Origin of the sequence: Mesorhizobium marinum, from assembly GCF_040813675.1 — a bacterium.
Lineage (GTDB): Bacteria > Pseudomonadota > Alphaproteobacteria > Rhizobiales > Rhizobiaceae > Mesorhizobium_K > Mesorhizobium_K marinum.
Map to the genome: position 1 here is coordinate 836,558 of NZ_JBFOCI010000002.1, position 110,748 is coordinate 947,305.

The window sequence follows — 110,748 nt, forward strand, 5'->3', positions numbered from 1 at the left end:
AAGCCGCGCCCGCTTTGCGTTGGATGGTGGGTCAGGCGATCTGCCGCAGCCGCTCCTGCGTCTCGGCGACCAGCGTCCGCGTCAGTTCGGCTGCCGGCATTTCGCGACCGAGCCGCATTGCCTGTCCGGACCACATGGGCGTGAAGTCGCCCGAACCGGCCGGCTCCGCCTTGCCCCGGAGCGGCATCAGCGCGCCGCCGGCCAGCGGGAATTGCGGCGGCAGGTCGGACATCGCGCCGACCTCGCGGATGACGCGGTTGGCAATGCCGCGCGCCGGGCGGCCGGTGAAGACGCGCGTCAGCACCGTGTCGTCGTCCCAGGCAACCTTCAGCGCTGCGCGATGCGGCGCGACGAGCTTTGCCTCCGGGCAGAACAAATAGGCCGTTCCGATCTGCGCAGCGGATGCGCCGAGCGCCAGCGCGGCGGCGATGCCGCGTCCGTCGGCGATGCCGCCGGCGGCGATGACCGGGACGTTCACCGCGTCGGCCACCTGTGGCACCAGCGCCATCGTCCCGACCTGCTGGTCCGCATGCTCTGAAAGGAAGATGCCGCGATGGCCGCCGGCTTCGAAGCCTTGCGCGATCACCGCGTCGCAGCCACGTTCTTCCAGCCAGATCGCCTCGCGCACCGTGGTGGCCGATGCGATAACCTTCGCGCCCGAGGCCTTCACGCGGGCGACGAGCGGCGCCGGCGGCAGGCCGAAGTGGAAGCTGACCACCTCGGGCCGCAGTTCCTCGACGGTCTGGCAAAGCGCCTCGTCGAAGGGCGTTCTGTTCGACACCGGGATCGGTTCCGCCGGATCGACACCGAGTTCCGAATAGTAGGGTTTCAGCGTCTCCCGCCACGCCGCTTCCCGGCCTTCGTCATAGGCGGGCGGAACATGGCAGAAGAAGTTCATGTTGATCGGCGCCTCGGTGGCGGCGCGGATTTTCGCCATTTCGGCACGCGTCTGCTCGTGGCTGAGCAGGGCGGACGGCAGCGCCCCCAGTCCGCCGGCGCGGGCGACGGCTATCGCCATGTCGGAGAGAACGGGCCCGGCCATCGGCGCCAGCAGGATCGGATGGTCGATGCTGAACAGGTCGAGAATTCGACGGTCGCGCCACATGATGGTTCCCTCCGTTCGCCAGTCAGTCTACATCGGGTCGCCGCGATAGCGCTGCGCCATCGCCAGGGGGGCGATAAGCCAGTATGCGTCGACCGAATTTTGGCCGGACAGCGTCGCCCCGGCGCTTCCGAGCCTTGAAGGACTTCAGCGCCGATGAAGCCAGGCCCGCTCGCCACCCTCTTCCACCCCTTCGAGACAGGGGACCTCGCCCTGCCGCGTCAGGGCACCCGGGCGTTGTTCCTGGGCGCCGAACCGGGTTTCCGTCTGCCCGAAGGTTTTGGCGCGCAATTGGCGCTGGTACAGGGTTTTAGGCCGCATGTCCTCGGGCTGGAAGCTGCCGGACACCGGGTGACGCATGAGGTCGAAGGCGACGGCTACGACCTGGCGCTCGTGCTCGCCGGCCGGCATCGCGGGCAGAACGAGGGCCGCATCGCCGAAGCGGTCGAGAGCACCGTTCCCGGAGGGCTGATCGTCGTTGCCGGAAGCACCGACGACGGCATTGGCAGCCTGCGCAAGCGGGTGGCGAAGCTGGTCGACGTCGAGGGCGCGCTGCCGAAGCACCATGGCGTCGTATTCTGGTTCCGGCGGCCGGACGACCCGTCCGCGCTGGTCGCGCTTCGTCCTGCGCCGACGCTGGTCGACGGCCGGTTCCGGACCGCGCCCGGCATGTTCTCGCATGACCGCGTCGATGCGGGCTCGCGGCTCCTCGCACAATGCCTGCCGGATGCGGCCAAGGGCGCCGCCGCTGACTTCTGCTCGGGCTGGGGCTATCTCGCAGCGGAGCTCGCCGCGCATACCGCCGGGCTGGCTTCGATCGACCTCTACGAAGCCGACCGCGCATCGCTGCAGGCAGCCGAAGCCAACCTCAACGCTTTAGCCGCCCGTCCCGCCTTCGACTTCTTCTGGTGTGATCTGGCCAGCGAAAAGGTGGAGCGACGATACGACCTGATCGTCATGAACCCGCCCTTCCACCAGGGACGCGCGTCCGAACCCGGCATCGGCCAGGCGATGATCAAGGCGGCGGCCTTGGCGCTCAAGCCGGGCGGCCAGCTCCTGATGGTGGCGAACCGGGGGCTGCCTTACGCGCAGCCCCTGAAGGACGCGTTCAAAGATGTCAGGGAACTGCGCAGCGAGGGCGGCTTCCGGGTGTTTGCCGCCCGCAAGTAGTCACGAACGCGGCTTGGTCTTCTTCGGATCGTAGTGCGGGAAGGCGACGATCGTTGCGGGCAGGCGCTTCTGGTGGCCGTCGAGCTTGCCGATCTCGACTGCCGTGCCGATCTCCGCATGGGCGACGTCGACGCGGGCGAGCGCGATGTTCTTGCCGAGCACTGGCGAGCGCATCGACGAGGTAACGACGCCGATCTGCGGGCGTCCGACATGCACGCAGTCGCCATGCCCGACATTGACGTTGCCGTCGATCTCCAGCCCGACCAGCTTTCGGGCCGGGGTCTCCTTGCGTCGAATGAGCGCCGCGCGCCCGATAAAGTCGTCCTGCTTGCTTTTCAACGGCACGGTGAAGCCGATGCCCGCCTCGAACGGGTCGGTCTCGTCGGAGAACTCGTAGTTGGCGAAGATCAGCCCGGCCTCGATGCGCACCATGTCGAGCGCGGCCATGCCCATCGGCTTCAGCCCATGCGGCTGGCCGGCCTGCCAGACCGCGTCGAACACCGTCTCCGCATCGCGCGGATGGCAGAAGATCTCGTAGCCGAGTTCGCCGGTATAGCCGGTGCGCGAGACGACGATCGGCACGCCCTGCGCGTCGCCGATCCGGCCGACCGCGAAGCGGAACCATTCGAGTTCCCCGATCGCCGGCTGCACCGGCGGTGTCCAGACGATCTCCTTCAGGATGTCGCGGCTCTTCGGGCCCTGCACCGCGATGTTGTGCAACTGGTCGGTCGAGGAGCGCACCATGACTTTCAGGCCGAGTTCGTCAGCCTGCTGGCGCAGCCAGGCGCCGCCAAAATCGTCACCGCCGATCCAGCGGAAATTGTCGCGCCCGAGCCTGAGCAACGTGCCGTCGTCGATCATGCCGCCATGTTCGTAGCACATGGCCGAATAGACGACCTGGCCGACGCCGAGCTTCTTCACGTCGCGCGTCAGCACATATTGAAGGAGCGCTTCGGAGTCCGGTCCGGTGACTTCGAACTTGCGGAGCGGCGAGAGGTCCATCACCACCGCCTTCTCGCGGCAGGCCCAATATTCCTCGATCGGCCCGGCCTTGGCGAAGGAATTGGCAAGCCAATAGCCCTTGTATTCGATGAAGTCGCGCGTGTGCTGGGCGAAGCGCGAATGGAAGGCGGTCTCGCGGGTCATGACGGGCTCGGCGTCTGGGCTCATTCTTCTGGCGATCGCTCTCGTGAACTTTTCCGCCCCGCTGTAGGTGCGGACATGGATGTCGGTGAGGTCCCAGCCATTGGCCGGCGTGGTATCGTCGGGGCATGCCGAGGACACGCACACGATGTCGGTCAGCGCCCGCAGCAGCACGTAGTCGCCCGGCCGCGACCACGGCTCGTCGGAAACAACCAGCCCGTGCGCATCGATCGCGGTGTTGAAGAAGAAGTTCACCGCCATCCAGCCGGCGCGGGCGTTCACGCCGTGCTCGGCCAGCGCATTGTTGAAGTTGGTCGAGCAGTTGGCGTGGCCGGGATAGCCGATGTCGTCGTAATATTTCGCCGCGCAGGCCAGCGCGAACGCGTCATGGCGGCCGCAGGTGTCCTGCACCACCTCGACCAGCGGCTCCATGTCCTGGTCATAGTATTTCGAGTGCAGGCCCGGCATCGGATAGCTCGACCCCATCAGCGTGCGCGTCGTCGTCACGTCGAGTGGATGGTCCTTGCCCTTGTCCAGCTTGCGCGCCGAAAAGCACTGGAAGTCGGTGCACTGGCGGCCGTCGACGTCGATGATCTGGATGTAGTCGCCGGCCTTGACGAAGTAGGCCTCCGCGGTCGCTGACCTTATCCGCCTGTCCAGCACCGGATCGGCGAGCGGGTCGGGCAGTTCGAACCGTCGCGCCGGCTTCATCGCAGCGCGGCGGATCGTCAGCGTCAGCGGGGTCACCGTGTCCTGCGCCTCGAGCGACATCGGCCCGCCGGGCGCGGCTGCGATCAGCACGCCCGTCCGCTGGACGGTAAAGCTCTGCTCGGTCCCCGCCGGCGTCGCCATGTCGAAGATGCGCAGGCCTTGCGCGCCGGCAAGGTCGAGCCCGCGCCGCTCGATCTTGCGCCGGAACTGCGCAAGGCTCTGTTCGCCCGAAAGCAGGAGCGCCTTCAACCCGGCAGCGTTGCTGTTGCCGGGCGCGCCCAGCATCGTCGCGTCGCTGCGGCCCTGTTGGTCGAAGGCCACGAGCTCGCAGGCCTGCCCGCCCTCGGCATTGATCAGCGTCACCACATCGCCCGCCTCGACGTCGACGAGCAGCGCTCCGCCGCCCTGGACCGTATGGCGTTCGGTGCCCGGTGGCAGCGACAGCCGGCCCGGCGTGATGATAGCGCTCGGCCGTGGCGGGCCGGGGATTACGTCGGGATAACGAACGTGCAGCATGGCGTTCCTTGCCCGGACATCCTGATTTGCATCAGCGGAACATTATTTTAATGCCAAGAATATCCAAGCGCCCGCTGCGGGGCAAGGCATCATGGCATTGCGCCGATGCTATGACGGTCGGGTCGCCATTGCCAGCCGTCGCCTCGTCTGGTGACAGGTCCGGCCGCGGCGGCTAAGAAGCGGCACCTGCGGAGGCCTTGAATGTATCATCACCGTATCACCGACTGGGACGACGCCTACGCCAATGGCGCGAACATCGCGCGCGGAGACCGCTGGCCCGATGCCTGGATCGGTCCTGCCAAGGCCTATCGCGACGAGCGTGTCGCCGCCGGCCGTGCGCGTGTCGACCTCGCCTATGGCGATGGCGAACGCCACCGCTTCGACCTCTTCCTGCCCGAGGGCGCCCCGGCCGGGCTGGTGATCTTCATCCATGGCGGCTACTGGATGCGCTTCGACCAGAGCGCCTGGTCGCATCTGGCCGGCGGGCCGGTCGCGCGCGGCTACGCCGTGGCCATGCCGACCTATACGCTCTGCCCTGAGATCCGCATATCGGGCATCGTTGCCGAAGTCGCCGCCGCGGCGAACAGCATCGCCGGCATGGTCGATGGACCGATCCACCTCGCCGGCCACTCGGCTGGCGGCCATCTGGTGACGCGGCTCGCCTGCACCGACGCGCCCCTGTCGGCGGCGGTGCGCGACAGGCTTCGCAACATCGTTTCCATCTCGGGCCTGCACGACCTCAGGCCGTTGATGCGCACGGCCATGAACGAAACGCTGAGGATCGACCATGCCGAGGCGATGGCGCAAAGCCCGCTCTTCCTCCAGCCGGTCGAGGGCGCGCGCGTGACCTGCTGGGTCGGCGGCGGCGAACGGTCCGAATTCATCCGCCAGAGCAAGCTCCTGGCGCATGCCTGGGTCGGGGTGGGCGCGGCGACTGCCTGCGTCGAGGAGGCCGACCGCCACCACATGAACGTCATCGACGGGCTGACCGATCCTGATCACGCCTTGACCCGCGAACTGCTGGCGGATTGATCCGAACGGGCGAAAGGGTTATCGACTGGCATGAAGGCGCCGGATGCAACCGGCCGCCGCTGAGGAAACCGGCGCAACCGCAATGCGGCCCGCGTCGACAATGGAAAGACCGCGATGAGAGCCGTTTTCGTGCAGCTCCAGTGCCAGCCCGGCAAGACCTATGAAGTCGCCGGCGAACTGTTCGAGCGCGAAATCGTCTCCGAACTCTATTCGACCAGCGGCGAGTACGACCTTCTCATGAAGATCTATATCGACACCGAGGACGACATCGGCAAGTTCATCAACGAGCATGTCGCCAATGTGCCCGGCATCGTGCGGTCGCTGACGACGCTGACCTTCAAGGCGTTTTAGGCCAATCGGCTCAAGAAATCGTTGCTGTGCCGCGGTCCGCTATGTGGCTGGCTTCGCGCCGGCCGAGGCCTTGGTCGCGCTGATGCCCTCAAGCGGCAGCTTGGGCCGGCGCGGCGCGAACGGCGGCTTCGCCAGGTAGTCGACGTGTACCCATCCCTTGCGGCCGTCGCCGACCACCAGCCGCCAGGGGCCGGATTGCGCGACCTCGCGCAGGACCGTGCGGGGCGTAAGCGTCGTGATGACCACGGCATCCGGTCTTGCCTGGGCGCGCATGTGCACCTTTCCGGTCGTCTGCACGAATACGGGCTTGCCCGGCCGGCCGATCGACGCGGTGACGAAGTCCTGGGGCTTCTCCGGAGGGCGGGCGACGGTTTGCGGCAGGACGAGCGTCGGCGGCTTCGGTTCGACCCGCGCAGCGGCGACCTTTCGATCCGCATGCCTGGCGCCGACCGGTTCTGGCGGGACGGGTTTCGCTGCCTCGACCTTGGATCGCTTCGGCTGCGCAGAAGTTGCGGGTTTTGGTTTCGCCGCCGCGCTGCGCTCGCTCCTGGACGCTGGAACGGTTTCCGGCGGTCTCGGACCCTTCATGTCCTCGCGCAGGACCCATACGCCGGCCGCGACCGCGCCGATCAGCAGCCATCTCAGTTTTGGAAGCGCCAAAGCCATGGCGCAAGCATGCCGGCAAGACTTTAAGACGGGGTTGACGGCCGCGTCATGCGGGCGCGGACTGCCAGTCGGCGAAGGCGGCCTTGAGTGCATCGGCGCCCTCGGCGACCGACTTGGCGTCGGGCGAGAAGCCCGCCCCCATCATCTTGCGGCCGAGCATATGGTCGGCCGGGCGGTTCACCGATTCGATGCCAGCCAGCCGTCCGCCCCGGAAGTGGAACACGGAGAACCTGTTGTCTGCCGGCTCGCCGGATACGACCTGGCTGTCGCTTCTGGCGGTCAGGCCCACCATCTGCAGCTTCATGTCGCCGATGTCCGACCAGAACCAGGGAACAGCCGAATAGGCATCCGCATGTCCGGTGATCGTCCTGGCGGCCAGCCTGGCCTGGTCGGTCGCGTTCTGCACCGATTCCAGGCGGACGTCTTCGCCGGTCAGCCAGTGACGGTAGCTGGCGCAGTCGCCGATGGCGAGCACGTCGGGAGCCGAGCTCCGCATCTGCTGGTCGACCCGGATGCCGTTGGCGATCGTTATCCCCGCGGCCTCCGCCAGCTCCGTACTGGGCGTCACGCCGATGCCGACGATGAGCATTCTTGCGGCGACGCGCTCTCCGGTGGAGGTGACCACGGCGCTGACATGGCCGTTCTCGCCTTCGAGCTGCCCGACCATCGTCTGCAGGAGTATTCGTACGCCGGCCTCGGAAAGCCGCTGCGCCACATGGGCGGAGATCGCCGGCGCCACGGCGCGCGCGAGCAGCCGATCCTGCGCCTCGACGACCGTCACGTTGCGTCCGCCCGCCGCAAGGGTTGCGGCGATCTCGAGGCCGATGAAGCCGCCGCCGAGGACGACGACGTCCTCGACTTGCGCTGCCAGGTCGCGGATCAGGCGCGCGTCGGCGATGGAGCGCAGCGACAGGACCCCGCCGAGCGGTCCGCCTTCGAACGTCAGGGTGCGCGGCCGCGAGCCGGTGGCCAGCACCGCCTTGTCGAAGGGCAGGTCGGTTCCCGAGGCAAGCGTCACGCGTCCGGCCGCCGGGTCGAGGCTCGCAACGCGCTCGCCAAGCGCCAGCTCGATGGATGCGCCGGCGAAAAACGCCTCGGCGCGCAGGATCTGCGGCTGCGCGGCTGGATCCTTGATGAAGGTCTTCGAGAGCGGCGGCTTGTGGTAGGGCAGCTCGGCCTCGTCGCCGATCAGGACGATGCGTCCGTCATAGCCTTCTTCGCGCAGGCTTGCCGCCGCCTGCACGCCGCCGTGTCCTGCTCCGATGATGACGACGCCGTTCTTCATGCTCTCACACAGGGCTACCATTGCGCCGCGGAGCCGGGCTGTCCCGGGAGCGGCGCGAAAAGACGCGCTGGGGTCGCATCCGCCACGCAGGGCTGTCAAGCCGAAGGGATCTCGATAAACATGACCATTCTAGTTTAGAATAGTTCTAAATTATTGATTAGACAGCGTTTTATAGGAAAATTTGTTGACTCGGCCCAGCGCGCGGGCGTATCAGGCCGATGCCTTTGCGATGGCGACCCTTTGATGTCTGGGCCTTGAACCCTTTCGATTGGAGGCTTTCTGGTGGTCATTTTCGGTTCCGCGCGTGGGCGCGGAGGCCCGCGTGGTCGGGCGCAGCCGAAGCCGCCGAATCCCCCGATCCTGCCGACTGCGAACCTGCACGCCCGACCGGGCCTGCACGAGGAGATGACGATGAGCCGATCCTATGGCCTGAAGAGAGCGCTGGCTGCAGGCGCGTTTGCGATCGCGGCCGTTTCGCCGGCGGCGGCCGACACCGATCCCGCCGCGGTGCTCGCCACCTACGCCGACATCGCGCTCGCCGGCTACGAGGACGCGCTGGCGACGGCAAGGGCGCTCGACGAGGCGACCGACACGCTGGTTGCCAACCCTTCGGAACAGACGCTTGCCGCCGCGCGCGACGCCTGGAAGGCCGCGCGCATCCCGTATCAGCAGACGGAGGTCTATCGCTTCGGCAACGCCATTGTCGACGACTGGGAAGGGCGCGTGAACGCCTGGCCGCTGGACGAGGGACTGATCGACTATGTCGATCCGGCCTACGGCGTCGAATCCGACGAAAACAAGCTCTACACGGCCAATGTCATCGCCAATCCTTCGATCCAGATCAACGGACAGGCGGTCGACGCCTCGGCCATAACGCCGGCGTTTCTCTCCGGTACGCTGCAGGAGGCCGGCGGCATCGAGGCGAATGTGGCGACCGGCTATCATGCGATCGAGTTCCTGCTCTGGGGGCAGGACCTGAACGGCACCGGCCCGGGCGCGGGCGACCGCCCCCATACCGATTTCGACAAGGACGACTGCACCGGCGGAAATTGCGGGCGCCGCGGAGAATATCTGGCGGCGGCCACCGAACTGCTGGTCGCGGACCTCGAGGAAATGGTCGCGAACTGGGGCGTCGGCGGCGCGGCCCGCAAGGAACTCCTGGACCGCGATGCCACGGCCGGCCTTTCCACCATCCTGACAGGCATGGGTTCGCTGTCCTACGGCGAACTTGCCGGCGAGCGCATGAAGCTCGGGCTTCTGCTGCACGACCCGGAGGAGGAGCACGACTGCTTCTCCGACAACACGCACGTCTCGCATCTCTACGATGCGGTCGGCATCCGCAATGTCTATTCGGGCAGCTACACGCGCATCGACGGCTCGAAGGTCGAAGGCCCCTCCGTTTCCGACCTCGTTCAGGCGACCGACAAGGCGATCGACGCCGAGCTGTCGGGCAAGCTAGACGCGACGGTGGCGGCGTTGGAGGCGATCCAGGCGCGGGCCGAAGGCGGCGAGGCCTACGACCAGCAGATCGCTGAAGGCAATGCCGAAGGCAACGCCGCCGTGCAGGCGGCCATCGACGCTCTCGTCGACCAGACCCGGTCGATCGAGCGTGCCGTCGCCGCGCTGAAGCTCGACGCGATCGCCTTCGAAGGCTCCGACAGCCTGGATTCGCCCGATCAGGTCTTCCAGTAGGCGCGACGTTTTCAGCCAGCCGGCGCGGTTGCCGCGCTGCCAGCCAGCCCAGGAATTCGGATGCTTGTCTGTCACTGCAACGTGATCACGGAAAGGGAGATCGAGGAGGCGATCATCCAGCTTCTCGAGCGCGATCCCTGGACCCTGATTGTGCCGGCGAAGGTTTACCACACGCTGCAGAAGCGGGGCCGCTGTTGCGGCTGTTTCCCAAATGTGGTGGAAACGATCATTCGGGTCACCGAACACTATCACTCCCACGCGGGAGCGGGCGGGGAGGACGTCGTTTCACACCTGGATCGCGTGCGCGGATTGCGGTCCGAATTCGGGAGCAGAGGCCATGAAAGGCGACAAGAAGGTAATCGAGCGGCTTAACGAAGCTCTGTTCCTGGAGCTCGGAGCCGTCAACCAGTACTGGGTTCACTACCGGTTGCTGGAAGACTGGGGCTACACGAAGCTGGCCAAGAAGGAACGCGCTGAATCGATCGAGGAAATGCACCATGCCGACCGGCTGGTCGCGCGCATCATCTTCCTCGAGGGCCATCCGAACCTGCAGTCGGTCGCGCCCCTGCGCATCGGGCAGAACGTCAAGGAAGTGCTGGAATCGGACCTCGCCGGCGAATACGACGCCCGCACCGCCTACAAGAAGTCCCGCGAAATCTGCCACGACGCCGGCGACTATGTGAGCATGAAGCTGTTCGAGGAGCTTCTGGCCGACGAAGAAGGGCACATCGACTTCCTCGAGACTCAACTCGAGCTGCTCAAGTCGCTCGGCGAAGCCAAGTACGGCCAGCTCAACGCCGATTCCGCCGACGCTGCCGAGGGCTCGGAACACTAGGACCATGGCATCGTGCGGCGCGCCATAGCCTCTCCCCGTCGCGCGCCGCATGCCGCTCGTGCTGCTGCGCTTATCGGCGCGGTGCTGGGCCTCCTTGCCGTTGCCCCGGGGGCTCTCGGCGACGATCGCGCTGGTCTCGCCGCAACGCGTGACGACCTGACGCCGCACGACCGCGCGCGCGTCGAAGCGATCACCAGGCCGACCGACGACTTTTCCAAACCCGAGCCGTTCGAGCTGATGCAGGGCGGCGCCGGCACGTCGAGGAAGCGGCCAAACCAGGACGCGTTCTCGCAGAGTTCCGCCAACCTCACTTTCGAGGAGGAGGGGACGTTCAAGCTCGGCAACGCGCTGTTTCGGAAACTCTGGGTATCGTCGCCGTCGTCGACTCAGGCCTCTGACGGGCTCGGCCCACTGTTCAACGCGCGCGCCTGCCAGAGTTGCCACCTCAAGGACGGGCGCGGCCATCCGCCGGAAGGCGCCGCCGATGCGACCTCGATGTTCCTGCGCCTTGCCCGCGCGGCGGACACCGCGGCGGAGCGCTATCTGGTGGCCGACCGCGCCGTCTTGAATTTCCCCGATGCCGTCTATGGCGGGCAGTTGCAGGATTTTGCGGTGCCCGGGCTCGCCGGCGAGGGCCGTATGTCGATCAGCTACCAGGAAGAGCCGGTGACGCTGGCCGACGGCGCCACGGTTTCCTTGCGCAAGCCGTCCTACGCGGTCGCCGATCCCGCCTATGGGGCGCTCGATCCGCGGACCACGCTGTCGCCGCGCGCGACCCCGCAGATGATCGGGCTCGGCCTCGTCGAGCAGATCCACCCTGCCGACATACTCGCCCGCGCCGATCCCGATGATGCGGACGGCGACGGAATCTCGGGCCGGGCGTCGGTCGTGCGCGACGGGCGAAGCCGGGAACTGCAGTTGGGGCGCTTCGGATGGAAGGCATCCATCGGGTCGATCCGGCAGCAATCGGCCGAGGCGTTCGTCGGCGACATCGGCATCTCCAATCCAGACGTCAACAAGCCGTGGGGCGATTGCACCGAAGCGCAGGCCGCCTGCCTCGCCATGCCGGTGGGCGTGCAGGAGCGGCTCGGCGACAGCGAGGCCCCCGACCCGGTCCTCGACCTTGTCACCTTCTACTCGCAGAACCTCGCCGTGCCGGCCCGGCGCGATGTCGGCGAGCCTATCGTGCTCCGCGGAAAGCAGACCTTCTATGGTCTGGGTTGCGCATCATGCCATACGCCGAAGTTCGTGACCCGGCGCGACGCCCCCAACAAGGCGCAGGCCTTCCAGCTGATCTGGCCCTATTCCGATTTCCTGCTGCACGACATGGGCGAAGGGCTCGCCGACGGCCAGCAGGTGGGCGATGCCGGCGGCAGGGAGTGGCGCACGCCGCCGCTGTGGGGCATCGGGCTCACGCAGCGCGTCAGCGGGCACACCTTCTTCCTGCACGACGGGCGCGCCCGCAACCTGGCGGAGGCGATCCTCTGGCACGGCGGCGAGGCCGAGACCGCCCGCGACGGCTTCGCCGCGCTGCCGGCCGCCGATCGTGCGGCGCTGATCGCGTTTCTGGAGTCGCTGTGATGCCGCAACCGTCGCCCCCTGTCCGTTTGGTCCTCCGCCTGCGGGTGGACATCGTCCTCGCCGCGTGGATTGCCGCGACCCCGGCGTGGGCGGCAACCGCCTCCGGGATCGTCGGCGATGCGATCGAAGGGTTCATCCGGCCCGGCTACCATGCATTGCGCATGGCGACCGTAAACCTGTCGCAAGCCGGGGACGCGCTCTGCGCCGCACCCTCCGAGGCTGCACTGGTTGCGGCGCGAGCGTCCTTCGGTCAGGTCGTCGATGCCTGGTCGCGCATCGAGATCATCCGCTTCGGCCCGGTGACCGAGCACAATCGCCTGGAACGGATGCTGTTCTGGCCCGACCGAAAGGGAACCGGGCTGAAGCAGGTTCAGGCCGCGCTCGCCAACCGGGATGCCTCGGCGACAGACGCCACGACGCTTGCCGGAAAGAGCGTCGCGATGCAGGGCCTGGGCGCGCTCGAATTCGTGCTCTATGGAACCGGATCCGAAGCGCTCGCCGCAGGCGACGCCTATCGCTGCGCCTATGGAACGTCGATCTCCGGAAATCTGGCGACGATCGCCGCCGAACTGGATGAAGCCTGGGCCGACCCTGACGGGTTTGCCCGGACATGGGCCACGCCTTCGGACGAAAACCCTCTTTATCGCGACGGAACGGAGGCCGTGACCGAACTTATGGAGGTGTTCGTCACCGGCACCGAGCTGGTGCGCGACGTGCGGCTCGGCGGCTTTCTTGGCGCGGAGCCGGGTGGCGACAAGCCCAGGCAGGCATTGTTCTGGCGGTCCGGCAAGACGGTCGATTCCCTTGCCGGAAACCTCGACGGCATGCGCGCCCTGCTCGAGGCGTCGAGGCTCGCCGGCGCGCTTCCCGACGACCAGGCGTGGATCGGCGGGGAAGCCCTGTTTGAGTTCTCCAACGCTGCGACCGCGGCCGCCGGCGCGTCCGGGCCGCTTGCCGACGTCCTGGCCGATGGCGACCGGCGCGCCAGGCTTGCCTATCTCGGCCTCGTGACGTCGAGCCTTTCCGACATCTTCGCAACCCGCATGTCGGGGGCGCTTGGCCTGACCGCCGGCTTCTCCTCGCTGGATGGAGACTGATATGATCGGCAAGCGCTCCGGGCTCCTCGACCGCCGCGATTTCCTGAAGGCCGCCGGAGCGGCGTTCCTGTCGTCGCTCGGCGCCGGCGCGCGCGCCGAGGCGCTGGCCGCCGATGCGGTGTTCGCCACCGCCTATCGCCGCCGCGACGGCGCCTATGGCGCCGCCGTCCTGTCGGAAGCCGGCAAAGTTCTTCTGGACGTTGAATTGCCGGAGCGCGGCCACGACATCGCCTTCGACCCGGTATCCGGGCGGTCGGCGGTCTTCGCGCGCCAGCCCGGTACTTTCTTCGTGGTCCTGGATCATGGCGGCCGCTCAGCCCCGCAGACGATCGCCAGCGCGCCCGGACGTCACTTCTTCGGCCACGGCGTGTTTTCGCCCGACGGCGCGCTGCTCTATGCGACCGAAAACGACTTCGAAAATGCGGCCGGCATGATCGGCGTCTACGACGCGACCTCCGGTTTCGCACGCGTCGGCGAGTTCCCGACCCATGGGATCGGGCCCCACGAACTGCTGCTGCTTGGCGACGGGCGGACGATCGCGGTGGCCAATGGCGGCATCGAAACGCATCCCGACTTCGGCAGGGCGAAGCTCAACCTGACAACCATGAAACCATCCTATGTGCTGATCGACCGCGAAAGCGGATCGCTGGTCGAGAAGTACGAACTTGCTCCCGACCTCCATCAGCTCTCGATCCGCCACATGGACGTCGACGACAAGGGTGCCGTCTGGTTCGGCTGCCAGCACGAGGGGCCGTCCAACGAGCGTCCCGCGCTGGTCGGCCGCGCGGCGCGTGGCAAGGAACTCGAATTGATCGCGTTGCCGCCGGGCGTCCTGTCCGGCTTCCGCAACTACATCGGTTCGGTGGCGGCCAACCGCCGGGCCGGCACGATCGCCGTCACGTCGCCGCAGGGCAACCTGTGCGCCGTGATCGAAACGGCTTCCGCCAAGGTGGTGGCGACACGGCGGCTCACCGAGGTCTGCGGCGTCGCGCCGGACGGCGTTGGCTTCATGACGACGACGGGAACGGGCGAAATCGTCGATCCGGCCGGGCGCGTGTCAAAGGACGCCGAACACGTCTGGGACAACCATGTCGTTTGGCTTGGAGCGTAATCAGACGCTTACGATTGGGTGTCAGACCGCGCCTGACATGTCCGCGAACGCCATCGCCTTGCGGATGATCGCGACCAGACGGTCGCCGGCGATCTCTTTCGCGCCGCTATTGTCGAGCGCGACGGCCGGGCCGGTGGTGTCGCAGGTGGCCGTCCTGGCCAGGCGAGAGAGGATCTCGCCATGTGATTCCCGGCCGCGGCCGGCGAGCCGTGCCGCGAGGATTTCGGGATCGGCGGTGACCTCGACCACGGCGACGTTGGCGTAGCGACGGCGCAGCGCCGGCAGCGCGCCGCGCGAGACGTTGGCAACCGCCACCTGGCCGTTGTCGATCGCCCGATCGACGCTCGCCGGCAGTCCGTAGCGCAGTCCGTGCGCCTCCCAGGCAAGCGCGAACGCGCCTTTCGCCTGCGCCGCGACGAAGGCGTCGTCGGCCAGCGTATCGTGTACTTCGGTCTGGCCGTCGCATGGCCGCGTGATGACGCGGCGCACGAACTCCACCTGGGGTTCGTCCGCAAGCGCGGAGCGTGCATGCGCGATCAGCGTGTCTTTGCCGGCGCCGGACGGGCCGACGATGGCGACGAAGGCGCCGTTGCGGATCGGCTGCGACCCGTCCGCTTCGCGCTCGAGGAAGGCGGACGCCATCATGCGACGCGGCGTCCCTCGCGCCAGACGGTGCGCACGACGGGCACGTGGTCATCGACACGGACGCGCACCAGATCGGCGCGCCGGCCAGGCTCGATGACGCCCCGGTCGGTCAGGCCAACCGCCTCGGCCGGGTTCTTCGACACCATGGCGACGGCCGCAGGAAGCGAGATGCTGTCGACGGCTTCGCCGATGAAGAAGGCCGACTGGATGAGGCTGAAGGGAATGTAGTCGGACGACAGGATGTCGAGCAGCCCCTCGGAGGCCAGTTGCCTGGCCGAGACGTTGCCCGAATGGGAGCCGCCGCGCATGACGTTGGGGGCGCCCATCAGGACGCCGAGCCCGGCATTCTTCGACGCAGCGGCGGCTTCCTGCGTGGTCGGGAACTCGGCGACGCGAATGCCCTGCTCGATGGCTTCCGAGACATGCTCGACGGTGGCGTCGTCATGGCTGGCAAGAACGATGCCGCGCTCGCGGCAGGCCTGCGAGATGGCGATCCGGTTCGGCGCGGAGTTCTCTTGCGACTGTGCGATGCGCTTGTCGCAATAGGCACGGAACGCCTCCTCCGACATCTTGAGCTTGCCCATGTAGTACATCGCATAGGCGTCGAGGCTGGCGAACTGGCGCTGTCCCGGCGCGTGGTCCATCAGCGACGCCATCTTCACGCGGTCGTCGCCGTCGAACAGCGCGAAGGCCTCGAGGCAGTCCGGGGCGGAGACCTCACAGCGCAGGTGGACGAAGTGGTCGGCGCGCACGCGGTTTTCGCGAACGCTGTCCTCGATGGCGTCGGCGAGCCGGCGCATGTCTTCCATCGTCAGGTCGGCCTCGAAGTCCATTCCGACGCGCAGGGCGTCGAACACGGTCGTGATGCCGGCGGTCGCCACCTGGGCGTCATGCGCCAGCACGGAGGCGATGGGGTTCCAGCGCACCTTCGGGCGCGGCGCATAGTGGCCCTCGAGATGGTCGGTATGCAGCTCGACCAGGCCCGGAATGACGAAATCGCCCTCCATGTCCTCGCCGGCGCGGGTCACGCCTCCGGCAATGTCGGCGATCTTGCCGTCGCGGATGACAAGCGTGCCCGGCACGACCTCATCGACGAGCACGATCCTTGCGTTGGTGAGTATGGTTTCGGTCATTGTCATGGCTCGTCAGGCGGTCTTGCGTGCGGTGTGCTGGCCAAGCCCGTACCAGGACTTCACCTCGAATGGCGCGCCGGGTTCCGGCTCGACGAACAGCGCCAGCCCGTCGATCCTGGCCGGCTCTTCGAGAGCAGCCGCGAAGACCTCGTCGATGGCGGCGCGCACGCGCGGCAGGTCGGCGTCCGGAACGCGACCGGTCAGCGTCATGTGGAAGCGGAAGCTCTCGAACACGTAGGGGTAGCCCCACCGCATCAGGTTGCGGAACTCCTCGGGGCTCAGCGCGTCCGGGTTGCGCCGCTTGATCTCCGCTTCGCTCAATGGCGCGCGGAACCGGTCAAACGTGGTCACCACGTCGCCCGCAAAGGCATCGAGATCGGGGGCGGGGCTGCCCGGCACCAGGGCCAGGAAGCCGTCGATGCGTGCCGGCACCAGCTTCGAAAGCAGGATCGGCTCGGCGCTGGCGGCATAGGAGGCAATCGCCTGGTCGAGCTCGGCCTCGGTCGCATTCTCGGCAAGGCGGAACGGGGCCTTGAGCGTCGCATGGAAGCCGTAGCGGCGGGCGCTCGCCGTGTGATAGGCGATCTCGGCCGGCGACAGGCCGGTCACTGCCGGCGCGCCGGGCTGGCCCCCGCTGAACGGGTCGCGGCCGAGCCAGCTCGCGGCGATCCGCGTCAGCGGGTCGTTGCGGCCCGGGGTGAAATAGATGGCATAGCGCATCGAAAAGTCCTCGTCGGCCACGTCCCATAGGCGATTTGCATGACGGATTGACGAAGCCGGCTGAAGAAAGTGCAGATAGCAGAGGCGTCCGGCGAAGTCATCGGCCAGAAACGCCGATGCGGTGGCTCATGCCTTCATGAGCCACTCGTGTTCCGGCGCGTTGTGGAACTTCCAGGTGCGCCTGGGGCCAGCCATCACGTTCAGGTAGTAGAGGTCGTAGCCGTGGCAGGCGGCGCAGGGGTGGTAGCCCCTGGGCACCAGCACGACGTCGCCGTCCTCGATCGCCATCGCCTCGTCCAACTCGCGCTTTCCCTCGGCGTCGGCATCGGTGTAGACGCGCTGGAAGGCGAAGCCCTGCGGCGGGTTGAGACGGTGGTAGTAGGTCTCCTCAAGATAGGATTCCCGGGGCAGGTCGTCGCGGTCGTGCTTGTGCGGCGGATAGCTGGACGAGTGGCCGGCCGGGGTGATGACCTCGACAACGAGCAGCGAATCCGCCGGCTCTCCCTCGGGCAGGATATTGGTGACATAGCGCGTGTTGGCGCCCTTGCCGCGCACTTCCTGGCTGAGGCCATCAGGTGCGATCAGACGCGCCTTGAGGCCGCCGCCGAGGCCGGGAGCCGAGCAGACGGCAAGCTCGGCATCCGTGTCGGCGGTGACGGACCAGTCGGAATCCTGGGGTACGTAGACCGACCACGGCTTGCCCTCGAATGGGCTCATGCGCTCGCCGATCAGGCCGAAATCCTCGCCACCGGCGGAAACCGTCGCCTTGCCGGTGACCAGCACCAGGCAGACCTCGCGGCCGCCGGACCGCTCCGACACGGTGTCGCCCGGCTTCATCCGGTGAAGATCGAAGCCGACATAGGTCCAGCCGGCGCTCCCGGGCGTGACGTGAGCCACCCGCCCCGATCCGGGCGTCTTCTTCACCAGCAGCTTCGACACCGGTTACTCCTTCGCGCCGGATTGGCCGGACTGGTCATCGGCCGATCCCGCCGGCTCCGGCTCCTTGTAGAGGAAGAAGAACTGCCAGACCGCATAGGCGGTGAAGGCGAGCGCGATGGTGCCCCACATCGACGCCCCCGTGGCGAATTCAAAAATGGACCACGCGGCACAGACCGCGACGACGGCCACGCGCCGCCAGAGAGGTCGGAAAAACGGATGTTCGTGGTCCTTCAAGACGGCTCGCCCTCGATCATGATTTCGGAAAACCCTGCGTCTCGACACTATAGCCCGCCGCAGTGAGGACGCGCATCAATTCCTTGTAGCCGATCTGCGCCATTTTCAGCGGCGGGCTCTGCCTCGGATCCTGCTCGGCCTCGACGACGAACCAGCCTTCGTAGCCGTGGTCGGCCAGCTTGCGCACGATGGCGCCGAAATCCAGCGAGCCGTCGCCCGGTACGGTGAAGGCGCCGAGCGCCACGGCGTCGAGGAAGGAATGCCGGTTCCAGTCCAGGCTTTCCAGGACCGCCATGCGCACGTCCTTGGTGTGGACGTGGCTGATGCGGGCATGGTGCTTGTCGATCACGCGCAGCACGTCGCCGCCGGCAAAAGCCATGTGCCCGGCGTCGAACAGGAGCGGAATGCCCTCGCCGGAATGGTTCATGAAGGCGTCGAGTTCGTGCTCGAACTGGACGACCGCGGCCATGTGGTGGTGATAGGAGAGCGGCATGCCCTGTTCGGCGCACCATTCGCCGAATTCGGTGAGCTTTCGCGCGTAGGCCTTCATCTCGTCGCCGGACAACACCGCCTTGGTCGCCAGCGGAATCGAGCGGTCGCCCTGGATGGAACGGCCGACCTCGCCATAGACGATGCAGGGGGCGTCGACCGCCTTGAACAGCTCGATCATCGGCCGGATGCGGTCCTTGTTGGCAGCGAGATCGCCGTCCGCGGCGAGCGTTCCGGAGAACCATCCGCCGCAGAGCGTCACATCGGCCGCCTTGAGGATCGGCAGCATGACATCGGGGTCGTTCGGGAATCGGCGACCCATCTCCATGCCCGTGAACCCGGCCGATCGCGACTGGCGCAGGCACTCCTCGAGAGACACGTCTTCGCTGAGTTCCAGCAGGTCGTCGTTCCACCATGCGATGGGGGACATGCCCAGTTTGGCTTTCAAGGTGTTGCTCCGATTTTTCCTGCGAGCGTTGCGTGAAGCCCCTCACCTGCATGCCGGCGAGGGCAGACTTCTAGTTCACAAGATGCTGCATCTTGCGCTTCTTCTCGTAGTCCTTGCGGGCCTTCCTGACGCTCGGGCGCACCGAAACCTCGGGCACCGCGACATCCCACCAGTGGCCGCCGGCGTCGGTGGAGACAAGCGGATCGGTGTCGATGACGATGACGCTGGTGCGCTCGTCCTTCCGGGCCTCTTTGAGCGCACGTTCCAGTTCGGCGATCGAGGCGGCTTTGCGGGCGACCGCGCCCATCGAGGCGGCGTGCGCGACGAAGTCGATCTCCGGCATGACCTCACGCAAAGCGTCTCGGAACAGGTTGTTGAAGTTGGCGCCGCCGGTCGCCATCTGCAGCCGGTTGATGCAGCCGAAACCGCGGTTGTCGAGCACGACGATAGTCAGCTTCTTGCCGAGCATCACCGATGTTGCGATCTCGGAATTCATCATCATGTAGCTGCCGTCGCCGAGCATGACGATGACGTCGTCGTCCGGTCGAGCGATCTTGACGCCGAGCCCGCCGGCGATTTCGTAGCCCATGGTCGAATAGCCGTAGTCGAGATGGTAGCTGCCCGGCCGGCCGGCCGGCCACAGCTTGTGCAACTCGCCGGGCAGTCCGCCCGATGCGCAGACCAGCGTGGCCTTCGATCCCCGCACGCGATGCACCGCGCCGATCGCCTGCGCGTCCGACGGCAGGGAATTGGTCGGGTCGGTGGCGGCCCTGGCCGATTTCAGCCACGCCGCCTTGGCGGCCTTGGCGGTCGCCACCCAGGACGCCGGCGATTTCCAGCCACCGAGTTTTGAATCCAACGCCTCGAGCCCGGCCCTGGCGTCGGCGATCAGCGGCAGGGCGCTGTGCTTGGCCGCGTCGAAAAGCTGGACGTTCAGCCCGACTATCCTGGCGCCATCGGCCTTGAACAGCGCCCAGGAACCGGTTGTGAAATCCTGCATCCGGGAGCCGATGGCCAGCACGACGTCCGCCTGTTCGGCCAGCAGGTTGGAGGCTGACGAGCCGGTGACGCCGACCGAGCCCATGTTGAGCGCATGAACATGCGGCAGGCTCGACTTGCCGGCCTGGGTCTCCATGACCGGAATGCCGCGCTTCTCGGCGAAGGCTTTCAGCGCGGCGGTTGCCTCCGAATAGAGCACGCCGCCGCCGGCAATGATGACCGGCTTCTTCGCGGATTTCAGTGCGGCCACCGCCGCATCGAGTTCGCCGGCATCGGGTTGCGGCCGGCGCGGCGTCCAGACGCGCTCGGCGAAAAAGCTCTCCGGATAGTCGAAGGCCTCGGCCTGTACGTCCTGGCAAAGCGACAGTGTGACCGGCCCGCATTCGGCCGGATCGGTCAGCACCTGCATGGCGCGGCTGAGCGCCGGGATGATCTGCTCGGGGCGCGTGATGCGGTCGAAATAGCGCGACACCGGGCGGAAGCAGTCGTTGGCGCTGACGGTGCCGTCGCCGAAGCTCTCGACCTGCTGAAGGACCGGGTCGGGAGCCCGGTTGGCGAAGACGTCGCCCGGCAACAGCAGCAGCGGCAGGCGATTGACATGGGCGAGCGCGGCGGCCGTCACCATGTTGGTCGCCCCCGGACCGATGGATGAGGTAGCGGCCATGAAGCGTCGGCGGAAGCTTGCCTTTGCGAAGGCGATCGCGGCATGCGCCATCGCCTGCTCGTTGTGCGCCCGATAGGTCGGCAGTTCATCGCGCACCTGGTAAAGCGCCTCGCCGACGCCGGCCACGTTGCCGTGGCCGAAGATCGCCCAGACGCCGCCGAAGATCGGCAGCTTCTCCCCGTCGATGACGGTCATCTGGCGGGTCATGAAGCGGATCAGCGCCTGCGCCATCGTCAGGCGGATGGTTTTCGTCATGTTTCCTCCTCCACCTGGCGCGGGCGCCTGTTCCGGCGCCGCCTCCCGGTTCCACCGATTGTTATGCGGCCTTGCGTCCATGCGCGGCAAGCCAGGCGTCGGTCAGTTGCCTGAAGCGCTCGGCCATGTCCGCGACCGCCTGTTCGTCTGACATCGCGCCGGCGAGCCACTTCTCGGCGGCATTCCCGAAGATCGTGCGCCCGACTGCGAAGCCCTTGACGACCGGCACGTTCGCCGTGGCCTGGAAGGCGGCCTGCAGTTCGTCCGCCGGTGCATCGAGCCCGAGCATCACGACGCCCCGGCACCGCGGATCGTTCCTCGTGATCACAGCTTCGATCGCGGCCCACGCGCCGGTCGAGGCCTGCGGCTCGAGCTTCCACCAGTCGGGCTTGATGCCGAGCGCGTAAAGCTCCTCCAGCGCACGTGCGATGGTTCCGTCGTCGAGCGCGCCGTGCTTGCCGGCGATGATCTCGACCAGCAGTTCCCGGCCGACCTTGCGGGCCGCATCGAACAGCGCCCGCAGCTTTTCCTGCTGCTCCGCCTTCAGCTCCGGGGGGTCGTCCGGATGGTAGAAGCACAGGCACTTGATGCAGTGGTCGACCGGCCAATCAACAAGCTGCGAACCGATGTCCTGGCTGAACTCGAAGCGCAGCGGTCGCGATCCCGGCTGTTCGACCGGGCGGCCGAGCCAGGTAAAATCGTGCCGGGCAAACTCGAACATGGCGCTGCGGCCGTATTTCTCGTCGAGCAGCATGCCGTATCCGCTGCGGCCGCCTGCGACCCTGGCCGCAGCCTTGACGGCAAGAACCTTGAAGGTTTCGATCTTCCTGTCGTCGGCGCCGACGCGCCGGACGATCTCATCGAGCTGCACGCGGTGGTCGCAGGCGAACGCCATCAGGAGGGGCACGTCGCTTCGGCGCGTCGTCGCCCAATGGATGTGATTGATCGCCTCGTCCTTGCGCAGTGCCCGGTACTTGCTGCCGTTCTCAAGGAAGAACTGCAGCTCTTCGAAGGTCGGATATTCCGGCGCGCAAAGCAGGCGCGAAACGGCGAACGCCCCGCAGGCGTTGGCCCAGGTCGCCGCGGTTTCGAAGCTTTCGCCGCCGAGCCAGCCGCGCAGCAGGCCCGACATGAACGCGTCGCCGGCGCCCAGCACGTTGTAGATTTCGATCGGAAACCCTTTTCCGACGATGCCGTCCTCTAGGTCGTCGGAGACCGGCCCGTCATAGACGATGCAGCCCATGGCGCCGCGCTTCAGCACGATCGCCGCGCTGGAAACCGCGCGGATCGCCTTGAGCGCGCCGAACACATCGTCGACGCCCGAAGCAATCTTGATTTCTTCCTCGGTGCCGACGATCAGGTCGCAGTCGGGCAGGATCTGCCTCATCTTGGCCGACACGAAGTCCGACTTCACGTAGCGCTCGAACCCTTCGGCATGGCCGGCCAGGCCCCAGAGGTTCGGCCGGTAGTCGATGTCGAACACCACCTTGCGGCCATGCTGCCTGGCGATGCGGATCGCCTTCAACTGGGCCGCCTCGGTATTGGGCCGCGAAAAATGCGTTCCCGTGACGACGATTGCCCGGGCGGACGCGACGAACGCCTCGTCTACATCCGCTTCCGAGAGCGCCATGTCCGCGCAGTCGGTGCGCACGAAGATCATCGGCGAGACGCCCTCGTCCTCCACCGACAGCAGCACCAGTGCGGTCAGGCGTTCCGGATCGGTGACGATGCCCTCGACGGACACGCCTTCGCGGACCAGCTGCTCCCGGATGAAGCGGCCCATCTGCTCGTCGCCGACGCGGGTCAGAAGCGCCGAGCGCAAGCCGAGCCGCGCCGTACCGACAGAGATGTTGGTCGGGCAGCCGCCGACCGACTTGGCAAAGGAGGCGATATCCTCGAGCCGGGTGCCGATCTGCTGGCCATAGAGGTCGACCGAGGCGCGGCCGATCGCAATGACGTCGAGCGCGTCCCCTTGCATTGCTCGTGTCGCGGCGGGTTCTCGGCTGGACATGGTTCTGCTCGCTTTGGGAGTGATGGAATTGAAACACAAATTCCATTTGACAGTCAATGTGGAATATTTATTCTATTTGTAGAATCCACCAGCGGACCTCAGGGAAGGAACTGACATGATTTCGATCGGGCTGCTCGGGGCGGGCCGCATCGGCCAGATTCACGGCAGGAACATAGCGCAATCGCCACGCGCCAGGCTGGTGGCGATCGCCGATCCGATGCCCGATGGGGCGCGGTCGCTGTCCGAGGCAACCGGGGCGCCGGTCAGGACGCCGGACGAGATCCTCGCCGATCCGTCGATCGACGCCATCCTGATCGGCACGCCGACCGATACCCATGCCGACTATATCGACAAGGCCGCAAAATCCGGCAAGGCCGTGTTCTGCGAAAAGCCGGTCGATTTGAACTCTGCCCGCATCAGGAAGACCCTGGAGCGCGTCGAAAAGGCCGGCATTCCGCTGATGATCGGCTTCAATCGCCGCTTCGATCCGAACTTCGCCGCCCTGCAGCGCAGGCTGGCCGACGGCACCGCCGGCAATGTCGAGCTGGTCACCATCCTGTCGCGCGATCCCGGCCCGCCGCCGGTTTCCTACATCGAGCGTTCCGGCGGGCTGTTCCGCGACATGATGATCCACGACTTCGACATGGCGCGTTTCCTGCTCGGCGAGGACGCGGTGGAAGTCTTTGCGTTGGGGTCCGCGCTGGTCGATCCGGCGATCGGCAAGGCGGGCGACGTCGACACCGCAGCTGTGGTGCTGAAGACTGCGAGCGGCAAGATCTGCCAGATCTCCAACTCGCGCCGCGCCACCTACGGCTACGACCAGCGCATCGAGGTGCACGGTTCGAAGGGGCTTCTCTCCGCCGGCAACGTGCACGAGACGACGGTAACCTTCGCCGGCGAAAGGGGCATCAGCGCCGACCCCGTCCAGAACTTCTTCCTCGAACGCTACGCTGCTGCCTACCGCCACGAAATCGATGCGTTCATCGATGCGCTGGTGACCGGCAGGAAACCGAAGCCTGACGGCGTCGACGGGCTTAAGGCGCAGATGATGGCCGACGCCGCGACCAAGTCGCGGGAAACCGGCAAGCCCGTCAAGATCGGCTGAGGGAGACAAGCATGTTTGACGCAAGCTCGCTGAAGAATTCCTCGCTCGAAGGCAAGGTCGCCATCGTCACCGGTTCCACCCAGGGCCTCGGCGAAGGGACGGCGCATCTCTTCGCCGACCGCGGCATAGCCGGCCTCGTCATCACCGGGCGCAGCGCCGAGCGCGGCGCCAGGGTCAAGGCGGACCTCGAAGCCAGGGGCGTGAAGACGGTGTTCGTGGCCGCCGACCTCGCCTCGATGGACGGCACGAGGAAGATCGTGGCCGAGGCCGACCGGGCGTTCGGCCGGGTCGACATCCTCGTCAATTCGGCCGGCATCACCGACCGCGGCACGATCTGGGACACCAGCCCCGACCTGTTCGACGCGATGTTCGCGGTCAACGTGCGCGCTCCATTGTTCCTGATGCAGGATGCGCTCAAGATCATGCGACGCGAGAAGATCGAGGGCTCGATCGTCAACATCATCTCGATGTCGGGACACGGCGGCCAGAGCTTCATCACGGCCTACTGCGCGTCGAAGGGCGCGCTGATCACGCTGACCCGCAACGTCGCCTACTCCGTGATGAACCACCGCATCCGCGTCAACGGCCTGACGATAGGCCACATGAACACGCCGGGCGAGGACCGCATCATGAAGACCTATCACGGCGCGGAGGACGGCTGGCTGGCCGATGCCGAGAAGACCAAGCCGTTCGGCCGTCTTCTCGAGGTCGGCGAGGTCGCCCGCGCCATCGCCTACCTGTCGAGTGCGGAAAGCGGCATGATGACCGGCTCGATCATCGATTTCGACCAGCAGGTGCGCGGCGCGGGCGACGCTCCGTATCCGCCGCCGGCCGTCTGAAGGCAGGCATTCGAGCCGGGTTCTCGCCTCCAGCCCGCTGGCCCGAGGCGGAGGTTGCCCTTTCTCCTGCGCTCCACATCGGTTAAGCCGGAAGTCGCAAAAAAAGATGCGAGGCCGGTGAACCCTTTGCCGCCGAACCGCGACTGAGCCTGCAGGAGCCTCATGGTTGCCACAACCACAGCACCCGGCCATCAGTCCGACCACGAGCTGGTAGCGCGGGTCGCCGGGGGAGATCGCGCCGCCGTAAGGCTCCTGTTCACGCGCCACCACGCCCGGGTCTACCGGTTCGTCGCGCGCCAGACGGGATCGGAAATGATGGCAGACGACATCGCGAACGAAGTGTTCCTGGAAGTATGGCGGCAGGCAGCGGCCTTCGAGGGCCGTTCCGAGGTGTCCACCTGGCTGCTCGGCATCGCGCGCTTCAAGGCGCTGTCGGCGCTGCGCAAGAAGAAGGAGGAATGGCTCGACGACGCGGATGCGGCGGCAATTCCCGACAGCGCGGACACCCCTGAAGTGGCGGTCATGAAGGACGACAAGGCTTCCGCCCTGCGCCGCATGGTCAACGCCCTGCCCGAGGAGCATCGAAGCGTCATCGACCTTGCCTACTACCACGCCAAATCGGTGGCCGAGGTGGCCGAGATTCTCTCGATCCCCGTCGCCACGGTGAAGACCCGCATGTTCTACGCCCGCAAGAAGCTTGGCGAGGCGCTCCAGGCGGCCGGCTTCGAAAGGGGATGGCCATGAGCATCGACGACAACGGCGCGTCCGCCGACATGTCACGCCGCGACGAACTGGAAGCGTTGCTGCCGTTCTACCTGAACGGCACGCTCGAAGGCTCCGACCTCGCGGCCGTCGAACACTGGCTGGCGACCGACGCGGAAGCCGCCGCCGCTCTGGCGGAGGCCGAACTCGAGTTCTCCGGCGCGTCCGCGGCCAACGAGGCGATACGGCCGCCACCGGACGCGCTCAGCCGCTTCGCCAGGGCACTCGAGGCAGAGGCGGGCCCGGAACGCGCAGCCGAACCCTCGCTCTTTGCGAAACTCTGGGATGCCTTCTGGTCGATTCCGGCGAGTGTCGCCTGGGCCGCGGCGGCTGCCGCGGTTGCGCTCGTCCTGGTGCAGACCGTGATGGAGCCCGGTGGGCGCGGCGCCGTCGAAATCGCCGGCACCGGTCAGGCGGAGCAGCCTTTCGCGCTCGTCACCTTCAAGCCGGATGCGCGCATGTCCGACATCGCGGCGTTCCTGTCCGAGCAGGGCGCCAGCATCGTGTCGGGCCCGGCCCCGGGTGGCGTCTTCAAGGTCGTCATTCCCGCCGACACGGTTGCGGAGTACGATCGCATCGTCGGCCTTATTGCTGCCCAGCCCTTTGCCGACACTGCAATCACCGGGAGGAAGCCGGATAATGGCGGTTAGCGCGGGAAAGGCGATTGCCCTTTTGGTTGCGGCGGCGACGATTGTCGCCGCCTTCGCAGCATCCGCACAGACCAATGACCCGAGCCTGACCGACGAAGATCTCGACTGCCTGCGGCGGCAGGCGGCCGGCCTTGATTGCGCGCCGGGCGCGGATTCCGCGAGCGATGCGGCGGCGCCGGGTGGCGTCGTGCTGCTTCCGGCTTTGATCGTCGATCTGTTCCCAAATCCGCCGCCCGCCGAGCCTGTTGGGCCTGCAGCCTCGAGGGCGACAACCGAGCCGACGCCCGCCCCGCCGGCGCCACCCGCCCAACCTCCGGGTTCCTTGGCGGCCCAGCCGCCGGTCGTCGCGCCGGTGGCCGTGCAGGGCGCGTTCGTGCCCGATGAGGTGCTGGTCACGGTCGACGGCGATCCGCAGGCCGTCGCCGAGATCGCCGCAGCCCTCGGCCTCGAGGTGCGCTCTCAACGCACATCCGGCCTGCTGGGCTCGACCCTGGTGCGATACGGCATCCCCGACGGCCGGCCGGTCGGCCTGGTGCTCGCGCAGCTTGCCGGCGACGGCCGCGTGACGCGCCGCGCGCCCAATCACATCTACGACCTGCAGCAGGCGGCCGGAGCGGTGAGCTACGCCTTCCAGCGCATCGCCCTGCAGCCGGACAGCGCCAGCGGCGAGGGTGTCGCCGTCGCCGTGATCGACACCGCGATCGACGAGACCCATCCGGCCATCAGGGACGCCATCGCCGGCCAGTTCGATGCGCTCCCCGGCATCGAGATCGCCGCCCGCGACCACGGCACGTCCGTTGCCGGCCTTATCGCCGGCGTCGGCGCTTTCCGCGGCATCGCGCCCGGCGCCAAGATCTTCCATGCGCGCGCCTTCGAAGGCGGCAAGTCGAACATGGACATCATCCTGTCGGCGCTCGACTGGGCCGCCGGGCAGGATGTCCGCATCGTCAACATGAGTTTCGTCGGGCCGAGCAACGAGATGCTCGAGGCGGCCTGCGCCGCCGCGCGCGACCGCGACATCGTGCTGGTCGCCGCCGCCGGCAATAACGGCCCCGGGGCCCCCTACGGCTATCCGGCGGCCTATGACGGGGTCATAGCCGTCACCGCCACGGACGAAAAGGACCGGCTGATGGCGCAGGCCAACCGCGGCCCCTACGTGTTCGTGGCCGCGCCCGGCGTCAACGTGATCGCGCCGGTCGGCGGCGGGCAGGATTTCGTCACCGGAACCTCCTTCGCCGCCGCAGTTGTGTCCGGCGCCATCGCCAATCTTATCCACGCCGAGCCCGATCGCTCGGCCGACTGGATCGAGGCGGCCTTGTCGTCGACGGCCAGGGATCTCGGGACCACTGGGCGCGACTCCGACTTTGGTTTCGGGTTGATCGACGCTGCTGCGGCCAATTCAATCGAATAGCCGGCTAAGTTTTGGCCGCCGCGATCGACGCCCGCACCACCAAGTCGACAGGCCAGATTTCGCCGAGCGGTTCGGTCTCCTGGCCTGAGAGCCTGGTAGCCAGCCTTTCGGCGACCCGCTGGCCGGCTGCGCGGATCGATGAGCGGGTGGTCGTCAGCGGCACCGAGAAATTCTCGGGCTTCAGCCATGGGAACACATCGTCATGCGCGACCAGCGACACGTCGGCGGGCACCGCGAGCCCCAGGTCGCGGATGGCGCGCACGATGCCGAGCGCCATCATCAGGCTGGAGCAGAGAATGGCTGTCGGCGGTTCGTTGCCCCGGAGCAGGCTCATCGCCGCGCGAAACCCCTCCTCCTCGGTCATGGCCGCGGACCGGATCCGGGCAGGCGGCAGGGCAAGGCCGCTGGCGGCGAGCGCGCGTCGCACGCCGCGTTCGCGGAAGATCGCGAAAGTCTGGCTGGTGTCGCCGTTGATCAGCGCGACGCGCGTGTGGCCGAGTTGCAGGAGCAGACGGGCCGCATCGTGGAAGCCGGCCTCGTTGTCGATGTCCAGGTGGGGGTAGTCGAAGCCCAGGCCCTCGCTGCGTCCGTGCACGATGAACGGCAGGCCAAGCTGGTTGAGAAGCGCGATGCGACGATCCGCCGGACGGGGCGAGGAGACGTAGACGGCGTCGACCTGCTTGTTGGCGACGATCCGCCGATAGGTGGTTTCTTCGTCGTCCGCCGCCGTCGGCGACAGCACGAGGTCGAGCTCGTGGCCGCGCGCGTAGTCGCCGAGGCCGGACAGGAACTCGACGAAATGCGGGTCGATGTCGACCGATGCGCCGGTCGGCATCACGTAGCCGATCATGCCGGCCTTGCCGGTCGCCAGTCGCCGCGCGCTCGGGTTCGGGCGATAGCCGTGCCGCTTGGCGGCATCGGCCACGCGCCGGCGGGTCTCCTCGCTCACCTCCGGATAGCCGTTCAGCGCGCGGCTGACCGTCGTCTGCGACAGCGCCAGCATGTTGGATAGCTGTTTGAGGTTCACGTCGACTCCGTTCGCCAAAGCGCTTTCAAACCGATTTCTCCGGTGGCCGGGCAAGCCGTGCGCCGGTGAAGTGCTTTGATCATATCGCCATTGGACGGCGGAGAAAACCGCAACGGGAGCCAAAAGGCTGCAAAATATGATGCAATGCGGCAGGACACCTTCATGCGCGTAAAACGACTAGACCACATTTCGCTTGACTTGCCGGGCGATCAATGTCGATATTCCGGCAGCCAAAGCGCTTTGAAGATACTTTTGGATCAGTTGCGGTTGGTGTGGTCCTGAGGCAAGCTTCATTGCGGGGTCGGCAGGGCGGAATTGGAGGTTCCGTCCCGTGTCACGTGATCCACAGGGAGGACTGTCGATGAAAAAGACCCTTTTGCTGGGCGCCGCGATTGCCGCGCTCGCTTGCGCCGCGCCTGCCGCGGCCGAACTGAAATTCAAGCCTGGCGAAGACTCGAGGTTCCATTGGGAGAACTTCGAGGAACTGAAGAAGGTCGACTTAAAGGGGGAGACGCTGAGCATTTTCGGACCCTGGCGCGGCGAGGACGAGGCGCTGGTTCGCTCCATGCTCGACTACTTCATCGAGGCCACCGGCGTCACCATCAACTATTCCTCGTCCGAGAACTACGAACAGCAGATCGTCATCGATACCCAGGCAGGCAGCCCGCCGAACATCGCCATCCTGCCCCAGCCGGGCCTGCTGCAGGATCTCGCGTCGAAGGGCCTGCTGGTGCCGCTCGGCGACGACGTCGCCAACTTCGTCAAGGACAATTACGGCGCGGGCCAGTCCTGGGTCGACCTTGGCACCTACAAGGACAAGGACGGCGCCGAGAAGTTCTTTGCCTTCCCCTACAAGGCCGACCTGAAGTCGCTGGTATGGTACGTGCCGGAGAATTTCGAGGAAGCCGGCTATGAGGTGCCGAAGACCTGGGAGGAGCTGCAGGCCCTGACCGACAAGATCGTCGAGGACGGCGGCGTGCCGTGGTGCATCGGGCTCGGCTCGGGCGGCGCCACCGGCTGGCCGGCGACTGACTGGGTCGAGGACATCATGCTGCGCACCGCGCCGCCCGAGACCTACGACAAGTGGACGACCAACGAGATCCCGTTCAATGACCCGGCCGTGGTCAATGCGCTGCAGATCTTCGCCGACATCGCCACCAACGACAAATATGTCGATGGCGGCAAGGCCGCGGTCGCCGCCACCGACTTCCGCGACAGCCCGAAGGGGCTCTTCGGCCTGCCGCCGAAGTGCTACCTGCACCGCCAGGCGTCGTTCATCTCGTCCTTCTTCCCGGAAGGCACCAAGCTTGGCGTCGATGCCGACTTCTTCTACCTGCCGCCGATGGCCTCCAAGCCGGAACTCGGCAACCCCGTGCTCGGCGCCGGCACGCTCGTCGCGATCACCAAGGATTCCAAGGCGGCGCGGGCGTTCATCGACTTCCTCGAAATGCCGCTGGCCCACGAGGTCTGGATGGCGCAGTCCGGCCTGCTGACCCCGCTGAAGACGGTCAACCAGGAAGCCTATGCCAATGACCAGCTCAAGAAGCAGGGCGACATCCTGGTCAACGCGTCGACTTTCCGCTTCGACGGATCCGACCTGATGCCCGGCAAGATCGGGGCGGGCGCCTTCTGGACCGGCATGATCGACCTCGTCGGCGGCAAGTCCGCCGAGGACGTCGCCACCGACATCCAGAAGAGCTGGGACGCGATCAAGTAAGGCGCGGTGGGGACGGGCCGCCGGCCTGTCCCCACGGTTCCAGCGGTCGGAAGGCGCCGGACAGGCCCTGCCGGCGCTCGGAACCTGCTATCCTGTAGGCCGCACGATCGACTGCCCATACCCGACTGCCACAAGCACCGGAGGGACCCGTGGCTGCTCAGATTCTCTCTGCCATCATCACCATCATCGTCGGCGTCGGCGGCGCCATCGCCTATTTCTGGGGCGCCAACAAGCTGCTCGACCTGGTGTTCCCGTCGCGCGGCGTGGCCGGCATGGCGGCTGTCGACAATCTGCGCCGCCAGGGCGTCATCCGCCCGTGGCTGTTCATCGGCCCGGCGCTGATCATCATGATCGTCTACCTGATCTATCCGGTGGTGCAGACGGTCTATCTGTCGTTCCACGACCGGGCCGGCGAAAACTTCGTCGGCGGCGCAAACTACGCCTGGGCGTTCGGCGACCGCGAGTTCAGGAACTCGATCTTCAACAACCTGCTCTGGCTCGCCGTCGTGCCTGCCGCCTGCACCTTCCTCGGTCTCGTCATCGCCGTGCTGACCGACAAGATCTGGTGGGGCACGATCGCCAAGAGCCTGATCTTCCTGCCGCTCGCCATCTCCTTCGTCGGCGCCAGCGTGATCTGGAAGTTCATCTACGAATACCGTGGCGACGGGCAGGTCCAGATCGGATTGCTCAACGCCATCGTCCAGTACCTCGGCGGCAATCCCCAGGTGTGGATATCGCTGCCCTTCTGGAACAACTTCTTCCTGATGGTCATCCTGATCTGGATCCAGACGGGCTTCGCCATGGTCATCCTGTCGGCGGCGCTGCGCGGCATACCCGAGGAGACCATCGAGGCGGCCGTCATCGACGGCGCCAGCCCCTTCCAGATCTTCTGGAAGATCATGATCCCGCAGATCTGGAGCACCATCGCCGTCGTCTGGACGACCATCACCATCCTGGTCCTCAAGGTGTTCGACATCGTCCTGACGATGACCAACGGCCAGTGGAACAGCCAGGTTCTGGCAAACCTCATGTTCGACTGGATGTTTCGCGGCGGCGGCGATTTCGGCCGCGGCGCGACGATCGCCATCATCATCATGCTGGCGGTGCTGCCGATCATGATCTGGAACATTCGCCAGGCCAACAGGGAAGGAGGGCTCTGACATGGCGCAGGCAAGCGGCAATTCCGCAGGCAAGTCCTTCTTTGGACGGTTCGGGGTTCATATCGCCGTCCTGATCCTTGTCACCATCTGGACCATCCCGACGCTCGGCATCCTGGTGTCGTCCCTGCGCGACAAGGACCAGATCATCGTGTCGGGCTGGTGGAATTCCTTCTCCAGTTCGACCCAGACCGAGGCCGGGCGCCTTCCGCCACCCTCCGAACAGGTGGAAAAGGACGGCAGGTTCGTCATCGAGGGCAACGTCTTCGGCGACGGCCCGGTCCGCCAGGTCAGCGCCTTCGGCGTGCGCTCGGCGGCGCCGACGCAGTACGCGGTCGGCGAGGTCGCCGATCTCGGCGACGGCGTGACCCTGCAGGTGAACGAGGATGGCGGCGCCATCCTGTCGTCGCCGATCGCCTTCGAGGGCGCGCGCGGCCAGCGCGTCTACTACGCCTCCTCGGCGCCGCCGCGCTTCACCACGGAAAACTACGAGACGGTGCTGTTCTCCGAGGGCATCGGCCGCTCCTTCATCAACTCGCTGACGGTCACGGTCCCCGCGACGATAATCCCCATCATGATCGCGGCATTTGCCGCCTATGCGCTCGCCTGGATGCGGTTTCCGGGGCGCGCGCTGATCATCGCCACCATCATCGGGCTCTTGGTCGTGCCGCTGCAGATGGCGCTGATCCCGCTGCTGCAACTCTACAACGGCGTCGCCCTGTTCTTCGGCGTGCCGTCCAAGACCTATCTCGGCATCTGGCTGGCGCACACCGGCTTCGGCCTGCCCTTCGCCATCTACCTGCTGCGCAGCTACATGGCCGGCCTGCCGCGAGAATTGATGGAATCGGCCCGCATCGACGGGGCCAGCGACTTCGAGATTTTCCTGAAGATCGTCCTGCCGCTGTCGTTCCCGGTGCTGGCGTCGTTCGCGATCTTCCAGTTCCTCTGGGTCTGGAACGACCTTCTGGTCGCCATGGTGTTCCTGGGCTCCGGCTCGGACCAGCTGGTTCTCACCGGTAAGCTCAACGCGCTGCTCGGATCGCGCGGCGGCGACTGGGAGATCCTGACCACATCGGCCTTCGTCACCATCATCGTGCCGCTGATCGTGTTCTTCTCGCTGCAGCGCTACTTCGTGCGTGGGCTGCTGGCCGGCTCGGTGAAGGGAGGCTGAAGCCATGCAGGCTGCGGCACGCAACCTGGCGCAACCCGAACCCGCCCCCGACCGGGACTGGTGGCGCGGCGCGGTGATCTACCAGATCTATCCGCGCAGCTTCCAGGACTCCAACGGCGACGGCATCGGCGATCTCAAGGGCATCATGGGCCGGCTCGCCTACATCGCCGCGCTCGGCGTCGACGCGATCTGGATCTCGCCCTTCTTCAAGTCGCCGATGAAGGACTTCGGCTACGACGTCTCGGACTATTGCGACGTCGATCCGATGTTCGGCACGCTCGCCGACTTCGACGCGCTGGTGGAGGAGGCGCACCGGCTCGGGCTGCGCGTCATGATCGACGAGGTGATCTCGCACACCTCCGACATCCATCCGTGGTTCAAGGAAAGCCGGTCGAGCCGCGACAACCCGAAGGCCGACTGGTACGTCTGGGCCGATGCACGGCCCGACGGCACGCCGCCCAGCAACTGGCTGTCTATCTTCGGGGGCTCGGCGTGGCAGTGGGACACCCGCCGCCAGCAATACTACCTGCACAACTTCCTGGCCGAGCAGCCGGACCTCAACTTCCACAACGCCGAGGTGCAGGAGGCGCTGCTCGACGTCACGCGCTTCTGGCTCGACCGCGGCGTCGACGGCTTTCGCCTCGACACGATCAATTTCTACTTCCACAGCCGCGGGCTGGAGGACAACCCTGCGCTGCCGCCCGACCAGCGCAACGACCAGACCGCGCCGGCGGTGAACCCCTACAACTACCAGGACCACCTGTACGACAAGAGCCGGCCCGAGAATCTCGCCTTCCTGGAGCGGTTCCGCGCGCTGCTCGACGAATATCCGGCAGCCGCCGCGGTCGGCGAGGTCGGCGATTCCCAGCGCGGCCTCGAGGTCGTCGCCGCCTACACCGCCGGCGAGTCCCGCATCCAGATGTGCTACGCCTTCGATTTCCTGGCGCCGGAGAAGATCAGCGCAGCCCGGGTGCGCGCCGTGCTCGAGGCGTTCGGCAGCGTCGCCAGCGACGGCTGGTCATGCTGGGCCTTCTCGAACCACGACGTCATGCGCCATGCCTCGCGCTGGGCTGCGAACGAGCCCGACCGGCTTGCCTATCTGAAGGTCGTTTCGGCGCTGCTCATGTCGCTGCGCGGCTCGGTCTGCCTCTATCAGGGCGAGGAGCTCGGCCTCGGCGAGGCAGAGCTGTCGTTCGAGGATCTGCAGGATCCCTACGGCATCCGCTTCTGGCCCGAATTCAAGGGACGCGACGGATGCCGCACGCCGATGGTCTGGGACGACGAGGAGCCGAGCGGGGGCTTCTCCACGGCCCGGCCCTGGCTCCCGGTTGCGCGCGAGCACCTTCCGCTGGCGGTGAACAGGCAGCAGGGCGATCCGGCCTCGCTGCTCGAGCACTACCGACGCTTCCTGGCTTTCCGGCAGGGGCACCCCGCGCTGGTCAAGGGCGAGATCGAGTTTCTCGCCGTCGAGGGAGACGCGGTCGCCTTCGCGCGCCGCCAGGGCAACGAGCGGATCGTATGCGCCTTCAATCTCGGCAGCGCGCCGGCGGCGCTGGCGCTCGGCGATGGACGGAGCGGACAGGCGCTCGGCGGACACGGTCTGCAGGGGACAATGGAAGGAAACGGGATCGCGCTGCCGGGCTACGGGGCGTGGTTCGGCCGGCTCGCCTAGTCGCCGGCCAGCGTGCAGGAACTGGAACCAGGGAGAAGACGATGGCAGATCTCACCCTCAGGCAGGTCAAGAAGGCCTACGGCAGCCTGAACATCCTTCACGGTATCGATCTCGACATCAGCTCGGGCGAGTTCATCGTCTTCGTCGGGCCGTCCGGTTGCGGCAAGTCGACCCTGCTCAGGACCATCGCCGGCCTCGAGGAGATCACCGCGGGCGAACTGAAGATAGCCGGCGAGGTGGTCAACGACGTGCCGCCCTCCAAGCGCGGCATCGCCATGGTTTTCCAGTCCTACGCGCTCTACCCGCACATGACGGTCTACGACAACATGGCCTTCGGCATGAAGATCGCCCGGGAGAACAAGGCCGAGATCGACAGGCGCGTGCGCGCCGCAGCCGAGATCCTGCAGTTGACGAAGTACCTCGACCGCCTGCCCAAGGCGATGTCCGGCGGCCAGCGACAGCGCGTCGCCATCGGCCGCGCCATCGTCCGCAATCCGAAGGTGTTTCTGTTCGACGAGCCGCTGTCCAACCTCGACGCAGCGCTGCGCGTCGCCACCCGCATCGAAATCGCGAAACTCAAGGAATCGATGCCCGAGACCACGATGATCTACGTCACCCACGACCAGGTCGAGGCGATGACGCTCGCCGACCGAATCGTCGTCCTCAAGGACGGCCGCATCGAGCAGGTCGGCACGCCGATGGAGCTCTACCACCACCCGGGCAATTTGTTCGTCGCGCAATTCATCGGCTCGCCGGCCATGAACATCGTGCCGGCGACCATCGAGAAGGCGGGACCGACGACATCGATCGCGATATCAGGGGGGCTGAAGGCCGACGTACCGGTCGCCACCCCGGCCGACGCCGCCGGCGTGTCTATCAGCTTCGGCGTGCGCCCGGAGGACCTGCGTGTCGCCGCCGGCGGCCCGGTGCTGTTTGAGGGGCGCGTCGACTATATCGAGCAGCTGGGCGAGGTGAAGCTCGTCTATCTGGATGTCGGCCGGCCCGACGAGCCGATCGTCGTCAAGCTGCCCGGGAATGCCGACGTCAAGCGCGGCCAGACCCTCAAGGTGGAGGCGGACCCCGGCACGCTGCACATCTTCAACGCCGACGGACGCTCTTTCTCGCGCGAGCAGACAGCCGCCAAAGCCGCCTGACCTATCCTCCCGTCGGGCGCTTTGTGGGCGGGCTCCCGCGAGGGGGCCCGCCTGCCTTTGCCAGGGCGGTGCCCGGGCACGATCAGGCCGCCCCCGCCTGCTGCTGGTCCGATATGTCGGCGACCTCGCCGATCACGTAGACGTCGATGGCCTCGCCGCGGCCGCGAAGGCGGTGTCGCCCCGAGGGGATGGTCTCGAAGCGCCCGTCGAGCCGCGCCGCGGTCTCGGCCGAGACAGCGATGATCGTCGCGGCGTCGGGCGCAATCACCTTGCCCAGGCCCTGCAGCCGTTGGCTGACATTCACCGTGTCGCCGATGATCGTGTAGTTCACGCGGTCCGAAGCGCCGATATTGCCGACGATCACCGGGCCGGTATGGATGCCGATCCGCACCCGGAACACTGCACGTCCCTCGGCTTCCGCCGTCCGGTTGTCGGCGGCGAGGTCCTCGCGGATCTGCGCGGCTGCCCGCACCGCGGCGGCGGCATGCCCCTTCAGCCGGTCCGGCGCGCCGAAGAACGCCATCATGCCGTCGCCGAGGAACTTGTCGACCGTGCCGCCATGCGCATCGACCGCGCGGCAGAGGATGGCGAAATGCCGGTTCAGGAGCCGCGCCGATTCCGCGGCGTCCATCTGCTCGGACAGGCTGGTGAAATCGGCAATGTCGGTGAACATGACCGTGACGATGGTCTCGCGCGGTTCGGCGATGCCGATTTCGCCGGTGCGCACCAGCTTCGCGACGAGCGAGCGTGGAATGTAGGTGGAGAAGGCGCGCAGACCGACGAGCATGGCGTTGAAGGCCGAGGCGTGTTCGTCCAGTTCCTTGATGCGGCTTCGCGGCAGCGGCGTCACGTCGTCGAGGTCGAAATCCGCGATCCGCTTCGCCTGTCCGGCGATCGCCTGGACCGGTCGCGACAGGCGCTTGCCGAGCAGGATGGCGACGAGCACCGCGACCACCATGGCGGCCAGCCCGAGCATGGCCGATCCGATGACGCGCTCGATCTCGCCGCTGATCTGGCTGCCCCTGAAATAGGCCCCGATCGTCCAGGGCTGCTCGCCGAAGCCGGTTATCTTGCGGCTCATCGCGACATAGGAATTTTCGTCCCACCAGTCGTCTTCGCCGTCACCGAGCTTGATCTCCGCGAATTCGACGTTGCGGGCGCGCCTTCCGCCGAATTCGTTGTCCACCTTGCGCGACGAGTAGGCCGCCAGCACCGGGTCGCCGAAAGCGGCGAGCGGCGTCAGCGGCGCCAGTCCTTTGGAGCGGGCATCGGGCTCCGCCAGCCGCTCGTCGGCGATGACGCGGTCCTCGCCGTCGAGGATGAAGGCATGCGTGCCGAAGCGCTTGGAGAGGTCGCGCGCGATCTCGGAAAGCCGCTTCAGTTCGACGGCAGCTATCGCCCATCCCTGCGGCGCCCCGCCGCCGCGCGAAAGCGGCATCGACACATTGGCGAACAGCCCGTGCTCGTTGGCGACGAACGAGCCCCACAGCAGCCGGTTGTAATGGCGGCGCTCCGCCAGCGCGGCCAGGACCTGGGCGGACTTCTCGACCGTCGGCGGCATCAGTACGATCCGCCCGTCGGTGTCCCGCGCGACGCCCCTGCAGGTCATGTCGGGCGTGCAGATCATCATCGCGGTCGCTTGGGGCGCCGCCGAAAGCGCGCCTGCAAGCGCCGCCGACATCGCTTCGCTGTCGTCGATCTGAAATTCCGACTGCGCGTAGAGCTGCGACACGCCGGTCACGGCGCTTTCGGCCTGCGCCATTTCCGAGCGCAGCGAATCCTCCATGGCATCAACGAGTAGGGTCGTCTGCCCGCCGAGCAGGTCAAGCGTGTTGCGGACGTTGGCCCCGACCGTCAGCGCGAGCACGCCGCCGACGGAGAGCAACACCAGCGTCGCGAAGCTGACCGCGATGATCACCGCGACCGGAATGCGGTGGCGCCTGTCTGCGGGGCGGACAAACCGCACCGGTTCATTCGAATCCATGCCGTCAATGTCGTCACGCGCCGGCGAATTGCAAGCCCCCGCGGGGGACTGGCTAGACCGGGACTTCGGTGCGATCGCGGCTCGCGGCCCGCCGCCGCGAGACCAGGAAGGCGGCTGCGAAGCAGGCGCTGAGCAGGAGCACGATGGTCGGGGCCGGTGCGCTGTCGATAAAGAAGCTGAGATAGATGCCGGCGAGCGATGCCGTCACCGCCACGATCACCGACACCGCCAGCATGCGCTCGAAGCGTGTCGTCAGGAGAAAGGCGACCGCGCCCGGCGCGATCAGCAGCGCGACCGCCAGGATGATGCCGACCGCCTTCAGCGCGCCGACGATGGTCAGCGACAGCACCGAGAGCAGTCCGTAGTGGAGCAGCCGGACCGGAAGGCCGATGGCGCGCGCATGCTGGGGGTCGAAGGCGTGCAGCAGGAGGTCGCGCCGGAAAATGCCGATCGCCGCGACGCAGATGACGGCGATCAGCGCCGTCTGGCCGACGTCGCTCCAGGATACCCCGAGCATGTCGCCGAACAGGATGTGGTCGAGATGCACCTCGGTCTGGATTTTCGTGTAGAGCACGATGCCGAGCCCGAACATGCCCGAGAACACCACGCCCATGACGGTGTCCTCCTTGATCCGGCTGTTCTCCTTCAGATAGCCGGTCGCCAGCGCACAGAACATGCCGGCTGCGAAGGCGCCGATGGCGAGCGGGATGCCGGCGATGTAGGCGAGCACCACGCCTGGAAGCACGGCATGGCTGACGGCGTCGCCCATCAGCGACCAGCCTTTGAGCACCAGGAAGCAGGAGAGCAGGGCGGCCGGCACCGCGACCAGCAGCGCGATGGCGAAGGCCTGCTGCATGAACGGAAAGGCGAAAGGAAGGGTGAGCGTTTCGATCATCTGCCTGTCCCTATGCGCCCGCGTCCAGCTCCAGCCGCGCCCGCCGCCGCGACGCGAGCAGGCCGTGCTTGGGGGCAAAGACGAAGGCGACGAGGAAGATCAGCGTCTGCGCCACAACGATGATGCCGCCCGTTGCGCCGTCGAGGAAATAGCTTGCATAGGCGCCGACGAAGCTGGTCGTTGCGCCGATCGCCACCGAGATGACGATCAGCCGCGGGAAGCGGTCGCTCAGCAGATAGGCGGTCGCCCCGGGCGTCACCACCATCGCGATCACCAGGAACGCGCCGACCGTCTGCAGCGCCGCCACGGTCGAGGCCGCCAGCAGCGTGAAGAACATCACCTTGAGGCGGTCCGGGTTGAGGCCGATGGAGCGGGCGTGGTTCTCGTCGAAGAAGGCGACCATCAGGTCCTTCCACTTGACCAGCAGCACCGCCAGCGACACGCCGCCGATGATGACGAGCTGCAGCGTGTCGGCCGGCGTCACCGCGAGGATGTTGCCGAGAACGATCGTCTGGATGTTCACGGATGCCGGCGACAGTGAGATCATGAACAGGCCGAGCCCGAAGAACGAGGTGAAGATCAGTCCGATGATGGCGTCTTCCCGGAGCTTGGTTCGCTGGTTGAGGAACAGCATCGCGCCCGCCGCCAGCCCGCCCGAGATGAACGCGCCGAAGGCGAAGGGGAGGCCGAGCATGTAGGCTCCTGCAACGCCCGGCACGATGGAATGGGACAGCGCGTCGCCGATCAGCGACCAGCCCTTCAGCATCAGATAGGCCGAAAGGAAGGCGCATACGCCGCCCACCAGCGCCGACACCCACATGGCGTTGACCATGTAGCCATAGGTGAACGGCTCCCAGAGGAGGTCGGTCATTTCGCGCGCTCGCCGGGATCGCCTGCGGCCTTTTCCTCGCCCGTGTCGTAGATGACGAGCGGCCGTTCGTCGTCGGTCAGCACGGTCACCGTGCGGCGGTCGTCGTCCTCGTGCAGGTCGGCGCCGCCGAGCGTGAACTCCCTCAGCACACCGCCGAAAGCCTGTTCGAGGTTGGCCTGGGTGAACACGTCTGCGGTCGGGCCGTGGCAGAGCACCGTGCGGTTGATCAGGATGGCGCGGTCGCAGAAGCGCGGCACGCTGCCGAGATTGTGGGTGGACACCAGCATCACTCGCCCCTCGTCGCGCAGCGACTGGAGGAGCGCGATGATCGCCTCCTCGGTGCGAACGTCGACGCCGGTGAAGGGTTCGTCGAGCAGGATGACCTTGCCGTCCTGCGCCAGTGCGCGCGCCAGGAAGACGCGCTTCTTCTGTCCGCCGGAGAGTTCGCCGATCTGGCGCTTGCGGAAGGCCGCCATGCCGACGCGCTCCAGCGCCTGGTCGACCGCCTCGCGGTCGCGGCTTCGCGCGATGCGCAGCATGTTCATGTGGCCGTACCGGCCCATCATCACGACGTCTTCGACCAGCACCGGGAAGTTCCAGTCGACGTCCTCGCTCTGCGGGACGTAGGCGACGATATTGCGTTTCAGCGCCTCTGGAGCCGGCATCCCGAGCACGGTGACCGAACCGGCCGCCAGCGGCACGAAACCCATGATCGCCTTGAACAGCGTCGACTTGCCCGACCCGTTGACCCCGACCAGCGCCGTGATCGTGCCGCGCGGAATGGCGAAGGACGCGTCGCGCAGGGCGGTGTGGCCGTTGCGATAGGTGACCGTCACGTGCTCGGCCTGGAGCCCGCCGCCGCCTTCCGGTTCGACCCTGATGGGGGCTGTCATTCCTGCAGGCCTTTCGCGATGGTCTGGGCGGTCACCGTCAGCAGGTCGAGATAGGTCGGAACCGGGCCGTCCGCGTCGCTCAGCGAATCGACGTAGAGCACGCCGCCGTATTTCGCCCCGGTCTCGCGCGCGATCTGCTTGGCCGGATTGGCTGAAACCGTACTCTCGCTGAAGACGGCGGGGATGTTGTTGGCGCGGATCGCGTCGATGACCTTGCGCACCTGCTGCGGCGTGCCCTGCTGGTCGGCATTGATCGGCCAGATATAGAGTTCCTTCAGGCCGAAGTCCCGCGCCAGGTAGCTGAAGGCGCCTTCGCTCGAGACCAGCCAGCGCCGGTCCTCGGGAATGTCGGCCAGCGCCTTGCGGATCGGTTCGACCTCGGCCTTGATCTTCTCCGAATAGTCGGCGGCGTTGCGGTTGTAGGTCTCGGCGTTCCCGGGGTCGTGCTCGGCCAGCGCCTTGCGGATGTTCTCGACATAGATCAGCGCCGCGTCTGGAGACATCCAGGCATGCGGATTGGGCTTGCCGGTATAGGGCCCCTCGGCGATCCCCATCGGCTCGACGCCGTCGGACACCACAACGCTCGGCACGTCGCTCAGATTGTTGAAGAAGCGCTCGAACCAGAGTTCCAGGTTGAGCCCGTTCCAGAAGATCAGCTGGGCGTCCTGCGCCCGCAGGATATCGCCCGGCGTCGGCTGGTAGTTGTGGATCTCGGCGTTCGGCTTGGTGATCGATTCGACGGTGGCGGCATCGCCCGCGACGTTCTGCGCAATGTCGGCGATCACGGTGAAGGTGGTGACGGCCTTGAACTTCTCCTGCGCGGCGGCCGGACCGGCCATGGCCATTGCGGCCGCAAGGGCGAGGGCGGTCGTCAGCAGTCTCATGGCATCCTCATGTCGGGGGGCGATGGATCGGAGCGCCATGTTCCATAGCAAGATCGCCGCGTTCGGTCAATGCAATTGCAAATCGTTTGCAAGAAACTCGGCGAAAAGTCGTGAAGCCAACCTGTTGCCTTTTGCAACTGGGTGTCATCTGGCGCATAGTGCGGCGATGAAGAAACGGCCTCAGAAACGGCTCGACTACGAGAAGGAGCTGCGCAGGGCGGGCGTGCGCATCACGCGCCCGCGCCGGACCATTCTCGGCATCCTGTCGCAGACAGAAGACCATCCCGACGCGCTCGAAATCTTTCGCCGCGCGGTGGCGGTCGATCCCTCCATCTCGCTTTCCACCGTCTACCGCACGATGAAGCTGCTGGGCGACATGGGCGCCATCCACCGCCACGCCTTCGAGGGCGGCCCATCGCGCTTCGAACATGCGTCCGGTGAACATCACGATCATCTGATCGACATCGAGACCGGCGACGTCATCGAGTTCAAGTCGGATCGCATCGAGCAGTTGCAGGACGAGATCGCGAAATCGCTCGGCTACGACATCGTGCATCACCGGCTGGAACTGTACGGACGAAAGCGTCGCGCAGGCTGATCGGCCGTGCGTGTTGACGAAGCTCGGGCCCGGCGTCAAACATCGCGCCCCGGAGTTCTGCCCGAAACATGGTTCGCGGCGTATGGAGGAATGGAATGATGGCGGATGCCGAAATCGGACTGATTGGCCTCGGCGTGATGGGATCCAACCTGGCGCTGAACATCGCCGAAAAGGGCAACCGCATCGCCGTCTTCAACCGAACCGCCTCGAAGACCCACGAGTTCCACCAGGATGCCGGCCCGCTGAGGGACAGGATCGTTCCCTGCGACACGATCGAGGCGCTGGCAGCGGCCATCCGCCCGCCGCGCCCCGTCATCATCATGGTGCAGGCCGGCGCGGCCGTCGACGAGCAGATCGCGCATTTGCGCGGGGTGCTCTCGGCAAACGACATCATGATCGACGCCGGCAACGCCAATTTCCGTGACACCATGCGCCGCTTCGGCGAACTCGAGGGATCGGGCCTGACCTTCATCGGCATGGGCGTGTCGGGCGGCGAGGAAGGCGCCCGCCACGGCCCGTCGATCATGGTCGGCGGCGCCGAGGCCTCCTGGAAGCGGGTCGAAAAGGTGCTGACGGCGATTGCCGCGAAATATGAAGGCGAGCCGTGCGCGGCGTGGCTCGGCCCGGACGGCGCCGGCCACTTCGTCAAGACGATCCACAACGGCATCGAATATGCCGACATGCAGATGATCGCCGAAATCTACGGCATCCTGCGCGACGGGCTGGGCATGGCGCCGAAGGAGATCGGCCAAGTCTTCGCGCGGTGGAACGAGGGGCGGCTCGATTCCTATCTCATCGAGATCACCGCAAGGGTCCTCGAGGCCGACGATCCCGAGACCGGCAAACCGATGGTCGACATGATCCTCGACCGCGCCGGCCAGAAGGGCACCGGCAAGTGGTCGGTGATCGAGGCGCAGCAACTCGGCGTTCCGGCAACGACCATCGAGGCGGCGGTCGCCGCCCGCGTCCTCTCCTCGCTGAAGGACGAGCGGGTTGCGGCACAGGCGGTCTACGGCGGCGGCGTCGCGCCATTTCCCGGCGGCAGGGACGAGGTGCTCGCCGATCTCGAGCTTGCGCTGTTCGCCGGCAAGGTCGCCGCCTATGCCCAGGGGTTCGCCGTCATGGCCGAGGCAAGCCGGGCGTTCGGCTGGAACCTGCCGCTGCCGACCATCGCGAAAATCTGGCGCGCCGGCTGCATCATCCGCTCGCAGTTCCTGGGCACGCTGGCGAAGGCCTTCTCCGGCGGCCCGGTCGCCAACCTGCTGATGACGCCGGCCTTCGTGCAGATGATGCAGGAGGCGAACCCGGCGCTACGACGGATCGTCGCCCGCTCGGCCGAGGCCGGCCTGCCGGTGCCTGCGCTGTCGTCGGCGCTCGGCTATTTTGACAGCTACCGGCTCGGCCGCGGCACCTCCAACCTGATCCAGGCACAACGCGACTTCTTCGGCGCGCATGGGTTCGAGCGCATTGATTCGTCCGGTGCGCACCACGGACCCTGGGGCAGCGGCGCTGCCTGAACCCGACCAAACCAAGAGGAATTGAACAATGAGCTGGCAACCCGCCGACAATCGTTATGAGGCGATGATCTACAACCGCTGCGGCAATTCGGGCCTCAAGCTGCCGGCGATCTCGCTCGGCCTGTGGCACAATTTCGGCGACGACACGCCGCACCAGGTCAAGCGCGCGATCTGCCGCAAGGCCTTCGACCTCGGCATCACCCATTTCGACCTCGCCAACAACTACGGTCCGCCCCCCGGCTCCGCCGAAACGGCCTTCGGCGACATCCTGCGCACCGACTTCGCGGGCTATCGCGACGAACTGGTCATCTCGTCGAAGGCGGGCTACGAGATGTGGCCGGGTCCCTACGGCGAATGGGGCAGCCGCAAATATCTGCTCGCCAGCCTCGACCAGAGCCTGAAGCGCATGGGGCTCGACTATGTCGACATCTTCTATTCCCACCGCTTCGATCCCGACACGCCACTCGAGGAGACGATGGGCGCGCTCGATACCGCCGTCAGGTCGGGCAAGGCGCTCTATGTGGGCATTTCCTCCTACAATTCGCAGCGCAGCCGCGAGGCCGCCTCGATCCTGCGTTCCATGGGAACGCCCTTCATCATCCACCAGCCCAGCTATTCGATGATCAACCGCTGGGTCGAGGAGGACGGCCTGCTCGACACGCTGGACGGCCTCGGCGTCGGTTCCATCGTGTTTTCGCCGCTCGCCCAGGGCATGCTCACCGGCAAATATCTCGGCGGCGTTCCCGATGACAGCCGCGCCGCCCAGGGCAAGTCGCTGCGGCAGTCGTTCCTGAACGAGCAGACGCTCGCCAACATCAGGGCGCTGAACGACATCGCGCAGAAGCGCGGGCAGACGCTGGCGCAGATGGCGCTTGCCTGGGTGCTGCGCGGCGGGCGGGTGACCTCCGCCCTCATCGGCGCCAGCCGGGTCAGCCAGGTCGAGGACTGCGTCGGCGCCCTGGGCAATCTGGACTTCAGCGATGCCGAGCTCGGCGAGATCGACCGCTACGCCCGCGAGGCGAACGTCAATCTGTGGGCGAAGTCCGCGGAACGGGAAGGACCGCCGCGCAAGGCCTGAGCGGCCCTTCGCGAAGTCGAGAAGCCTGAACGGACACAAAGGCGGCGGCCTTGTCGCCGCCTTTTCGGTCCAGCGCCTTTGGCAATGCCCGTGCCTGACGGAGTGACCTATTCGGCCGGCGATGCGCCGCTGCCGGCGGTCGAGGCCGCGTCGGCGGCTTCCTCTTTCTCGCGCGCCAGCCTTTCGGCCTCGCGCTTGCGCTCGACCCACCGCGCGGCCCAGATCGAAACCTCGTAGAGGATGATGGTCGGCACTGCCAACCCGATCTGGCTGACCGGATCGGGCGGGGTAAGCACGGCGGCCACGACGAAGGCGATCACGATCGCCCATTTGCGCTTGTCGGCCAGCGCCTCGGAGGACAGGAGCCCGACGCGCGCCATCAGCGTGGTCACCACCGGCAGCTGGAACACCAGACCGAAGGAGAAGATCAGCGTCATGATGAGGCTGAGATACTCCGACACCTTCGGCAGCAGCGATATCTCGACCTCGCCATCGGCTCCGGTCTGCTGCATGGCCAGGAAGAACCACATCACCATCGGGGTGAAGAAGAAGTAGACAAGGGCCGCGCCGGTCAGGAACAGGATCGGCGAGGCGATGAGGAAGGGCAGGAAGGCGCTGCGCTCGTTCTTGTAGAGGCCGGGCGCGACGAACTTGTAGATCTGCGCCGCGATCACCGGGAAGGCGATCACCAGGCCGCCGAACATGGCGAGCTTGATCTGCGTGAAAAAGAATTCCTGCGGCGCCGTGTAGATCAGCTCGACTTTTTGGTTGGCCAGATCGGCCCAGGAGACCGCCCACTGGAACGGGATGACGAGCAGGTTGAACAGCTGCTTGGCGAAGAAGAAGCAGACCAGGAAGGCGATGAAGAAGCCGCCCAGCGACCACATCAGCCGCGAGCGCAGCTCGATCAGGTGTTCGATGAGCGGCGCCGACGACTTGTCGACCTCGTCCTGGTCGTTGGTGCTCACGTCGGGCTGCTTTCGGTTTTCTTCTTGGCGCGGGAAGCCCTGGGCTTGGCGGCCGTCGCGGCGCCGGCTGGCTTCTTCGCAGCCTTGGGCTTCGCGGGTTTGGCGGCCGGCTGCGCCGCGGCGAGGTCGGCGGGCGGGCTGGACGGCAAGGGGGCCGCTGGCGTGGCGGCCGCCGGTTCCCCGGGCATGGCGGTGGCGCCGCCCTTCAGAGGTTCGGCCGCCGTTGCGGTCGCCGACGCCGGTTCAGGCGGCTTGGGCTTCAGCGTGTCGAGGCCGGCGCGGACGTCTGCCGCAGCCTTCTCGAACGGATTGAGCTGCTTCTTGATCTCGTGGGTCGGGTTCAGGCTTCTGAGCGTGTCGACCGACTTCTTGACGTCGTCGAGCTCTGCTTCCTTAAGCGCCTCGTTGAACTGCTTCTGGAAGTCGTTGGCCATCGAGCGCAGCTTCGCCGTCGATCTGCCGAAGGTGCGCAGCATCTTCGGCAGATCTTTCGGTCCGACGACCACGATCAGGATGACCGCGATCACCAACATCTCGGTCCAGCCGATGTCGAACATGGCCTGCGCCCAGCTCCCTTGGGATCACCCGTTGCCGAGCGTCAGCTCTTGGAAGCCTTTTCCTTGCCTGCGGTGTTCAGCGCCTCGTCGGCGCGATGCTCGACGGTCTTGGCGTCTTCGGCCGTGTCGTCGTCGGCCATGCCCTTCTTGAAGCTCTTGATGCCCTTGGCCATGTCGCCCATCAGCTCGGGAATCTTGCCGCGGCCGAACACCAGAAGCACGACGACCAGCACGATCAGCCAGTGCCAGATTGAAAAGGAACCCATTGCTACTCTCTTCCCATGTTGTTCTCTGGCTACGATCTATGCGTTTTCTGCGCCGGTTTCAAACACAAGTACGTCAGAGTTTCGCAGCGAAAGCCAGATATCTCGTGCATCCGGGGACAATGCGCCGCAGCGGATGCGCGCGCGGACGGGCCTTTCGGCGCCCGGCACGGCGAATTCGATGAGTTCGACGACCCCGAGATAGCGACGCGACAGCACGCGCGCCTCGAATGCGCCTTCGACCGAACCGATGTCGAAGCCCGACAGGCGCACGGCCACGGTCGCGAGCGCGCCGTCGGCCAGGCCCCGCGCCTCGACCCTGCCCACCGCCGTCTCGGCATGACCGCCGGCCACCCGGGCGGAAAACAGGTTGAGTTCGGAGAAGAAGCCGGCGGCGAACAGGTTGGCCGGGTTGAGATAGATTTCCTCGGCGCGGCCGTGCTGCACCAACCGGCCGTCCTTCAGCAGCGCGATGCGGTCGCCGAGGCGCATCGCCTCTTCCGCATCGTGGGTGACGACGATCGCCGTGGCGCGGCTTTCGCGCAGGATGGCAAGCGTTTCGGCGCGCACGCTGTCCTTCAGGCGCGAATCGAGGCCCGAAAAGGGCTCGTCCATCAGGAGAACGGCGGGCCGGGGCGCCAGCGCCCGCGCCAGCGCGACGCGCTGCTGCTCGCCGCCGGAGAGGACGTGCGGGAAGGAAAGGGCATGATGTTCGAGGCCGACGCGGGCAAGCGCGATATGCGCTTCGCGGCGCGCTTCCTCGCGCGAAAGGGCGGTCAGGCCGAAGCGGACGTTGTCCAGGATGGTAAGGTGCGGGAAAAGCGCGAAATCCTGGAAGACGAGCCCGATCGAGCGCTGCTCCGGCGGCAGGAAGACGGCGGGGCCGGCGATCTCGCGCTCGTTCAAGAGCACGCGGCCCGAAGTCTGCGGCTCGATGCCCGCGGCAATCCTGAGCAGGGTCGTCTTGCCCGACCCCGAGGGGCCGAGCAGGCAGAGCACTTCGCCCGGCTCCGCCTGGAGGCTGATGCCGTCAAGCGTCCGGCGGTCCGCTGTGAAGGCGTGGCTGACGTTTTCGAAAGCGAGCCTGGCCGCGAAGGTGACGCCGGCCGTGACGCGTGCTGCGACCTGCGCTTCTCTGGGAGAGTCCTGCGACCTCAACGACCAACTCCGGTGCGGCGGAAGCAGGGCTACGCTTCCGCCTGCGGGTCAATCATCTGTCACCCTGGGTGTCAACAGGCCGAGTTCCTCGAGGTCCACGTCAGTCAGTGGGTCCTCGTCCTCGGTCAGGAGATCGGGATCAGACGGTGGTACCGGCATCGAGAAATTGGCAGGCATGCGGGCCGCCAGCAGCCCGGCGCCCTTCAGTTCTTCCATGCCGGGCAGGTCGCGGATTTCCTCGAGCGCGAAATGGTCGAGGAAATTGTCGGTCGTGCCGTAGGTGACCGGGCGGCCCGGCGTCCGCCGCCGCCCGCGCATGCGGATCCAATCCGTCTCCATCAGCGTGTCGAGCGTCCCCTTGGAGGTCTCGACGCCGCGGATGTCCTCGATTTCGGCGCGGGTCACCGGCTGGTGATAGGCGATGATCGCGAGCACCTCCAGCGCGGCGCGCGACAGCTTCTTCTGCTGCACCGTGTCTCGGCTCATCAGGAAGGCCAGGTCGCCGGCCGTCCGGAAGGCCCAGGCGTCGCCAACGCGCACCAGGTTGACGCCGCGGCGCGCATAGATCTCCTGCAGTTCCTGCATCACCGCCGGGATATCAAGCCCGTCGGGCAGGCGCTGCGCGATCTGCTTCTCCGCGACAGGCTCGGCGCTGGCGAACACGATGGCTTCGGCCATGCGCACCGCCTCGGCGATCTGCAGCCGTTCGGCAGGGTTGCGAAGCGCGGTGTCGGTGTCGCCCGGCTCGGCGGCAGGCGCCTCGACGGCCGGAAAAGGAACGACGGAAGCGTTTGCGCTTTCGGTCATGTCACCACCTCGATGGGCTTCTTGGCGGGTTGCTGGCGGCCGCGCAGGTAGAGCGGCGCAAAAGCCTGCTCCTGGCGCGCTTCGAGCGTGCCTTCGCGGATGAGCTCCAGGCTCGCGGCGAAGGAACTTGCGATCGCCGTCGCCCGGTCCTCCGGCGTGGTCAGGTACTTGATCAGGAACTGGTCGAGCGCCGTCCAGTCGCCGAGTTCGCCGATCAGTCGGGTAAGCACCTCGCGCGCATCCTTCAAGGACCAGACGCCGCGCTTGGCGATATTGACGCGGTCGATCGCCTGCCGCTGGCGCTGGATCGCATAGGCGCTGAGCAGGTCGTAGAGCGTTGCCGACCATTCGTTGCGCTTCTCGATGATGACCAGTTCCGGCATGCCGCGCCGGAAGACGTCGCGGCCGAGCCGGTTGCGGTTGACGAGGCGCGCGGCCGCGTCGCGCATGGCTTCGAGGCGCTTCAGGCGGAACTGCAGCACCGCCGCGAGTTCCTCGCCCGATTCGCCCTCGTCGCCGGGCTGCTTCGGGATCAGCAGCTTCGACTTCAGGAAGGCGAGCCAGGCCGCCATCACGAGGTAGTCGGCGGCGAGTTCGAGGCGCAGCTTGCGCGCGGTCTCGATGAAGATGAGGTACTGTTCGGCGAGCGCCAGCACGGAGATGCGGGCGAGATCGACCTTCTGGTTGCGCGCCAGGTGGAGCAGCAGGTCGAGCGGTCCCTCGAAGCCGGCGACATCAACCACCAGCGCCGGGTCGTCGGAGGTGCGCGACTCGTCGTTGTCCGCCCACAGTCGGTCCATGGGCGCCGCTTTTCCAGCCTTGCTTTCCGCAGCTTCCGCCAAGGCCTTCCCTTCTTCTCCTACGCGACGGCCGTCGCTTCGAAATAGGACGCAAATTCCGCGCGGACTTCCGCTTCGTCGGCCGCGTCCAGGTCGCTGATCCGGGCAAGCGCCCGTTTCGCGCGTTCCAGCGAGGTTCCTTCGAGCCCCCGCGTCCGCGAGGCGATGCCCGCCATTTCCCCCATGTCTCCGTTGCAGTGAAGGACGATATCGCAGCCCGCGGCAAGGATCGCGGCGGCTTTCGACGGGAAATCCCCAGAAAGCGCCTTCATAGAGGTGTCGTCGCTGATCAGCAGCCCGTCGAACCCGATCTCGCCGCGGATGACCTGGTCGATGACCTTGCCCGAGGTGGTGGCGGGATTGACCGGGTCGATCGCGCTGAAGACGACATGCGCGGTCATGCCGATCGGCAGGTCGGCCAGTTCGCGGAAGGGCGCGAAATCGTGCCGCTGCAGCTCGCCGAGGCTTGCCGTCACCGTGGGAAGCTCGAAATGCGTGTCCGCCAGCGCCCGGCCGTGTCCGGGCATGTGCTTCATGACCGGCAGGACGCCGCCCGCCATCAGCCCGTCGGCTGTCGCCCGCCCGAGTGCGGCGACGATTTCGGGCCTGTTGCCGTAGGCGCGTGATCCTATGGCGTCGCTGGCGCCGTCGACCGGCACGTCGAGTACCGGCAGGCAGTCGACGGTGATGCCGTAACGGCGCAGGTCGAAGGCGTGCAGGCGCGCCAGCAGCCAGGCCGCCCGCTCGCCTTCGTCGTGATCGTCCTGCCAGAGCGCCCCAAGCGCGGCGCCGGCCGGATAGTTCGGCGCGAGCGGCGGGCGGATGCGCTGCACGCGGCCGCCCTCCTGGTCGATGAACACCGGCGCATCGTCGCGTCCGACGCAGTCGCGCATTTCGGCGACAAGATCGCGGATCTGCTCGGTCTCGCTGATGTTGCGCGCGAACAGGATGAAGCCCCATGGGCATTCGCCCCGGTAGAACCGGACTTCCTCGCGGCTCAGCGTTCTGCCCTGGCACCCGAGGACCATGGCTTTTGATTCGGTCATCGCGTTATTTTACTCCAACTGGCGCCCCGCGCACCACCGGCCGGCCCGGCATCGCCCGGAAACAAAGGAAACGGCGCGGCTGGGCCGCGCCGTTCTTCCGTGTCCCGGATGCTTTTGGGCGACTACCTCGAGACGAAGCAGTTGCCGCCTGCAGCCTTGTAGTTCTCGCAGAGCCCGATCGCCTCGTTGCGGCTGTTCGCCGGCACGCGGACCCGCCAGAACGTGCCCTTGCCCGAAATCTCGGCCTTCACGATGTTGACTTCGCGGCCTTCAAGCACGGCGCCGTAGCGGCGAAGCAGGTTCTGGTAGGACGCCTGCGCCGCCTCCTGGCTGGGCTGGGACGCGATCTGCATGGCCCAGCCCGAGCTCGCCGCCGCCGTCGCGGTCGCCGCGGCGACCTGGTCCGGCTGCACCTCGCCGACGACGTCGATCGGCTGGTCGGCGGGACGCAGCGGCGCGATCGGCACCGTGTCGGGCATGGACGCGACGTCGTCGACGCCCTCGTCGGCCGCCGGCAGTTCGGCTTCGGCCGCGGTGGTCTCCTCCGGTGCGGTCTGCGCCTCGGGCAGCGCGCCGGTCGATTCGACGGCGTCGGGCTGCGGAATGGCGGGTGCCGGGGCAGCCTCAGGCGTCGCCGCGGCGATCGCCTGGGTCGGCTCCGCGGCCGCGGTCTCAGGCTCGTCCTCGCGCGGCACAAGCGTGCCGTCGGGCTTCACCACCATGGTGCGCACCTTGCGCGGCGCGACGGCCACGAGTTCCGCATCGGTCTTGTTTTCCGCATCCTCGAGGATCTGCTCGATGCGATCCTCGCTCTTGCCGGACGCGTTCGCCGTGTCTTCGGCGGCCGACGGCATCACGTCCACCGGCTCCTCGGTGGTGCTCACCAGCTTTTCCTGCTGCGTCGCGCTGCCGGCTTCGCTGTCCCCGGCGACGGTTTCGTAGACCTTGCTGTCCTGGTTCGGCACGGTGGCGCCGCCCGGGTTTTCCGGCCGGACCTTTACCGGATCGTCGTCCGCCCTGACGATTGCCGGCGCGTCGTCTCCGCCGCCGAAGGAAAGGGCGAAGGCCCCGATCGCGCCGATCAGCGCGACGCCGCCGACGAGCCCGGCCACCATCAGGCCGCGCGAGCGCGTACCGCGGGTCTGCGCCGCCACCGGGTGCGCCGCTGCGATGTCCTGGTCGAGGTCGGGATCGTACTGGTAGTCGTCGGCGGCGAAGCGCGCGTCCGGCTGGACGGCGTTGCCGGGCAGGTCGCGGGCGTCGAAGCCGAACGCGTCCTGGTCGATGTCGTCGTAGGCCCTGGACCGGGCCGGCTGCGCGCCGTGGACCGCGGCCGCGACTTTTGTCTCGTAGGGCCGGGCGCTGAAACCGCCGAGCAGAGGGTCTTCCTCCTCGGGGAGCTCGGCCTGCTCGGCGTTCATCTCGCTCAGCAGCGACGAGAACTCGCTATCGAGATCGTCATAGGCCGCCACCGGAGGAAGGTCGTCCTCCTCGGGGAGTTCGGGGATGTCGAGATCGTCGGCCAGCGCGATCGCATGGTCGCCCACCTCGATCGTCTCGACTTCCGGCGGCTCCTCGAAGGCGTCGGCGATGTCGACGTCCCCGCCATCGTCGTATTGATCGTAGTAGCCGGCGGGCGCGGTGCCCGCGGCGACGCTCATCGCGCGGCCGTAGGGGGTCTCCGGCTCCTTGCGCGAATATTTCTCGGCAAGCTGCGTGATGATGTCGAGCGGGTCTTCCTTCATCGGATTTCCGCGCACCACCGGGTCGCGATGCGGGCTGTCGCGCCGGGCATCGCTGCTCGCCGCCGGCTGGCGGGGCTGCGCGAACCGGGCGGCGGGCTCGAAGGCACGCGACCCGAGGCCGGCCGCCGCTGCCGCCGCAAGCGCGCCGCCAGGGTACGACGCTTCCTTCTCCGGAACGGCCGCGTCCGCCAGTTCCGCGAACATGTCTTCCAGGTCGACCGGCGCCGGCTCGTCCCAGTTGTCGGGGCGCGCCGCATAGCCGGGCAGAGGTTCCGGAGAATAGCCTCCGCCGTAACGGTCGTGTTCCGCAGGGTACGAGGGGGCTTCGTAGGCCGACATGGCGTCTTCCTCCGGCGCGGCCTCGGTGAAGGCTTCCTCGAGTTCCCAGTTCAGGTTGTCGTCGATGTCGACGGGATGCTCGGGCGCATCGACGCCGACGGGAGCATAGGCGTCGTGCCCGGGCTCGGCGTAGTCGGCTGCCCCGGTCGAACCGAAAACACCCTGGCTCCGCGGCTCATAGGCCGGCGGCACATAGGGGGACGGCTCGAAAGCGGGCGCTTCGAAGGCCTGCGGAGGCGTTGCCGGGGCGCTCGCCACGGTCGGCTTGGCGTCAGGCTGGGCTACGGACTTCAGGTTGCCGAGCAGGGCGTTGAGTTCGTCCTCGAGGTTGAATTGGGGCTGCGCCGGCGCCGCAGTCGCCTCGCGCTGGCGGAATTCCTCGGCGGCGACGTCCATCGGCGAGGTCGGCAGCTTGCGCGGGGCCGCCGCCTGCAGCGCTGGAAAGGCGTCGGCGGGCGTGGAAGGCAGGCTGTAGGTTTCCGCGGACACCGCCTCGGTTGCGATCTCGACGTCGGGGGTAAATGCGGCAACGGGTTCGGCTTGCGCCGCGTCGCCTGAGGGTTCCTCGGTGACCGTGAAGTCGAGGTCGTCGAAGGAGAACGGCTCCGGCGCCGGCTGGGTCTCGTCAGTTGCGGCGACCGGAGGCTCGGCGGTGATATCGAGGTCGTCGGCGCTGAACTGGAATGCGCTCTCGTCGATCTCGGGCGGGCTCTCGACAGCCTCGGGCTGGTCCACCGGACTGCCGGCCAGGGCCGGTTCCTCTTCTTCGAGGGTGAAGTCGCTTTCGTCGAACAGCGCGAGGTCGACGCCGTCCGCCTCGATGGCGGTGGAGGCTGCAACGGGTGCCTCGGCGCCGGGCTGATCGGACGGTGCCGCCTCGAACGCCGGCTCGTCGGCCATGAAATCGGCCATCGCCGCGTCGAGATTGTCTTCGAGGGCGGCGTCCTGGGCAACCGCCTCCGGCGTTGTCGGCAGGGCAGGCGCGCGCAGGCTCTCGTCAAGCCCGTGCATGTCCTCTTCCGTCAGGCCGAGGTCGAATACCGGCTCGTCGTTTGCCGGAAGCGGGTCCTCGAGCGGGCCCCCCGCTGCGGCGAACGCCGCCTCGAACTCGCCATCGAATTCGGGTTCCTGCTGGACGGGATTCTGTTCGTCGAACGCTTCGGGGGCGGCCATCGCCGCCTCGAACTCGCCGGAAAAGTCGAAATCGACGTCACGCGTCTCGGGGGTGTCGAATGCCGCCTCGGCGATGGCGGGCGACGCGTCGAGCTGCGCTTCGCCCACGGGCTCATAGGCCTCGTCCGGCGCGGCCATCGCAGCCTCGAAAGTGCTCGAGAAGTCGAAATCGGTTTCGGGAAGGCGCGGTTCGGCGATTTCCGGGCCGCTGGCAGCCTCCGGCTCAAATGCGGGTTCGGCCGCCGTGTCGGTGTGGTCGTCCTCGAGGTCGAAGCTGCCGAGCAGTTCCTTCTCGAGGTCGAGGCTGAAATCGTCCTCGGCCGAAGCCGGTTCCGCCGCGGCAGGCTCGGGCAGCGGCTCCGGCGCGGGCTGCCTGGCAGGCTGCCGCGGGTCGAAGCCCATGATCCTGGTTAGTTCCGCAAAGGGATCGTCGTCCGCAAGGTCGACCTGATCGGCGATTTTCAGCTGGTTCTTGTCTGCCATCGTTTCCCGAACTCGCACACATTCGGACGCCTTGACGTCGCGCAGGGTTGGTCCCTACCAGCGCAATGTGGGCAAAAGGTGACAGGTTCTTGTTCGGTTCTGGCCCTGTTCGACCTAGCGCATCTCTTTCGGCGCGTCCGCTCCGATCAACGCCAGGCCGGAAGTCAACACATCCGAAACAGCCTGCACCAGCCCGAGTCTGGCAGACGTCAATATTGGATCGTTAACCTTAACAAAACGTAAGTCGTCGTTGTCGGCGCCCCGGTTCCAGTGCGCATGCAGCGCGCTGGCGAGGTCGTACAGATAGAAGGCCATGCGGTGCGGCTCGTGCGCCAGCGCTGCGGCTTCGATCATGCGCGGATACTCGGCGAGCTTGCGTATCAGGCCGAGTTCGCCCTCGTCGGTTAGCAGATGCCCGGTCGCGGCCAGCGCTTCGCGGCCGAACGCCATGTCAGGGAACTGCTCGCGCGCCTGGCGGAAGACCGAATGGCAGCGCGCGGAAGCGTACTGCACGTAGAACACCGGGTTGTCCTTCGACTGCTCGGTGACCTTCGCGAAGTCGAAGTCGAGCGGCGCATCGTTCTTGCGGTAGAGCATCATGAAGCGGATCGGGTCGCGGCCGACCTCCTCCACCACTTCGCGCAGCGTGACGAAGTCGCCCGAGCGCTTCGACATGCGCACAGGCTCGCCGCCGCGGTAGAGCTTCACAAGCTGGCAGAGCAGCACCGTAAGCGTCACGCGGCCGTTGGTGACGGCCTTGGCGAGCGCTTCCAGCCGCTTGACGTAGCCGCCGTGGTCCGCGCCCAGCACGTAGATCAGTTCGTCGAAGCCGCGATCCACCTTGTCCTTGAGGTAGGCAACGTCCGCGGCGAAATAGGTGAATGAGCCGTCCGACTTGACCAGCGGCCGGTCCATGTCGTCGCCGACCTCGGTCGAGCGGAACAGCGTCTGCTCGCGGTCTTCCCAGTCGTCCGGCTTCTCGCCCTTGGGCGGCGGCAGCTTGCCCTTGTAGATGTGGCCCTTGAGCGTCAGGTCGTTGATCGCCGCGCGGATCGCCCTGGCGCCGTCGGCATGCAGCGTGCGCTCGGAGAAGAACACGTCGTGATGCACATTGAGGAGCGCCAGGTCCTCCTTGATCATGCCCATCATGGCGTCGACCGTGCGGTCCTTGACGATGGCGAGCGCCTCGTCCTCGGGCATCTGCAGCAGGCCGCGCCCGAAATCGGCGGCGAGCGCCCGGCCGACAGGGATCAGGTAGTCGCCCGGGTAGAGGCCGGGCGGAATCTCTCCGATGGTTTCGCCCAGTGCCTCGCGGTAGCGCAGGAAGGCCGAGCGGCCGAGCACGTCGATCTGCGAGCCGGCGTCGTTGATGACATATTCCTTGGTCACCTCGTAGCCGGCGAAGGCGAGCAGGTTGGCAAGAGCGTCGCCGACCACCGCGCCGCGGCAATGGCCGACATGCATCGGGCCGGTCGGGTTGGCCGAGACATATTCGACATTCGTCTTTGTCCCGGCGCCGATGGTCGAGCGGCCGAAATCGGTGCCGGCGGCCAGCATCGAGGCGAGTTGCGCCTGCCAGAACGCGTCGGAGAGCTTCATGTTGACGAAGCCGGGACCGGCGACGTCCACGCCCACCACGTCGCCGTCGGCGCGCAGTGCTGCGGCGATGGTTTCGGCCAGCGCGCGCGGATTCTGGCCGGCGGGCTTCGCCAGCACCATGGCCGCGTTGGTGGCGAGGTCGCCATGGCTGGCGTCGCGCGGCGGCTCGACGGTCACGCGCGAAAGATCGAGCGGCGCGCCGTCCTTGTCGGTCAGGCCAAGCGCCTCGACGGCCTTGACGACCCGCGCGTTGAAATCGGCGAAGATGTTCATGTCGGTCTCTGGATGTTCGGCGAATATGCGGAAGAATGCCGCAAAATCGCAGCCGCCCTAGCCCAAATCGGGCGTATGGTCAAACAGGCGGCGGTGTTCCTTGAGGGCATAGGTGTCGGTCATGCCGGCGAGGAAATCGGCGACGTCGCGCGCCTTGATGCGGTCCGGGGCGAGGTCGAGCCCCTCGCGCCAGCCCTCGGGCATCAACCTGGGATCGGCGAAATAGGCGTCGAAAAGCTCCTTGACGACCCGTTCGGCGTCCGCCCTGACGCGCATCACCTCGTCGGCGCGATAGATGTGCTTGTAGAGGAACGCCTTCAGTTCGCGCTCCTGCGCGGCAAGCTCGTCGGAGAAGACGACCATAGTCTCGCCGGCGTTGCGGATGTCGTCGGCGCTTTGCGGCTTCAGCCGTTCGAGGCGGGCCATGGCCGTAGAAATCACGTCCTCGACCATGATGGTGATCTGGCGGCGCATGAGCTCGTGGCCGGTGCGGACAGCATCGAGGCGCGGGTAGCGTTCGCGCACGCCTGCCAGGATGCCGCGCGGCAGGGTGGCGGCGTCGAGCATGTCGAGGGTCAGCAGGCCGGCGCGCAGCCCGTCGTCTATGTCATGCGTGTTGTAGGCGATGTCGTCGGCGATGGCCGCGCACTGCGCTTCCAGGCCGGCATGCTTGTCGAGCCACAGGTCGAAGAGTTCGTTGAAGTCGCGGATGGCCTGCGGCACCGGCCCTTTCAGCCCGTTTCCGGCGGCGTCCGTGAGCGGGCCGTTGTGCTTGACCAGGCCCTCCAGCGTCTCCCAGGTGAGGTTCAGCCCGTCGAACTCGGCGTAGCGCCGCTCCAGACGGGTGACGATGCGCAGCGACTGGGCGTTGTGGTCGAAGCCGCCCCATGCCGCCATCTTCGCATTGAGCGCGTCTTCGCCGGTGTGGCCGAAGGGCGTGTGGCCGAAATCGTGCACCAGCGCGATCGCCTCGGCGAGATCCTCGTCGCAGCGCAGCGCCCGGGCGAGCGCGCGGGCAATCTGCGCGACCTCGATCGTATGGGTGAGCCTGGTGCGGTAGTGATCGCCCTCGTGCGCGACGAACACCTGCGTCTTGTGCTTCAGCCGGCGGAAGGCGGTCGAGTGGACGATGCGGTCGCGGTCGCGCTGGAACGGCGTGCGGGTCGGGCTTTCCGGCTCGGCCTTGAAGCGTCCGCGCGCATGATCGGGATCGCAGGCGTAGGGCGCGCGGGGGCGATAGCCGAAACCGATCTCGCCAAGCTCCTTGCCCATGGCCGAATGCGCGCCCGTTGACTTGCCCTACGCCCGTTCATACCTATCATGCGAACGCCAAAGCAAGGTGACGCCACATGGGCGCTGATGCAAAGACCACGATGAAGGTCGACGTGACCGACGCCGCAGCCAACCGCGTGGCCAGGATTCTGGCCGGCGAGCCCGGCAAGATAGCGCTGCGGGTCTCGGTCGAGGGTGGCGGCTGCTCCGGCTTCTCCTACAAGTTCGACCTCGTCGACGCCAGGAACGAGGACGACGTGGCCATCGAGAAGAACGGCGCCACCGTGCTGATCGACGACCTGTCCATGGTCTATATGGGCGGCTCGGTGATCGACTTCGTCGACGACCTGATGGGCCAGTCCTTCCAGATCAGGAACCCGAACGCGGTCGCCGCCTGCGGCTGCGGGACGAGTTTTTCCGTCTAGGCCCCAAACCGGTCAGGTCGGCGGCGTGCCGTTGTCGGCCAGCACCGCTCCCGCCAGGTAGAGCGAGCCGCCGATCAGGATGCGCGGCGCCGGCTCTCTCTCGTCCCAGGTGTCGCGCAGCAGCATGAGCGCATTGGCGACCGATGCCACCGGCTCCGCCGACAGGCCGGCCTCCTGGGCGCGGATCGCCAGTTCCGTGTTCGGCACGCCGGCGTCGGACAGGCTGACCGGCACCGCGAAGACGTGGCGCGCCATGCCCACGAAAGCCTTGAAATAGCCCGTCTGGTCTTTCGTGTTGATCATCCCCGAGATCAGGAACAGCGGCCTCGGCTGCCGTTCCTCCTGTTCGACCAGCGCCTCGGCGACGACCAGTCCAGCGCCGGGGTTGTGGCCGCCGTCGAGCCAGATTTCGGCCCCTTCGGGTGCGAGTTCGGCAAGCCGGCCCTTCTGCAGCCGCTGCATGCGGCCCGGCCAGTAGACATTGCGCATGGCGCGGCCGGCCGCGTCGGCGTCGATCTCGAAGCCGGCGGCGCGCACCGCCGCGATGGCAGCTGCGGCATTGGCGTATTGATGCCGCCCCGGCAGGATCGGCGGCGGCAGGTCCATCAGCCCGTCGCCGTCCTGGTAGACCATGCGGCCGTTTTCCTCATAGGCGAGGAAGTCCTGCCCGTAGACCGTGACCGGACTGCCGAGCCGCTCGGCCGTCTCCACGAGCACGGTTTGTGCGGCCTCGGCCTCCTGCGCGCCGACGACCACGGGATGGCCGGGCTTGATGATGCCGGCCTTCTCGGCCGCGATCAGTTCGACGCGGTCGCCGAGATAGGCTTCGTGGTCGAGCGAGACAGGCATGATCAGAGAGACCGCGGGGTCCGGGATCACGTTGGTGGCGTCGAAGCGTCCGCCAAGCCCGACCTCGATGATCGCCGCATCGGCGGGATGTTCCGAGAACAGCAGGAAGGTAGCGGCGGTCAGGATCTCGAAGACCGTGATCGTCTCGCCCTGGTTGGCTTCGGCGACGCGGCCGATGGTGCTGGCGAGCAGTGCGTCGTCGACAAGCCTGCCGCCGCCCTCGGCGGCAAGGCGGTAGCGCTCGTGCCAGTTCACCAGGTGCGGCGAGGTATGCACATGCACGCGGTAGCCGGCCTCCTCCAGGAGGGCGCGCGCGAAGGCCGCCGCCGATCCCTTGCCGTTGGTGCCGGCGATGTGGATCACGGGGGGAAGCCTGAGCTGCGGGTTGCCGAGCCGCTCGAGAAGGCGCCGGACACGATCGAGCGACAGGTCGTAGCCCTTTGGGTGCAGCGCCAGCAGGCGTTCGATTTCACGGTCGGCGAGTAGAGCGGTCATCAATGCCCCAAAGGCAGGGTCTGGCGCGCCATGCCGGCTCGAGAATAGACCCCGGCCGCCGGCGCGCACAATGAAGCGCCGCGGCGCGGCGCGTCGTTTATGCGCCGGGCCGGGCTTCCGGCGCCGCCAGCGCAGGCGGCAGCATTTCGGGCTCGCCGGCGCTCGCTGCCGGGCTCTTGAGCAGGATCTTCAGGAGCCGCGCGACGGTCGACTTCATCTCGAGGCGGGAGACGACCATGTCGACCATGCCGTGCTCCATCAGGTACTCGGAGCGCTGGAACCCTTCGGGCAGCTTCTCGCGGATGGTCTGCTCGATGACGCGCGGGCCGGCAAAGCCGATCAACGCGCCGGGTTCGGCGATATGGACATCGCCCAGCATGGCGTAGGACGCGGTGACGCCGCCGGTCGTCGGGTTGGTGAGCACGACGATGTAGGGCAGCCCGGCTTCCTTCAGGCGGTCGACGCCGACGGTGGTGCGCGGCAGCTGCATCAGCGACAGGATGCCCTCCTGCATGCGCGCGCCGCCCGAGGCTGCGAACAGCACCAGCGGCCGCTTCATGACGAGCGCGGTTTCGAAGGCATTGGCGATAGCTTCGCCGGCGGCCATGCCGAGCGAACCGCCCATGAAGGCGAAGTCCTGCACGGTGGCGATGATGGGCAGCCCCTCGATCTCGCCCGACGCGTTGAGGATCGCGTCCTCCAGCCCCGTCTTGGCCTTGGCGTCCCTGAGGCGGTCGGTGTAGCGCTTCTCGTCGCGGAATTTCAGCGGGTCAACGAAGACTTTCGGGTTCTCGATGAGCGTGTAGGCGCCGCCGTCGAAGAAGAACTTCAGCCGCTCCTTCGCCGAAATCTTCATGTGGTGGCCCGACGAGGGGATGACGTACTGGTTCTCCTCGAGGTCCTTGTGGAACACCATCTCGCCGCTCTCGGGATCCTTGATCCAGAGATTTTCGGGAATGTCCCGGCGTCCGAGCATCGAATTGATCTTCGGACGGACGAAATTGGTGATCCAGTTCATGGCGAAGGTTCCCGTTCCTGGGGAAAGATGGGAATGCTATTCGGCGGGAGCAAGGCGCGAGGCGCGCACGCCCTGCGCGAGCCCGCTGACCAGCGTGGCGACCGCTTCCGCCGGGTCAGCCGTCAGCCCGCCCTTCGGGTCGATGACGTTGGCGACCGCGTTGACGATCGCCGTGCCGACCACGACGCCGTCGGCCGAGGCGCCGATGGTGCGCGCCTGCTCGGCGGTCTTGACGCCGAAGCCGACGCAGACCGGCAGGTCGGTATGGCCCTTGATGCGCTGCACGGCGGTCGCGACCTTGGCCGTGTCGGCGAGCGCCGAGCCGGTGATGCCGGTCATCGACACGTAGTAGACGAAGCCCGACGTGTTCTGCAGCACCTTGGGCAGCCGGCGGTCGTCGGTGGTCGGCGTTGCGAGGCGGATGAAGTTGATGCCGGCCTTGAGGGCCGGGATGCAGAGTTCGGCGTCCATCTCCGGCGGCAGGTCGACGACGATCAGGCCGTCGATGCCGGCCTGCTTCGCATCGGCGAGGAAACGCTCGACGCCATAGATGTAGATCGGGTTGTAGTAACCCATCAGCACGATCGGCGTGTCGTCGTCGCCGGCCCGGAAGTCGCGCGCCATGTCGAGCGTCTTGGCCAGCGTCTGGCCGGCCTTGAGCGCACGCAGTCCGGCCGCCTGGATCGCCGGGCCGTCGGCCATCGGGTCGGAGAAGGGCATGCCGAGCTCGATGACGTCGCTGCCGGCTTTGGGCAGCGCCTTCATGATCTTGAGCGAGGTGGCGTAGTCGGGATCGCCGCCCATGAAATAGGTGACGAGCGCCGGCCGGCCCTCGGACTTCAGCTTCGCCATGCGACGGTCGATGCGGGTGGTCATACTCAGATCTCCATGCCCATCATCTTGGCGACGGTGTGGACGTCCTTGTCGCCGCGACCGGACAGGTTGACGATGACGATCTGGTCCTTGGGAAGCGTCGGCGCGAGCTTCATCGCATGCGCCACCGCGTGGGCGGACTCCAGCGCCGGGATGATGCCCTCGACCTTGGTGGTCAGCTGGAATGCCTCCAGCGCCTCGTCGTCGAGGATGGGCACATATTCGACGCGGCCGGAATCCCTCAGCCAGCTGTGCTCGGGGCCGACGCCCGGGTAGTCGAGGCCCGCCGAGATCGAATGGCCGTCGAGGATCTGGCCGTCGTCGTTCTGCAGCAGGTAGGTGCGGTTGCCGTGCAGGACGCCCGGCCGGCCGGCATTCATCGAGGCGCAATGCTCGACGCCCTCGAGGCCGCGCCCGCCCGCCTCGATGCCGATGATGCGGACCGACCGGTCGTCGAGGAAGGGATGGAACATGCCGATGGCGTTGGAGCCGCCCCCGACCGCGGCGATCACCACGTCGGGCAGGCGTCCTTCCTGTTCGAGAATCTGGGCGCGCGCCTCCGCGCCGATCACCGACTGGAAGTCGCGCACGAGCTCCGGATAGGGATGCGGGCCGGCGGCGGTGCCGATCAGGTAGTAGGTGTCCTCGACATTGGTGACCCAATCCCTCAGAGCTTCGTTCATGGCGTCCTTCAGCGTGCCGTGGCCGGCGCTGACGGGACGGACCTCGGCGCCCAGGAGCTTCATGCGGAACACGTTGGGCTTCTGGCGCTCGACGTCGGTGGCGCCCATGTAGACGACGCAAGGGTAGCCGAAGCGCGCCGACACCGTCGCCGAGGCGACGCCGTGCTGGCCGGCGCCCGTCTCGGCGATGATGCGCTTCTTGCCCATGCGCTTGGCGAGCAGGATCTGTCCCAGGCAGTTGTTGATCTTGTGCGAGCCGGTGTGGTTCAGGTCCTCGCGCTTGAAATAGATTTTTGCGCCGCCGAGATGTTTCGTCAGCCCTTCGGCGAAATAGAGCTTTGACGGCCGCCCGGCATAGTGGGTCGAAAGCGCGGTCAGCTCGGCCTTGAAGGCGGGGTCGTTCTTGGCCGCGTTCCATTCGCGCTCTAGGTCGAGAATGAGCGGCATCAGGGTCTCGGCGACGAAACGGCCGCCGAACGTGCCGAACATGCCCTGTTCGTCGGGTCCGGTGCGGAAGGAGTTGGGCTCGGGCGGCTGGTTCATGACGGTTTCCGTTTGGGGGCGGCGGTCTTGTCGGCGGCCGGTCGGCTTCGCTTAGCCTTTTCGGCGACCCGAAGGCAACAGCCGCGTCAGGCCGCGCTCCTCTCGCCGGCGGCGCGCACGGCCTCGAAGAAGGCGTCGATCAGGCCGACGTCCTTGACGCCAGGCGCACTTTCGACGCCGGAGGAGACGTCGATGCCGGCCGGCCGCACCAGGCGCAGCGCCTCGCCGATGTTCCGGGAATTGAGCCCGCCGGACAGCATGTAGTCGACATCGGGATCGAGCGCGGCGAGCACCCGCCAGTCGAACGGCACGCCGTTGCCTCCCGGCAGTTCCGCGCCCTTCGGCGGTTTGGCGTCGAAGAGGAAACGGTCGGCGACGCCGCGATAGGGCGCGATCGCCGCGAGGTCGCCGGCGTCGCGGATGGAAAAGGCCTTGATCACAGGCAGGCCGTGGCGCGCCTTGACCGCGGCGACGCGCTCCGGCGGCTCATGGCCGTGAAGCTGCAGCATGTCGGGGGACATGGCAGCGACCATGGCGTCGAGGGTCGCGTCGTCCGCATCGACGGTCACGGCGACGGCCCTGGCCCGGCCGGTCGCCAGTGTGCGAAGCCGGCCGGCCTCGGCGGGCGCGACGTTGCGCGGGCTCTTGCCGAAAAAGATGAAGCCGACATGCGATGCGCCGTTGCGGAGCGCCGCCTCCAGCGCGTCCGGCTTCGTCAGGCCGCAGATCTTCACGTCGAGCGTCATGGCGCGCGACGTCGCACGAAATGGCGCAAAAGTCGAGAAATCAAGTCAGCGTCCAAGGTTGGGAGTGCCTGCCGCCGGCGGCACGAACTCCATCGGTCTTTGGAGTATGCGGGAGGCCGCTCCGGCCCCGCCTGACCCCATGGCGTCCGGCGGCGGCGCTACTCGAACTGGATCGCCTGCAGGGCGGTGCCGTTGCGCTTCAGCCAATCCTTGCAGCGCTCGGTGTCCGGGCAGAGTTCCTCGCACAGTTTCCAGAACTTGGGCCCGTGGTTCATCTGCTTGAGATGCGCGACCTCGTGGGCGACGAGGTAGTTGATGATCGGCTTTGGCGCCATCATGATGCGCCAGGAGAAGGACAGCTTTCCGTCCGAGGTGCAGGAGCCCCAGCGGCTCGACGTGTCGCGGAAGCGGATCGACTTGGCGCGCTTGTTGATGGCGGCGGTATGCTTCATCACCAGCGCCTCGATGTCCTTTTTCGCCTGCTTTTTCAGGAAATCGGCGAGCCGCCGCGGCAGGTGCTCGCGTTCGCCGTGCACGAAAAGGGCCGGCGTGCCGTCATCCTTCCTGCCGATGGTCACGGTGCCGCGCCGCTCCGGCACGTGGACGATGGCATGTGGAATGCCGCGAAGCGGTATCCTGATACCTGGGCGTACCAGCGGGCGCTTGGGAAGCTTGGAAAGCCGTTCTTCCAGCCAGTCTTGCTGGCGCTTCAGGAAACGATTGACCTCGCCCCGGGCCAGCCCCGGCGGGATGGTGACGCTGAGCGAGCGTCCACCGGCGTCGATTCTCAGTGTCAGCTGCCTGGCGCGGCCGTTTTCGACGATCCTGAGCGGCAAGGTCCGGCCCGCGACCTCGTGCAGGCACTCCTTGACCAGCGAGCGGCCAGTGTTCCTTTTCCTGACGGTCGTTGCCTTGAACAGCGCGATGGGCATGCACTGACGATAGCCGATTCTTTTTTGTTGGATAGGTGGGAGCCGGGCTGCGGAAAAGAAAAACGGCGCCGTCGGTCGACGGCGCCGTTTCCGTGCATCGAATTGCGGCGACGGCCGCCCGGACTGCTCAATCGTCGAGCAGATTCGTGCCGTTGTCGCGGCTGGCGTCACCGCCGGGCCGTTCCGGCCTGGCCGGCGCGGAGGACCGGTTGCGATTCGCCATGAAGCGGTCGAATTCCTCCTGGTCCTTTGCACGGCGCAGCTCGCGCGCATATTCGTCGAACTCGGCGAGCATGTCGTCGAGCTTGCGGCGCTCCTCGGCGAGGCGCTCCAGTTCCTTGTCGCGCCAGTCGTCGAAGGCGACGTTGCCGGTGCGCGGGCCGCGGGAAGCGCCGTAGCCCCAGCGGTGCGCCTTGTCGGCGCTTCTGCGGCAGCCGGCGAACACGCCGTCCGTTGCGCGGTTGACGTCGCGCTTGAAGCCGTCAAGCCGGTCGCCCCAGATGATATAAGCAAGCATGGCGAGGCCGAGCGGCCAGAACACCATGAAGCCGATCACCATCAGCGCGATGGTCGCCGGCGTCCAGGCCGGGCGGATCAGTGCAGTCGTGTTCATTTCACTCCCGTTCCTTCGGTTCGAGGCAGCCGGACAGGCTGCTGATTTCGAAATGGGGAAAGCCGGGGGGCGATTCAAGAACGGCCGGGATCAAACCGGACAATAGATTGAAATCACTTGCCTTTTTTGAAGGAATCGAGCGTAAGGACGGCGAGCCCCGCCAGAAGGCCCCAGAACGCCGAGCCGATGCCCAGGAGGCTGAGCCCAGAAGCGGTCACCGCAAAGGCCACGGTGGCGGCCATGCGCTCGGATTCGTCCTTCAGCGCGATCGCCAGTGCATTGGCGAGCGGCCCCATCAGCCCGAGGCCGGCCACCAGCAGGATGAGGCTCTGCGGCAGGACGGCGAAGATGGCGACCAGCGACGCGCCGAAGATGGCGAAGATCAGGTAGAACAGCGCGTAGAAGGGGCCGGTCTTCCAGCGCTCGGCGGGGTCGGGATGGACGTCAGGGCCGGTGCAGATGGCGGCCGAGATGGCGGCGAGGTTGGATGTCAGCGCGCCGAAGGGCGCGGTCAAAAGCGATACAAGCCCGGTGACGGTGATCAGCGGCCCGGGTTCGGGATGGTAGCCGGCGGCGCGCAGCACGGCGAGGCCGGAGAGGTTCTGCGACGCCATGGTGACCAGATAGAGCGGAAGCGCCAGGCTGACGGCCGAGGACAGCGAGAAGTCGGGCACGATCAGCGTCAGCGTCGAGAGTTCGGGTGCCGGCAGGCCGCCGACGCGGCCGGTCAGGAAGGCCGCCAGCCCGCCGCCGACCAGCACCGCGAGCACCGACAGCGCCGGATTGAAGAGCCGGAACACGAAGAAGGCGGCGATCAGCGGCAGGATCAGCCAGGGGTCGTCTGGGATCGTCTTCACCGCGTTGATGGCGAAGGAGACGACGATGCCGGCGAGCATGCCCGATGCTACCGAGGCCGGGATTTTCGCGATCAGCCGCGTCAGTGGCCGGAACAGGCCGGTGGCGACGAGCAGAAGCGCGGTGATGATGAAGGCGGCGACCGCCTCCTCGACGGAGAAGCCGCTTGAGGCGCCGATCAGCGCCGCGCCCGGCGTTGACCAGGCGCTGATGACCGGCATTTTCGTGCGCCATGACAGATAGAGGCTCTCCACCGCCATGGCGAGGCAGAGCGCCGTCACCGCGCTGGCGGTCTGCGCCTGGGTGGCGCCGACGGCGTCGGAGGCGGCGATGATCAGCACCAGCGTGCCGCCGAAGCCGACGATCGCAGCCACGAAGGCCGAAGCGGGGATGGAAAGGCGCATGGTCGAAACCGGTGGCGAAAGGGGCGCCGCCTTCTTGCGGCAGGATCGGGCGTCAGGCAAGCGGGAGGGTTACGGGGCGTGCGCCCCGGACTGGGCGATCACGCCTTCCACGGCGCGGACCAGAAGCTCCAGATCCTGCGGCCGCGACAGCCGGTGGTCGCCGTCGGGGATCAGCGACAGCGTCACGTCGTCGGCCGGCAGCAGGCTGACAAGCTTGAGCGCGTGGGTGTGCGGCACGTCGGGATCGGCCATGCCCTGGAGGACGTGGACCGGGCAGTGCGTGTCGATCGGCCCGGTCATGACGCGGTTGGCGCGGCCGTCCTCGATCAGCGCGCTCGTGTAGATGTTGGGCTCGGGCGAATAGGCGGACTTCTCCTCGAAATAGCCCCGCTCTGCCAGTTCGCGGGTCTGCTTCCTGGTCAGCGCCGGTTCGATCAGCTCGGCGGTGAAGTCGGGCGCCGGCGCGAGCAGCACCATGCCGGCCACGCGCCCGCCCTCGCCGGCCTTGCGCAGTTCCTGGACGAGGCGGAGCGCGATCCAGCCACCCATCGACGACCCGACCAGGACCTGCGGACCCTCGGTAAGCTGGCGGAAAGCGGCCAGGCTCTCGCCCAGCCATGTCGAGATTGTGCCGTCGACAAAGGCGCCGCCGGATTCGCCGTGGCCGGAATAGTCGAAGCGCAGGAAGGCATGGCCGGCGGCCGCCGCCCAGTCCGACAACGTTTCGGCCTTCGTGCCCAGCATGTCGGAGCGGTAGCCGCCGAGCCAGACGAGACCCGGCGCCCGGCCTTCGCGGCGGCGATAGGCGATCGGCGTCTTGCCGACCTCGAGGAATTGCGGCTCTGCCATGTCGGGTCCCCTTGTCTCAGGCCGAGGCTTTTGGCACAGGCGCGCCGGGAGGTGAAGCGCGGCAGCCGAAGCGTCGCTGTCGCGGCGGCGTGCGTCCAGACGGTGGTGATTTATTGTTCGCGCCGTGCTATTGACTCCGCAGGTTTCGGCGCGACATAGGCGAAATCCGCAAATCCAGAACGTCAACCGCATGAGGAGACGACTACCATTCGCAGACCTTTCAAGGCAGCGGCGCCCACCAAAGAGGGCCCGCGCTCAAACCGCGACATCCGGGTGCCCCGGGTCCAGCTCATCGATGCCGACGGCCAGAACCGTGGCGAAGTTTCCATCAACGACGCACTGTCGCTCGCCGAAGAGGCGGGGCTCGATCTCGTTGAGATATCGCCGAACGCCAACCCGCCGGTTACCAAGATTCTCGACCTCGGCAAGCTGAAATACGCCAACCAGAAGAAGGCCGCCGAGGCGCGCAAGAACCAGAAGGTCATCGAGATCAAGGAGATCAAGATGCGCCCGAACATCGACTCGCATGACTACGAGACCAAGATGAAGGCCGTCAGGCGGTTCTTCGAGGAAGGCGACAAGGTCAAGCTGACCCTGCGCTTCCGCGGCCGCGAGATGGCGCATATGGAACTCGGCATGCAGCTGCTGAACAAGGTTCGCGAGGAAGTCGCCACGATCGCAAAGGTCGAGGCGGAGCCGAAGCTCGAGGGCCGGCAGATGATGATGGTGCTGGCGCCGCGCTGAGCGCCGCGCCTGCCGTTCCGATGACTGACGACGCCCTGACGACCAACCTCCGTTCCTACCAGCGGCTGCGACGGCTGACGCTGGCGGCGTTGCTGGCGCTCGTCTTCTTCGTGCTGCTGTTCGGCCAGTCGGTCTTCCCGCCCGAGACGGTCGTTCACGAGGCGATCGAGATGAGCGGCATCGTGCTGATCGTGATCGGCATCGCCGGGCGGCTCTGGTCGACGCTCTACATCGGCGGGCGCAAGGCCGCGGCCGTCGTGACCGACGGCCCCTACTCGATCACGCGCAATCCGCTCTACGTGTTCTCCTCGGTCGCCGCCATGGGCGTGGGCGCGCAGATGGGCTCGATCACGGTTGCCATCGGCTTCGGCCTCGCATGCGCGGCGGCGTTCCACGTCGTCATCCTGCGCGAGGAGCGCTTCCTGACGACCAAGCTCGGCGCGGAGTACACGGACTACATCGCCACCGTTCCGCGCTTCCTGCCGAATCCGGCGCTCTACCGCGAAGGCGACGCCACCGGCTTCAAGCCGCAGCTCCTGCTGACGACGCTGATCGACGGGCTGGTGTTCCTGGTGGCAATGCCGCTTTTCGAGATCATCGACGCGGCGCAGCTCTCCGGCACCCTGCCGGTGCTGTTCAGGGTGCCTTGACCGCGGGACGGACGCTCAGCCGCCCTGCGCCGCCGGATAGATCCACGCATAGCCGAAATGGTAGACGTCGCCATCCCTGCCGTAGTGGTAGGGGAAGGCCGCGTCCTTCGCTTCGAGCGGCCGGCCGGCCAGGGCGTCGTTCTGGTTCAACCAGCGCCACATCTCCTCGCTCGGGTTGAGCGTCGCGCCGCCGTCCCGCCTGCGCCAGACGGCAAGCACGGGATGCGTGGCGTCGAAGGCGAACGGCACTCCGTGCGCGTAACCCGGGACGGCCACGGCGATGTCGGGAGCATGCAGGCGCAGGTTGCCGGCGAGCTGGTGGTCGAGCGTCAGGATCACCGACGGGCGATGCTGGCCGGATGCGAGAATCTCGGCGGTCGCCTGGCCGTAGGGAACGTTCTGCTTGCCGTAATGTGCAGTCCAGCCGGCGAGATAGGGACGCATGAAGAGGGCGAGCGGCACGACCACCATGATCGCCGCGACGACGGCGCCGAAACGCGCTGGCGCGGACCCCAGGGGCTGGCCCGACGCGTCGAGCTTGGCTGCAAGATAGATCGGCAGCAGCAGGAAGATCGGGACCAGCCAGCGGTCCTTGATGTCGCTGGCGCCCAGGATCACCACCAGCAGAAGCAGGCCGAGCGCGATGGCGAACATCCGTCCGATCAGTCGGGTCCACTGGGTCTCGGCCCGCCATGCCCGAGGCAGCGACATTCCGAAGGCAATGAGGAAGACCAGCGCCGTCGGCAGCACGAAGGCGGCGAACGCGCCGACGAGCGACGCCACACCGCTGGCGATCTGGCCGGCGCGGCTGACATCGCCGCCATCGGTCAGCTTTTCGAGCGTGCGGCTGGTCGCGGCGTCGAAGTGGCCTAGGAACCAGAGCGCGTGCGGCAGGACGATCACAAAGGCGACCGCGATCGCGATCAGCATGCGCGGGTCGAACAGGCGCCGGCGCAGCTGGGGATCGGGCAGGACGGCCAGCGCCGCGACCAGCGGCAGCAGCGCGAAGTTGTACTTCGACAGGACGCCGAAGCCGACCGACGCGCCGACGAGCGCATAGTTGACGGCTGTCGGCGTCTCCAGTGTCCGCACGAAGACGTAGCCGAACAGGCAGGCGCTGAACAGCACCGCCACGGTGTGGGTGAGGTCGCGCTGCGCCTCGTATCCGACCTGCGGGAAGGTGATTAGCCCGAGCGTGGCGATCACCGCCAGCACACGGTCGCGTATGATGATATGGGCCGTCAGGCCGAAGAACAGGTAGCTCAGGAACAGCATCAGGTTCTTGAGCAGGGAAATGGCGAGCATGTTGCTGCCCAGCAACTGGACGACGCCATATTGCAGCCAGTTGTAGAAGGGCGGCTGCGAATCGTATCCCGGCGCCAGCCACTGCGCGAAGAAGAGCTGCTGGCCCTCGTCGAGCTCGAGCGAGTCCGGGCCGGCAAGCCTGACTAGGACGTTGATCGCGAAATAGGCGGCCAGCGCCGCGTAGACAGCGCCGTCGCGCATGGCCAGCCGGCCGATCATGCGTCGCGAACGTGGATGTTGCGGACGAAGTAGTTCCGGGTCTCCCCGTCGGGACGCGCCAGGATCTCCCCGAGGATGCCGGTGCTGATCATCTGCACCGAGGCGACGAACAGCATGACGGCGACGATCAGAAGGGGACGCGTGCCGATGTCCTCGCCGAGCAGGAACTTGACGAAGAACAGATAGAGGAAGATGAGCGCGCTGACCGTGCCGAAGGCGAGGCCGATGACGCCGAAGAAGTGGCCCGGCCGGTAGCGGAAGCTCATGAAGAAGGCGACTGACAGGAGGTCGAGCACCACGCGGAAGGTTCGCGACAGGCCGTATTTCGACTGGCCGTAGCGCCGTGCGTTGTGGGCGACCACCATCTCGTCGATGCGCGAGGTGGGCGCGACGCTGGCGATGAGCGCGGGGATGAAGCGGTGCATGTCGCCCATGATCCTGATCTGCTTGAGGACGCGGGTGCGATAGAGCTTCAGCCCGCATCCGTAGTCGTGGATCCTGACGCCCGTTACCTTGCGGATCAGCGCGTTGGCGATCCAGGACGGGATCAGCCGCAGCACCAGGCCGTCGTGCCGGTCCTTGCGCCAGCCGCACAGAAGGTCGAGCTGTCGCTCCTCGAGAACGGCGATCATCCCGGGAATATCGTAGGGATCGTTCTGCAGGTCGCCATCGAGCGTCGCCAGGAGCCGGCCGCGCGCCGCGTCAATGCCTGCCTGCAGCCCCGCAGCCTGCCCGAAATTGCGCTGCAGCTCGACGATCCTGAGGTCGAGCCCTTCGCGGGAGAACTCCTTGCGTGCGTTGGCGAGCGTCGCGTCGGTCGATCCGTCGTCGACGATAATCAGTTCCCACGGCTTGCCGAAACCCTTAAGAGCCCCGCAGATACGCTCGACCAGCGGCCCGATGCTCTCCTCCTCGTTGCGCATCGGAACGACGACGGAAAGTTCGATTGCGCTGTCGTCATGGTCGACGGCAGGCGGATACGGTTGTGATTGCAGCACGAGATCTCCCGACGGGCCCTGCTCCCAGACGCCCTGTTACATGAGCCGATCCTTCTAGACAATTCCGGACATCATGATGGCCAAGGACACCGAGATGCTGAGCTGGGCGGCCAGAAACCGGACAACCCTGCTGGCCTCGGTGATGGTGCTGGCCTACACCGCTTTCGTGCAATGGGCCTGGGGGTGGTCGTCGATCCTGGCGGCCTGGCGCGACATCGGCGCGCCGCGGTTGTTCGCGGCGCTCGCGCTGCTGGTCGCGACCTATCTGGTGCGCGCGCACCGCATCGCCGACTATTTCCAGAAGCGCACGGCGGGCCGCTTCCTTCGCTTGTTCCGCGTCACGCAGGTCCACAACATCCTCAACATCATGCTGCCGTTCAGGACCGGCGAGACCAGCTTTCCGCTGCTGATGCGCTCGGAATTCGGCGTCCCGCTCGCGCATGGCGCGTCGGCGCTGCTCGTGCTCCGGCTGCTCGACCTGCATGCGCTGGCCGCTGCTGCCGGGATCGGTCTCGTCGCCGATGCCGGGTTCACCCTTCCGGCCGTGCTTCTGTGGGCGCTGTTCCTGATCCTGCCGCTGGCCGCGTTCCCGTTCCGCGCGGCGGCGCTGAACGCCGCCCGGCAAGGCCTGCCCGCGCGGGCGCGGAAATATGTCGACGAGATCGAGGACGGCATCCCGCGCGACCTCGCCCGTTTCCTGCGCGCCTGGCTGCTCACCGTGCTCAATTGGGGCGTCAAGGTCATGGCACTGGCCTGGATCCTCGGCCTGATGGGCGTCGGACCGTTGGCCGCCTGCTTCGGCGGCGCGCTCGGCGGCGAACTCTCGTCGGTCCTGCCGCTGCACGCACCCGGTGGCGTCGGCACCTATCCGGCCGGCATCGTCGCCGGCGCGGTCGCCTTCGGCGCCGAGAAGGACGCCGCGTCGATGTCGGCGCTCGCCAAGGCGGGCATCAACGCGCATCTGGTCACCGTGCTGTCGGCGCTCATCGGCACCGGACTTTCGCTGGCGCTGCCTGTGCTTGCGGCCGCCGTCGGGCGCGGCGAGGGCAGGGGCGGCGCATCGCGCGAGTGACCGCACGGTTGCGCTTTTGCCCCACCGCTGCTATGAGCCCGCGTCCATAACCGTCCGGCAGGGCATGCCGTGGCGGTTTTCATGCTTCCGGGCTTTGGTCGGTCCGGGAACAACAACAGGGGCGGACAAGCCCCGCAAGGAGTAGCAAAATGCCCAAGATGAAGACCAAATCGGCCGCCAAGAAGCGGTTCAAGATCACAGGCACGGGCAAAGTCCTGTCGGCTGCGGCCGGCAAGCGCCACGGCATGATCAAGCGTTCCAACAAGTTCATTCGCGACGCGCGCGGGACCATGGTCCTCGCCAAGCCCGACGGCGAGAAGGTCATCAAGAACTTCCTGCCCAACGGCGGCGGCATCTGAGCCGGCTGGACGCAATTTAAGGAGATCATGACATGGCACGCGTAAAGAGAGGCGTTACCGCCCACGCCAAGCACAAGAAGGTCCTGAAAGCCGCCAAGGGTTTCTACGGCCGCCGCAAGAACACGATCCGCACGGCCAAGGCCGCGGTCGACAAGTCGCTGCAGTATGCCTATCGCGACCGCAAGGCTCGCAAGCGCAACTTCCGCGCGCTCTGGGTCCAGCGCATCAACGCCGCGACCCGCGAGCACGGCCTGACCTATGGCCGCTTCATCGACGGCCTGAACAAGGCCGGCATCGAGATCGACCGCAAGGTCCTGTCGGACCTGGCGATCCACGAGCCGCAGGCGTTCGCAGCGCTGGTCGGCAAGGCCAAGGTCGCGCTGGAATACCTGAAGAATACCACCCCGAATGCTTTTGAAAGCGCTGTAGCCTAGCCAGCGCCTTCCCAAGCACGAGGAATTCTGATTTGGGAAACCCGCGCTGGCTGGGCCGGCGCGGGTTTTTCTTTGAGCGAGCTTCCCCTGGCGGGTCCGGAACATGAGCGAAATGGAAACTCTAGAAAATTCACTGATGGCCGAGATCGCCGCCGCTTCCGACGAAGCGGCAATCGAGGCGGTGCGTGTCTCCGCGCTCGGCAAGAAGGGCTCGGTCTCCGAACTGCTGAAGACGCTCGGCTCGATGACGCCGGAGGAGCGCCAGACCCGGGGCCCCGCCATCAACGGTCTGAAGAACCGTGTCACCGAGGCGCTCGGCGCGCGCAAGGCGGAACTCAAGGACGCCGCGATCATCCGCCGGCTGGCCGCCGAAACGGTGGACGTGACGCTGCCGGTCCGGCCGTCGCCGGCCGAGCGCGGCCGCATCCACCCGATCAGCCAGGTGATCGACGAGATCGCCGCGATATTCGGCGACCTCGGCTTCGCCATCGCCGAAGGGCCGGACATCGAGACCGACTACTACAACTTCACCGCGCTGAATTTCCCGGAGGGACACCCGGCGCGCGAAATGCACGACACGTTCTTCCTGAACGGCGTCGAGGGCAACGCGCCCAGGCTCCTGCGCACCCACACGTCGCCGGTGCAGATCCGCACGATGGAGGCGCAGAAGCCGCCGATCCGCATCGTCATCCCCGGCAAGACCTACCGCATGGATTCCGACGCCACCCACACGCCGATGTTCCACCAGCTCGAGGGGCTGGTGATCGACAAGACGGCCAACGTCGCCAACATGCGCTGGGTGCTTGAGGAATTCTGCAAGGCGTTCTTCGAGGTGCCGCAGCTCAAGATGCGGTTCCGGCCGAGCTACTTCCCGTTCACCGAGCCGTCGCTCGAGGTCGACATCCAGTGCGACCGCTCGCGGCCGGGCGAGGTGCGCTTCGGCGAGGGCGACGACTGGATGGAGATCCTCGGCTGCGGCATGGTGCACCCGAACGTGCTGCGCCATGGCGGGCTGGACCCCGACGAGTACCAGGGCTTTGCTTGGGGCATGGGCATCGACCGCATCGCCATGCTGAAATATGGCATGCCGGACCTGCGCGCCTTCTTCGACGCCGACGTGCGCTGGCTCGAGCACTACGGCTTCCGCCCGCTCGACATGCCGACGCTGTTCGGAGGGCTGAGTTCGTGACCGAGCACACCGGCGGCTGCCGCTGCGGCGCGGTGCGCTTCTCGGCCTCGGCCGAACCGACGCATGTCAGCTACTGCCACTGCGCCGACTGCCGATCGGCGACCGGCGCGCCGGTTTCGGCCTTCGTCGGATTTGCCGCCGACCAGGTGGCGATCGAGGGCGAGGCGCTGCGCAGCTTCGACAACGGCGCAGTGACGCGCAGCTTCTGCGGCGCCTGCGGTTCGCCGATCGCCTATGCCGACGAGCGCATCGGCGGGACGCTCTATTTCATGCTCGGCGCGATGGACGCGCCCGGGACATACAAGCCGACGCTGCACGCCTATGTGCGCGAGCAGCTGCCCTACCTGCACATGCCGGACGGGCTGCCGCGCCATGTCGGGTCCAGCGTGTCGAGATCGCAAGAGACATAGACCATGAAACTCACACTCTCCTGGCTCAAGGACCACCTCGAGACCGACGCCACCCTGGACGAGATCGTCGAGGGCCTGACGTCGATCGGCCTCGAGGTCGAGGCGGTCGACGACAAGGCGGGGCTGAAGCCCTTCGTCATCGCGAAAGTGCTGACGGCGGTGCAGCATCCCGACGCCGACCGGCTGCGCGTGCTGACCGTGGACGCCGGCGACGGCAAGCCGATCCAGGTGGTGTGCGGCGCGCCGAACGCGCGCGCCGGCCTTGTCGGCGCCTTCGCCGCGCCGGGGACCTACGTGCCCGGCATCGACGTGACGCTGTCGGTCGGCAAGATCCGCGGCGTCGAGAGCCACGGCATGATGTGCTCGGAGCGCGAGCTCGAACTCTCCGACGAGCATGACGGCATCATCGACCTGCCTGACGACGCGCCTGTCGGCACCAGCTTCGCCGCCTGGGCCAAGCTCGACGATCCGGTGATCGAGATCGGGCTGACGCCGAACCGCCCGGACGCCACCGGCGTGCATGGCATCGCGCGCGACCTCGCGGCGGCCGGGCTGGGTACGCTGAAGGACGGTTCGGTCGCGCCGGTCGCGGGCAGCGGCGCCTGCCCGGTCAAGGTGACGATCGAGGCGCCCGAGCTATGCCCCGGCTTCGCGCTGCGGCTGGTGCGCGGTGTCAAGAACGGCCCGTCGCCGAAATGGCTGCAGCAGCGGCTGATCGCGATCGGGCTGCGCCCCATCAACGCGCTGGTCGACATCACCAACTACATCACCTTCGACCGCGGACGCCCGCTGCACGTGTTCGACGCGGGCAAGGTCAAGGGCGACCTCGTCGTGCGCCGCGCCAGGGAAGGCGAGACGGTGCTGGCGCTCGACGGCCGCGAATACACGCTGTCACAGGAGATGTGCGTGATCGCCGACGGCAACGGCGTGGAATCGATCGCCGGCGTGATGGGCGGCGAGCATTCGGGCTGCGACGAGAACACCACCGACGTGCTGATCGAGTCGGCGCTGTGGGCGCCGCTAAATGTCGCCCGCACCGGGCGCGAACTCGGCATCATCACCGACGCGCGCTACCGCTTCGAGCGCGGCGTCGATCCCGAGTTCATGGCGCCCGGCGTCGAACTGGCGACCAGGATGGTGCTCGACCTCTGCGGCGGCCAGCCGAGCGAGACCGAGGTGGTCGGCTATGCCGGCCATACGCCGAAGGCGATCGCCTTCCCGCTGACGGAGGTCCGGCGGCTGACCGGCATCGACGTGCCGAAGGCCGAGAGCCTGGACATCCTGAAGCGCCTCGGCTTCGCGCCCGCGGGCGACGGCGACGTTGTCGACGTCGCGGTGCCGTCCTGGCGGCCCGACATCGACGGCAAGGCCGACTTGGTCGAAGAGATCATGCGCATCCACGGCGTCGACAAGATCGCGCCGCAGCCGCTCGGCAGCCATGACGCGGTCAACGGCAAGATCCTGACGACGCTGCAGGTGCGCACCCGCGCCGCCAAGCGCGCGCTCGCCGTGCGCGACATGATGGAGGCGGTGACGTGGTCGTTCATCCCGGCAAGACATGCCGAGCTGTTCGGCGGCGGGCAGCCGGCGCTGAAGCTCGCAAACCCGATCGCCGCTGACATGTCGGACATGCGGCCCTCGCTGCTGCCCGGCCTGATCGCCGCCGCCCAGCGCAACGCCGACCGCGGTCTTTCCGACGTCGCGCTGTTCGAGGTTTCGGGGACCTATGAAGGCGACCAGCCGGAGAACCAGCGGCGCGTCGCCGCCGGCGTGCGGCGCGGCACCGCGACCCTCGGCGGGGCGGGCCGGCACTGGTCGGGCAATGCCGCCGCCGTCGGCGTGTTCGACGCCAAGGCCGACGCAATCGCCGCGCTCGAAGCCTGCGGCGCGCCGGTCGACCGTCTGCAGGTCGAGGCGGTCGGCCCGTCCTGGTATCATCCGGGACGCTCGGGCGTGATCAAGCTCGGCCCGAAGACCGTGCTCGGGACCTTCGGCGAGTTCCATCCCAAGACGCTGGAAGCGCTCGACGTGTCCGGCCCGCTCGCCGGCTTCGAGGTGTTCATAGACGCCGTGCCGGAGCCGAAGGCCAAGCCGACCCGCACCAAGCCGCGGCTCGACCTCTCGGCCTTCCAGCGGGTGACGCGCGACTTCGCCTTCGTGGTCGACCGGACGGTCGAGGCGGGCGCGCTGACCAAAGCCGCGCTGGCCGCCGACAGGAAGCTGATCGCCGCCGTCTCTGTGTTCGACGTGTTCGAGGGCGCCGCGATCGGTCCCGACAAGAAGTCGATCGCCATCGAGGTGTCGATCCAGCCGGTCGAGAAGACGCTCACCGACGAGGATTTCGAGGCGCTCGCCGGCAGGATCGTCGAGAATGTCCGCAAGCAGACGGGCGGGGTCCTGCGCGGCTGAGCGCCGCCTACCCGTTCGTCTGCGCCATCGCGGCTTCCCCGTAGCGCTGGCCGGAGACCTGGTCCGGCGTGACGAGGGCGCCGATCTCGATGACCTCGGCGGCGCTGAGCTCGATGCCGGCGGTTTCCACATTGGCCTCGAGGTTGGCGATCTTGCGCGAGCCTGGGATCGGCACGATGAAATCGCCCTTTGCGAGCACCCAGGCGAGCGCCAGTTGCGCGGCCGTCCTGCCCTTTGCCGCGGCCAGTTCCTCAAGCCTGGCGACGACGGCGAGATTGCGCTTGATGTTGTCCTCGTCGAAGCGCGGCAGGCCGCGCCTGAAATCGTCCTTGCCGAGTTGGTCGGCCGAACGGATCGCGCCGGCCAGGAAGCCGCGGCCGAGCGGGCTGAACGGGACGAAGCCGATGCCGAGTTCGCGGCAGGCGTCGAGCACCCCGTTCTCGGGGTCGCGCGTCCACAGCGAATATTCGCTCTGCACGGCGGCGATCGGATGCACGGCATGGGCGCGGCGGATGGTGGCGACGCCGGCTTCCGAGAGGCCGAGCGCGCGCACCTTGCCCTCGCGCACGCGCTCGGCCATCGCGCCGACCGTGTCTTCGATGGGCACGTCGGGATCGACGCGGTGCTGGTAGTAGAGGTCGATGACGTCGATCCCCATCCGCCTGAGCGAAGCCTCGGCGACGGCCCTGACATGCTCGGGCCGGCTGTTCAGGCCGGGCTGCTGCTTCGGCCCGTCGATGGTCTCGGCGATATTGAAGCCGAATTTGGTGGCGATCTTCACCTTGTCGCGCAGCGGCCCCAGCGCCTTGCCGACGAGCACCTCGTTGGTGAACGGCCCGTAGACCTCGGCGGTGTCGAACAGGGTGACGCCAAGGTCGACGGCCCGGTGCAGGGTGCGGATGGCGTCCGCCTCCGCCTGCCCGCCATAGCCGTGGCTCATGCCCATGCAGCCGAGGCCGACGGGAAAGACATCGAGATGCGCGCCGAGCTTCCTGGATTTCATCGCGGGTCTCCTTCGCCTCCTATCTAGGACGCCGAAGCGCGGCCGAACAGATGCGGCGCCCGGCGCAACTTGGCAGGGCGCGCATTTTCGGGCAAAGCTCACGACTTGCCTTGAGAAACGCGCGAGGAGGAGAGCACATGTTTCGCTGGGGAATTCTGTCGACGGCCAAGATCGCGCGCGAGCAACTCATCCCCGCGATCGTCGATGCCGACAACGGCGTGCTGTCGGCGATCGCCAGCCGCGACCTGAAGAAGGCAAAGGCGCTGGCGCAGCGCTTCGGCGCAACGCATGCCTTCGGCTCCTACGAGGAGATGCTCGCCTCGGACAAGATCGACGGCGTCTATATCCCGCTTCCGACCTCGCAGCATGTCGAGTGGGCGCAGAAGGCCGCCGAGGCCGGCAAGCATGTGCTGGTGGAAAAGCCGCTGGCGCTTGACGCCAAGGACATCGGCAAGCTGATCCGGCTGCGCGACCGGAAGAAGGTGCTGATCTGCGAAGCCTTCATGGTCACCTACCACCCACAGTGGATCAAGGTGCGCGACCTCGTCGCTTCCGGCGCAATCGGCACCCTCAAGCATGTCCAGGGCGCGTTCAGCTACTACAATCTCGATCCCAAGAACATGCGCAACATCCTGGCGCTGGGTGGCGGCGCGCTGCCCGACATCGGCGTCTATCCGACGGTCTCGACGCGCTTCGTCACCGGCAAGGAACCGAAGCGCGTGCAGGCGACGATCGAGCGCGACAAGAAGTTCAAGACGGACACCTATTCGTCGGTACGCGCCGACTTCGGAGACTTCGAGCTGTCGTTCTATCTGTCGACGCAGCTCGCTGCCCGCCAGCTCATGGTGTTCCACGGCGACAAGGGCTTCATCGAGGTGCATGGACCGTTCAACGCGGGGCTCTACGACCACCATCGCGTTTCCCTGCACAACCAGGATCACACCGAAGAGACGCTGTTCCGCTTCCCCGGCGCCTCGCAGTATCGGCTGCAGGTCGAGGCTTTCGCGCGGGCCGCGAAAGGATCCAAGGACCCGGTCTTCACGCTGGAAAACTCCGTCAAGAACCAGAAGGTTATCGACGCGATCTTCCGGGCCGGCGCGAGCGGCGGCTGGGAGAAGGTCTGACCCCACCTCCCCTGGAGCGCCCTGCCGGCTGCCACGCCGGCATCGGCTTGACAATAAATATAACACGTTATATAAGTGGTAATCTAAAGTGAGGTTGCCATGGTCGAGGATGTGGTCCGCTCATACGGCTACCTGACGCTCGGGACGCGCATGAAGCGCATTGGCGAGCGGCTCCAGGCCGATACCCAGAAAATCATCGAGGAATCGGGCGCGCCGGTCCAGGCCAGCCAGTATACCTTTCTCGCCGCTGTCGACCGCTCCGGCCCGCTGACCATCGGCGAGCTGTCCGAAGCGGTCGGCATCACCCAGCCCGGAGTCACCAGGACGGTAGCGCAGCTGGTCGCCGGCGGTCTCCTGCAAACCGCGCAGGTGTCCGGCGACCAGCGCCGGCGGATCGTCTCGCTGACGCCGCGGGGCGAACAGCTGGTGGCCACGGCGAAGGCGGAGATCTGGCCGCGCGTCAGGGGCGCCGTCGCCGATCTGTGCGCGGGCCTCGACGGTCCGCTGCTCGACCAGCTGGCGGCGATCGAGGACGGACTTGCAGCTGCGCCGCTCGACCGGCGCGCCGCCAAGCGGGAGGGCAAGCCATGAACCATGTTCTCGACCGGCCGGTCTGGAGCGCGCTGGCGTCCAGGCATGCGGCGCTTGCAACCGGCAGCGGACCGGCCAGGCGCTACCGTTCTCCCATCCATCCGTTTGCCGCCACTGTCGACGACAGTCGCGAAAGCCTCGCCGGGCTCGCCGGGCTCGCGTCGTCGGGCGAGACGCTGATCATCCTGCAGGCCGACGCCTTCGTTGCGCCGCCCGGCTTCGCGGTGTCGATGACGGCGGACGCGGTACAAATGGTCGCCACCCGCGACATGGCCGAGGTCGACGACCCCAGGATCGAGCAACTCGGCGAGGCCGACGCAGCGGAGATGCTGGAACTCGCCACGCTGACCAAGCCGGGACCCTTCACCTTGAAGGCGCAGGCCCTCGGCGGCTTCTGGGGCGTCAGGGAGGACGGCAGGCTGATCGCCATGGCCGGAGAGCGGCTGAAGATGGACGGGCTGACGGAAGTCAGCGGCGTCTGCACGCATCCGGATTTCCGGGGCCAGGGCCTCGGCCGCCTGCTGACGCTTTACGTCGCGGGGCGGGTCAGCGCGATGGGCGAAATCCCGTTCCTGCACACCTACGCCGCCAACGCGACGGCGATCGCGCTCTACGAAAAGATCGGCTTTGCGCTGCGCACGCGCATGAACGTGGCGGCGCTCGAGCGTCTGCCCTGACCCTGCCGTAAGCGCCGCCGGACGATCCGGGCGGCCGCCTACGTCGAATTGCCACCTCGACGTTCCCTTCCGATGCGGATTTGTTTAGTCACCTAGGCGACGATTCATGCCGGCGGCCCCGGCATGAGAACCGGACCGGCGCGCGCCGGTCCGCAAGCATCGGAGACGAATGACACTGAAGCGGTATTTCTGGCCGGTTGTCGGTACGCTGGCCATCGTGTTCTCGGTCTGGCTCCTCTATCGCGAACTGCGGGGGCTTTCGCTCGCCGACCTCGGCGACAGCTTCGCGGCGATCCCGGCGAGGGGATGGGTGCTCGCGGCCCTTTGCACGCTTGCCGCCTATGCCGCCCTGGCCGGCTACGACCGCATCGCGCTGATGCATCTCGGGCGCAAGGTCTCCTGGCTCTTCATCGCGGCATGCTCCTTCACCACCTATGCCATCGCCCACACGATCGGCGCATCGATCGTCTCGGGCGCCGTCATCCGCTACCGCGCCTATTCCTCGCGCGGGCTGACGCCGCAGGAGATCGGCGTGCTCGTCGCCTTCTGCTCGTTCACCTTCGTGCTCGGCGTCGTGCTGCTGACCGGGTTGGTGCTGATCGTCGAACCCGAGATCATCGAGCGCATCGACGAACTGCTGCCTGAAGGCCTGTCGACCGCCACCGGCTACCTGCTGCTTGCGCTGGTCGGCTTCTACGTGCTGGGCAGCTGGCTCGGGTTGAAGCCGCTCAAGATTGGCTCGGTCGTCCTGCACTATCCGCGCCTGCCGATCGTCGCGCGACAGCTGCTGATCGGCCCGGTCGAACTGCTGGCGGCTGCCGGCATCGTCTATTTCGCGCTGCCGGAGGCCGGAAATCCCGGCTACCTCGTCATCCTCGGCATCTTCCTGATTTCCTTCTCGGTCGCACTGATGTCCCATGCGCCGGGCGGGGTCGGCGTGCTGGAACTGGTGTTCATCATGGCGCTGCCGGAGATGGACCCCGCCGACGTTCTGGCGGCGTTGCTCGTGTTCCGGGGCTTCTACCTGATCATTCCCTTCCTGATCGGCGTCGGCATCCTGTTCGGCTTCGAGCGGTCGCAACTGGCGCAGCCGGACCTCGACGAGCGGGAAAACCATTCCTGATCCGGCTTGCGCAGCAAAATGCCTGTTCTTATATACGCGGCAACCGCGCGGGCGGGCAAAATCGCCCTGCATCCCGGCGCGGAATTTCCAGTGAACAGGGGCCGTCGCGGAACGCCTCATAGGGTCCTGACGGCCTGCTTGAAGGAGAGACTAGAAAAATGGCTAAAGTAATCGGCATCGACCTCGGAACCACCAATTCCTGCGTCGCCGTCATGGACGGCAAGGACGCCAAGGTGATCGAGAATGCGGAAGGCGCGCGCACCACGCCCTCCATCGTCGCCTTCACCGGCGACGGCGAGCGCCTCGTCGGCCAGCCGGCCAAGCGCCAGGCGGTCACCAATCCCGAAAACACCATCTTCGCCGTCAAGCGCCTGATCGGCCGCCGCTACGACGATCCGGTCACCGAGAAGGACAAGAAGCTGGTCCCCTACCACATCGTGAAGGGCGACAACGGCGATGCCTGGGTCGAGGCCGGCGGCAAGAAGCAGTCGCCCAGCCAGATCTCGGCGATGATCCTGCAGAAGATGAAGGAAACGGCGGAGGCCTACCTCGGCGAGAAGGTCGAGAAGGCGGTCATCACCGTTCCGGCCTACTTCAACGACGCCCAGCGCCAGGCCACCAAGGACGCCGGCAAGATCGCCGGCCTGGAAGTGCTGCGCATCATCAACGAGCCGACCGCGGCCGCGCTCGCCTACGGCCTCGACAAGAAGGACGGCAAGACGATCGCCGTCTACGACCTCGGCGGCGGCACCTTCGACATCTCGGTGCTGGAGATCGGCGACGGCGTGTTCGAGGTGAAGTCGACCAACGGCGACACCTTCCTCGGCGGCGAGGACTTCGACATGCGCCTGGTCGAGTACCTGGCGGCCGAGTTCAAGAAGGAACAGGGCATCGACCTGAAGAACGACAAGCTGGCCCTGCAGCGCCTCAAGGAAGCTGCCGAAAAGGCCAAGATCGAGCTGTCGTCCTCGCAGCAGACCGAGATCAACCTGCCGTTCATCACGGCCGACCAGACCGGTCCGAAGCACCTGACGCTGAAGCTGACGCGCGCCAAGTTCGAGCAGCTGGTCGACGACCTCGTGCAGCGCACGATCGAGCCCTGCAAGGCGGCGCTGAAGGATGCCGGCCTGAAGTCGGGCGAGATCGACGAAGTGGTCCTGGTCGGCGGCATGACGCGCATGCCGAAGGTCCAGGAAGTCGTGAAGCAGTTCTTCGGCAAGGAGCCGCACAAGGGCGTCAACCCCGACGAGGTTGTTGCACTGGGCGCGGCGATCCAGGCCGGCGTTCTGCAGGGCGACGTCAAGGACGTCCTGCTGCTCGACGTGACCCCGCTGTCGCTGGGCATCGAGACGCTGGGCGGCGTGTTCACGCGCCTCATCGAGCGCAACACCACCATCCCGACCAAGAAGAGCCAGGTCTTCTCGACCGCCGAGGACAGCCAGTCCGCGGTGACGATCCGGGTCTTCCAGGGCGAGCGCGAGATGGCCGCCGACAACAAGGCGCTCGGCCAGTTCGACCTGGTCGGCATCCCGCCGGCGCCGCGCGGCGTGCCGCAGATCGAGGTCACCTTCGACATCGACGCCAACGGCATCGTCAACGTCTCGGCCAAGGACAAGGGCACCGGCAAGGAGCACCAGATCCGCATCCAGGCGTCGGGCGGCCTGTCGGACGCCGACATCGAGAAGATGGTGAAGGACGCCGAGGCCAATGCCGACGCGGACAAGAAGCGCCGGGCACTGGTCGAGGCGCGCAACCAGGCCGAGAGCCTCGTCCATTCGAGCGAGAAGTCGCTTAAGGACTATGGCGACAAGGTCTCCGAGGAAGACCGCACCGCGATCTCGGATGCGATCGCCGCGCTGAAGACGGCTGCCGAGGGCGAAGACGCCGACGCGATCAACGCGGCGACGCAGACGCTCGCGGAAGTGTCGATGAAACTCGGCCAGGCGATGTACGAAGCCTCGCAGAAGGAAGCGGCCGAAGCCGACGCCAAGGCCGACGCGGCCAAGGACGGCGACGTGGTCGACGCCGACTTCGAGGAGATCGACGAGGACGACGACAAGAAGAAGTCGGCCTGACCGACATCAGGACATGCAGGGGCCCGGCGTTCGCGCCGGGCCCTTTTTCGTAGGCCGGCAAGACCGGGCGGCCAAGCCCGGGCGATGCAGGAACGGACGCGCGGGTCCAAAATGTGCGGAGAACGCGCGGCAAACTCTGGCATTGCGGGTCGCGGCTTACTAAATCGGGTCACAGATGCTAGAGCGGGACGGCTCCGGTGGGGCTCATCGCGCGCCAGGCAAGGGGCTTCCCGGCGGTGACGGCGACAAGGACAAGAGCGCGGTAGCGATGAAGGCTGATTTCTACGAAACGCTGGGTGTGCAGAAGGGCGCCGACGAGAAGGCGCTGAAGGCGGCCTTCCGCAAGCTCGCCATGCAGTTCCACCCCGACCGCAATCCCGGCGACCACGCCTGCGAACACAAGTTCAAGGAAATCAACGAGGCCTACGAAACGCTGAAGGACCCGCAGAAGCGGGCGGCCTACGACCGTTTCGGGCACGCCGCCTTCGAGAACGGCGGCATGAACGGTGGCGGCCACGGCTTCGGGGCCGGCGGTTTCGCCGACATTTTCGAGGACATCTTCGGCGACATGATGGGCGGCGGCCGCCGCCGCTCGTCGGGCGGCCGCGAACGCGGCGCCGATCTCCGCTACAATATGGAGATCACGCTCGAGGAGGCCTACACCGGCAAGACAGCCCAGATCCACGTGCCGGCGTCGGTGGCGTGCACGGACTGTTCCGGCAGCGGCGCGAAGCCGGGCACCCAGCCGGTGACCTGCACCATGTGCCAGGGCCACGGCAAGGTGCGCGCGACCCAGGGCTTCTTCTCCATCGAGCGGACCTGCCCGACCTGCCACGGACGCGGCCAGACCATCAACGACCCCTGCACGAAATGTTCGGGCCAGGGGCGCGTCGTCGAGGAGCGCTCGCTGTCGGTGAACATCCCCGCCGGCATCGAGGACGGCACGCGCATCCGCCTCGCCAACGAGGGCGAGGCCGGCCTGCGCGGCGGGCCGCCCGGCGACCTCTACATCTTCCTGTCGGTCAAGCCGCACGAGTTCTTCCAGCGCGACGGCGCCGACCTCTACTGCAAGGTGCCGATCTCGATGACGCAGGCGGCGCTCGGCGGCGCTTTCGAGGTGGCCACGCTCGACGGAACGCAGACCCGCGTGAAGGTGCCGGAAGGCACGCAGAACGGCCGCCAGTTCCGGCTCAAGGGCAAGGGCATGCCGGTGCTGCGCCAGCCGCAGGTGGGCGACCTCTACATCCAGACGGCTGTCGAGACGCCGCAGAACCTGTCGAAGCGGCAGCGCGAACTGCTGCAGGAGTTCGAGACGTTGTCGTCCAAGGAGAACTCGCCGCAGTCGAGCGGCTTCTTCACGCGCATGAAGGACTTCTTCGAATCCTTCGGCGAGCAGTAGGCCAAAGCCGCCGCCTGATCGGAAAGCGACAAAAGTCGTTGAGAACGCGACGTCAGCGCTTGCGTTGGCGACGCGGGCTGCTATGTGTCCGCCAACCGAGTGATGGAGACCGTGGATGGCTGCTCCGGGACTGCGCAGGTTTGCCGAAAAATTCGACGACGAGCTCAAGTTCTTCAAGGGCTGGATCGACAAGCCGAAGGCCGTCGGCTCGATCATCCCCACCAGTTCGGTAACCGCGCGGCGGATGGCCTCGATCGTCGACACGGCGTCCGGGCTGCCGGTGCTGGAAGTCGGGCCGGGCACCGGCGTCATCACCAAGGCGATCCTGCGCCAGGGCGTCAAGCCGTCCGATCTCTACACCGTCGAGTACTCGCATGACTTCGTCATGCATCTCAGGCGCAACTATCCCGGCGTCAACGTGATCGAGGGCGACGGCTTCAACCTCGACGAGGCGCTCGGCGACATGCGCGACGCCCGGTTCGATTGCGTCGTTTCTGGCGTGCCGCTGCTCAACTTCCCGATCGCCCGCCGCGTCGCCTATCTGGACGGCCTGCTTAAGCGCATCCCCTGCGGCCGCCCCGTCGTGCAGATCACATACGGGCCGAAGTCGCCGGTGCCGCCCGGCTTCGGCGACTACACGGTCGAGCATTTCCATTTCATCTTGCGCAACATTCCGCCGACGCAGCTCTGGCTCTATCGCCGCGCCGCGCGCAACTGAACGGCGTCCTCGACTTGATTCGGGGGCGGCATCGCCTATAGCTGCCGTTGCATCGGGAGCTCAAAGACCTTGATTCCAAGGATACTCGTCTTCGCAGGCTCGCTGCGCACCGGCGCCTACAGCGCCAGAACCGCCGACGCGGCGATGAAGGAACTGGCCCTGCAGGGCGCCGACATCACCCGCATATCGCTCGGCGACTACGCCCTGCCGCTGATGGACCAGGACCTCGAGGCGGAAAAGGGCGTGCCGGAGAACGCGCTGAAGCTGGCGCGCCAGATCGCCGCGCATGATGGACTGATGATCGCCAGCCCGGAATACAACGCCTCGATCCCGCCGCTCCTGAAGAACGCGATCGACTGGACGAGCCGCGTCCGCCGCGACGGCGGCCGCCCGTTCAAGCCGTTCGAGGGCAAGGTGGCGGCGCTGTGCTCGTCGTCCGACGGGGCGTTCGCGGGCGTTCGCGGGCTCTATCACCTGCGCGCCGTGCTGATGGCCTGCCATGTCGAGGTGATCTCCCCGCAGTGTTCGGTCGCCCGCGCATCGGAGGCGTTCGACGAGGACGGCCAGTTCCGCGAAGAGCGCCTGCGCCACCAGATGACGACCGTGTGCCGGACGCTGATCGATCGCGCCGCCATGATGTCGACGCGCGTGGAACCGTAGCGGCGAGCGAAAGGAGTAGCGATGCAGGACAGATTGATCGTGGGGCTGGACGTGCCGACGCTGGGCGAGGCCGAGGCGGTCGTGCGCGACCTCGACGGCGTCATCTCGTTCTACAAGATCGGCTACCAGCTCGCCTTCGCCGGCGGCCTCGATTTCGCCCGCGACCTCGTATCGTCCGGCGCCCGGGTCTTCCTCGACATGAAGCTGCTCGACATCGACAACACGGTGGCGAAGGGCGTCGAGAACATCGCCAGGATGGGCGTGTCGATGCTGACGCTGCATGCCTATCCCAAGGCGATGCGCGCGGCGGTCGACGCGGCCAGGGGGTCTAGCCTCTGCCTGCTCGGCGTCACCGTGCTGACCTCGATGGACGAGGGCGACCTGATCGACGCCGGCTACGAATACGATCCGCACACGCTGGTCCTGCGCCGCGCCGAGCAGGCGCTTGCCGCCGGCATGGGCGGCGTCGTCTGTTCGGCCGACGAAGCCGCCGCCGTGCGCAGGATCGTCGGCCCGGAGATGGCCGTGGTGACGCCCGGCATCCGTCCGGCGGGCGCCGAGCGCGGCGACCAGAAGCGGGTGATGACGCCGGCCGACGCGATACGCTCCGGCGCCAGCCATCTCGTCGTGGCGCGCCCGATCGTCAAGGCGCCGGACCGGCGCGCGGCCGCCGAGGCCATACTGGCCGAGATGAAAGCGGCCTGAAGAGCCAAAGGGAGGAGAGCATGCCGAAAGGATACTGGATCGCCCATGTCGATGTCAGGGACGCCGAAGGCTACAAGGACTACGTGGCAGCCGCCGTGCCCGCCTTCGAGAAGCACGGCGCTCGCTTCCTGGCGCGTGGCGGGGCCTACGAGGCGACCGAGGGACGCGGCCGGGCGCGCAACGTCGTGATCGAGTTCCCGTCGCTGCAGGCGGCGCATGACTGTTATCACTCGCCCGAATACACGGCGGCCCGCGCAATCCGCCACAAGTTCGCGGATGCGGAAATGGTTCTCGTCGAGGGAATGGACGACTGAACTGTCTGAAATTGCAGAGTTTTCTGCGCGTGACCCGGTTTGGGCCAAGCGCTCACGCCGCGTTACGTATTGCATCGCAGCAGAACATCGCTAACTTCGTTGCCTAAGAATGGGCGGCAGCGGGCGTGACCCGTCGGAACGGGGTTTGATTTGTTCTACCAGCTCTACGAACTGAACCACGCGGCGGTGCAGCCATTCCGAGCCTATGCCGACGCCATGCGGCTGCTCTATTCGAACCCGCTCAACCCGGTGTCGCACACGCCGTTCGGGCGGACGGTCGCCGCTGCCGCCGAGCTTTTCGAACGCACCACGCGCCGCTACGGCAAGCCGGAATTCGGCCGGGAGAAGACCGTGGTCGACTGGAAGACGGTCGCCGTCAAGGAGCGGGTGGTCTGGTCGCGGTCGTTCTGCAACCTGATTCGTTTCGAGCGCGACCTGCCCGCCGGACGCCGGCCGGATCCCAAGCTGCTTATCGTCGCGCCGATGTCGGGCCACTATGCGACGCTGCTGCGCGGCACGGTCGAGGCGATGCTTCCGCATGCGGACGTCTACATCACCGATTGGGTCGACGCGCGCATGGTGCCGGTCGGCGAAGGCCGCTTCGACCTCGACGACTACATCGACTACATCATCGACATGTTCCACGAATTGGGGCCGGACACCCATGTGATGGCGGTCTGCCAGCCTTCCGTGCCGGTGCTTGCCGCCGTCGCCCTGATGGAGGCGCGGGGCGATCGTTCGGCCCCGTCGACCATGACGCTGATGGGCGGGCCGATCGACACGCGGCGCAACCCGACGGCGGTGAACCTGCTTGCCGAGGAAAAGGGCATGGCCTGGTTCCGCGACAACGTCATCATGCAGGTGCCGTGGCCCGAGCCGGGCTTCACCCGCGACGTCTATCCGGGCTTCCTGCAACTGTCCGGCTTCATGAGCATGAACCTCGACCGCCACATCACGGCGCACAAGGAGTTCTTCATGCACCTCGTGAAGAACGACGGCGACGGCGCGGACAAGCACCGCGACTTCTACGACGAGTATCTCGCGGTCATGGACCTGACGGCGGAATTCTACCTGCAGACGGTCGATACCGTTTTCATCCGCCACGCGCTGCCGAAGGGCGAGATGATGCATCGCCGCGCGGCGGTGGACCCGAAGGCGATCCGCAACACCGCGCTGCTGACCATCGAAGGCGAGAACGACGACATTTCGGGCCTGGGCCAGACCGAGGCGGCGCACGATCTCTGCGTCAACATCCCCGCCGACCGGCGCGTGCACTACGTGCAGCCGGCGGTCGGCCACTACGGCGTCTTCAACGGCTCCCGCTTCCGGGCGGAGATCGTGCCGCGGATCGTCGATTTCATCGCCAGCTACGGGCGCGCGCCGGCCGCCCGGCCGAAGGTCGGCAAGGCCGCCAAGGGCTGAAGACGCGCGTGTGTGGCCTCATTGTTGCATATTGGTCGCAATGCCGGGCGCGCCGGTAACCATCTCGGCAATCTGCCGGCCAATCGAATTGACAGTCCCGAACGATCGCCCTTAACCTTTCGTTAAGAAACGGAAAAACGGCGGGCCGGGATCGGATGGCGACCTCACGGGGAACGAGGCAGGCGCGAAAGCGCCTCATCGCTGCGGCAGGTTCGGCGCTGGTCGCCGCCCTGCTGGCGACGCCTGCGTCGGCGTCGCAGCCCATGCAGACTGGCGGCCTGACCTCGCAGCCCATCGGCCACTACGAGTTCTGCAAGGCCAATCCGGTGGAGTGCAACATCCGGCTGCGCGATCCCGGACCCGAGCATATGAGCGGCGCCCTTTGGAAGGAAATCGTCGCCGTGAATGTCGGCGTCAACGCGGCCGTCAGGCCGATGAACGACATCGACATCTACGGCAAGGACGAAGTCTGGGCCTATCCCGGCGAGGTCGGCGACTGCGAGGACTATGTGCTCGAGAAGCGGCGCGACCTGATGCGGCAGGGGCTGTCGCTCTCCAACCTGCTTATCACGGTCGTGCGAAAGCCCGACGGCGAGGGCCACGTTGTCCTGACCGTGCGCACCGACAAGGGCGACTTCGTGCTCGACAACCTGACCGACTCGGTGCGCCTCTGGGACCAGACCGGCTACCGCTTCCTGAAGCGGCAGGCGACCAACCATACCGGCCGCTGGGTGACCATCCGCGAGGCCCAGCCGGCGGCGCCGCTCGTCGGCTCGGTCCGGTAGCGGCGCTCCGGCCGCACCCTCTTTCTCCCCGCCGACGACCGACGCTGGCGCGATGCCCTGTCCGCACCGACGGTGAAGCGGCTAAGCTGCCTGCGCCATGCGCTCCGCGTTGATGCGATAGGAAATCGCCTCGGCGAGGTGGATGCGTCCGACCTTCTCGGACTGGTCGAGGTCGGCAAGCGTGCGCGCCACGCGCAGCACGCGGTGGTAGGCGCGCGCCGAGAAGCCGAGCTTCTCGCTGGCGTCGTGCAGCAGCGACAGGCCGGCGGCATCGGGCGAGGCGATCTCCTCGATGAGCGCGGCCGGGCAATGCGCATTCGTCGTCGCCGACAGGCCGAGGCGGCCGAGTCGTGCCTGCTGCGCCTGCCTCGCCGCCAGAACACGCGCCGCGACTGCCGCGCTCGGCTCGGCGCGGCCGGGCCGGATCAGATCGCCGGCCGAGACCGCCGGCGCCTCGATCCTCAGATCGATGCGGTCGAGCAGCGGACCCGAGATGCGCGCCTGGTAGTCGCCTTGGCAGCGCGGCCCGCGCGCGCAGCGGAAGCCGGGTTCCCCCGCCATGCCGCACCGGCACGGGTTCATCGCCGCGACCAGCTGGATGCGCGCCGGATAGGCGATGCGGTGGTTGACGCGCGCGATCATGCATTCGCCGGTTTCCAGCGGCTGTCGCAGCGCGTCGAGCGCCTGCGGCGGGAACTCCGGGAATTCGTCGAGGAACAGCACGCCGTTGTGGGCAAGCGAGACCTCGCCCGGCCGCGCGCGCAGGCCGCCGCCGACAAGCGCGGCCATTGACGCGGAATGATGCGGCGCGCGGAACGGACGCCGGTCGGTCAGCTTGCCGCCGGCAAGCTCGCCCGCCATCGACGCGATCATCGAGACTTCCAGCAGTTCCTGCGGCTGCAGCCGCGGCAGGATGGAGGGCAGGCGCTGGGCGAGCATCGACTTGCCGGAGCCCGGCGGACCGATCATCAGCAGGTTGTGGCCGCCTGCCGCCGCCACCTCGAGTGCGCGCCGCGCGCTTTCCTGGCCCTTTATGTCGGCGAGGTCGGGCAGGTCGCTGGCCGGCGCGTGCACGCTGGCCTCGGGCCGCGCCAGCACCTGCGTTCCCCGAAAATGGTTGGCGATCGCGATCAGGCTGCGTGGGGCCAGGATGTCGATGTCAGCCCCTGCCCAGGCCGCCTCGGGCCCGGAGGCGTGCGGGCAGATCAGACCCTTGCCCTGCGCGTTAGCGCCGATGGCCGCCGGCAGCGCGCCGGCTACCGGCGCGATGGTGCCGTCGAGCGACAGTTCGCCGAGCACCACATAGGCGGCCAGCGCGTCGGCCGGAATCGCGCCGAGCGCGGCCATCAGGCCGAGCGCGATCGGCAGGTCGTAGTGGCTGCCCTCCTTCGGAAGGTCGGCCGGCGCGAGATTGACGGTGACCTTCTTGGCCGGCATCGACAGGCCCGACGCATGCAGCGCCGCCTGCACCCGCTCGCGGCTTTCGGCCACCGCCTTGTCCGGCAGGCCGACGATGTGGATGTTGACCTTCCCCGGGGCGATCATCACCTGGACGTCCACCGGCACCGCCTCGATGCCCTGGAACGCGACCGTGCGCACGCGCGAAACCATGCCGCCCCTCCGGATCGTCCGATGGCGGAGCCGCTGCCCGCAACGGAAATGACCTTTACGTCAGCAAAGCACGCTTTTTAGGATAAAGCAAGAACAGGAAGGGAACAAACATGCAGCGCAGGCTGCAGCCAGGTTGCGGCCGGTTGCGAGGCCGGAACAAACCGGGCGCGTAGCGGGACGGGCGACGGCCTGTTTGAGCCGCCCGGCGGCTATGCCCTGCGCGCCTCCACGGCGTCCCAGAACAGCGCCGCGATGTCGGCGCCGCCGAACCGACGGACCTCGCGCACCCCTGTCGGCGACGTCACGTTGATTTCGGTCATCCAGTCGCCGATCACGTCGATGCCGACCAGCACGAAGCCGCGCTGCCTGAGCGCCGGGCCGATGCGTGCGCAGATTTCGCGTTCCCGCTCCGTCAACTCGGTCTTCTCGGCGCGGCCGCCGACATGCATGTTGGAGCGCGAATCGTGCTCGGCCGGCACGCGGTTGATGGCGCCGACGGGCTCGCCCTCGATCAGGATGATGCGCTTGTCGCCCTTGCGGACGTCCTTGAGGTAGCGCTGCACGATGAACGGCTCGCGGAACATCTGGCCGAACATCTCGAGTAGCGAGGCGAGGTTGCGGTCGTCATCCCTGAGATGGAAGATGCCGGCGCCGCCATTGCCGTAGAGCGGCTTGATGATGATGTCGCCGTGTTCCCTGCGGAACGCCGCCACTTCGGCCGGATCGCGGGTGATCAGCGTCTCGGGCATCAGGTCGGGGAACTCGGCGACGAAGATCTTCTCCGGGCTGTTGCGCACCCAGACAGGATCGTTGACCACGAGCGTCTTCGGATGGATGCGCTCCAGGATATGCGTGGTGGTGATGTAGTTCATGTCGAAGGGCGGGTCCTGCCTGAGCAGGACGACGTTCATCTCCTGCAGGTCGGTGCGCACCGGCTCGCCGAGCGTGAAGTGATCGCCCTTATCGTCGCGCACCGTCATTTCCTCGATCCGCGCGAACACCTTGCCGCCGAGCATCGACAGGCGGTCGGGCGTGTAGTGGAAAAGCCGGTGGCCGCGCCGCTGCGCCTCCAGCGAAAGCGCGAAGCTGGTGTCGCCCGCTATCGACACCGTCGAAATATGGTCCATCTGCACGGCGATGTTCAGCGGCATTGCATGCTCCGGCGGTTGGTGTCGTCTGCGATATAGGCAAGAGCGGGGCGTCTGCCAATCGGGCCAGGCCGCCAACCTTTGGCGCAGGCGCGCCGCTCAGCGGTCGAAGACCAGCCTGGAGTAGCCGAGATAGGAGAGCGCCATCGCCGCGGCTGCCGCGATCACCAGCGCGGCGAGCGGCGGCAGGGCGGGTATGGCGAGCAGAAGGCCGCTGTAGAGAAGGTAGTTGAAACAGGCGATGCCGACGGCGACCGAGCCGTAGCGCGCGCCCTCCTGCACGACGCCTCGACCGGACGGCGCGAAGGTCAGCGTGCGGTTGCAGAGCCAGGTGACGGTCATCGCGAAGCTGACCGAGACCAGCCGCGCCGAGAACGGGCCGAGCGGCGAGACCGCGAGCAGCAGCAAGAGCATGCCGGCGTCGGCGACGAAGCCGAGGCCGCCGACGAAGGCGAAGCGCAGGATGCGGCTCATGCGGCGCGGGACGATCCGCGCTTGGTCGCGGGCCGCGCAAGCGAATGCGCCTCCTGCCTGGCCGGGCGGCCGGGGATGCTGAGATAGAAGATGCGCTTCTGTTCGGCGCGGCCGCGCGACACCGAATCCAGGATAAGGCCGGTGACCACCATCATCGCGGCGAACATCAGGAGGCCGAGCGACAGAACCCAGGTCGGCATGCGCGGAACCAGCCCGGTCGCGGCATATTCGATCAGGATCGGCGTCATCAGGACGAGGCTGGACGCCGCGAACAGCGCCGCGATGACGCCGAAGAAGCGCATCGGCCGCGTCTCCTTGGCCAGCATGGCGAACATCCAGAGGATTTTCGCGCCGTCCTTGTAGGTCGACAGCTTCGAGGCCGAGCCTTCCGGCCGGCGTCCGTAGTCGAGCGCGATCTCGCTCACCGGCAGCTTCAGCTGCGAGGCGTGCACCGACATCTCGGTCTCGATCTCGAAGCCGCCCGAGACGGCCGGGAAACTCTTGACGAAACGGCGCGTGAATGCGCGGTAGCCGGAGAAGATGTCGGTGAAGTCGCGGCCGAACATGCGCTTGTAGAGCGCGTTGAAGAGACGGTTGCCGAAGGCGTGGCCGGCGCGGCCGGCATCGTCGGTTACGCCGCGCCTGGTGCCGACCGACATGTCCGAGTGGCCCGTCAGGAGCGTGTTGATGAGCTGCGGCGCATCCTCGGGCGCATAGGTGCCGTCGCCGTCGACCATGACGTAGATATCGGCCTCGATGTCGGCGAACATCCGCCTGACCACGTTGCCCTTGCCCTGGCGCGGCTCGCGCACGACGATCGCGCCGGAGGCGCGCGCCCGCAACGCGGTGAGATCGCTGGAGTTGTTGTCATAGACATAGACCGAGGCGGACGGCAGCGTCGCGCGGAAGCGCGTCACGACGTCGCCGATCGTCTGTTCCTCATTGTAGCAGGGGATCAGGATCGCGATCGAAAGATCGTCCAGGCTGCTGTGGCGCATCGATTGACTCCCGCTCCCGCCTCGCCGCTCCGGTCAAGTCCCCGCGCGGGCCCCGGTATGCGGCGCTTTACTATTTATTGAAGCGGTTAAGGCTAGGTTTAGCCGGGTGCGGATTGTCTTCCGGAAGATCGAATGGCTAGTGAGATGACGATGGTCGGCGCTCGGCCGGGCAAGGAATCGTTCTGGCAGGGCGATGCTTTCAGGGCGTTGGCAGCCATGCTGGTGGTCGGCGCCATCGCTGCGGCGGGCGGCTTCGGCAAGCTCTCCGGCACCGCCGACAACGACAGCATGCTCCGGCTGGTCCAGGTGCGCGACCTCGTCGCCGGGCAGGGCTGGTTCGACCTGCACCAGTACCGAATGGGCGCGGAAGGCGGACTGCTGATGCACTGGTCCCGGCTGGTGGACGCGCCGATCGCCGCGATCATGCTGGTGGCTACCGCCGTCACCGGGTCGCCGGCCGCCGGCGAGACGGTGGCGCTCATCGCCTGGCCGCTTCTGCTCTTCGCCGCCGCGCTCTACCTGCTGCTCCGCATCGGCCGCGAATTGCTGCCCGAGGAAGCGCTGTTTCCGCTGACGATCCTCGGCGCGGCGACGCTCTATTATGTCGGCATCTTCGCGCCCGGCGCCATCGACCACCACAATCTGCAACTCGTCCTGATGCTGGCCATGATGGTGTTCCTGCTCAGCCCGGGAACGGGCGCGGGCGTGGCGGCTGGCGTCGCCGCCGTGCTGATGCTGGCGGTCGGCATGGAGACCGTGCCCTATGTGGCGGTGGGCGGCCTTTTTGTCTCCGGCTGGTACCTGCTGCGCGGCGAGAAAGCGCGCGGCGCCACGGCCGGCTTCGGCACCGCCTTCGCCGCGGCTTCGGGCGCGGTCTTCGTCGCAACGGTGCCCGCGGCGCAATGGGGCGCCGCCTATTGCGACGCCTTCTCCGTTGTCCAGCTGACTATCGGCATGGTTGCCGGCCTGGGCCTCGCGCTGGTCGCCGCGTCTTCGGTACTGAGCGCCAGCCCCTGGCGGCGGGCGGGATCGCTTGCCGCGCTCGGCGCCGTCGTGGCCGTGCTTGCCGTCGCCTTCTACCCGCAATGCCTGAGTGGTCCCTATGCCAACCTGCCGCCGATGATGCAGCACTACTGGCTCGACGGGATCGGCGAGGCGCAGTCGATCCTGACCATGCTCGCCAACGAACCAGAGGCGACGGCGGGCCACTATGTGACGGTGCTGCTCGCCCTGGTCATCTTCGCGCGGCACATGCGCAGGACCGGCGTCCGGCGCGGCGAAAGCCTTGTCGCGGCCATGCTGGTCGTCGCGCTCCTGGTCAGCATCTGGCAGGTCAGGGGATCGCGCTTCTCGCTGCCGCTCGCCTGCCTTCCGCTGGCCATGTGGGTCGGTAGCCTGCGCATCCGCGCTCAGGCAACGCCCGGCGCCGCATCGTCGCTCAGCCTGGCCGGCGCCTGGCTGGCCTCTTTCCACGTCACCTGGATTCTCGCCTCGCTCGGCCTCTGGACGCTGCTTGCGCCGGCCGGCAGCACCAGCAAGCCGACGGCGGAGGCCTGCCTCAAGCCGGCCGATCACGCGCTGCTCGCCGCGTTGCCGCCGACGGAAGTCCTGGTCATCTCCAATCTCGGCGCACCGATGCTGCGCTATACGCCGCAGCGCGTGCTGGCGGGGCCGTACCACCGCAACGTCGCCGGCAACCTCGCCGCGCTGAGCGCCTTCACGGGCTCTCCTGAACTGGCTGCCGGCGTGGTGCGCGACAACGGCGTCGGGCTGGTTGCGATCTGCCGCGGAAACCCGGAGACAAACTTCCTCGCCAGGCGCGCACCCGACGGCATGCTCGCCGGCATGCTTGCGGGCGAGAGGCCCGACTGGCTGGAGATCGTCCCGGAAAGCGCCGGCCAACCGCTCGAACTCTACCGTGTCTCACTGCCCGGAGGCTGACGCGGGGTTTTCGGGCCTGCCGCGCATTTCCGCGGCTTGAACCGGTTCAAGACACCTTTCCTAAACGGTTTGAAGGCAGACTGCCGCCAAAAGACCACCAACAACAAGCAGGACAGCAATGCAGACCGTGTTTGCGAACGGCTATGCCGGCAGGGAGAGCCCGGAGCTCGCCTTCACGGACATCCTCACCGGCCTTGGCAATCATCGCCGGTTTTACGACAAGGTCGACCGCCTGATCAGCGACCGCGCCGACGATCCCGCCCCCTTCGCGATCGGCATCCTCGACCTCGACGGCTTCAAGCCGATCAACGACCTGTTCGGCGGTCGCGCCGGCGACGACATCCTCGTCCAGGTGGCGATGCGGCTGCGGGCATCCATGGACGCCCATTCGACGGTGACGCGCATCGGCGCCGACGAATTCGCCTTCCTCTACCCGCTCGTCTTCAGCGAGGAGGCCGTCGCCGAGCGCGCCCGCATGCTGATCGAGATCCTGTCGGCGCCCTACGACGTCGGCGAGCGCACCGCGCGCCTGTCCGCGTCCGTCGGATGTTCGCTCTTCCATCTCGGAGACGAGACGACCGACATCCTGATCAACAAGGCCGAGACGGCGCTCTACCAGGCGAAGCGCTCCGGCCGTGGCCGTGTCGTCGTCTATACACGCGAGATGGAGGAGGCGGCCAAGCGCGTCACCCGCATCGAGCAGGCGCTCCGGCGCGCCGTGTCGGCGGGCGAGGTGGAGCCGCATTTCCAGCCGATCGTCGACTTGAAGACGCGGCGCACGGTGGGCTTCGAGACGCTTGCCCGCTGGACGGACCGCGACCTCGGCCCGGTGTCGCCGGTCGTGTTCATCCCGATCGCCGAGGAGCGCGGCATCATCGGCCAGATGTCGCAGCTGGTCCTGCGCAAGGCGACGGAAGCCGCGCGCGACTGGCCGGAGGACCTGTTCCTGTCGTTCAACCTGTCGCCCTCGCAACTGGTCGACCAGAACACCGGCCTGCACATCCTGGCGATCCTCGAGCGCACCGGCTTCGATCCGCGCCGGCTGGAGATCGAGATCACCGAGACCGGCCTGATGTCCGATCCCGCCTCCGCCGAGAAGATCGTCCAGGACCTGCGCCGCTGCGGCATCCGCGTCTCGCTCGACGATTTCGGCACCGGCCAGTCTTCGCTCGGCAGGCTGCGCGAATTCCATTTCGACAAGCTCAAGATCGACCGCACTTTCGTCGCCTCGATCCTCGACGACCGGCCGGCCGAGCACATCATCCGCGCCATCCTGGCGATGTGCGAGGGGCTGGGCATGGATGTCGTGGCCGAGGGCATCGAGGAGGAGGCGCAGGCCGAGCGCCTTGTCCAGTTCGGCTGCGCCGGCGGCCAGGGCTTCCTGTTCGGCCGGCCAGCCAACGCCGACGCGACGCTCGGCTATCTCAGGGACAGTTTTCGCGGCGCGCAGCGCGCGCGGGCGGTCTGACCTCGCGTTTGGCCGGTGGCGTGACGACGGGCGCTGCGCTGGCCGCTTGACGGCGACCGCACTTGCCCCGACAAGCTGACGGCGAACGCCGCTGGCGCAATCTGGGGTACCGAACATGAGCATCTGGGGATTGCTTCAGCTCGCTGTCGCGACCGTCATCTTCCTGCTTGCCGCGACCGTCGCCAAGCAATGGGCCATCGCCCCGCATGTCGGCAAGATCGTGCTTGCGCTTGCGCTCTATTCGGCCGGCAACCTGGTCATGCTGAAGCTGGTGCGCGACTTCGGCATGGCGTCCGCCTTCAGCCTGTCGGCGATCATCCAGCTTGTAGCGGTCAACCTGATCGCCATCGCCTGGTTCGGCGAGCGGCTGGGCGCGGTGCAGAGCGCCGGCGTGGTGCTCGCCGTCGTCGCCGTTGCGATGATCACGCTCGGCCCGGTACCCGGCGGCCGCTGAGGTTCGCCCGTGCTGAAGCGGCTTCTCCCCGACCGTATCGAGTTCTCCGTGCTGCTGGCGGGTATCGTCGTCGCCGGTGGTCTCTGGGGCTTCGTCGAACTGGCGGAAGTGGCGCGCGCAGCGCCCGCGCACGGGCTCGACACCGAGATCCTGCTATTGCTGCGCGAGGCCGGGAACCCGGCCGATCCGATCGGGCCGGCCTGGCTGGAAGAGGCGGTGCGCGACATCACCGGGCTCGGCTCGATGATAGTCCTTGTCATGGCGACCGCCGCGGCGATCGTCTACCTCCTGCTGGTCGGCAGGCGGCGGCAGGCGCTGCTGGTCCTTGTGGCGGTCGGCGGCGGGCAAATCCTGTCGAGCCTGCTCAAGCTCGGCATCGACAGGCCGCGCCCGCACCTGGTGCCGCATCTGGTCGAGGTGCAGACGCTGTCCTTTCCGAGCGGGCACGCGATGATGGCGGCCGTGACCTACCTGACGCTCGGCTCGATGCTGGCCGGCACCGTCAAGGGCACGGCGATCCGGGTCTATGTGCTCGGGCTCGCCGTGCTGGTGACGCTTATGGTCGGCGCCTCGCGCGTCTACCTCGGCGTGCACTGGCCGTCCGACGTGCTGGCCGGCTGGTGCGCCGGGTTTGCCTGGGCGATGCTTTGCTGGCTCGTCGCCCGCAATCTGTTGCGCCGCGACGCCGGTTCCGGCGCCGCGGATCAGTGAGGCATTTGGCCTAAGAGTTGATGCTTGAAACATCATCAAGAATGCATTAGATGTCCATCTTGCGGACTCAGGCAGGAGCACGCTTCGTGATCACCGCCCAGCAGATGCGCGCCGCGCGAGCGCTCGCCGGCATCGACCAGAAGACCCTCGCGGAGCGGGCCGGAGTGTCGCTGCCGACCATCCAGCGGATGGAAGCGAGCGAGGGTGTCGTACGGGGCGTCGTCGATACGCTGGTCAAGGTGATCCGCGCACTGGATGAAGCCGGCGTCGAACTGATCGGCGCCAATCAGGCCAGCGCCGTCGGCGGCCGGGGCGTCCGCCTCAAGGCGCCGGACGAGGGCATGACCGGCTGAAGCCGCGGGCGGAGCGCCTCGCCTCAAGGGCGTGGCCATTCCGCTCCGTAGCCAGTCGCGACGCGACCGCCGACACCATTGCCGACGATCCCGCCGCTCCTTGACCGAGCATCGGAACGGCCGTCATGAGCGCAGCAACCGAAATCGGGGAAACCCGCCGCCAGCCGAGTTTCGGCGAGCTGTTCACGCCCAAGCTGGTCACCGTGCTGCGCGACGGCTACGGGCTGCGGCAACTCCAGGCCGATGCGCTGGCCGGCCTGACGGTCGCCATCGTTGCTCTGCCGCTGTCGATGGCCATCGCCATCGCGTCGGGCGTCTCGCCGGAGCGCGGACTGTACACCGCGATCATCGGCGGCTTCCTGGTCTCGGCGCTCGGCGGCAGCCGGTTCCAGATCGGCGGCCCGGCCGGGGCGTTCATCGTGCTGGTGGCCTCGACGGTTGCCCGCCACGGCGTCGACGGGCTGATCCTGGCGACCATGATGTCGGGCGTATTCCTGCTCGCCGTCGGCTATCTGAGGCTCGGTACCTACATCAAGTTCATTCCCTATCCGGTGACGGTGGGCTTCACCGCCGGCATCGCCGTCATCATCTTCGCCAGCCAGCTCAGCGAACTGTTCGGCCTGTCGCTCGACGGCAAGGAGCCTGGCGAACTGATCCCCAAGCTGCAGGCGCTCGCCGCCGCGTGGGGGACGTTCAACCCGGCGGCGGTCGCGGTGACCGTGCTGACCATCGCGATCATCGCCGGCCTCAGGCGTTGGCGGCCATCCTGGCCCGGCATGCTGGTCGCCGTCGCCGCAGCGTCCACCATCGCGGTGGCGGCGGGCCTGCCGGTCGAGACGATCGGCACGCGTTTTGGCGGCATACCGCGCGCTCTGCCCCTGCCGGCGCTGCCAACCCCCGACCTCGCCCTGATGCAGGCCGTGCTGCCTGACGCGATCGCCTTCACGCTGCTCGGCGCCATCGAATCGCTGCTCTCGGCGGTCGTCGCCGACGGCATGACCGGACGCCGTCACCGCTCGAACTGCGAACTGGTCGCGCAGGGTTTCGCCAATATCGGCTCGGCGCTGTTCGGCGGCATCTGCGTGACCGGCACCATCGCCCGCACCGCGACCAACGTGCGCGCCGGCGCGCACGGCCCGATCGCCGGCATGCTGCATTCGGGCTTCCTCCTGGCCTTCATCCTCGTGGCCGCGCCGCTTGCGAGCTACATCCCGCTCGCGGCGCTTGCCGGCGTGCTTGCGGTCGTCGCCTGGAACATGGTCGAGAAGACGGCGTTCGCGGCGCTCGTGCGCTCCTCCTGGGGCGATGCGTCGGTGCTGCTCGTCACCTTCCTGCTGGTCATCTTCCGCGACCTCACCGAAGGCATCGTCGTCGGCTTCGCGCTGAGCGCGGTGCTGTTCATCGAGCGCATGTCGCGGGCGATCGCCGTGGAAACCCGCCGGGCCGTCGTGCAGCCCGACGTCGCGGACGCCGCAGGCGGGCCGAGACAGAGCTACGACGCGTCGGAGGCGACGGATCCCGATACAGTCGTCTACCGCATCAGCGGGGCCTTCTTCTTCGGATCGGCCTCGACGGTGGCGACGGTACTCGACCGCCTGGCCGGCCAGCGCAAGACCTTCGTGATCGATTGCTCCGGCGTGCCGTTCCTCGATTCGACGGCGGCCAACGTCATCGAGGGGGCCGCGCACAAGGCGCAGCGTTCCGGCGTGCGCCTGTTCATCGCCGGGGCCTCGCCGGCAGTGCGCCGCATGCTGTTCGCGCATGGGGTGCGGCCGCCGCTGGTGCGCTACAAGGCGAGCGTCGAGAGGGCGCTGAAGCAGGTGCGGATCGACGGCGTGTCCTAGGCCTGGTGCGCCCAGACCACGCTCTTGTAGTCGAAGCCGTATTCGAGCGTCGGCTTGACGATGCGGAAATAGGGCGAGAGGTCGAAGTCGCGCGGCGTGTAGAGCGAGTGGTGGCGGATGTGCAGGATTTCCTGCCTGGAATAGGTGGACTGCGCCGAGGCGCGGCCGGGTGCGAGCGTCACCTCGGGCAGGATCGGGTAGTTGATGCGTTCGTAGGCCTGGGCGATCAGCGAAGAGCAGATGGCCCGCGTCGGGTCGCCGGAACCGAAGGCGATGGCGCGGCGTCGCCAGCGAACCGGCATCGGCACCGGGAACAGATAGCGCAGCATGTCGAAGATGTTCTTCATGTCGTATTTCAGCCCGAGCCGCTCGACCATGAAGCCGACCACCTGGTCGCGGTCGGAGGGCGAGAGGCCGTTCGCCCGGCAGATGCGCGTGTTGTAGGTCCGGTACTTCGACAGCGGCACGGCCACGCAGCCCTCGCCGAGATTGACCTCGATCAGGCGCGGCCGCTCGGAGCCGTCCTCGGGTTCCGGCAGCGCGTCGCCGACATAGAGCGCTGAGTGCGACCAGGTCGACTGCGTCAGGTACTTGATCGTCGCCGAGATGCGCTGGTTGCCCTCGATCAGCAGGATGTCGCCGGGCACGAGCACGCGCAGCAGCGTCTCCGGATCTGACGGCGTGTAGGGCTGGTAGCCCGAGGATTCGACCTGCAGCCGCCCGGCGATGAAGCGCCCGAACCGATCGAGGAAGGTGTCGCTCTGCGCAGTCATGCGGCCTGCCTGGACCGGCGCACGGCGCGCGCGAGCGCCTTGGCGGACGTCCTTGGATCGGGGCGCAGCAGCTTGGCCGCCTTGCCGAGGCACGCCTTGCTGAGCCTGCGTTCCGAGCGTGTGCAGAGGCGATCGAGAAGCTCGGCGTCGCCGGGGTCGTCCAGCATAGCCGGCTCGGTGCGCAGCAGGCCGCGCAGGACGAAGATGTCGTGCAGTTCGCCAAGCCGCTCGTTCAGGGCGTCGAAGGATTTACGCCGGGCCTTGACCGGCGTCGGCCAGTGACCGCCGAGAAGGGAGAGATACCTGGCGTAGATCTTGGTCGCCTTGCGCAGGCCGTGGAAATCGGCCGCGGTTCCCCGCTTGGCCGCCCTGCCGAGCGCCTTGCGCGCCTGCCGCTTCGCGTCGCGCACGCCGGCGCCGAGGATGGCGGCGTCACGCGCGCTGTCGAAGGTCAGGGTCTCGATTTGGGCCAGGCCCGCGCGGCAGGCGTCGACCGCTGCCGCGACCGCAGGGCCGAGATCCTGGCCGAGGGCGTTCTCGCGGCGCCGGTCGAGTGCCGCGCGCACCGGGTCGAGCGCGCCGCCTTCGGTCTTCGCCGGGAACTCCTGCTCGAGGCGGTCGAGCGTCTCGATCAGCGCTCCGGCCTCGCGTGGGCCTGCCAAGAGCCGCGCCGCGTCGCGGTAGCGGGCGTTTTCGGCGCGGGCGAAAGCGTCGTCGCCGGCGCGCATGAGGCGAAGCAGCGCGCGCAGGCTTTTCAGCCGCTTGCGGGTCTCGTGCAGGGCCTTGTCGGTATTGCCGTCGACGTCGGCCAGGCAGCCGAGCGCGGCCTCGATCTCCTTGGCCGCGATGCGCCGGATCTCGCCGGCGAGCGGCGCTTCGGGATCGATGCGCTCGCTCACGGCACGCGATCCGGAGCCCGGCCGAGCGCCAGCTGCGCGTTGTAGTAGCGCACGTCGTCGGTCACCTCGCGGCCGAGCCAGGACGGCAGCCTTTCCGCCGGAACAGCGTCCGGGGTCTCGAGTTCCGCGATGACGAGCCCGTCGAGCGCGCCTGAAAACACGTCGATCTCATAGAGGTAGCCGTCATGGCGCACGTGATGGCGGCACTTTTCGATCACGCGGCCAAGCGCGAAGGACTGCATCTCGTCGGCCTGGTCGAGCGGCACCGGACAGGTGAATTCGTCGCGTCCGGGCCCCTGTCCCGAGAACTTCAGCGTGAGGGCGGCGTCTGCGTCGTCGCTGATGCGGATGCGGATTGTCCGGTCGGGTCCGACCGCGAGATAGAACTGGCGGATACGGATTTCGGCCTCGACCTGGCTGCGCCAGGCGTCATCCGCAACCAGGAATTTCCGTTCGATTTCCTTGGCCATTTCCGGCCCATAAAGCGCGACCGGCAGGCGAAGGCAAGAAGCGTTGACGTTAATCATTCGATTGATTAAAATGGGCCATGACCAGAACGCCCGTCACCGTGCAGCCACGCGGCGCGCCGCCGTCGCCCGCCGACCAGACCCGCATCGCGCTCGTCCGGGCGGCGCTGCGCCTGTTCGGCAGCCAGGGCTTCGAGGGAACGTCGACGCGAGAGATCGCCGCGCTGGCCAAGGCCAACATCGGCTCGATCGCCTATCACTTCGGCGGCAAGGAGGGCCTTCGCGCCGCCTGCGCCCACTACATCGTGGAGACGATCGGCGGCGTTGCGGGCGCGGCGATGGCCGAGGCCACGGCAAAGGCCGACGGTCCGGACGCGGCCAAGGCGCGGCTCGACGCGGTGCTGGAAACCATGGTCGGCTTCATAACGACCCGTCCCGAAGCCGGCGAAGTCGTGCAGTTCGTCCTGCGCGAGATGTCGCGACCGAGCGAGGCGCTGGACATCATCTATGACGGCGTGTTCGAGCCGGTCCACCGCCAGCTCTGCCGCATCTGGGCGGAGGCAAGCGGCGAGGACGCCGAGAGCGAGCGCGCCCGCCTCACCGTGTTCACCCTGATCGGACAGGTCGTCTATTTCCGGATCGCGCGCGCCGCGGTGATGCGGCGCATGGGCTGGGACGACCTCGGCCCGAATCAGGCCGCCGATATCGGTTCCGTGGTGAAGGACAATCTCGCCGCCATCCTGGCCGGCCGTAAGGGCGACCGACCATGAGCCTTTTCTGCTCGATCCCCATCGTCGCCTCGCTGTTCTCGGCCTGCGCCGGCGGCTCGACGCTCGCAGTCGGTTATGTCGAGGGCGATTTCGTGCTGCTGGCGCCGATCGAGGTCGCCCAGGTCAAGTCGATCGCAGTCAAGCGAGGCGATCGCATCGAAGCAGGCCGCGCAGTCGCCGAGATGGAGGCAGACGACGCCAGCATCGCGGTCGCCCAGGCCGAGGCCGCGCTAGGTCAGGCGACGGCGCAACTCGCCGACCTGCGCCTCGGCAGGCGCCCCGAGGAGATCGCCGTGCTGGATGCCATGGTGCGCTCGTCCGAGGCCGAGGCGGAGGAGAAGCGCCGCGTGCTGGCACGCGCCACCGGCCTGCTCGACCGCGGCATCGTCACCCAGGCAGAATTCGACGAGGCGCAGACCGCCGTCGAGGTCGCCGAGGCCAGGATAAACCAGTCGCAGGCCAACCTGGCGGTCGCCAAGCTTCCGGCGCGCCCGGAGGAAATCAAGGCCGCCGAGAACCAGGTGAAGCAGGCGCAGACGGCGCTCGAACAGGCGCGCTGGCGGCTGTCCAAGCGTTCGCTGACCGCGCCCTCGGCCGGGCGCGTCGACGACGTCATCCGCAATCCCGGCGATATCGCCGGCCCGTCCGCGCCAGTCGTCTCGATGCTGCCGGACGGCGCGGTGAAACTCTCGGTGTTCGTGCCGGAACGGTCCCTCTCCAGCGTCTCGGTGGGCGCGCTCCTCAAGGTGCGCTGCGACGGCTGCCCGGACGGGCTCGAGGCGCGCATCAGCTATGTCTCGCCAGATCCGGAGTTCACGCCGCCGGTCATCTATTCGCTCGAGACGCGCCAGAAGCTGGTCTACCTCGTGGAGGCAAGGCCCGTGGGCGACGCCTCGCCGCTGCAGCCGGGCCAGATCGTGGATGTGGAGTTGGGGGAATAGGGGAGTAGGGCGGCCGGCTGCACGGACATCTTCCCCCTGCTCACCTCGCACCCTGCCGGAGACAGCATGGACGCCATCAACGTAACCGGGCTGGTGAAGCGCTTCGGCGACAAGACGGTCGTCGACCATGTCACCATGCGCGTCGCCGAGGGTGAGATCGTCGGCTTCCTGGGGCCGAACGGCTCCGGCAAGACGACCACCATCCGCATCATGTGCGGGCTCCTGACGCCCGACGAGGGGGAGGGCCAGGTGCTGGGCTACGACCTGCGCACCGAAAGCCTGAAGATCAAGCGCGAAGTCGGCTACATGACGCAGAAGTTCTCATTCTACGAGGACCTCACCATCGCCGAGAACCTGGAGTTCGTGGCGCGGCTCTACCAGCTGAAGCCGGTCGCCGACCACGTCACGCGCACGCTCGAAGAGCTTGGCCTTGCGACCCGCCGCAACCAGCTCGCCGGCACGCTGTCGGGCGGCTGGAAGCAGCGGCTCGCGCTGGCCGCCTGCATCATGCACAAGCCAAGGCTGCTGCTGCTCGACGAGCCGACGGCCGGCGTCGACCCGAAGGCGCGCCGCGAGTTCTGGGACGAGATCCACCACCTTGCGCGGGGCGGCCTCACCGTCCTGGTCTCGACCCACTACATGGACGAGGCCGAGCGCTGCCACCGCATCAGCTACATTTCCTATGGCCGCATGCTGGCCACCGGCACCGTCGACGAGGTCGTGCACAACGCCGGCCTGACGACTTTCGTGGTGGCCGGTCCGCGGCTCGACCAGGTCGCGGCGCTGCTCGAAGGCAGGCCGGGGGTCGAGCAGGTGGCGCCGTTCGGCACGACGCTGCACGTCGTAGGCTCCGACAAGGCGCTTCTCGATGCGGCGCTGGGCGACATCCGGGAGCGCGACGGCGTGACCGTCACGCCGGGCGAGACCAGCCTAGAAGACGTTTTCATCCAGTTCATGTCTTCGTCGCGGGACAACATGGCATGAACACGGTCTTCTCCTTCGCGCGGCTTGGCGCGCTGTTGATCAAGGAATTCATCCAGATGCGGCGCGACCGCATCACCTTCGCCATGATGCTGGGCGTGCCGCTGATGCAGCTGGTCCTGTTCGGCTACGCCATCAACAACGATCCGAAGAGCCTGCCGGCGGCGCTGGTCGCCACCAGCAACGATCACTACACGCGCGCCATGGTCACGGCGCTGCAGATGACCGGCTACTACCGGTTCGACCACGTGGTGAGCAGCGAAGCCGAGGCCGAGGCGCTGATCGCCAGCGGAAAGGTGGCCTTCCTGGTGACCATTCCCGCCGATTTCGCGCGCCGCGTCGAGAGCGGCGACAATCCGCAGATCCTGATCGAAGCGGATGCGACCGATCCGGCCGTGGCGAGCGGGGCGATCTCGACGCTGGGCACCGTCGCGCAGCGCGCGCTGCTGCGCGAGCAGGGGAAGCAGGCCGAGGCCGCCAACCGCTCCAGGGCCGAGCTCGATGTCGTCGTGCACCGCCGCTACAATCCTGAGGGTATTTCGCAGTACAACATCGTGCCCGGCCTGCTTGGCGTCATCCTGCAGATGACGATGGTGATGATGACCTCCATCGCGCTGACGCGCGAGACGGAGCGCGGCACGATGGAAAACCTGCTCGCCATGCCGGCATCGCCGGTCGAGATCATGCTCGGCAAAGTGCTTCCCTATCTCGTCGTCGGGGCGGTCCAGGTGGTGGTCGTGCTGGTCGCCTCCAAGCTGCTGTTTGCGATCCCCTTCCAGGGTTCGCTGACGCTGCTCCTGTCCGCCATCCTGGTCTTCGTGCTCGCGCTGGTCCTGCTCGGCTACAGCATTTCCACCGTGGCGCGGACACAGATGCAGGCGTTGCAGCTCACCTTCTTCTTCTTCCTGCCGTCGATCCTGCTGTCGGGCTTCATGTTCCCCTATCGCGGCATGCCCGACTGGGCGCAGGTGTTCGGCGAGATCTTCCCGTTGACGCATTTCCTGCGCATCACCCGAGCGGTCATGCTGAAGGGTGCCGAGTTTCCCGCGATCGCCGGCGAGGTCGCCGTACTGGGGCTGTTCGTCGTCATCTTCGCCGCGGTGGCGCTGCTCCGGTTCCGCCGCACGCTGGACTGAGCTTCTTCGGCCCGCCCGCCTCTGCTAGCCTTGCGCGCTCCGGGACGTCCAGTCATGTCGCTTGCTGCTGTCCTTTGCCGGCTTTGGTTCCTGACGCTTGCGGCGCTGGTCGCGGGCACCGGATCATTGCGTGCCTCGGGCCTCTACACGGCAGAGACCGTCACCAGCGGCACTGCTGAACCGCGCCGGTCGATCGGCTTCGCCGCGTGCCTGCGCCGGGTGCTCGTCAGGGTGTCGGGCGACCCGGGCCTCGACGCGAACCCGCTTGTCCGGGCGACGGACGCGGCCGGTCTCATCGCCCGCTTCAGTTTTGGCGACCGGCTGGCCGGCATTCCCATCCATGACGAGCAGGGCAGCTACGACCGGCCGCACGATCTGACCTGTGTTTTCGATCCAGGCAAGGTGGACGCGCTCCTGGAGCGGCTTGGCCGCAAGCCCTGGCTGGCGCGCCCGCGCCTTGCCGCCGTCATCTCGGTGCGCGGCATCAAGGGGGAACGATCGATGCTTGCCAGCAACAGCGACGGAGCGCGCGCCGACGACATGCGCGCGTCGCTGGCGGCTGCCGCCGAGGCCATCGCGCTGCCGCTTGTCCTGCCGGCGATGGAGCAATTGTCGGATATCGGCTTGGCCGCCGAAGGGCCTGTGGCCGACGATATCCGCCTCGGCAGCCTGGCGCGTTCGACGGGCGCCGATCTCGCGCTATCGGGCGCGCTTGCCTGGAGCGACGCGGCGCTCGGCTGGATCGCCGACTGGCGCATCGCGGCCGAAGGTGTCGAACGGCGCTGGCAGGTGCGGGGCGTCGGTTTCGACGATGCCTTCCGCAATGGCGTCCAGGGGGCGGCAAAGGTGCTGTCGGGCAACGGCCAGCCCTAGCGGCGAACCCGCCGTCTGGTCGCTGCCCGGGGTTGCTAGCCCATCAGGGCGCGGACGCGCTTTTCGCCGCCGGCCTTGCGCCACGCGTTGAAGCGATGGGTGGCGGCGGCAAACGAAATCTTCATCGCGCGCGCGACCGAGTAGCGGCTCGCACCGTCGTCGAACATGCGGTAGCAGCATTCGACGCCGTCGGGCGTCAGCTTGCCGTCGCAGGTCTTGTTGTGCGGGTTTGCCGGGTCGAATTTTTCGGGCAGCGGCTCAAGCATGCCCTTGAGCCTCTGCAGGTCCGCCTCGATGCTGGCGATCAGCTCGATAAGCGGCTTGGGGTCGACGTGATGCGCGTGCTGCTTCTTCGCCATGGCGGCTTTTCCTATCGGGTCAGAATAGCTTATATAGCCTAACATTGCCCTATAACAAGATGTGCCGCCGGCCGGGCACCCCCGGAGGCGCGGTTCAAGGAGCCGTGCGCACATTGACCATAGCCCGACGGGCGTCTAGATTAGAATCATTCTAAACTGGAAACCCCGCAATGCTGTCCCGCGTTTTCGGCTTCGGCCGCCGCTCCTTCGAAAGCCTTTCGGAACAGGAGATTCTCGCGCTTGCCATCTCGTCGGAGGAGGACGACGCCCGGATCTACCGCGCCTATGCCGACGGGCTGGCGGATACCTATCCGAACTCGGCCCGCGTGTTCGACGAGATGGCCGCTGAGGAGGACGGCCACCGCGGCGCGTTGATCGAACTGCACCGCCAGCGGTTCGGCGAACGCATTCCGCTGATCCGGCGCGAACATGTGAAGGGCTACTACGAGCGCAAGCCCGACTGGCTCGTGCGGCCGCTCGGCATCGACCGCGTGCGCGACCAGGCGGAAGAGATGGAGCGCCAGGCGCATCTCTTCTATGTCGAGGCCGCCAAGCGGACCGCCGACGCATCGACGCGCAAGCTTCTGGGCGACCTGGCCGCCGCCGAAAAGGGACACGAGTCGCTGGCGCGGCGGCTCGGCCTCCAGCACGTGCCGGAAGACGTGCGCGAGGAGGAAAGGACGGCCGAGCGCCGCCAGTTCATCCTCACCTACGTCCAGCCAGGGCTGGCCGGCCTGATGGACGGTTCCGTGTCGACGCTTGCGCCGATCTTCGCCGCCGCCTTCGCCACCGGCGACACCTGGCAGACGTTTCTCGTCGGCCTGTCGGCCTCGGTCGGCGCGGGCATCTCGATGGGCTTCACCGAGGCCGCCCACGACGACGGCAAGCTGTCTGGGCGCGGGTCGCCGGTGAAGCGCGGCCTGGCGTCCGGCATCATGACCGCGGTCGGCGGCCTCGGCCACGCGCTGCCCTATCTCATCCCGCATTTCTGGACAGCGACGGCGATCGCCATCGCGGTGGTGTTCGTCGAGCTGTGGGCGATCGCCTTCATCCAGAACCGCTACATGGAGACGCCTTTCTTCCGCGCCGTTCTCCAGGTCGTGTTGGGCGGCAGCCTCGTCCTTGCTGCCGGCGTGATTATCGGCAACGCCTAGGGCGCGTACTCAATAGGCCTTGCTGATTGGTCGCGGTGTTGATTCAAGGGTTCCGGAAGGAGGCCTTGAAATGGCGCGATACGATCTGAACGAGGCGGAGTGGCGGATTGTCGAGCCGCTACTTCCTGCGGCTGGCAAGGGTAAGCGTCGGGTTGACGACCGTCGGGTGGTCAACGGCATCTTCTATGTGCTGAGGACAGGATCGCCGTGGCGTGATCTGCCGGAACGGTATGGGCCATACACGACGGTCTACAACCGCTTCAATCGTTGGGCCAAGAAGGGGGTATGGCTCGGCCTGTTCGAGGCCCTGGCGGCCCAGTCGCCGCAGTCTCTTCACCTGATCGACTCGTCGATCGTGCGGGCCCACCAGCACGCAGCCGGTGGAAAAAAGGGGGTCCGGATCACGCCATCGGCCGTTCTCGTGGCGGACTGAGCACCAAGATCCATGCCGTCGTCGATCAAGACGGACTGCCGGTCCGGTTGTTGATCACGCCTGGGCAGGCGTCAGACAAGACCGCCGTGCCAGATCTTCTGGCGGGATTGCCGCCAGCTCGGGCGCTCGTCGCCGACCGTGGCTACGACAGCCGCGCCATCATCGATCTCGTCCGCAGGGCAGGCGGTGAGGCCCATATCCCGACCCAGAGCCGCGTCAAGGCCCAACGCTCCGTCGATCACGAACTCTACAGACGCCGCAACCTGGTCGAGCGCTTCTTCTGCAAGATCAAGCAGTTCCGGCGCATCGCCACTCGCTTCGAAAAGCACGCCACGAACTTCCTCGCCGCTGTCGCACTCGCTTCGGCTAGACTCTGGATGCGTTCAGTTGAGTCCACGCCCTAGCCGCGCGCGTTTGCGACACGACTGAAACAGTCAATGCCGCAGGCGGCATCGACGCGAAACGGCTGTGTCGGAAAAGGCACAGGCCGGAAGGTTTGACGGCTGGCCGGAGAACCGCCGCCAAACCGCCGTGATTCGGCCACGCTCGGGACCGATCCAGTGTGAAGATTAACATCGCGTTCACCGAAGATTCACGACTGGACGCGTAAACATGTCTGCAATCGGAAGGGACATCCGAGGGACAGGACGGGTTACGATGACGATCTGGAACCACATTTCGCATTTTGCGTTCGCCGTGCGCGAATTCGTGGCGCCGACCTATCGCCCCGAGCGCCATTACATGCGCGGCCCCGGCCCGGCTTGCGCGCGCCGCACCACGTCGTTGGGCATCACCCTCCACTGACCGGCGGCCAGCCGCAGCGACCGTCCTATCCGGGCCGGCACCAGGCCGGGTTCCGCCCCACACGCCCCTCATCGCGTCGCCGAAAGCTGGGCGCGGGAGCGCGCCGCTCCTCGCCTGCTGCAAAAAAATCTGCTGAGTTGTCGAAATCCCGTTCGGTCGCGCGACTTCCGTTCGGCCCGCGCTGACGCGGCCTGAAAAGCCAACAGGAGACGACCCATGCAGTACATGCTTCTGCTTCATCATGACGACACGCCGTTCACGTCGGCCTCTCCGGAAGAACAGGAGAAGATGAGCGCGCCGTACATGGCCTACAACGAGGCGCTCATCAAAGCCGGCGCGATGGTCTCCGGCGAACGCCTGCGGCCGGCTTCCGCCGCCACCGTCGTTCGCGTGCGCAACGACAAGACCGAGGTGCTGGACGGTCCCTTCTCCGCCACCAAGGAACAACTCGGCGGCTTCTACATCATCGAGGCGCCAGACCTCGACGCGGCGATCGCCTGGGCGGCCCGCTGTCCGAGCGCGGGCTTCGGCACTGTCGAGGTGCGGCCGATCTGGCCGACCCGCTGAACGACATGGCCGCCGGGACGCAACCGGCGCGGGCGGCGGCCGAGGCCGCTGCCCGCCAGAGCTACGGCAGGCTGGTCGCCTACCTGGTCGCGCGCACCCGCGACGTCGCCGGCGCCGAGGATGCGCTTGCCGACGCCTTCGCCGCGGCGCTGGCAAGGTGGCCCGAAACCGGCGTGCCCGACCATCCCGAGGCCTGGCTGCTGACAGTTGCGCGGCGCCGCTCGGTCGACCAGCAGCGGCGGCGCATCGCCGGCGAGGCGGCGCAGGCCCACCTTCGCCTGATCGGCGAAGAACTGGAGCAGGAGATGGCGCTGGAGAAGCTGCCCGACGACCGGCTAGGCCTGATCTTCGCCTGCGCTCACCCGGCCATCGAGACCGGTGTGCGCGCGCCGCTGATCCTGCAGACCGTGCTCGGCTTCGACGCCGCGACGATAGCCTCTGCCTTCCTGGTGTCGCCGGCCGCGATGGGCCAGCGCCTGGTGCGGGCGAAGGCGCGCATCAAGCAGGCCGGAATCCCGTTTCGCATTCCCGGTACCGCCGAACTGGGCGACCGGCTCGGGGCTGTCCTGGAAGCGGTCTACGCCGCCTTTTCGGAGGGCTGGGCCGATGCGAGCGGCGCGGAGTCGCGCCGCCGCAATCTCGCCTCCGAGGCCATCTGGCTCGGCCGGCTCGTGGTCGAACTCATGCCGCGCGAACCGGAATCGCTCGGCCTGCTGTCGCTGATGCTGCATGCCGAGGCGCGCCGCGCCGCCCGGCGCGGCGTCGAGGGGGAGTTCGTGCCGCTCAGCGAACAGGACACGCGCCTGTGGGACGCTGATCTGCTTGCGGAAGCTGACGCCCTGCTCGTGCGGGCCGGCGCGTTCAGCGCCATCGGCCGCTACCAGCTCGAGGCGGCGATCCAGTCGGCGCACGCGGCGCGCCGCTTCCTCGGCCGCACCGACTGGGCGGCGATCGCGACGCTCTACGAGGCGCTTGTCTCCGTGACGGCGTCGCCGGTCGCCGCCGTCAACCGTGCGGTGGCGGTCGCCTATGCCGGCGCGCCGGCGGAAGGGCTTGCCCTGCTCGAGGCCATCGGCGACGCGCGGCTCGACCAGTACCAGCCATACTGGGCGGCGCGCGCCGACCTGCTGTCGCTGGTCGGCGACAAGGAGGCGGCTGACCGCGCCTATGTGCTGGCCATAGG

At 67.2% G+C, this 110,748-nt stretch carries 107 protein-coding genes (1 of these 107 running past the window's edge); 59 read left to right on the plus strand and 48 right to left on the minus strand.

Translation table 11 applies throughout. The features are described 5' to 3' along the window. Positions 1–31: 31 nt before the first annotated feature. Positions 32–1,105 (minus strand): NAD(P)H-dependent flavin oxidoreductase, encoded by a 1,074-nt coding sequence (locus ABUE31_RS09645; RefSeq protein ID WP_367723318.1) that lies wholly within the window; start codon positions 1,103–1,105, stop codon positions 32–34. A gap of 153 nt (positions 1,106–1,258) precedes the next feature. Between ABUE31_RS09645 and ABUE31_RS09650 the strand changes: the two genes are divergently transcribed. After that, positions 1,259–2,272, plus strand: coding sequence for a class I SAM-dependent methyltransferase (locus ABUE31_RS09650; RefSeq protein WP_367723319.1), 1,014 nt, complete (start codon positions 1,259–1,261; stop codon positions 2,270–2,272). Here ABUE31_RS09650 and ABUE31_RS09655 read toward each other — a convergent pair whose 3' ends face one another. Then, positions 2,273–4,642: a trimethylamine N-oxide demethylase gene (locus ABUE31_RS09655; RefSeq protein ID WP_367723320.1), complete on the minus strand. Its 2,370-nt coding sequence runs from the start codon at positions 4,640–4,642 to the stop codon at positions 2,273–2,275. 201 nt (positions 4,643–4,843) lie between these two features. Between ABUE31_RS09655 and ABUE31_RS09660 the strand changes: the two genes are divergently transcribed. Together ABUE31_RS09660 and ABUE31_RS09665 are read left to right on the plus strand one after the other, a co-directional pair. After that, positions 4,844–5,674, plus strand: a complete 831-nt coding sequence (locus ABUE31_RS09660; RefSeq protein WP_367723321.1) for a hormone-sensitive lipase — start codon at positions 4,844–4,846, stop codon at positions 5,672–5,674. A gap of 114 nt (positions 5,675–5,788) precedes the next feature. Next, a complete protein-coding gene (locus tag ABUE31_RS09665) occupies positions 5,789–6,025 on the plus strand; it encodes an Lrp/AsnC ligand binding domain-containing protein (RefSeq protein WP_367723323.1) in 237 nt (78 codons plus the stop codon). Positions 6,026–6,064: 39 nt separating this feature from the next. On the opposite strand, the gene ABUE31_RS09670 is transcribed toward ABUE31_RS09665, so the two are convergent. Both ABUE31_RS09670 and ABUE31_RS09675 read right to left on the minus strand, forming a co-directional pair. Further along, positions 6,065–6,691: an SH3 domain-containing protein gene (locus ABUE31_RS09670; RefSeq protein WP_367723325.1), complete on the minus strand. Its 627-nt coding sequence runs from the start codon at positions 6,689–6,691 to the stop codon at positions 6,065–6,067. Positions 6,692–6,737: 46 nt separating this feature from the next. Continuing rightward, positions 6,738–7,976: an NAD(P)/FAD-dependent oxidoreductase gene (locus tag ABUE31_RS09675; RefSeq protein WP_367723326.1), complete on the minus strand. Its 1,239-nt coding sequence runs from the start codon at positions 7,974–7,976 to the stop codon at positions 6,738–6,740. 411 nt (positions 7,977–8,387) lie between these two features. Between ABUE31_RS09675 and ABUE31_RS09680 the strand changes: the two genes are divergently transcribed. The 6 genes from ABUE31_RS09680 (at position 8,388) to ABUE31_RS09705 (ending at position 14,292) form a co-directional block, all read left to right on the plus strand. Continuing rightward, positions 8,388–9,668 carry an imelysin family protein gene (locus ABUE31_RS09680; RefSeq protein WP_367723327.1) on the plus strand — a complete coding sequence of 427 codons (1,281 nt, stop codon included), beginning with the start codon at positions 8,388–8,390 and terminating at the stop codon, positions 9,666–9,668. Between the two features lie 60 nt (positions 9,669–9,728). Then, positions 9,729–10,040, plus strand: coding sequence for a (2Fe-2S)-binding protein (locus tag ABUE31_RS09685; protein ID WP_367723328.1), 312 nt, complete (start codon positions 9,729–9,731; stop codon positions 10,038–10,040). Further along, the gene (bfr, locus tag ABUE31_RS09690) at positions 10,006–10,503 is read left to right on the plus strand and encodes a bacterioferritin (protein WP_367723329.1); all 498 of its coding nucleotides are present in this window, start codon (positions 10,006–10,008) and stop codon (positions 10,501–10,503) included. The genes ABUE31_RS09685 and bfr overlap by 35 nt, the downstream gene beginning before the upstream one ends. A 72-nt stretch (positions 10,504–10,575) precedes the next feature. Then, positions 10,576–12,084 carry a di-heme oxidoreductase family protein gene (locus ABUE31_RS09695; RefSeq protein WP_437344107.1) on the plus strand — a complete coding sequence of 503 codons (1,509 nt, stop codon included), beginning with the start codon at positions 10,576–10,578 and terminating at the stop codon, positions 12,082–12,084. Beyond that, positions 12,084–13,181, plus strand: a complete 1,098-nt coding sequence (locus tag ABUE31_RS09700) for an imelysin family protein (RefSeq protein WP_367723330.1) — start codon at positions 12,084–12,086, stop codon at positions 13,179–13,181. The genes ABUE31_RS09695 and ABUE31_RS09700 overlap by 1 nt, the downstream gene beginning before the upstream one ends. A 1-nt stretch (position 13,182) precedes the next feature. Further along, positions 13,183–14,292: a DUF1513 domain-containing protein gene (locus ABUE31_RS09705; protein WP_367723331.1), complete on the plus strand. Its 1,110-nt coding sequence runs from the start codon at positions 13,183–13,185 to the stop codon at positions 14,290–14,292. 21 nt (positions 14,293–14,313) lie between these two features. On the opposite strand, the gene phnN is transcribed toward ABUE31_RS09705, so the two are convergent. From phnN to ABUE31_RS09745, 8 genes are all read right to left on the minus strand, one after another. Next, positions 14,314–14,937, minus strand: a complete 624-nt coding sequence (gene phnN, locus ABUE31_RS09710) for a phosphonate metabolism protein/1,5-bisphosphokinase (PRPP-forming) PhnN (RefSeq protein WP_367723332.1) — start codon at positions 14,935–14,937, stop codon at positions 14,314–14,316. Then, the gene (locus ABUE31_RS09715; protein WP_437344096.1) at positions 14,934–16,070 is read right to left on the minus strand and encodes an alpha-D-ribose 1-methylphosphonate 5-triphosphate diphosphatase; all 1,137 of its coding nucleotides are present in this window, start codon (positions 16,068–16,070) and stop codon (positions 14,934–14,936) included. Before ABUE31_RS09715 ends, phnN begins: the two co-directional genes overlap by 4 nt. Before the next feature lie 12 nt (positions 16,071–16,082). Beyond that, positions 16,083–16,790 carry a DUF1045 domain-containing protein gene (locus tag ABUE31_RS09720; RefSeq protein WP_367723334.1) on the minus strand — a complete coding sequence of 236 codons (708 nt, stop codon included), beginning with the start codon at positions 16,788–16,790 and terminating at the stop codon, positions 16,083–16,085. A gap of 126 nt (positions 16,791–16,916) precedes the next feature. Beyond that, positions 16,917–17,729 (minus strand): 5-deoxy-glucuronate isomerase, encoded by an 813-nt coding sequence (gene iolB, locus ABUE31_RS09725; RefSeq protein ID WP_367723335.1) that lies wholly within the window; start codon positions 17,727–17,729, stop codon positions 16,917–16,919. Between the two features lie 3 nt (positions 17,730–17,732). Then, positions 17,733–17,963 carry a DUF3329 domain-containing protein gene (locus ABUE31_RS09730; protein ID WP_367723336.1) on the minus strand — a complete coding sequence of 77 codons (231 nt, stop codon included), beginning with the start codon at positions 17,961–17,963 and terminating at the stop codon, positions 17,733–17,735. A gap of 16 nt (positions 17,964–17,979) precedes the next feature. After that, entirely contained in the window at positions 17,980–18,900 is a 921-nt protein-coding gene (iolE, locus tag ABUE31_RS09735) for a myo-inosose-2 dehydratase (protein WP_367723337.1), read from the minus strand. A 70-nt stretch (positions 18,901–18,970) separates the two neighbouring features. Then, positions 18,971–20,818 carry a 3D-(3,5/4)-trihydroxycyclohexane-1,2-dione acylhydrolase (decyclizing) gene (gene iolD / locus ABUE31_RS09740; protein WP_367723338.1) on the minus strand — a complete coding sequence of 616 codons (1,848 nt, stop codon included), beginning with the start codon at positions 20,816–20,818 and terminating at the stop codon, positions 18,971–18,973. A gap of 61 nt (positions 20,819–20,879) precedes the next feature. After that, positions 20,880–22,796: a bifunctional 5-dehydro-2-deoxygluconokinase/5-dehydro-2-deoxyphosphogluconate aldolase gene (locus ABUE31_RS09745; protein WP_367723339.1), complete on the minus strand. Its 1,917-nt coding sequence runs from the start codon at positions 22,794–22,796 to the stop codon at positions 20,880–20,882. A gap of 148 nt (positions 22,797–22,944) precedes the next feature. Between ABUE31_RS09745 and iolG the strand changes: the two genes are divergently transcribed. From iolG to ABUE31_RS09770, 5 genes are all read left to right on the plus strand, one after another. Then, the gene (gene iolG / locus ABUE31_RS09750; RefSeq protein WP_367723340.1) at positions 22,945–23,934 is read left to right on the plus strand and encodes an inositol 2-dehydrogenase; all 990 of its coding nucleotides are present in this window, start codon (positions 22,945–22,947) and stop codon (positions 23,932–23,934) included. 11 nt (positions 23,935–23,945) lie between these two features. Further along, on the plus strand, positions 23,946–24,773 hold the full coding sequence (locus ABUE31_RS09755; protein WP_367723341.1) for an SDR family oxidoreductase: 828 nt from the start codon (positions 23,946–23,948) through the stop codon (positions 24,771–24,773). Between the two features lie 162 nt (positions 24,774–24,935). Beyond that, the gene (locus ABUE31_RS09760; RefSeq protein WP_367723342.1) at positions 24,936–25,517 is read left to right on the plus strand and encodes a sigma-70 family RNA polymerase sigma factor; all 582 of its coding nucleotides are present in this window, start codon (positions 24,936–24,938) and stop codon (positions 25,515–25,517) included. Further along, a complete protein-coding gene (locus tag ABUE31_RS09765; RefSeq protein ID WP_367723343.1) occupies positions 25,508–26,185 on the plus strand; it encodes an anti-sigma factor in 678 nt (225 codons plus the stop codon). The genes ABUE31_RS09760 and ABUE31_RS09765 overlap by 10 nt, the downstream gene beginning before the upstream one ends. After that, positions 26,175–27,596 carry a S8 family serine peptidase gene (locus ABUE31_RS09770; RefSeq protein ID WP_367723344.1) on the plus strand — a complete coding sequence of 474 codons (1,422 nt, stop codon included), beginning with the start codon at positions 26,175–26,177 and terminating at the stop codon, positions 27,594–27,596. The genes ABUE31_RS09765 and ABUE31_RS09770 overlap by 11 nt, the downstream gene beginning before the upstream one ends. Positions 27,597–27,600: 4 nt before the next feature. Here the strand turns inward: ABUE31_RS09770 and ABUE31_RS09775 are convergent, their stop codons facing one another. Beyond that, complete coding sequence (locus ABUE31_RS09775; RefSeq protein WP_367723345.1) at positions 27,601–28,623, minus strand: substrate-binding domain-containing protein; 1,023 nt, start codon at positions 28,621–28,623, stop codon at positions 27,601–27,603. Positions 28,624–28,984: 361 nt separating this feature from the next. Between ABUE31_RS09775 and ABUE31_RS09780 the strand changes: the two genes are divergently transcribed. The 5 genes from ABUE31_RS09780 to ABUE31_RS09800 all read left to right on the plus strand — a co-directional run bounded on the left by ABUE31_RS09780 (position 28,985) and on the right by ABUE31_RS09800 (position 35,494). Then, the gene (locus tag ABUE31_RS09780) at positions 28,985–30,340 is read left to right on the plus strand and encodes an ABC transporter substrate-binding protein (RefSeq protein WP_367723346.1); all 1,356 of its coding nucleotides are present in this window, start codon (positions 28,985–28,987) and stop codon (positions 30,338–30,340) included. Positions 30,341–30,489: 149 nt separating this feature from the next. Beyond that, positions 30,490–31,500 (plus strand): carbohydrate ABC transporter permease, encoded by a 1,011-nt coding sequence (locus ABUE31_RS09785; protein WP_367723347.1) that lies wholly within the window; start codon positions 30,490–30,492, stop codon positions 31,498–31,500. 1 nt (position 31,501) lies between these two features. Then, the gene (locus tag ABUE31_RS09790; RefSeq protein WP_367723348.1) at positions 31,502–32,668 is read left to right on the plus strand and encodes a carbohydrate ABC transporter permease; all 1,167 of its coding nucleotides are present in this window, start codon (positions 31,502–31,504) and stop codon (positions 32,666–32,668) included. 4 nt (positions 32,669–32,672) lie between these two features. Next, entirely contained in the window at positions 32,673–34,340 is a 1,668-nt protein-coding gene (bglA, locus tag ABUE31_RS09795; protein WP_367723349.1) for a beta-galactosidase BglA, read from the plus strand. Between the two features lie 41 nt (positions 34,341–34,381). Beyond that, positions 34,382–35,494 (plus strand): ABC transporter ATP-binding protein, encoded by a 1,113-nt coding sequence (locus ABUE31_RS09800; RefSeq protein WP_367723350.1) that lies wholly within the window; start codon positions 34,382–34,384, stop codon positions 35,492–35,494. Positions 35,495–35,576: 82 nt separating this feature from the next. On the opposite strand, the gene ABUE31_RS09805 is transcribed toward ABUE31_RS09800, so the two are convergent. From ABUE31_RS09805 to ABUE31_RS09825, 5 genes are read right to left on the minus strand one after another with little or no spacing between them, the layout of a single operon-like run. Beyond that, a complete protein-coding gene (locus ABUE31_RS09805; RefSeq protein ID WP_367723351.1) occupies positions 35,577–37,478 on the minus strand; it encodes an adenylate/guanylate cyclase domain-containing protein in 1,902 nt (633 codons plus the stop codon). Between the two features lie 52 nt (positions 37,479–37,530). Continuing rightward, complete coding sequence (locus ABUE31_RS09810; protein ID WP_367723353.1) at positions 37,531–38,373, minus strand: metal ABC transporter permease; 843 nt, start codon at positions 38,371–38,373, stop codon at positions 37,531–37,533. 10 nt (positions 38,374–38,383) lie between these two features. Then, on the minus strand, positions 38,384–39,244 hold the full coding sequence (locus ABUE31_RS09815) for a metal ABC transporter permease (RefSeq protein WP_367723354.1): 861 nt from the start codon (positions 39,242–39,244) through the stop codon (positions 38,384–38,386). After that, on the minus strand, positions 39,241–40,137 hold the full coding sequence (locus ABUE31_RS09820; RefSeq protein ID WP_367723355.1) for a manganese/iron ABC transporter ATP-binding protein: 897 nt from the start codon (positions 40,135–40,137) through the stop codon (positions 39,241–39,243). The genes ABUE31_RS09815 and ABUE31_RS09820 overlap by 4 nt, the downstream gene beginning before the upstream one ends. Beyond that, a complete protein-coding gene (locus ABUE31_RS09825) occupies positions 40,134–41,021 on the minus strand; it encodes a metal ABC transporter substrate-binding protein (RefSeq protein ID WP_437344097.1) in 888 nt (295 codons plus the stop codon). The genes ABUE31_RS09820 and ABUE31_RS09825 overlap by 4 nt, the downstream gene beginning before the upstream one ends. A 166-nt stretch (positions 41,022–41,187) precedes the next feature. Here ABUE31_RS09825 and ABUE31_RS09830 point away from each other — a divergent pair, with 166 nt between their 5' ends. The 3 genes from ABUE31_RS09830 to mgrA all read left to right on the plus strand — a co-directional run bounded on the left by ABUE31_RS09830 (position 41,188) and on the right by mgrA (position 44,214). Then, positions 41,188–41,619 carry a Fur family transcriptional regulator gene (locus ABUE31_RS09830; protein ID WP_367723356.1) on the plus strand — a complete coding sequence of 144 codons (432 nt, stop codon included), beginning with the start codon at positions 41,188–41,190 and terminating at the stop codon, positions 41,617–41,619. Between the two features lie 98 nt (positions 41,620–41,717). Then, positions 41,718–43,136, plus strand: a complete 1,419-nt coding sequence (gnd, locus tag ABUE31_RS09835; protein ID WP_367723357.1) for an NADP-dependent phosphogluconate dehydrogenase — start codon at positions 41,718–41,720, stop codon at positions 43,134–43,136. A gap of 28 nt (positions 43,137–43,164) precedes the next feature. Next, a complete protein-coding gene (gene mgrA, locus ABUE31_RS09840) occupies positions 43,165–44,214 on the plus strand; it encodes an L-glyceraldehyde 3-phosphate reductase (RefSeq protein WP_367723358.1) in 1,050 nt (349 codons plus the stop codon). A 107-nt stretch (positions 44,215–44,321) separates the two neighbouring features. Here the strand turns inward: mgrA and tatC are convergent, their stop codons facing one another. From tatC to ABUE31_RS09890, 10 genes are all read right to left on the minus strand, one after another. Further along, positions 44,322–45,182, minus strand: a complete 861-nt coding sequence (tatC, locus tag ABUE31_RS09845) for a twin-arginine translocase subunit TatC (protein WP_367723359.1) — start codon at positions 45,180–45,182, stop codon at positions 44,322–44,324. Then, positions 45,179–45,739, minus strand: a complete 561-nt coding sequence (gene tatB / locus ABUE31_RS09850; protein ID WP_367723360.1) for a Sec-independent protein translocase protein TatB — start codon at positions 45,737–45,739, stop codon at positions 45,179–45,181. Before tatB ends, tatC begins: the two co-directional genes overlap by 4 nt. Before the next feature lie 41 nt (positions 45,740–45,780). Further along, positions 45,781–46,005, minus strand: coding sequence for a twin-arginine translocase TatA/TatE family subunit (locus tag ABUE31_RS09855; RefSeq protein ID WP_367723361.1), 225 nt, complete (start codon positions 46,003–46,005; stop codon positions 45,781–45,783). Positions 46,006–46,041: 36 nt separating this feature from the next. Then, positions 46,042–47,160, minus strand: a complete 1,119-nt coding sequence (locus ABUE31_RS09860) for an ABC transporter ATP-binding protein (RefSeq protein ID WP_367723362.1) — start codon at positions 47,158–47,160, stop codon at positions 46,042–46,044. A 48-nt stretch (positions 47,161–47,208) separates the two neighbouring features. Further along, on the minus strand, positions 47,209–47,967 hold the full coding sequence (gene scpB / locus ABUE31_RS09865) for an SMC-Scp complex subunit ScpB (RefSeq protein WP_367723363.1): 759 nt from the start codon (positions 47,965–47,967) through the stop codon (positions 47,209–47,211). After that, entirely contained in the window at positions 47,964–48,767 is an 804-nt protein-coding gene (locus tag ABUE31_RS09870; RefSeq protein WP_367723364.1) for a segregation and condensation protein A, read from the minus strand. Before ABUE31_RS09870 ends, scpB begins: the two co-directional genes overlap by 4 nt. Before the next feature lie 59 nt (positions 48,768–48,826). Beyond that, positions 48,827–49,852 carry a beta-N-acetylhexosaminidase gene (nagZ, locus tag ABUE31_RS09875; protein ID WP_367723365.1) on the minus strand — a complete coding sequence of 342 codons (1,026 nt, stop codon included), beginning with the start codon at positions 49,850–49,852 and terminating at the stop codon, positions 48,827–48,829. Positions 49,853–49,974: 122 nt separating this feature from the next. Then, the gene (locus tag ABUE31_RS09880; protein ID WP_367723366.1) at positions 49,975–53,592 is read right to left on the minus strand and encodes an SPOR domain-containing protein; all 3,618 of its coding nucleotides are present in this window, start codon (positions 53,590–53,592) and stop codon (positions 49,975–49,977) included. A gap of 114 nt (positions 53,593–53,706) precedes the next feature. Continuing rightward, a complete protein-coding gene (argS, locus tag ABUE31_RS09885) occupies positions 53,707–55,464 on the minus strand; it encodes an arginine--tRNA ligase (protein ID WP_367723367.1) in 1,758 nt (585 codons plus the stop codon). 57 nt (positions 55,465–55,521) lie between these two features. Then, positions 55,522–56,736 carry a deoxyguanosinetriphosphate triphosphohydrolase gene (locus ABUE31_RS09890; RefSeq protein ID WP_367723368.1) on the minus strand — a complete coding sequence of 405 codons (1,215 nt, stop codon included), beginning with the start codon at positions 56,734–56,736 and terminating at the stop codon, positions 55,522–55,524. Positions 56,737–56,813: 77 nt separating this feature from the next. Between ABUE31_RS09890 and erpA the strand changes: the two genes are divergently transcribed. Next, positions 56,814–57,161, plus strand: coding sequence for an iron-sulfur cluster insertion protein ErpA (gene erpA, locus ABUE31_RS09895; RefSeq protein WP_367723369.1), 348 nt, complete (start codon positions 56,814–56,816; stop codon positions 57,159–57,161). A gap of 12 nt (positions 57,162–57,173) precedes the next feature. Here the strand turns inward: erpA and ABUE31_RS09900 are convergent, their stop codons facing one another. From ABUE31_RS09900 to ABUE31_RS09940, 9 genes are all read right to left on the minus strand, one after another. After that, positions 57,174–58,505, minus strand: a complete 1,332-nt coding sequence (locus ABUE31_RS09900; RefSeq protein WP_367723370.1) for a bifunctional folylpolyglutamate synthase/dihydrofolate synthase — start codon at positions 58,503–58,505, stop codon at positions 57,174–57,176. Positions 58,506–58,602: 97 nt separating this feature from the next. After that, on the minus strand, positions 58,603–59,523 hold the full coding sequence (accD, locus tag ABUE31_RS09905; protein ID WP_367723371.1) for an acetyl-CoA carboxylase, carboxyltransferase subunit beta: 921 nt from the start codon (positions 59,521–59,523) through the stop codon (positions 58,603–58,605). 36 nt (positions 59,524–59,559) lie between these two features. Then, positions 59,560–60,399 (minus strand): tryptophan synthase subunit alpha, encoded by an 840-nt coding sequence (trpA, locus tag ABUE31_RS09910; RefSeq protein WP_367723372.1) that lies wholly within the window; start codon positions 60,397–60,399, stop codon positions 59,560–59,562. Positions 60,400–60,401: 2 nt separating this feature from the next. After that, positions 60,402–61,622 carry a tryptophan synthase subunit beta gene (gene trpB / locus ABUE31_RS09915; protein WP_367723373.1) on the minus strand — a complete coding sequence of 407 codons (1,221 nt, stop codon included), beginning with the start codon at positions 61,620–61,622 and terminating at the stop codon, positions 60,402–60,404. An 86-nt stretch (positions 61,623–61,708) separates the two neighbouring features. Continuing rightward, positions 61,709–62,368, minus strand: coding sequence for a phosphoribosylanthranilate isomerase (locus tag ABUE31_RS09920; protein WP_367723374.1), 660 nt, complete (start codon positions 62,366–62,368; stop codon positions 61,709–61,711). A gap of 158 nt (positions 62,369–62,526) precedes the next feature. After that, positions 62,527–63,300 carry a M48 family metallopeptidase gene (locus tag ABUE31_RS09925; RefSeq protein ID WP_367723375.1) on the minus strand — a complete coding sequence of 258 codons (774 nt, stop codon included), beginning with the start codon at positions 63,298–63,300 and terminating at the stop codon, positions 62,527–62,529. 127 nt (positions 63,301–63,427) lie between these two features. Continuing rightward, the gene (locus ABUE31_RS09930) at positions 63,428–63,913 is read right to left on the minus strand and encodes a DUF2852 domain-containing protein (protein WP_367723376.1); all 486 of its coding nucleotides are present in this window, start codon (positions 63,911–63,913) and stop codon (positions 63,428–63,430) included. A 113-nt stretch (positions 63,914–64,026) separates the two neighbouring features. Continuing rightward, the gene (locus ABUE31_RS09935; protein ID WP_367723377.1) at positions 64,027–65,172 is read right to left on the minus strand and encodes a benzoate/H(+) symporter BenE family transporter; all 1,146 of its coding nucleotides are present in this window, start codon (positions 65,170–65,172) and stop codon (positions 64,027–64,029) included. 69 nt (positions 65,173–65,241) lie between these two features. Beyond that, on the minus strand, positions 65,242–66,021 hold the full coding sequence (locus tag ABUE31_RS09940; protein ID WP_367723378.1) for an alpha/beta hydrolase: 780 nt from the start codon (positions 66,019–66,021) through the stop codon (positions 65,242–65,244). A 207-nt stretch (positions 66,022–66,228) separates the two neighbouring features. Between ABUE31_RS09940 and infC the strand changes: the two genes are divergently transcribed. Next, entirely contained in the window at positions 66,229–66,765 is a 537-nt protein-coding gene (gene infC / locus ABUE31_RS09945; protein ID WP_367723615.1) for a translation initiation factor IF-3, read from the plus strand. A gap of 20 nt (positions 66,766–66,785) precedes the next feature. Next, entirely contained in the window at positions 66,786–67,415 is a 630-nt protein-coding gene (locus ABUE31_RS09950) for a methyltransferase family protein (protein WP_367723379.1), read from the plus strand. Positions 67,416–67,430: 15 nt separating this feature from the next. Here ABUE31_RS09950 and ABUE31_RS09955 read toward each other — a convergent pair whose 3' ends face one another. Together ABUE31_RS09955 and ABUE31_RS09960 are read right to left on the minus strand one after the other, a co-directional pair. Further along, on the minus strand, positions 67,431–68,939 hold the full coding sequence (locus ABUE31_RS09955; protein ID WP_367723380.1) for a glycosyltransferase family 39 protein: 1,509 nt from the start codon (positions 68,937–68,939) through the stop codon (positions 67,431–67,433). Further along, entirely contained in the window at positions 68,936–69,937 is a 1,002-nt protein-coding gene (locus ABUE31_RS09960; protein ID WP_367723381.1) for a glycosyltransferase family 2 protein, read from the minus strand. Before ABUE31_RS09960 ends, ABUE31_RS09955 begins: the two co-directional genes overlap by 4 nt. 76 nt (positions 69,938–70,013) lie before the next feature. Here ABUE31_RS09960 and ABUE31_RS09965 point away from each other — a divergent pair, with 76 nt between their 5' ends. From ABUE31_RS09965 to pheT, 6 genes are all read left to right on the plus strand, one after another. Next, positions 70,014–71,009 (plus strand): lysylphosphatidylglycerol synthase domain-containing protein, encoded by a 996-nt coding sequence (locus ABUE31_RS09965; RefSeq protein ID WP_367723382.1) that lies wholly within the window; start codon positions 70,014–70,016, stop codon positions 71,007–71,009. A 149-nt stretch (positions 71,010–71,158) separates the two neighbouring features. Next, the gene (rpmI, locus tag ABUE31_RS09970) at positions 71,159–71,368 is read left to right on the plus strand and encodes a 50S ribosomal protein L35 (RefSeq protein WP_121582699.1); all 210 of its coding nucleotides are present in this window, start codon (positions 71,159–71,161) and stop codon (positions 71,366–71,368) included. 32 nt (positions 71,369–71,400) lie between these two features. Next, positions 71,401–71,802: a 50S ribosomal protein L20 gene (rplT, locus tag ABUE31_RS09975; protein WP_367723383.1), complete on the plus strand. Its 402-nt coding sequence runs from the start codon at positions 71,401–71,403 to the stop codon at positions 71,800–71,802. Between the two features lie 103 nt (positions 71,803–71,905). Further along, the gene (gene pheS / locus ABUE31_RS09980; RefSeq protein ID WP_367723384.1) at positions 71,906–72,991 is read left to right on the plus strand and encodes a phenylalanine--tRNA ligase subunit alpha; all 1,086 of its coding nucleotides are present in this window, start codon (positions 71,906–71,908) and stop codon (positions 72,989–72,991) included. After that, positions 72,988–73,401: a GFA family protein gene (locus ABUE31_RS09985; RefSeq protein ID WP_367723385.1), complete on the plus strand. Its 414-nt coding sequence runs from the start codon at positions 72,988–72,990 to the stop codon at positions 73,399–73,401. The genes pheS and ABUE31_RS09985 overlap by 4 nt, the downstream gene beginning before the upstream one ends. Before the next feature lie 3 nt (positions 73,402–73,404). Continuing rightward, complete coding sequence (gene pheT, locus ABUE31_RS09990) at positions 73,405–75,810, plus strand: phenylalanine--tRNA ligase subunit beta (RefSeq protein WP_367723386.1); 2,406 nt, start codon at positions 73,405–73,407, stop codon at positions 75,808–75,810. A gap of 7 nt (positions 75,811–75,817) precedes the next feature. Here pheT and ABUE31_RS09995 read toward each other — a convergent pair whose 3' ends face one another. Next, positions 75,818–76,813 (minus strand): aldo/keto reductase, encoded by a 996-nt coding sequence (locus tag ABUE31_RS09995; protein WP_367723387.1) that lies wholly within the window; start codon positions 76,811–76,813, stop codon positions 75,818–75,820. A gap of 137 nt (positions 76,814–76,950) precedes the next feature. Between ABUE31_RS09995 and ABUE31_RS10000 the strand changes: the two genes are divergently transcribed. From ABUE31_RS10000 to ABUE31_RS10055, 12 genes are all read left to right on the plus strand, one after another. Continuing rightward, the gene (locus tag ABUE31_RS10000; RefSeq protein ID WP_367723388.1) at positions 76,951–77,937 is read left to right on the plus strand and encodes a Gfo/Idh/MocA family protein; all 987 of its coding nucleotides are present in this window, start codon (positions 76,951–76,953) and stop codon (positions 77,935–77,937) included. Positions 77,938–78,036: 99 nt separating this feature from the next. Then, a complete protein-coding gene (locus tag ABUE31_RS10005; protein ID WP_367723390.1) occupies positions 78,037–78,528 on the plus strand; it encodes a MarR family winged helix-turn-helix transcriptional regulator in 492 nt (163 codons plus the stop codon). Further along, complete coding sequence (locus tag ABUE31_RS10010; RefSeq protein WP_367723391.1) at positions 78,525–79,205, plus strand: GNAT family N-acetyltransferase; 681 nt, start codon at positions 78,525–78,527, stop codon at positions 79,203–79,205. Before ABUE31_RS10005 ends, ABUE31_RS10010 begins: the two co-directional genes overlap by 4 nt. A 169-nt stretch (positions 79,206–79,374) precedes the next feature. Further along, positions 79,375–80,328, plus strand: a complete 954-nt coding sequence (locus ABUE31_RS10015) for a lysylphosphatidylglycerol synthase transmembrane domain-containing protein (protein ID WP_367723392.1) — start codon at positions 79,375–79,377, stop codon at positions 80,326–80,328. A 158-nt stretch (positions 80,329–80,486) separates the two neighbouring features. Then, on the plus strand, positions 80,487–82,403 hold the full coding sequence (dnaK, locus tag ABUE31_RS10020; protein ID WP_367723393.1) for a molecular chaperone DnaK: 1,917 nt from the start codon (positions 80,487–80,489) through the stop codon (positions 82,401–82,403). Between the two features lie 268 nt (positions 82,404–82,671). Beyond that, complete coding sequence (gene dnaJ / locus ABUE31_RS10025; RefSeq protein ID WP_367723616.1) at positions 82,672–83,802, plus strand: molecular chaperone DnaJ; 1,131 nt, start codon at positions 82,672–82,674, stop codon at positions 83,800–83,802. Between the two features lie 115 nt (positions 83,803–83,917). After that, positions 83,918–84,520, plus strand: a complete 603-nt coding sequence (pmtA, locus tag ABUE31_RS10030) for a phospholipid N-methyltransferase PmtA (RefSeq protein WP_367723394.1) — start codon at positions 83,918–83,920, stop codon at positions 84,518–84,520. Positions 84,521–84,589: 69 nt separating this feature from the next. Next, entirely contained in the window at positions 84,590–85,180 is a 591-nt protein-coding gene (locus tag ABUE31_RS10035) for an NADPH-dependent FMN reductase (protein ID WP_367723395.1), read from the plus strand. A 21-nt stretch (positions 85,181–85,201) separates the two neighbouring features. Continuing rightward, positions 85,202–85,885, plus strand: coding sequence for an orotidine-5'-phosphate decarboxylase (gene pyrF / locus ABUE31_RS10040; RefSeq protein ID WP_367723396.1), 684 nt, complete (start codon positions 85,202–85,204; stop codon positions 85,883–85,885). A gap of 20 nt (positions 85,886–85,905) precedes the next feature. Further along, complete coding sequence (locus ABUE31_RS10045) at positions 85,906–86,199, plus strand: DUF1330 domain-containing protein (protein ID WP_367723397.1); 294 nt, start codon at positions 85,906–85,908, stop codon at positions 86,197–86,199. A gap of 150 nt (positions 86,200–86,349) precedes the next feature. Further along, a complete protein-coding gene (locus ABUE31_RS10050; RefSeq protein ID WP_367723398.1) occupies positions 86,350–87,621 on the plus strand; it encodes a polyhydroxyalkanoate depolymerase in 1,272 nt (423 codons plus the stop codon). 155 nt (positions 87,622–87,776) lie between these two features. Beyond that, entirely contained in the window at positions 87,777–88,406 is a 630-nt protein-coding gene (locus ABUE31_RS10055) for a transglutaminase-like cysteine peptidase (protein ID WP_367723399.1), read from the plus strand. 81 nt (positions 88,407–88,487) lie between these two features. On the opposite strand, the gene ABUE31_RS10060 is transcribed toward ABUE31_RS10055, so the two are convergent. The 4 genes from ABUE31_RS10060 to ABUE31_RS10075 all read right to left on the minus strand — a co-directional run bounded on the left by ABUE31_RS10060 (position 88,488) and on the right by ABUE31_RS10075 (position 92,637). Then, complete coding sequence (locus ABUE31_RS10060) at positions 88,488–90,017, minus strand: YifB family Mg chelatase-like AAA ATPase (RefSeq protein WP_367723400.1); 1,530 nt, start codon at positions 90,015–90,017, stop codon at positions 88,488–88,490. 209 nt (positions 90,018–90,226) lie between these two features. Next, entirely contained in the window at positions 90,227–91,168 is a 942-nt protein-coding gene (gene gshB / locus ABUE31_RS10065; protein ID WP_367723401.1) for a glutathione synthase, read from the minus strand. A 96-nt stretch (positions 91,169–91,264) separates the two neighbouring features. Further along, positions 91,265–91,639 carry a GtrA family protein gene (locus tag ABUE31_RS10070; protein ID WP_367723402.1) on the minus strand — a complete coding sequence of 125 codons (375 nt, stop codon included), beginning with the start codon at positions 91,637–91,639 and terminating at the stop codon, positions 91,265–91,267. Further along, positions 91,636–92,637 carry a glycosyltransferase gene (locus ABUE31_RS10075; protein ID WP_367723403.1) on the minus strand — a complete coding sequence of 334 codons (1,002 nt, stop codon included), beginning with the start codon at positions 92,635–92,637 and terminating at the stop codon, positions 91,636–91,638. The genes ABUE31_RS10070 and ABUE31_RS10075 overlap by 4 nt, the downstream gene beginning before the upstream one ends. 132 nt (positions 92,638–92,769) lie before the next feature. Here ABUE31_RS10075 and ABUE31_RS10080 point away from each other — a divergent pair, with 132 nt between their 5' ends. The 6 genes from ABUE31_RS10080 to ABUE31_RS10105 all read left to right on the plus strand — a co-directional run bounded on the left by ABUE31_RS10080 (position 92,770) and on the right by ABUE31_RS10105 (position 99,408). Continuing rightward, positions 92,770–94,578: a GtrA family protein gene (locus ABUE31_RS10080; protein ID WP_367723404.1), complete on the plus strand. Its 1,809-nt coding sequence runs from the start codon at positions 92,770–92,772 to the stop codon at positions 94,576–94,578. 118 nt (positions 94,579–94,696) lie between these two features. After that, positions 94,697–96,046, plus strand: coding sequence for a putative bifunctional diguanylate cyclase/phosphodiesterase (locus ABUE31_RS10085; protein WP_367723405.1), 1,350 nt, complete (start codon positions 94,697–94,699; stop codon positions 96,044–96,046). 115 nt (positions 96,047–96,161) lie between these two features. Continuing rightward, positions 96,162–96,500: a hypothetical protein gene (locus ABUE31_RS10090; protein ID WP_367723406.1), complete on the plus strand. Its 339-nt coding sequence runs from the start codon at positions 96,162–96,164 to the stop codon at positions 96,498–96,500. Between the two features lie 12 nt (positions 96,501–96,512). Next, a complete protein-coding gene (locus tag ABUE31_RS10095) occupies positions 96,513–97,211 on the plus strand; it encodes a phosphatase PAP2 family protein (RefSeq protein WP_367723617.1) in 699 nt (232 codons plus the stop codon). 86 nt (positions 97,212–97,297) lie between these two features. Then, complete coding sequence (locus ABUE31_RS10100) at positions 97,298–97,564, plus strand: helix-turn-helix domain-containing protein (protein ID WP_367723407.1); 267 nt, start codon at positions 97,298–97,300, stop codon at positions 97,562–97,564. Positions 97,565–97,689: 125 nt separating this feature from the next. After that, positions 97,690–99,408: a SulP family inorganic anion transporter gene (locus ABUE31_RS10105; RefSeq protein ID WP_367723408.1), complete on the plus strand. Its 1,719-nt coding sequence runs from the start codon at positions 97,690–97,692 to the stop codon at positions 99,406–99,408. On the opposite strand, the gene ABUE31_RS10110 is transcribed toward ABUE31_RS10105, so the two are convergent. The 3 genes from ABUE31_RS10110 to ABUE31_RS10120 are packed head-to-tail and all read right to left on the minus strand — an operon-like array spanning position 99,405 to position 101,550. Next, on the minus strand, positions 99,405–100,181 hold the full coding sequence (locus ABUE31_RS10110; protein ID WP_367723409.1) for a C40 family peptidase: 777 nt from the start codon (positions 100,179–100,181) through the stop codon (positions 99,405–99,407). The two genes, ABUE31_RS10105 and ABUE31_RS10110, sit on opposite strands and share 4 nt — an antisense overlap. Beyond that, positions 100,178–101,080 (minus strand): CHAD domain-containing protein, encoded by a 903-nt coding sequence (locus tag ABUE31_RS10115; protein WP_367723410.1) that lies wholly within the window; start codon positions 101,078–101,080, stop codon positions 100,178–100,180. Before ABUE31_RS10115 ends, ABUE31_RS10110 begins: the two co-directional genes overlap by 4 nt. Continuing rightward, a complete protein-coding gene (locus ABUE31_RS10120; RefSeq protein WP_367723411.1) occupies positions 101,077–101,550 on the minus strand; it encodes a CYTH domain-containing protein in 474 nt (157 codons plus the stop codon). Before ABUE31_RS10120 ends, ABUE31_RS10115 begins: the two co-directional genes overlap by 4 nt. A 77-nt stretch (positions 101,551–101,627) precedes the next feature. Here ABUE31_RS10120 and ABUE31_RS10125 point away from each other — a divergent pair, with 77 nt between their 5' ends. The 5 genes from ABUE31_RS10125 to ABUE31_RS10145 all read left to right on the plus strand — a co-directional run bounded on the left by ABUE31_RS10125 (position 101,628) and on the right by ABUE31_RS10145 (position 106,248). Continuing rightward, positions 101,628–102,317, plus strand: coding sequence for a CerR family C-terminal domain-containing protein (locus tag ABUE31_RS10125; protein ID WP_367723412.1), 690 nt, complete (start codon positions 101,628–101,630; stop codon positions 102,315–102,317). Next, positions 102,314–103,258 carry an HlyD family secretion protein gene (locus ABUE31_RS10130; RefSeq protein WP_367723413.1) on the plus strand — a complete coding sequence of 315 codons (945 nt, stop codon included), beginning with the start codon at positions 102,314–102,316 and terminating at the stop codon, positions 103,256–103,258. The genes ABUE31_RS10125 and ABUE31_RS10130 overlap by 4 nt, the downstream gene beginning before the upstream one ends. 66 nt (positions 103,259–103,324) lie before the next feature. Further along, a complete protein-coding gene (locus tag ABUE31_RS10135) occupies positions 103,325–104,242 on the plus strand; it encodes an ABC transporter ATP-binding protein (RefSeq protein ID WP_367723414.1) in 918 nt (305 codons plus the stop codon). Continuing rightward, entirely contained in the window at positions 104,239–105,375 is a 1,137-nt protein-coding gene (locus ABUE31_RS10140; RefSeq protein ID WP_367723415.1) for an ABC transporter permease, read from the plus strand. Before ABUE31_RS10135 ends, ABUE31_RS10140 begins: the two co-directional genes overlap by 4 nt. Before the next feature lie 54 nt (positions 105,376–105,429). Continuing rightward, positions 105,430–106,248: a DUF8605 domain-containing protein gene (locus ABUE31_RS10145; RefSeq protein WP_367723416.1), complete on the plus strand. Its 819-nt coding sequence runs from the start codon at positions 105,430–105,432 to the stop codon at positions 106,246–106,248. Positions 106,249–106,283: 35 nt separating this feature from the next. Here ABUE31_RS10145 and ABUE31_RS10150 read toward each other — a convergent pair whose 3' ends face one another. After that, the gene (locus tag ABUE31_RS10150; RefSeq protein ID WP_367723417.1) at positions 106,284–106,607 is read right to left on the minus strand and encodes a hypothetical protein; all 324 of its coding nucleotides are present in this window, start codon (positions 106,605–106,607) and stop codon (positions 106,284–106,286) included. A gap of 170 nt (positions 106,608–106,777) precedes the next feature. Between ABUE31_RS10150 and mbfA the strand changes: the two genes are divergently transcribed. From mbfA to ABUE31_RS10175, 5 genes are all read left to right on the plus strand, one after another. Further along, the gene (mbfA, locus tag ABUE31_RS10155) at positions 106,778–107,761 is read left to right on the plus strand and encodes an iron exporter MbfA (RefSeq protein ID WP_367723418.1); all 984 of its coding nucleotides are present in this window, start codon (positions 106,778–106,780) and stop codon (positions 107,759–107,761) included. Positions 107,762–107,831: 70 nt separating this feature from the next. Then, positions 107,832–108,598 (plus strand): IS5 family transposase gene (locus tag ABUE31_RS10160; RefSeq protein WP_367722482.1). Its coding sequence is split into 2 segments (ribosomal slippage): positions 107,832–108,156 and positions 108,156–108,598, totalling 768 coding nucleotides; the frame shifts between segments, so codons are not numbered across the junction. Between the two features lie 253 nt (positions 108,599–108,851). Then, positions 108,852–108,998 carry a hypothetical protein gene (locus ABUE31_RS10165; RefSeq protein ID WP_367723419.1) on the plus strand — a complete coding sequence of 49 codons (147 nt, stop codon included), beginning with the start codon at positions 108,852–108,854 and terminating at the stop codon, positions 108,996–108,998. 216 nt (positions 108,999–109,214) lie between these two features. Further along, complete coding sequence (locus ABUE31_RS10170; RefSeq protein ID WP_367723420.1) at positions 109,215–109,565, plus strand: YciI family protein; 351 nt, start codon at positions 109,215–109,217, stop codon at positions 109,563–109,565. A 5-nt stretch (positions 109,566–109,570) separates the two neighbouring features. After that, on the plus strand, positions 109,571–110,748 hold the 5' portion of the coding sequence (locus ABUE31_RS10175) for an RNA polymerase sigma factor (protein WP_367723421.1). Its footprint extends 85 nt past the window's final position; 1,178 of the gene's 1,263 nt are visible here — the first part of the coding sequence; its start codon is at positions 109,571–109,573; its stop codon lies off the right edge, out of view.

Excerpts from the sequence above, each read along its gene's own strand:
- ABUE31_RS09645 (WP_367723318.1), bottom strand. The coding sequence starts at position 1,105 with ATGTGGCGCGACCGTCGAATTCTCGACCTGTTCAGCATCGACCATCCG.
- ABUE31_RS09650 (WP_367723319.1), top strand. The coding sequence starts at position 1,259 with ATGAAGCCAGGCCCGCTCGCCACCCTCTTCCACCCCTTCGAGACAGGG.
- ABUE31_RS09655 (WP_367723320.1), bottom strand. The coding sequence starts at position 4,642 with ATGCTGCACGTTCGTTATCCCGACGTAATCCCCGGCCCGCCACGGCCG.
- ABUE31_RS09660 (WP_367723321.1), top strand. The coding sequence starts at position 4,844 with ATGTATCATCACCGTATCACCGACTGGGACGACGCCTACGCCAATGGC.
- ABUE31_RS09665 (WP_367723323.1), top strand. The coding sequence starts at position 5,789 with ATGAGAGCCGTTTTCGTGCAGCTCCAGTGCCAGCCCGGCAAGACCTAT.
- ABUE31_RS09670 (WP_367723325.1), bottom strand. The coding sequence starts at position 6,691 with ATGGCTTTGGCGCTTCCAAAACTGAGATGGCTGCTGATCGGCGCGGTC.
- ABUE31_RS09675 (WP_367723326.1), bottom strand. The coding sequence starts at position 7,976 with ATGAAGAACGGCGTCGTCATCATCGGAGCAGGACACGGCGGCGTGCAG.
- ABUE31_RS09680 (WP_367723327.1), top strand. The coding sequence starts at position 8,388 with ATGAGCCGATCCTATGGCCTGAAGAGAGCGCTGGCTGCAGGCGCGTTT.
- ABUE31_RS09685 (WP_367723328.1), top strand. The coding sequence starts at position 9,729 with ATGCTTGTCTGTCACTGCAACGTGATCACGGAAAGGGAGATCGAGGAG.
- bfr (WP_367723329.1), top strand. The coding sequence starts at position 10,006 with ATGAAAGGCGACAAGAAGGTAATCGAGCGGCTTAACGAAGCTCTGTTC.
- ABUE31_RS09700 (WP_367723330.1), top strand. The coding sequence starts at position 12,084 with ATGCCGCAACCGTCGCCCCCTGTCCGTTTGGTCCTCCGCCTGCGGGTG.
- ABUE31_RS09705 (WP_367723331.1), top strand. The coding sequence starts at position 13,183 with ATGATCGGCAAGCGCTCCGGGCTCCTCGACCGCCGCGATTTCCTGAAG.
- phnN (WP_367723332.1), bottom strand. The coding sequence starts at position 14,937 with ATGATGGCGTCCGCCTTCCTCGAGCGCGAAGCGGACGGGTCGCAGCCG.
- ABUE31_RS09715 (WP_437344096.1), bottom strand. The coding sequence starts at position 16,070 with ATGACCGAAACCATACTCACCAACGCAAGGATCGTGCTCGTCGATGAG.
- ABUE31_RS09720 (WP_367723334.1), bottom strand. The coding sequence starts at position 16,790 with ATGCGCTATGCCATCTATTTCACCCCGGGCCGCAACGACCCGCTGACG.
- iolD (WP_367723338.1), bottom strand. The coding sequence starts at position 20,818 with ATGACGAAAACCATCCGCCTGACGATGGCGCAGGCGCTGATCCGCTTC.
- ABUE31_RS09745 (WP_367723339.1), bottom strand. The coding sequence starts at position 22,796 with ATGCAAGGGGACGCGCTCGACGTCATTGCGATCGGCCGCGCCTCGGTC.
- iolG (WP_367723340.1), top strand. The coding sequence starts at position 22,945 with ATGATTTCGATCGGGCTGCTCGGGGCGGGCCGCATCGGCCAGATTCAC.
- ABUE31_RS09755 (WP_367723341.1), top strand. The coding sequence starts at position 23,946 with ATGTTTGACGCAAGCTCGCTGAAGAATTCCTCGCTCGAAGGCAAGGTC.
- ABUE31_RS09760 (WP_367723342.1), top strand. The coding sequence starts at position 24,936 with ATGGTTGCCACAACCACAGCACCCGGCCATCAGTCCGACCACGAGCTG.
- ABUE31_RS09765 (WP_367723343.1), top strand. The coding sequence starts at position 25,508 with ATGGCCATGAGCATCGACGACAACGGCGCGTCCGCCGACATGTCACGC.
- ABUE31_RS09770 (WP_367723344.1), top strand. The coding sequence starts at position 26,175 with ATGGCGGTTAGCGCGGGAAAGGCGATTGCCCTTTTGGTTGCGGCGGCG.
- ABUE31_RS09780 (WP_367723346.1), top strand. The coding sequence starts at position 28,985 with ATGAAAAAGACCCTTTTGCTGGGCGCCGCGATTGCCGCGCTCGCTTGC.
- ABUE31_RS09790 (WP_367723348.1), top strand. The coding sequence starts at position 31,502 with ATGGCGCAGGCAAGCGGCAATTCCGCAGGCAAGTCCTTCTTTGGACGG.
- bglA (WP_367723349.1), top strand. The coding sequence starts at position 32,673 with ATGCAGGCTGCGGCACGCAACCTGGCGCAACCCGAACCCGCCCCCGAC.
- ABUE31_RS09800 (WP_367723350.1), top strand. The coding sequence starts at position 34,382 with ATGGCAGATCTCACCCTCAGGCAGGTCAAGAAGGCCTACGGCAGCCTG.
- ABUE31_RS09805 (WP_367723351.1), bottom strand. The coding sequence starts at position 37,478 with ATGGATTCGAATGAACCGGTGCGGTTTGTCCGCCCCGCAGACAGGCGC.
- ABUE31_RS09810 (WP_367723353.1), bottom strand. The coding sequence starts at position 38,373 with ATGATCGAAACGCTCACCCTTCCTTTCGCCTTTCCGTTCATGCAGCAG.
- ABUE31_RS09815 (WP_367723354.1), bottom strand. The coding sequence starts at position 39,244 with ATGACCGACCTCCTCTGGGAGCCGTTCACCTATGGCTACATGGTCAAC.
- ABUE31_RS09820 (WP_367723355.1), bottom strand. The coding sequence starts at position 40,137 with ATGACAGCCCCCATCAGGGTCGAACCGGAAGGCGGCGGCGGGCTCCAG.
- ABUE31_RS09825 (WP_437344097.1), bottom strand. The coding sequence starts at position 41,021 with ATGAGACTGCTGACGACCGCCCTCGCCCTTGCGGCCGCAATGGCCATG.
- ABUE31_RS09830 (WP_367723356.1), top strand. The coding sequence starts at position 41,188 with ATGAAGAAACGGCCTCAGAAACGGCTCGACTACGAGAAGGAGCTGCGC.
- gnd (WP_367723357.1), top strand. The coding sequence starts at position 41,718 with ATGGCGGATGCCGAAATCGGACTGATTGGCCTCGGCGTGATGGGATCC.
- mgrA (WP_367723358.1), top strand. The coding sequence starts at position 43,165 with ATGAGCTGGCAACCCGCCGACAATCGTTATGAGGCGATGATCTACAAC.
- tatB (WP_367723360.1), bottom strand. The coding sequence starts at position 45,739 with ATGTTCGACATCGGCTGGACCGAGATGTTGGTGATCGCGGTCATCCTG.
- ABUE31_RS09855 (WP_367723361.1), bottom strand. The coding sequence starts at position 46,005 with ATGGGTTCCTTTTCAATCTGGCACTGGCTGATCGTGCTGGTCGTCGTG.
- scpB (WP_367723363.1), bottom strand. The coding sequence starts at position 47,967 with ATGACCGAAAGCGCAAACGCTTCCGTCGTTCCTTTTCCGGCCGTCGAG.
- ABUE31_RS09870 (WP_367723364.1), bottom strand. The coding sequence starts at position 48,767 with ATGGACCGACTGTGGGCGGACAACGACGAGTCGCGCACCTCCGACGAC.
- nagZ (WP_367723365.1), bottom strand. The coding sequence starts at position 49,852 with ATGACCGAATCAAAAGCCATGGTCCTCGGGTGCCAGGGCAGAACGCTG.
- ABUE31_RS09880 (WP_367723366.1), bottom strand. The coding sequence starts at position 53,592 with ATGGCAGACAAGAACCAGCTGAAAATCGCCGATCAGGTCGACCTTGCG.
- argS (WP_367723367.1), bottom strand. The coding sequence starts at position 55,464 with ATGAACATCTTCGCCGATTTCAACGCGCGGGTCGTCAAGGCCGTCGAG.
- ABUE31_RS09890 (WP_367723368.1), bottom strand. The coding sequence starts at position 56,736 with ATGGGCAAGGAGCTTGGCGAGATCGGTTTCGGCTATCGCCCCCGCGCG.
- erpA (WP_367723369.1), top strand. The coding sequence starts at position 56,814 with ATGGGCGCTGATGCAAAGACCACGATGAAGGTCGACGTGACCGACGCC.
- ABUE31_RS09900 (WP_367723370.1), bottom strand. The coding sequence starts at position 58,505 with ATGACCGCTCTACTCGCCGACCGTGAAATCGAACGCCTGCTGGCGCTG.
- accD (WP_367723371.1), bottom strand. The coding sequence starts at position 59,523 with ATGAACTGGATCACCAATTTCGTCCGTCCGAAGATCAATTCGATGCTC.
- trpA (WP_367723372.1), bottom strand. The coding sequence starts at position 60,399 with ATGACCACCCGCATCGACCGTCGCATGGCGAAGCTGAAGTCCGAGGGC.
- trpB (WP_367723373.1), bottom strand. The coding sequence starts at position 61,622 with ATGAACCAGCCGCCCGAGCCCAACTCCTTCCGCACCGGACCCGACGAA.
- ABUE31_RS09920 (WP_367723374.1), bottom strand. The coding sequence starts at position 62,368 with ATGACGCTCGACGTGAAGATCTGCGGCCTGACGAAGCCGGACGCGCTG.
- ABUE31_RS09925 (WP_367723375.1), bottom strand. The coding sequence starts at position 63,300 with ATGCCCATCGCGCTGTTCAAGGCAACGACCGTCAGGAAAAGGAACACT.
- ABUE31_RS09930 (WP_367723376.1), bottom strand. The coding sequence starts at position 63,913 with ATGAACACGACTGCACTGATCCGCCCGGCCTGGACGCCGGCGACCATC.
- ABUE31_RS09935 (WP_367723377.1), bottom strand. The coding sequence starts at position 65,172 with ATGCGCCTTTCCATCCCCGCTTCGGCCTTCGTGGCTGCGATCGTCGGC.
- ABUE31_RS09940 (WP_367723378.1), bottom strand. The coding sequence starts at position 66,021 with ATGGCAGAGCCGCAATTCCTCGAGGTCGGCAAGACGCCGATCGCCTAT.
- ABUE31_RS09950 (WP_367723379.1), top strand. The coding sequence starts at position 66,786 with ATGACTGACGACGCCCTGACGACCAACCTCCGTTCCTACCAGCGGCTG.
- ABUE31_RS09955 (WP_367723380.1), bottom strand. The coding sequence starts at position 68,939 with ATGATCGGCCGGCTGGCCATGCGCGACGGCGCTGTCTACGCGGCGCTG.
- ABUE31_RS09965 (WP_367723382.1), top strand. The coding sequence starts at position 70,014 with ATGGCCAAGGACACCGAGATGCTGAGCTGGGCGGCCAGAAACCGGACA.
- rpmI (WP_121582699.1), top strand. The coding sequence starts at position 71,159 with ATGCCCAAGATGAAGACCAAATCGGCCGCCAAGAAGCGGTTCAAGATC.
- rplT (WP_367723383.1), top strand. The coding sequence starts at position 71,401 with ATGGCACGCGTAAAGAGAGGCGTTACCGCCCACGCCAAGCACAAGAAG.
- pheS (WP_367723384.1), top strand. The coding sequence starts at position 71,906 with ATGAGCGAAATGGAAACTCTAGAAAATTCACTGATGGCCGAGATCGCC.
- pheT (WP_367723386.1), top strand. The coding sequence starts at position 73,405 with ATGAAACTCACACTCTCCTGGCTCAAGGACCACCTCGAGACCGACGCC.
- ABUE31_RS09995 (WP_367723387.1), bottom strand. The coding sequence starts at position 76,813 with ATGAAATCCAGGAAGCTCGGCGCGCATCTCGATGTCTTTCCCGTCGGC.
- ABUE31_RS10000 (WP_367723388.1), top strand. The coding sequence starts at position 76,951 with ATGTTTCGCTGGGGAATTCTGTCGACGGCCAAGATCGCGCGCGAGCAA.
- ABUE31_RS10005 (WP_367723390.1), top strand. The coding sequence starts at position 78,037 with ATGGTCGAGGATGTGGTCCGCTCATACGGCTACCTGACGCTCGGGACG.
- ABUE31_RS10010 (WP_367723391.1), top strand. The coding sequence starts at position 78,525 with ATGAACCATGTTCTCGACCGGCCGGTCTGGAGCGCGCTGGCGTCCAGG.
- ABUE31_RS10015 (WP_367723392.1), top strand. The coding sequence starts at position 79,375 with ATGACACTGAAGCGGTATTTCTGGCCGGTTGTCGGTACGCTGGCCATC.
- dnaK (WP_367723393.1), top strand. The coding sequence starts at position 80,487 with ATGGCTAAAGTAATCGGCATCGACCTCGGAACCACCAATTCCTGCGTC.
- dnaJ (WP_367723616.1), top strand. The coding sequence starts at position 82,672 with ATGAAGGCTGATTTCTACGAAACGCTGGGTGTGCAGAAGGGCGCCGAC.
- pmtA (WP_367723394.1), top strand. The coding sequence starts at position 83,918 with ATGGCTGCTCCGGGACTGCGCAGGTTTGCCGAAAAATTCGACGACGAG.
- pyrF (WP_367723396.1), top strand. The coding sequence starts at position 85,202 with ATGCAGGACAGATTGATCGTGGGGCTGGACGTGCCGACGCTGGGCGAG.
- ABUE31_RS10045 (WP_367723397.1), top strand. The coding sequence starts at position 85,906 with ATGCCGAAAGGATACTGGATCGCCCATGTCGATGTCAGGGACGCCGAA.
- ABUE31_RS10055 (WP_367723399.1), top strand. The coding sequence starts at position 87,777 with ATGGCGACCTCACGGGGAACGAGGCAGGCGCGAAAGCGCCTCATCGCT.
- ABUE31_RS10060 (WP_367723400.1), bottom strand. The coding sequence starts at position 90,017 with ATGGTTTCGCGCGTGCGCACGGTCGCGTTCCAGGGCATCGAGGCGGTG.
- gshB (WP_367723401.1), bottom strand. The coding sequence starts at position 91,168 with ATGCCGCTGAACATCGCCGTGCAGATGGACCATATTTCGACGGTGTCG.
- ABUE31_RS10070 (WP_367723402.1), bottom strand. The coding sequence starts at position 91,639 with ATGAGCCGCATCCTGCGCTTCGCCTTCGTCGGCGGCCTCGGCTTCGTC.
- ABUE31_RS10075 (WP_367723403.1), bottom strand. The coding sequence starts at position 92,637 with ATGCGCCACAGCAGCCTGGACGATCTTTCGATCGCGATCCTGATCCCC.
- ABUE31_RS10080 (WP_367723404.1), top strand. The coding sequence starts at position 92,770 with ATGGCTAGTGAGATGACGATGGTCGGCGCTCGGCCGGGCAAGGAATCG.
- ABUE31_RS10085 (WP_367723405.1), top strand. The coding sequence starts at position 94,697 with ATGCAGACCGTGTTTGCGAACGGCTATGCCGGCAGGGAGAGCCCGGAG.
- ABUE31_RS10090 (WP_367723406.1), top strand. The coding sequence starts at position 96,162 with ATGAGCATCTGGGGATTGCTTCAGCTCGCTGTCGCGACCGTCATCTTC.
- ABUE31_RS10105 (WP_367723408.1), top strand. The coding sequence starts at position 97,690 with ATGAGCGCAGCAACCGAAATCGGGGAAACCCGCCGCCAGCCGAGTTTC.
- ABUE31_RS10110 (WP_367723409.1), bottom strand. The coding sequence starts at position 100,181 with ATGACTGCGCAGAGCGACACCTTCCTCGATCGGTTCGGGCGCTTCATC.
- ABUE31_RS10120 (WP_367723411.1), bottom strand. The coding sequence starts at position 101,550 with ATGGCCAAGGAAATCGAACGGAAATTCCTGGTTGCGGATGACGCCTGG.
- ABUE31_RS10125 (WP_367723412.1), top strand. The coding sequence starts at position 101,628 with ATGACCAGAACGCCCGTCACCGTGCAGCCACGCGGCGCGCCGCCGTCG.
- ABUE31_RS10130 (WP_367723413.1), top strand. The coding sequence starts at position 102,314 with ATGAGCCTTTTCTGCTCGATCCCCATCGTCGCCTCGCTGTTCTCGGCC.
- ABUE31_RS10135 (WP_367723414.1), top strand. The coding sequence starts at position 103,325 with ATGGACGCCATCAACGTAACCGGGCTGGTGAAGCGCTTCGGCGACAAG.
- ABUE31_RS10140 (WP_367723415.1), top strand. The coding sequence starts at position 104,239 with ATGAACACGGTCTTCTCCTTCGCGCGGCTTGGCGCGCTGTTGATCAAG.
- ABUE31_RS10145 (WP_367723416.1), top strand. The coding sequence starts at position 105,430 with ATGTCGCTTGCTGCTGTCCTTTGCCGGCTTTGGTTCCTGACGCTTGCG.
- ABUE31_RS10150 (WP_367723417.1), bottom strand. The coding sequence starts at position 106,607 with ATGGCGAAGAAGCAGCACGCGCATCACGTCGACCCCAAGCCGCTTATC.
- mbfA (WP_367723418.1), top strand. The coding sequence starts at position 106,778 with ATGCTGTCCCGCGTTTTCGGCTTCGGCCGCCGCTCCTTCGAAAGCCTT.
- ABUE31_RS10165 (WP_367723419.1), top strand. The coding sequence starts at position 108,852 with ATGACGATCTGGAACCACATTTCGCATTTTGCGTTCGCCGTGCGCGAA.
- ABUE31_RS10170 (WP_367723420.1), top strand. The coding sequence starts at position 109,215 with ATGCAGTACATGCTTCTGCTTCATCATGACGACACGCCGTTCACGTCG.